Annotated in this window: 113 protein-coding genes, 1 tRNA gene, 2 pseudogenes and 1 other annotated feature; of the genes and pseudogenes, 35 read left to right on the top strand and 81 right to left on the bottom strand. The window is 37.7% G+C overall.

Annotated features, from left to right (window positions below; genetic code table 11):
• Positions 1-518 precede the first annotated feature (518 nt).
• Positions 519-746: a preprotein translocase subunit SecG gene (secG, locus tag ACIQ7N_RS05905; RefSeq protein WP_132361958.1), complete on the bottom strand. Its 228-nt coding sequence runs from the start codon at positions 744-746 to the stop codon at positions 519-521.
• Positions 747-983: 237 nt separating this feature from the next.
• On the opposite strand from secG, the gene ACIQ7N_RS05900 reads away from it, so the two are divergent.
• The 8 genes from ACIQ7N_RS05900 to dltD all read left to right on the top strand — a co-directional run bounded on the left by ACIQ7N_RS05900 (position 984) and on the right by dltD (position 9,451).
• Positions 984-1,316, top strand: a complete 333-nt coding sequence (locus ACIQ7N_RS05900) for a hypothetical protein (RefSeq protein ID WP_402930791.1) — start codon at positions 984-986, stop codon at positions 1,314-1,316.
• A 104-nt stretch (positions 1,317-1,420) separates the two neighbouring features.
• Complete coding sequence (locus ACIQ7N_RS05895; RefSeq protein ID WP_402930789.1) at positions 1,421-2,665, top strand: transglutaminase domain-containing protein; 1,245 nt, start codon at positions 1,421-1,423, stop codon at positions 2,663-2,665.
• A gap of 267 nt (positions 2,666-2,932) precedes the next feature.
• On the top strand, positions 2,933-4,573 hold the full coding sequence (locus ACIQ7N_RS05890) for an alkaline phosphatase (protein WP_402930787.1): 1,641 nt from the start codon (positions 2,933-2,935) through the stop codon (positions 4,571-4,573).
• A 621-nt stretch (positions 4,574-5,194) separates the two neighbouring features.
• Entirely contained in the window at positions 5,195-5,332 is a 138-nt protein-coding gene (locus ACIQ7N_RS05885; protein WP_132361964.1) for a teichoic acid D-Ala incorporation-associated protein DltX, read from the top strand.
• A gap of 18 nt (positions 5,333-5,350) precedes the next feature.
• Positions 5,351-6,823 (top strand): D-alanine--poly(phosphoribitol) ligase subunit DltA, encoded by a 1,473-nt coding sequence (gene dltA, locus ACIQ7N_RS05880; RefSeq protein ID WP_402930785.1) that lies wholly within the window; start codon positions 5,351-5,353, stop codon positions 6,821-6,823.
• Positions 6,820-7,983: a D-alanyl-lipoteichoic acid biosynthesis protein DltB gene (dltB, locus tag ACIQ7N_RS05875; protein ID WP_402930783.1), complete on the top strand. Its 1,164-nt coding sequence runs from the start codon at positions 6,820-6,822 to the stop codon at positions 7,981-7,983. The genes dltA and dltB overlap by 4 nt, the downstream gene beginning before the upstream one ends.
• Before the next feature lie 62 nt (positions 7,984-8,045).
• Positions 8,046-8,279: a D-alanine--poly(phosphoribitol) ligase subunit 2 gene (dltC, locus tag ACIQ7N_RS05870; RefSeq protein ID WP_370081798.1), complete on the top strand. Its 234-nt coding sequence runs from the start codon at positions 8,046-8,048 to the stop codon at positions 8,277-8,279.
• Positions 8,276-9,451, top strand: a complete 1,176-nt coding sequence (gene dltD / locus ACIQ7N_RS05865) for a D-alanyl-lipoteichoic acid biosynthesis protein DltD (RefSeq protein WP_402930781.1) — start codon at positions 8,276-8,278, stop codon at positions 9,449-9,451. The genes dltC and dltD overlap by 4 nt, the downstream gene beginning before the upstream one ends.
• A 294-nt stretch (positions 9,452-9,745) precedes the next feature.
• On the opposite strand, the gene ACIQ7N_RS05860 is transcribed toward dltD, so the two are convergent.
• The 16 genes and pseudogenes from ACIQ7N_RS05860 to ACIQ7N_RS05785 form a co-directional block, all read right to left on the bottom strand.
• The gene (locus ACIQ7N_RS05860; protein WP_402930779.1) at positions 9,746-10,258 is read right to left on the bottom strand and encodes a GNAT family N-acetyltransferase; all 513 of its coding nucleotides are present in this window, start codon (positions 10,256-10,258) and stop codon (positions 9,746-9,748) included.
• A gap of 325 nt (positions 10,259-10,583) precedes the next feature.
• Positions 10,584-11,876: a phosphopyruvate hydratase gene (eno, locus tag ACIQ7N_RS05855; protein ID WP_132361974.1), complete on the bottom strand. Its 1,293-nt coding sequence runs from the start codon at positions 11,874-11,876 to the stop codon at positions 10,584-10,586.
• Positions 11,877-11,878: 2 nt separating this feature from the next.
• Entirely contained in the window at positions 11,879-13,420 is a 1,542-nt protein-coding gene (gene gpmI, locus ACIQ7N_RS05850) for a 2,3-bisphosphoglycerate-independent phosphoglycerate mutase (RefSeq protein ID WP_402930778.1), read from the bottom strand.
• Positions 13,413-14,174 carry a triose-phosphate isomerase gene (gene tpiA / locus ACIQ7N_RS05845; RefSeq protein ID WP_402930836.1) on the bottom strand — a complete coding sequence of 254 codons (762 nt, stop codon included), beginning with the start codon at positions 14,172-14,174 and terminating at the stop codon, positions 13,413-13,415. The genes gpmI and tpiA overlap by 8 nt, the downstream gene beginning before the upstream one ends.
• 31 nt (positions 14,175-14,205) lie before the next feature.
• Positions 14,206-15,390 (bottom strand): phosphoglycerate kinase, encoded by a 1,185-nt coding sequence (locus ACIQ7N_RS05840; RefSeq protein WP_402930776.1) that lies wholly within the window; start codon positions 15,388-15,390, stop codon positions 14,206-14,208.
• Between the two features lie 415 nt (positions 15,391-15,805).
• Positions 15,806-16,822 (bottom strand): type I glyceraldehyde-3-phosphate dehydrogenase, encoded by a 1,017-nt coding sequence (gap, locus tag ACIQ7N_RS05835; RefSeq protein WP_402930774.1) that lies wholly within the window; start codon positions 16,820-16,822, stop codon positions 15,806-15,808.
• 116 nt (positions 16,823-16,938) lie between these two features.
• Positions 16,939-17,970: a sugar-binding transcriptional regulator gene (locus tag ACIQ7N_RS05830; protein ID WP_402930772.1), complete on the bottom strand. Its 1,032-nt coding sequence runs from the start codon at positions 17,968-17,970 to the stop codon at positions 16,939-16,941.
• Positions 17,971-18,220: 250 nt separating this feature from the next.
• The gene (locus ACIQ7N_RS05825) at positions 18,221-18,553 is read right to left on the bottom strand and encodes a hypothetical protein (protein ID WP_402930770.1); all 333 of its coding nucleotides are present in this window, start codon (positions 18,551-18,553) and stop codon (positions 18,221-18,223) included.
• Positions 18,554-18,676: 123 nt separating this feature from the next.
• Complete coding sequence (locus tag ACIQ7N_RS05820; RefSeq protein ID WP_255505174.1) at positions 18,677-18,799, bottom strand: hypothetical protein; 123 nt, start codon at positions 18,797-18,799, stop codon at positions 18,677-18,679.
• A gap of 414 nt (positions 18,800-19,213) precedes the next feature.
• On the bottom strand, positions 19,214-19,822 hold the full coding sequence (locus tag ACIQ7N_RS05815; protein WP_402930768.1) for an FMN-binding negative transcriptional regulator: 609 nt from the start codon (positions 19,820-19,822) through the stop codon (positions 19,214-19,216).
• Between the two features lie 17 nt (positions 19,823-19,839).
• Positions 19,840-20,076 (bottom strand): glutaredoxin family protein, encoded by a 237-nt coding sequence (locus tag ACIQ7N_RS05810; protein WP_402930766.1) that lies wholly within the window; start codon positions 20,074-20,076, stop codon positions 19,840-19,842.
• A gap of 142 nt (positions 20,077-20,218) precedes the next feature.
• Complete coding sequence (locus tag ACIQ7N_RS05805) at positions 20,219-22,492, bottom strand: S9 family peptidase (protein ID WP_402930764.1); 2,274 nt, start codon at positions 22,490-22,492, stop codon at positions 20,219-20,221.
• 145 nt (positions 22,493-22,637) lie between these two features.
• Positions 22,638-24,914 (bottom strand): S9 family peptidase, encoded by a 2,277-nt coding sequence (locus ACIQ7N_RS05800; RefSeq protein WP_402930762.1) that lies wholly within the window; start codon positions 24,912-24,914, stop codon positions 22,638-22,640.
• 264 nt (positions 24,915-25,178) lie between these two features.
• Complete coding sequence (locus ACIQ7N_RS05795; protein WP_402930760.1) at positions 25,179-25,943, bottom strand: TPM domain-containing protein; 765 nt, start codon at positions 25,941-25,943, stop codon at positions 25,179-25,181.
• Positions 25,943-26,349, bottom strand: a pseudogene (locus ACIQ7N_RS05790) (LemA family protein); the annotation flags it as partial. The gene ACIQ7N_RS05795 and the pseudogene ACIQ7N_RS05790, both read right to left, overlap by 1 nt.
• Positions 26,311-26,523 carry a LemA family protein gene (locus ACIQ7N_RS05785; protein WP_402930758.1) on the bottom strand — a complete coding sequence of 71 codons (213 nt, stop codon included), beginning with the start codon at positions 26,521-26,523 and terminating at the stop codon, positions 26,311-26,313. The gene ACIQ7N_RS05785 and the pseudogene ACIQ7N_RS05790, both read right to left, overlap by 39 nt.
• A 181-nt stretch (positions 26,524-26,704) precedes the next feature.
• On the opposite strand from ACIQ7N_RS05785, the gene ACIQ7N_RS05780 reads away from it, so the two are divergent.
• Positions 26,705-27,319 carry a spore coat protein gene (locus ACIQ7N_RS05780; protein WP_402930756.1) on the top strand — a complete coding sequence of 205 codons (615 nt, stop codon included), beginning with the start codon at positions 26,705-26,707 and terminating at the stop codon, positions 27,317-27,319.
• A gap of 434 nt (positions 27,320-27,753) precedes the next feature.
• On the opposite strand, the gene ACIQ7N_RS05775 is transcribed toward ACIQ7N_RS05780, so the two are convergent.
• Positions 27,754-27,828 (bottom strand) — tRNA-Arg (locus tag ACIQ7N_RS05775).
• Between the two features lie 815 nt (positions 27,829-28,643).
• Between ACIQ7N_RS05775 and clpP the strand changes: the two genes are divergently transcribed.
• A complete protein-coding gene (gene clpP, locus ACIQ7N_RS05770; RefSeq protein WP_132361998.1) occupies positions 28,644-29,225 on the top strand; it encodes an ATP-dependent Clp endopeptidase proteolytic subunit ClpP in 582 nt (193 codons plus the stop codon).
• Positions 29,226-29,529: 304 nt separating this feature from the next.
• On the opposite strand, the gene ACIQ7N_RS05765 is transcribed toward clpP, so the two are convergent.
• From ACIQ7N_RS05765 to ACIQ7N_RS05660, 22 genes are all read right to left on the bottom strand, one after another.
• Positions 29,530-29,742 carry a hypothetical protein gene (locus ACIQ7N_RS05765; protein WP_402930754.1) on the bottom strand — a complete coding sequence of 71 codons (213 nt, stop codon included), beginning with the start codon at positions 29,740-29,742 and terminating at the stop codon, positions 29,530-29,532.
• Positions 29,743-29,915: 173 nt separating this feature from the next.
• On the bottom strand, positions 29,916-30,173 hold the full coding sequence (locus ACIQ7N_RS05760) for an HPr family phosphocarrier protein (protein ID WP_132362000.1): 258 nt from the start codon (positions 30,171-30,173) through the stop codon (positions 29,916-29,918).
• A 115-nt stretch (positions 30,174-30,288) separates the two neighbouring features.
• Positions 30,289-31,236 carry a DNA-binding protein WhiA gene (gene whiA / locus ACIQ7N_RS05755; RefSeq protein ID WP_132362002.1) on the bottom strand — a complete coding sequence of 316 codons (948 nt, stop codon included), beginning with the start codon at positions 31,234-31,236 and terminating at the stop codon, positions 30,289-30,291.
• 65 nt (positions 31,237-31,301) lie between these two features.
• Positions 31,302-32,285 (bottom strand): gluconeogenesis factor YvcK family protein, encoded by a 984-nt coding sequence (locus tag ACIQ7N_RS05750; RefSeq protein WP_132362004.1) that lies wholly within the window; start codon positions 32,283-32,285, stop codon positions 31,302-31,304.
• Between the two features lie 4 nt (positions 32,286-32,289).
• Positions 32,290-33,183, bottom strand: coding sequence for an RNase adapter RapZ (rapZ, locus tag ACIQ7N_RS05745; protein WP_132362006.1), 894 nt, complete (start codon positions 33,181-33,183; stop codon positions 32,290-32,292).
• Positions 33,184-33,192: 9 nt separating this feature from the next.
• A complete protein-coding gene (locus tag ACIQ7N_RS05740) occupies positions 33,193-33,660 on the bottom strand; it encodes an 8-oxo-dGTP diphosphatase (RefSeq protein WP_132362008.1) in 468 nt (155 codons plus the stop codon).
• 396 nt (positions 33,661-34,056) lie between these two features.
• Positions 34,057-35,001 (bottom strand): thioredoxin-disulfide reductase, encoded by a 945-nt coding sequence (gene trxB, locus ACIQ7N_RS05735; RefSeq protein ID WP_132362010.1) that lies wholly within the window; start codon positions 34,999-35,001, stop codon positions 34,057-34,059.
• A gap of 100 nt (positions 35,002-35,101) precedes the next feature.
• Entirely contained in the window at positions 35,102-36,625 is a 1,524-nt protein-coding gene (locus tag ACIQ7N_RS05730; RefSeq protein WP_402930749.1) for a tetratricopeptide repeat protein, read from the bottom strand.
• A gap of 90 nt (positions 36,626-36,715) precedes the next feature.
• The gene (gene hisIE, locus ACIQ7N_RS05725) at positions 36,716-37,333 is read right to left on the bottom strand and encodes a bifunctional phosphoribosyl-AMP cyclohydrolase/phosphoribosyl-ATP diphosphatase HisIE (RefSeq protein ID WP_402930747.1); all 618 of its coding nucleotides are present in this window, start codon (positions 37,331-37,333) and stop codon (positions 36,716-36,718) included.
• Positions 37,330-38,091, bottom strand: coding sequence for an imidazole glycerol phosphate synthase subunit HisF (gene hisF / locus ACIQ7N_RS05720; protein WP_402930745.1), 762 nt, complete (start codon positions 38,089-38,091; stop codon positions 37,330-37,332). Before hisF ends, hisIE begins: the two co-directional genes overlap by 4 nt.
• Entirely contained in the window at positions 38,085-38,717 is a 633-nt protein-coding gene (gene hisH / locus ACIQ7N_RS05715; protein WP_402930743.1) for an imidazole glycerol phosphate synthase subunit HisH, read from the bottom strand. Before hisH ends, hisF begins: the two co-directional genes overlap by 7 nt.
• Positions 38,714-39,313, bottom strand: a complete 600-nt coding sequence (hisB, locus tag ACIQ7N_RS05710) for an imidazoleglycerol-phosphate dehydratase HisB (RefSeq protein WP_402930741.1) — start codon at positions 39,311-39,313, stop codon at positions 38,714-38,716. The genes hisH and hisB overlap by 4 nt, the downstream gene beginning before the upstream one ends.
• Before the next feature lie 4 nt (positions 39,314-39,317).
• Positions 39,318-40,592 carry a histidinol dehydrogenase gene (hisD, locus tag ACIQ7N_RS05705; protein WP_402930739.1) on the bottom strand — a complete coding sequence of 425 codons (1,275 nt, stop codon included), beginning with the start codon at positions 40,590-40,592 and terminating at the stop codon, positions 39,318-39,320.
• A 54-nt stretch (positions 40,593-40,646) separates the two neighbouring features.
• Entirely contained in the window at positions 40,647-41,270 is a 624-nt protein-coding gene (gene hisG, locus ACIQ7N_RS05700; RefSeq protein ID WP_402930737.1) for an ATP phosphoribosyltransferase, read from the bottom strand.
• Positions 41,263-42,435 carry an ATP phosphoribosyltransferase regulatory subunit gene (locus ACIQ7N_RS05695; protein ID WP_402930735.1) on the bottom strand — a complete coding sequence of 391 codons (1,173 nt, stop codon included), beginning with the start codon at positions 42,433-42,435 and terminating at the stop codon, positions 41,263-41,265. The genes hisG and ACIQ7N_RS05695 overlap by 8 nt, the downstream gene beginning before the upstream one ends.
• 418 nt (positions 42,436-42,853) lie before the next feature.
• Complete coding sequence (locus tag ACIQ7N_RS05690) at positions 42,854-43,396, bottom strand: acyltransferase (RefSeq protein WP_402930733.1); 543 nt, start codon at positions 43,394-43,396, stop codon at positions 42,854-42,856.
• Positions 43,397-43,400: 4 nt separating this feature from the next.
• Positions 43,401-44,042, bottom strand: a complete 642-nt coding sequence (gene ppaX / locus ACIQ7N_RS05685) for a pyrophosphatase PpaX (protein ID WP_402930731.1) — start codon at positions 44,040-44,042, stop codon at positions 43,401-43,403.
• Between the two features lie 12 nt (positions 44,043-44,054).
• A complete protein-coding gene (lgt, locus tag ACIQ7N_RS05680) occupies positions 44,055-44,876 on the bottom strand; it encodes a prolipoprotein diacylglyceryl transferase (protein WP_402930729.1) in 822 nt (273 codons plus the stop codon).
• 282 nt (positions 44,877-45,158) lie between these two features.
• Positions 45,159-46,094 (bottom strand): HPr(Ser) kinase/phosphatase, encoded by a 936-nt coding sequence (hprK, locus tag ACIQ7N_RS05675; RefSeq protein WP_132362034.1) that lies wholly within the window; start codon positions 46,092-46,094, stop codon positions 45,159-45,161.
• A 193-nt stretch (positions 46,095-46,287) separates the two neighbouring features.
• Positions 46,288-46,608, bottom strand: a complete 321-nt coding sequence (cccB, locus tag ACIQ7N_RS05670) for a cytochrome c551 (protein WP_402930727.1) — start codon at positions 46,606-46,608, stop codon at positions 46,288-46,290.
• 52 nt (positions 46,609-46,660) lie between these two features.
• Entirely contained in the window at positions 46,661-47,509 is an 849-nt protein-coding gene (locus tag ACIQ7N_RS05665) for a YitT family protein (RefSeq protein ID WP_402930725.1), read from the bottom strand.
• Between the two features lie 444 nt (positions 47,510-47,953).
• On the bottom strand, positions 47,954-49,183 hold the full coding sequence (locus ACIQ7N_RS05660; RefSeq protein ID WP_402930723.1) for an EAL and HDOD domain-containing protein: 1,230 nt from the start codon (positions 49,181-49,183) through the stop codon (positions 47,954-47,956).
• Positions 49,184-49,573: 390 nt separating this feature from the next.
• On the opposite strand from ACIQ7N_RS05660, the gene ACIQ7N_RS05655 reads away from it, so the two are divergent.
• Genes ACIQ7N_RS05655 through ACIQ7N_RS05640 form a run of 4 tightly spaced genes read left to right on the top strand, consistent with a single transcriptional unit; the run spans position 49,574 to position 52,245 of the window.
• Complete coding sequence (locus tag ACIQ7N_RS05655) at positions 49,574-49,948, top strand: GntR family transcriptional regulator (protein ID WP_132362042.1); 375 nt, start codon at positions 49,574-49,576, stop codon at positions 49,946-49,948.
• On the top strand, positions 49,945-50,838 hold the full coding sequence (locus ACIQ7N_RS05650; RefSeq protein WP_402930721.1) for an ATP-binding cassette domain-containing protein: 894 nt from the start codon (positions 49,945-49,947) through the stop codon (positions 50,836-50,838). The genes ACIQ7N_RS05655 and ACIQ7N_RS05650 overlap by 4 nt, the downstream gene beginning before the upstream one ends.
• The gene (locus ACIQ7N_RS05645) at positions 50,822-51,550 is read left to right on the top strand and encodes a hypothetical protein (RefSeq protein ID WP_402930719.1); all 729 of its coding nucleotides are present in this window, start codon (positions 50,822-50,824) and stop codon (positions 51,548-51,550) included. Before ACIQ7N_RS05650 ends, ACIQ7N_RS05645 begins: the two co-directional genes overlap by 17 nt.
• Positions 51,547-52,245 (top strand): hypothetical protein, encoded by a 699-nt coding sequence (locus tag ACIQ7N_RS05640; protein ID WP_402930717.1) that lies wholly within the window; start codon positions 51,547-51,549, stop codon positions 52,243-52,245. Before ACIQ7N_RS05645 ends, ACIQ7N_RS05640 begins: the two co-directional genes overlap by 4 nt.
• A gap of 62 nt (positions 52,246-52,307) precedes the next feature.
• On the opposite strand, the gene ACIQ7N_RS05635 is transcribed toward ACIQ7N_RS05640, so the two are convergent.
• The 11 genes from ACIQ7N_RS05635 to lplA form a co-directional block, all read right to left on the bottom strand.
• Positions 52,308-52,955 carry a VTT domain-containing protein gene (locus tag ACIQ7N_RS05635; protein ID WP_323654979.1) on the bottom strand — a complete coding sequence of 216 codons (648 nt, stop codon included), beginning with the start codon at positions 52,953-52,955 and terminating at the stop codon, positions 52,308-52,310.
• A gap of 594 nt (positions 52,956-53,549) precedes the next feature.
• On the bottom strand, positions 53,550-55,097 hold the full coding sequence (locus tag ACIQ7N_RS05630) for a fatty acid--CoA ligase family protein (RefSeq protein ID WP_402930715.1): 1,548 nt from the start codon (positions 55,095-55,097) through the stop codon (positions 53,550-53,552).
• Between the two features lie 452 nt (positions 55,098-55,549).
• Complete coding sequence (locus tag ACIQ7N_RS05625; protein ID WP_402930713.1) at positions 55,550-57,484, bottom strand: FtsX-like permease family protein; 1,935 nt, start codon at positions 57,482-57,484, stop codon at positions 55,550-55,552.
• Positions 57,456-58,232: an ABC transporter ATP-binding protein gene (locus ACIQ7N_RS05620; protein WP_142509261.1), complete on the bottom strand. Its 777-nt coding sequence runs from the start codon at positions 58,230-58,232 to the stop codon at positions 57,456-57,458. The genes ACIQ7N_RS05625 and ACIQ7N_RS05620 overlap by 29 nt, the downstream gene beginning before the upstream one ends.
• Before the next feature lie 12 nt (positions 58,233-58,244).
• Positions 58,245-58,679, bottom strand: a complete 435-nt coding sequence (locus ACIQ7N_RS05615) for a hypothetical protein (protein ID WP_402930712.1) — start codon at positions 58,677-58,679, stop codon at positions 58,245-58,247.
• Positions 58,680-58,690: 11 nt separating this feature from the next.
• Positions 58,691-59,674, bottom strand: a complete 984-nt coding sequence (locus ACIQ7N_RS05610; protein ID WP_402930710.1) for a sensor histidine kinase — start codon at positions 59,672-59,674, stop codon at positions 58,691-58,693.
• On the bottom strand, positions 59,674-60,378 hold the full coding sequence (locus tag ACIQ7N_RS05605; RefSeq protein ID WP_142509258.1) for a response regulator transcription factor: 705 nt from the start codon (positions 60,376-60,378) through the stop codon (positions 59,674-59,676). The genes ACIQ7N_RS05610 and ACIQ7N_RS05605 overlap by 1 nt, the downstream gene beginning before the upstream one ends.
• Positions 60,379-60,639: 261 nt before the next feature.
• Positions 60,640-60,828, bottom strand: coding sequence for a hypothetical protein (locus ACIQ7N_RS05600; protein ID WP_402930708.1), 189 nt, complete (start codon positions 60,826-60,828; stop codon positions 60,640-60,642).
• A 17-nt stretch (positions 60,829-60,845) separates the two neighbouring features.
• Positions 60,846-61,061, bottom strand: coding sequence for a hypothetical protein (locus ACIQ7N_RS05595; protein WP_402930707.1), 216 nt, complete (start codon positions 61,059-61,061; stop codon positions 60,846-60,848).
• 27 nt (positions 61,062-61,088) lie between these two features.
• Positions 61,089-61,250, bottom strand: a complete 162-nt coding sequence (locus ACIQ7N_RS05590; protein WP_402930705.1) for a hypothetical protein — start codon at positions 61,248-61,250, stop codon at positions 61,089-61,091.
• A 163-nt stretch (positions 61,251-61,413) separates the two neighbouring features.
• Positions 61,414-62,406, bottom strand: a complete 993-nt coding sequence (lplA, locus tag ACIQ7N_RS05585; RefSeq protein ID WP_402930703.1) for a lipoate--protein ligase — start codon at positions 62,404-62,406, stop codon at positions 61,414-61,416.
• A 144-nt stretch (positions 62,407-62,550) separates the two neighbouring features.
• On the opposite strand from lplA, the gene yhfH reads away from it, so the two are divergent.
• The gene (yhfH, locus tag ACIQ7N_RS05580) at positions 62,551-62,676 is read left to right on the top strand and encodes a protein YhfH (protein WP_132362068.1); all 126 of its coding nucleotides are present in this window, start codon (positions 62,551-62,553) and stop codon (positions 62,674-62,676) included.
• A gap of 453 nt (positions 62,677-63,129) precedes the next feature.
• On the opposite strand, the gene ACIQ7N_RS05575 is transcribed toward yhfH, so the two are convergent.
• From ACIQ7N_RS05575 to ACIQ7N_RS05550, 6 genes are all read right to left on the bottom strand, one after another.
• On the bottom strand, positions 63,130-65,319 hold the full coding sequence (locus ACIQ7N_RS05575) for a YhgE/Pip family protein (RefSeq protein ID WP_402930701.1): 2,190 nt from the start codon (positions 65,317-65,319) through the stop codon (positions 63,130-63,132).
• Between the two features lie 114 nt (positions 65,320-65,433).
• The gene (locus ACIQ7N_RS05570; protein WP_132362072.1) at positions 65,434-66,006 is read right to left on the bottom strand and encodes a TetR/AcrR family transcriptional regulator; all 573 of its coding nucleotides are present in this window, start codon (positions 66,004-66,006) and stop codon (positions 65,434-65,436) included.
• A gap of 137 nt (positions 66,007-66,143) precedes the next feature.
• Positions 66,144-66,653, bottom strand: a complete 510-nt coding sequence (locus ACIQ7N_RS05565; RefSeq protein ID WP_402930699.1) for a FixH family protein — start codon at positions 66,651-66,653, stop codon at positions 66,144-66,146.
• 3 nt (positions 66,654-66,656) lie between these two features.
• Positions 66,657-68,045: a sensor histidine kinase gene (locus ACIQ7N_RS05560; RefSeq protein WP_402930696.1), complete on the bottom strand. Its 1,389-nt coding sequence runs from the start codon at positions 68,043-68,045 to the stop codon at positions 66,657-66,659.
• Entirely contained in the window at positions 68,042-68,725 is a 684-nt protein-coding gene (locus ACIQ7N_RS05555) for a response regulator transcription factor (RefSeq protein ID WP_132362078.1), read from the bottom strand. The genes ACIQ7N_RS05560 and ACIQ7N_RS05555 overlap by 4 nt, the downstream gene beginning before the upstream one ends.
• On the bottom strand, positions 68,722-69,687 hold the full coding sequence (locus tag ACIQ7N_RS05550) for a YncE family protein (protein WP_402930834.1): 966 nt from the start codon (positions 69,685-69,687) through the stop codon (positions 68,722-68,724). Before ACIQ7N_RS05550 ends, ACIQ7N_RS05555 begins: the two co-directional genes overlap by 4 nt.
• A gap of 193 nt (positions 69,688-69,880) precedes the next feature.
• Between ACIQ7N_RS05550 and ACIQ7N_RS05545 the strand changes: the two genes are divergently transcribed.
• Together ACIQ7N_RS05545 and ACIQ7N_RS23675 are read left to right on the top strand one after the other, a co-directional pair.
• Complete coding sequence (locus tag ACIQ7N_RS05545) at positions 69,881-70,966, top strand: glycosyltransferase (protein ID WP_402930694.1); 1,086 nt, start codon at positions 69,881-69,883, stop codon at positions 70,964-70,966.
• Between the two features lie 1,670 nt (positions 70,967-72,636).
• Positions 72,637-72,732, top strand: a pseudogene (locus ACIQ7N_RS23675) (collagen-like protein); the annotation flags it as partial.
• A 620-nt stretch (positions 72,733-73,352) separates the two neighbouring features.
• On the opposite strand, the gene hemY reads toward ACIQ7N_RS23675, so the two are convergent.
• The 3 genes from hemY to hemE all read right to left on the bottom strand — a co-directional run bounded on the left by hemY (position 73,353) and on the right by hemE (position 76,926).
• On the bottom strand, positions 73,353-74,780 hold the full coding sequence (hemY, locus tag ACIQ7N_RS05535; protein WP_132364121.1) for a protoporphyrinogen oxidase: 1,428 nt from the start codon (positions 74,778-74,780) through the stop codon (positions 73,353-73,355).
• Between the two features lie 14 nt (positions 74,781-74,794).
• Positions 74,795-75,715, bottom strand: a complete 921-nt coding sequence (gene hemH / locus ACIQ7N_RS05530; RefSeq protein ID WP_402930691.1) for a ferrochelatase — start codon at positions 75,713-75,715, stop codon at positions 74,795-74,797.
• Positions 75,716-75,876: 161 nt separating this feature from the next.
• Entirely contained in the window at positions 75,877-76,926 is a 1,050-nt protein-coding gene (hemE, locus tag ACIQ7N_RS05525; RefSeq protein ID WP_402930689.1) for a uroporphyrinogen decarboxylase, read from the bottom strand.
• A gap of 232 nt (positions 76,927-77,158) precedes the next feature.
• Between hemE and ACIQ7N_RS05520 the strand changes: the two genes are divergently transcribed.
• Both ACIQ7N_RS05520 and ACIQ7N_RS05515 read left to right on the top strand, forming a co-directional pair.
• Entirely contained in the window at positions 77,159-77,677 is a 519-nt protein-coding gene (locus ACIQ7N_RS05520) for an antibiotic biosynthesis monooxygenase family protein (RefSeq protein ID WP_402930687.1), read from the top strand.
• 309 nt (positions 77,678-77,986) lie between these two features.
• Complete coding sequence (locus ACIQ7N_RS05515; protein ID WP_402930685.1) at positions 77,987-79,147, top strand: amidohydrolase; 1,161 nt, start codon at positions 77,987-77,989, stop codon at positions 79,145-79,147.
• A gap of 52 nt (positions 79,148-79,199) precedes the next feature.
• Here ACIQ7N_RS05515 and ACIQ7N_RS05510 read toward each other — a convergent pair whose 3' ends face one another.
• Positions 79,200-80,384, bottom strand: coding sequence for an ABC transporter permease (locus ACIQ7N_RS05510; RefSeq protein ID WP_402930683.1), 1,185 nt, complete (start codon positions 80,382-80,384; stop codon positions 79,200-79,202).
• On the bottom strand, positions 80,368-81,117 hold the full coding sequence (locus tag ACIQ7N_RS05505) for an ABC transporter ATP-binding protein (RefSeq protein ID WP_274067453.1): 750 nt from the start codon (positions 81,115-81,117) through the stop codon (positions 80,368-80,370). Before ACIQ7N_RS05505 ends, ACIQ7N_RS05510 begins: the two co-directional genes overlap by 17 nt.
• Positions 81,118-81,221: 104 nt before the next feature.
• Here ACIQ7N_RS05505 and ACIQ7N_RS05500 point away from each other — a divergent pair, with 104 nt between their 5' ends.
• From ACIQ7N_RS05500 to ACIQ7N_RS05475, 6 genes are all read left to right on the top strand, one after another.
• A complete protein-coding gene (locus tag ACIQ7N_RS05500; RefSeq protein WP_132364016.1) occupies positions 81,222-81,638 on the top strand; it encodes an HIT family protein in 417 nt (138 codons plus the stop codon).
• Positions 81,639-81,773: 135 nt separating this feature from the next.
• Positions 81,774-82,304 carry a tryptophan transporter gene (locus tag ACIQ7N_RS05495; RefSeq protein WP_402930681.1) on the top strand — a complete coding sequence of 177 codons (531 nt, stop codon included), beginning with the start codon at positions 81,774-81,776 and terminating at the stop codon, positions 82,302-82,304.
• Positions 82,305-82,443: 139 nt separating this feature from the next.
• Positions 82,444-82,839, top strand: coding sequence for a YtxH domain-containing protein (locus tag ACIQ7N_RS05490; protein ID WP_402930679.1), 396 nt, complete (start codon positions 82,444-82,446; stop codon positions 82,837-82,839).
• A 156-nt stretch (positions 82,840-82,995) separates the two neighbouring features.
• Positions 82,996-83,556 (top strand): HTH-type transcriptional regulator Hpr, encoded by a 561-nt coding sequence (locus ACIQ7N_RS05485; RefSeq protein WP_132364123.1) that lies wholly within the window; start codon positions 82,996-82,998, stop codon positions 83,554-83,556.
• 184 nt (positions 83,557-83,740) lie between these two features.
• A complete protein-coding gene (locus ACIQ7N_RS05480) occupies positions 83,741-84,286 on the top strand; it encodes a DUF3267 domain-containing protein (protein ID WP_402930677.1) in 546 nt (181 codons plus the stop codon).
• 70 nt (positions 84,287-84,356) lie between these two features.
• The gene (locus ACIQ7N_RS05475; RefSeq protein WP_049668928.1) at positions 84,357-84,542 is read left to right on the top strand and encodes a hypothetical protein; all 186 of its coding nucleotides are present in this window, start codon (positions 84,357-84,359) and stop codon (positions 84,540-84,542) included.
• 200 nt (positions 84,543-84,742) lie between these two features.
• Here the strand turns inward: ACIQ7N_RS05475 and ACIQ7N_RS05470 are convergent, their stop codons facing one another.
• Positions 84,743-84,847 (bottom strand): YjcZ family sporulation protein, encoded by a 105-nt coding sequence (locus ACIQ7N_RS05470; RefSeq protein ID WP_082337661.1) that lies wholly within the window; start codon positions 84,845-84,847, stop codon positions 84,743-84,745.
• Between the two features lie 145 nt (positions 84,848-84,992).
• On the opposite strand from ACIQ7N_RS05470, the gene ACIQ7N_RS05465 reads away from it, so the two are divergent.
• Positions 84,993-85,955 (top strand): peptidylprolyl isomerase, encoded by a 963-nt coding sequence (locus ACIQ7N_RS05465; protein WP_402930675.1) that lies wholly within the window; start codon positions 84,993-84,995, stop codon positions 85,953-85,955.
• A gap of 254 nt (positions 85,956-86,209) precedes the next feature.
• On the opposite strand, the gene yhaM is transcribed toward ACIQ7N_RS05465, so the two are convergent.
• The 3 genes from yhaM to ACIQ7N_RS05450 are packed head-to-tail and all read right to left on the bottom strand — an operon-like array spanning position 86,210 to position 91,256.
• Positions 86,210-87,148, bottom strand: a complete 939-nt coding sequence (yhaM, locus tag ACIQ7N_RS05460; protein WP_370080911.1) for a 3'-5' exoribonuclease YhaM — start codon at positions 87,146-87,148, stop codon at positions 86,210-86,212.
• Positions 87,145-90,036, bottom strand: a complete 2,892-nt coding sequence (locus ACIQ7N_RS05455) for an ATP-binding protein (RefSeq protein ID WP_402930673.1) — start codon at positions 90,034-90,036, stop codon at positions 87,145-87,147. Before ACIQ7N_RS05455 ends, yhaM begins: the two co-directional genes overlap by 4 nt.
• 5 nt (positions 90,037-90,041) lie before the next feature.
• Positions 90,042-91,256, bottom strand: coding sequence for a metallophosphoesterase family protein (locus tag ACIQ7N_RS05450; protein WP_132364026.1), 1,215 nt, complete (start codon positions 91,254-91,256; stop codon positions 90,042-90,044).
• Between the two features lie 473 nt (positions 91,257-91,729).
• On the opposite strand from ACIQ7N_RS05450, the gene ACIQ7N_RS05445 reads away from it, so the two are divergent.
• The gene (locus tag ACIQ7N_RS05445; protein ID WP_132364027.1) at positions 91,730-91,915 is read left to right on the top strand and encodes a YhzD family protein; all 186 of its coding nucleotides are present in this window, start codon (positions 91,730-91,732) and stop codon (positions 91,913-91,915) included.
• A 97-nt stretch (positions 91,916-92,012) separates the two neighbouring features.
• Here ACIQ7N_RS05445 and ACIQ7N_RS05440 read toward each other — a convergent pair whose 3' ends face one another.
• Positions 92,013-92,795 (bottom strand): enoyl-CoA hydratase, encoded by a 783-nt coding sequence (locus tag ACIQ7N_RS05440; protein ID WP_402930671.1) that lies wholly within the window; start codon positions 92,793-92,795, stop codon positions 92,013-92,015.
• Positions 92,796-93,366: 571 nt separating this feature from the next.
• On the opposite strand from ACIQ7N_RS05440, the gene trhO reads away from it, so the two are divergent.
• Positions 93,367-94,338 carry an oxygen-dependent tRNA uridine(34) hydroxylase TrhO gene (trhO, locus tag ACIQ7N_RS05430; protein ID WP_402930667.1) on the top strand — a complete coding sequence of 324 codons (972 nt, stop codon included), beginning with the start codon at positions 93,367-93,369 and terminating at the stop codon, positions 94,336-94,338.
• Positions 94,339-94,474: 136 nt separating this feature from the next.
• On the opposite strand, the gene ACIQ7N_RS05425 is transcribed toward trhO, so the two are convergent.
• On the bottom strand, positions 94,475-96,127 hold the full coding sequence (locus tag ACIQ7N_RS05425) for an FAD-binding dehydrogenase (RefSeq protein ID WP_402930665.1): 1,653 nt from the start codon (positions 96,125-96,127) through the stop codon (positions 94,475-94,477).
• A gap of 408 nt (positions 96,128-96,535) precedes the next feature.
• Positions 96,536-96,775 (top strand) — a binding site (T-box leader).
• 158 nt (positions 96,776-96,933) lie between these two features.
• Between ACIQ7N_RS05425 and serA the strand changes: the two genes are divergently transcribed.
• Positions 96,934-98,541: a phosphoglycerate dehydrogenase gene (serA, locus tag ACIQ7N_RS05420; RefSeq protein WP_402930663.1), complete on the top strand. Its 1,608-nt coding sequence runs from the start codon at positions 96,934-96,936 to the stop codon at positions 98,539-98,541.
• A 379-nt stretch (positions 98,542-98,920) separates the two neighbouring features.
• Positions 98,921-99,085 (top strand): hypothetical protein, encoded by a 165-nt coding sequence (locus ACIQ7N_RS05415; RefSeq protein ID WP_402930661.1) that lies wholly within the window; start codon positions 98,921-98,923, stop codon positions 99,083-99,085.
• Positions 99,086-99,422: 337 nt separating this feature from the next.
• Here ACIQ7N_RS05415 and ACIQ7N_RS05410 read toward each other — a convergent pair whose 3' ends face one another.
• From ACIQ7N_RS05410 to ACIQ7N_RS05390, 5 genes are all read right to left on the bottom strand, one after another.
• A complete protein-coding gene (locus ACIQ7N_RS05410) occupies positions 99,423-100,211 on the bottom strand; it encodes an HAD family hydrolase (RefSeq protein ID WP_402930659.1) in 789 nt (262 codons plus the stop codon).
• A 317-nt stretch (positions 100,212-100,528) separates the two neighbouring features.
• Positions 100,529-100,777 (bottom strand): DUF3006 domain-containing protein, encoded by a 249-nt coding sequence (locus ACIQ7N_RS05405; RefSeq protein WP_132364033.1) that lies wholly within the window; start codon positions 100,775-100,777, stop codon positions 100,529-100,531.
• Positions 100,764-101,972, bottom strand: a complete 1,209-nt coding sequence (locus ACIQ7N_RS05400) for an MBL fold metallo-hydrolase (protein ID WP_402930656.1) — start codon at positions 101,970-101,972, stop codon at positions 100,764-100,766. The genes ACIQ7N_RS05405 and ACIQ7N_RS05400 overlap by 14 nt, the downstream gene beginning before the upstream one ends.
• 239 nt (positions 101,973-102,211) lie before the next feature.
• Positions 102,212-103,558 carry a GntP family permease gene (locus tag ACIQ7N_RS05395; protein WP_402930654.1) on the bottom strand — a complete coding sequence of 449 codons (1,347 nt, stop codon included), beginning with the start codon at positions 103,556-103,558 and terminating at the stop codon, positions 102,212-102,214.
• Positions 103,559-104,698, bottom strand: coding sequence for a glycerate kinase (locus ACIQ7N_RS05390; RefSeq protein WP_402930652.1), 1,140 nt, complete (start codon positions 104,696-104,698; stop codon positions 103,559-103,561).
• 98 nt (positions 104,699-104,796) lie between these two features.
• Between ACIQ7N_RS05390 and ACIQ7N_RS05385 the strand changes: the two genes are divergently transcribed.
• Complete coding sequence (locus ACIQ7N_RS05385; protein ID WP_402930830.1) at positions 104,797-105,921, top strand: CdaR family transcriptional regulator; 1,125 nt, start codon at positions 104,797-104,799, stop codon at positions 105,919-105,921.
• Positions 105,922-106,063: 142 nt separating this feature from the next.
• Here the strand turns inward: ACIQ7N_RS05385 and ACIQ7N_RS05380 are convergent, their stop codons facing one another.
• The 3 genes from ACIQ7N_RS05380 to ACIQ7N_RS05370 all read right to left on the bottom strand — a co-directional run bounded on the left by ACIQ7N_RS05380 (position 106,064) and on the right by ACIQ7N_RS05370 (position 109,841).
• Entirely contained in the window at positions 106,064-107,569 is a 1,506-nt protein-coding gene (locus ACIQ7N_RS05380) for a coproporphyrinogen III oxidase (RefSeq protein WP_402930651.1), read from the bottom strand.
• A gap of 150 nt (positions 107,570-107,719) precedes the next feature.
• Positions 107,720-108,760, bottom strand: coding sequence for an LCP family protein (locus ACIQ7N_RS05375; protein ID WP_402930649.1), 1,041 nt, complete (start codon positions 108,758-108,760; stop codon positions 107,720-107,722).
• 160 nt (positions 108,761-108,920) lie between these two features.
• Positions 108,921-109,841, bottom strand: coding sequence for a stalk domain-containing protein (locus ACIQ7N_RS05370; RefSeq protein WP_402930647.1), 921 nt, complete (start codon positions 109,839-109,841; stop codon positions 108,921-108,923).
• Positions 109,842-110,091: 250 nt separating this feature from the next.
• On the opposite strand from ACIQ7N_RS05370, the gene ACIQ7N_RS05365 reads away from it, so the two are divergent.
• Both ACIQ7N_RS05365 and ACIQ7N_RS05360 read left to right on the top strand, forming a co-directional pair.
• Entirely contained in the window at positions 110,092-110,262 is a 171-nt protein-coding gene (locus ACIQ7N_RS05365; protein WP_402930645.1) for a hypothetical protein, read from the top strand.
• Between the two features lie 16 nt (positions 110,263-110,278).
• Positions 110,279-110,824, top strand: a complete 546-nt coding sequence (locus ACIQ7N_RS05360; RefSeq protein ID WP_402930643.1) for a hypothetical protein — start codon at positions 110,279-110,281, stop codon at positions 110,822-110,824.
• 323 nt (positions 110,825-111,147) lie between these two features.
• Here ACIQ7N_RS05360 and ACIQ7N_RS05355 read toward each other — a convergent pair whose 3' ends face one another.
• The 4 genes from ACIQ7N_RS05355 to ACIQ7N_RS05340 form a co-directional block, all read right to left on the bottom strand.
• Complete coding sequence (locus tag ACIQ7N_RS05355) at positions 111,148-111,810, bottom strand: ribonuclease H family protein (RefSeq protein ID WP_274067465.1); 663 nt, start codon at positions 111,808-111,810, stop codon at positions 111,148-111,150.
• 126 nt (positions 111,811-111,936) lie between these two features.
• The gene (locus ACIQ7N_RS05350; RefSeq protein ID WP_402930641.1) at positions 111,937-112,209 is read right to left on the bottom strand and encodes a hypothetical protein; all 273 of its coding nucleotides are present in this window, start codon (positions 112,207-112,209) and stop codon (positions 111,937-111,939) included.
• A gap of 23 nt (positions 112,210-112,232) precedes the next feature.
• On the bottom strand, positions 112,233-112,577 hold the full coding sequence (locus ACIQ7N_RS05345) for a YlbF family regulator (protein ID WP_132364055.1): 345 nt from the start codon (positions 112,575-112,577) through the stop codon (positions 112,233-112,235).
• Positions 112,578-112,594: 17 nt separating this feature from the next.
• Positions 112,595-113,737, bottom strand: coding sequence for a DUF445 domain-containing protein (locus ACIQ7N_RS05340; RefSeq protein ID WP_402930639.1), 1,143 nt, complete (start codon positions 113,735-113,737; stop codon positions 112,595-112,597).
• A gap of 307 nt (positions 113,738-114,044) precedes the next feature.
• Here ACIQ7N_RS05340 and ACIQ7N_RS05335 point away from each other — a divergent pair, with 307 nt between their 5' ends.
• Positions 114,045-114,248, top strand: a complete 204-nt coding sequence (locus ACIQ7N_RS05335; protein WP_132364059.1) for a YheE family protein — start codon at positions 114,045-114,047, stop codon at positions 114,246-114,248.
• Between the two features lie 227 nt (positions 114,249-114,475).
• The gene (locus ACIQ7N_RS05330; RefSeq protein ID WP_132364061.1) at positions 114,476-114,895 is read left to right on the top strand and encodes a hypothetical protein; all 420 of its coding nucleotides are present in this window, start codon (positions 114,476-114,478) and stop codon (positions 114,893-114,895) included.
• 217 nt (positions 114,896-115,112) lie between these two features.
• On the opposite strand, the gene ACIQ7N_RS05325 is transcribed toward ACIQ7N_RS05330, so the two are convergent.
• The coding region (locus ACIQ7N_RS05325) for a hypothetical protein (RefSeq protein ID WP_402930636.1) at positions 115,113-115,343 on the bottom strand (231 nt) is incomplete at its 5' end.

Below are 115,343 nucleotides of genomic sequence, written 5' to 3'. Positions count from 1 at the left end.
TCTATCCGTCACTTTGACTCTTTTATCCGTCGCTTCGGGGATTCTCCGTCAATTTGACTCTTCGAAGTCAAGTCCTTAATATTGTGTAAAATTCTATACAATGTTCTTCAACTCTGACTTTAGTTTTTTCAAAATTGTCCAGCTTATGTTAGAATTCGCCGCTAAAAGTGTGAGTTGCGCCGCTAACCAAAGGAAGAACGCCGCTAAAACACGAAATCCCGCCGCTTCAGCTCTTTCATCGCTGATAAAAGAGCTTCGAGGATTCTATCCGTCGCTTCAAGGATTCTACCCTTTAGCTTTTCCATCCGTAATTTTACGATTCGCAGTATTTACACCCTTGCGCGGGTAGTCACTTCGCTTTCGCAAGTATTTCCCTACCTCACGCGAGCATTCTTCGCTTCCTGCCCCACACACGGTATTCACTTTGCTGAACTACTATGTATTGACGACATCCAAATAATTAGTACCATAAAAGAAAACGCCCAACCAGTAAAGGTTAGGCGATATATCTTCAACTATTAGATTTTTGTAATAGCGAGTGCTAAAATAAAGAATAATATTGCTAACACAATTGTAACACGGTGAAGGATTAAATCCATACCACGTGCTTTTTGCTTTCCAAATAGTTGTTCAGCTCCACCCGAGATGGCACCTGACAAGCCTGCACTTTTACTAGATTGAAGTAATACTACAACGATCAACGCTACTGAAACGATAATTAATGAAACTAATACTACTGTATGCATTCACTGCACCTCCCGAACTTCGAACATCACAACGTAATATATTATAACAAAAAAAGGTTCTCTTGACAAACTGAGATTAATAAATATCCTCATTTTCCCTCTTTAGGTTAGTTTTTCTAAAAATCAACATACCATCTTGCTATCACATTATCCTATAATAGTTAAAAGCATAGTCATCACAAAAATTCCAAAAAACGTCATTCATATAAGTTGATTAATGTGGAGGCCATACGACTCTTGGGGATTAGCGACACAGAAGAGATCCTGCAAAATAGAGGAACGAAGGATAAGCGCATCACGTACTCTGATCATGCCTTCGGACCAACATCCCGCAGCTTTCGCACAAACAAAACACCATGTTGTCACTTCGCTTTTTCACAGAAAAAACATTTGTTGTTGTCACTTCGCTTTCGCGCAGAAAAAAACATCTGTTGCTGTCGCTTTGCTTTTCGCACAAAAACATCTGTTGTGCCGCTTCGCTTTCGCACAGAAAAAACATCTGTTGCTGTCGCTTCGCTTTCGCACAACGCACAAAAACATCTGTTGCTGTCGCTTCGCTTTCGCACATAAACATTTGTTGCTCTTAGTGGCATATCGAACCGCCCCCTGGAAAGTGCTGAGATTAACCTGACGTTTTAGTGATGAGTTAAAAATATAATTATGATGGAGGAATTATGAAAAAGAGTTTATTGCTGATTTTTTTACTTATTATTTTAAGCATGCTTAGCGCTTGTTCAGCTGCTATCAAGGCCGTCGAAGTATTAGCACCAGAGGAACCTGCATCCGAAGAAGAGGCTTCTATGGACTTTAAGGAGCCTACTAGTAAAGCTCAATCAGTGGAGTTTTCTGCGGAAGACCTTTTTTCAACGACATTATTTAAGGAAGATCTTGCTTTGTTGCAATTTTCAAAAAAGGTTGAGAAGCATATATCCACGTTTGACCCAAATTTCACAGTAATGTATAGGGGAAAACTAGATTGGGATACATTTGAAGAACAACTGAATGATCTTTATAACATACTTAATTTTGTTAATCCTTATACAACAGGATATATCAAAGATTACAACTGGGAAGCATGGGAAGTAGATAGTGGTTATGAGATAAAATTTGATTTTACATATTTTACAGATGCCAAAAAGGAAAAGAAAGTCGATGATTATGTAGAGAAATTTGCAACGAAGTATATTACGAATGACATGGATGATTTTCATCGTGCTAAAGCCGTTAATGACTTTGTAGTACAACTAGCCACTTATTCTGGTGAAGATGCGTCAGAAGGTCAATCTGTTTATGAATTAATTAGTCAAGAAACTGGTGTTTGCCAAGCTTATACACTTTTAGCCTACCGTTTATTTTTGGCGGCTGGTCTTGATGCTAAATATGTTTATGGCTATAGCGATAATCAGCTTCATGCATGGAATTTAGTAAGTGTTAATGGTGATTGGTATCATGTTGATACGACTTGGAATGATGTTAATCCTGATGAACCTTATGCTATTTCCTACGAATATTTTTTAGTGAATGACGAAAAACTAAGTGAAGATCATATTTGGGCACGTGAAAACTATTTTGCTGCTACAAGCGATGCATATGATTTTATGCATGATATGTGGTACGCGGATACTGTTGGCAATGTTATTTATTATAATAGCATGGCCGATAACATGGTATACGCCTATGATTTAGCAACAAAACAAAAAAGACAGGTTACGGAAACAGCCTGTTATTTCCTTGCGGCAGTTGACGATTCGATTTATTGTAGTGATTATGATAATGCCGGCTTTTTAACAAAGATATTTATAAAAGATGGCTCAGAAGAAGTGTTGTTAGAGGAAGAGGTTCAAAACTTGTTCATTAATGATAAAGGGGTTTTATTATACGAAACCATTGATGGTGAAAAACATTCACAAAATTTATAGTTTATGCTTCCACCTAATAGATAGTAAGTCAGATTCTATTTTCACATTCAGCCTTTAGTTTTCGTAAAGACTGGGCGACTCCTCAGGGATCAGGTTACAGATGAGACTGGAGGAAAGCGCTCAGTCGGAACGGAAACACTCCCCACGTTAGTTATAAATGCCACATATAACAATATCCACACAATATCATAACAATTAATTCATTGTAGCTTTACAACCTTCCTTTACACTTACTTGTGAAATGACCTTATCTTAAGGAGGAAAATCATGAAAGATTCAAAAAAATGGAGTTCATTGTTTCTAGCAAGTGCAATTGCTTTATCGTCGATTAGTATCGCTCAGCCGCAAGTAGAAGCTACTCAAGTAAAGAAGCCAACAAATGTGATTATGCTCGTGATGGATGGTAGTAGTAATAATGCCGTTACACTTTCTCGTTGGTATAAAGGTCAAAGTTTAGCGATGGATGAAATTTTATCAGGGGGCGTGCGTACATACTCTGCCGAATCAGCTATTACTGATTCAGCTCCTGCCGCTACTGCGTTAGCAACTGGCCATAAATCAAATGATAAATATGTAGGTGTATTACCGTCCGTTATTAATTCACCAGGGCTTCAGCAAATTGCCAAAGAGGATGCTTTTAGACCTGTAGCTAATGTTTTAGAAGGGGCTAAACAACAGGGCAAGGCGACTGGATTGATTGCTACTTCGGAAATTCAGCATGCCACACCAGCAGGCTTTTCTGCACATGTTAAAAATAGAAGCCAATATGATGACATTGCTGAGCAGCAGGTGTATCAAAACATTGATGTCGTATTAGGTGGTGGCTTTGAGTCTTTGGCACCCGGTGAAACTAAAAATGCTCGAAAAGATGGCGAAAATTTAGTGGATGTCCTTAAAGAAAAAAATTATGACATCGTGAAAACGCGAGATGAGCTTCTAAATAGTAACTCGTCAAAAATTTGGGGAAGCTTTGCTCCAGGTGCCCTTGCCTACGATTTTGATCGTGCCAAAACAAAAGCATCTGAGCCAAGTCTTGCTGAGATGACTAGTAAAGCTATTGAAACGCTCAAAAAGGATGAAGATGGTTTCTTCTTATTTGTAGAGGGCAGTAAAGTGGACTGGGCGGCTCATGCCAATGATACAATTGGCATGATTAGCGATATTTTATCGTTTGATGATGCAGTTAAGGAAGCGGTTGATTTTGCAAAAAAAGATGGCAATACTATGGTTATTGCTGTGACAGACCACGGCAATAGCGGGATTACAATGGGTAATGCTAACACGACAAGTACTTATTCCAACACACCTGTTTCTGCCTATATCGACCCTCTAAAGAAAGCTAAAATGACCGTTGAAGGTGCGCTAAGCCAATTAAAGGAAGATAAATCAAATATTGTAGAAGTCGCTGCACTTTATGGATTGGATGATTTATCTCCGGACGAGCTTGCAACCTTACAGTTAGCTAAAGACCCCGGCGAAGAAATGGTAAAAATGCTTGCCGACCGTGCTAATATTGGCTTTACAACCGGTGGGCATACTGGTGATGATGTATTTTTATACTCATTCGGGCCATCTATAATTACAGGCCTTGTAGAAAACACAGATTTGGCCCATGCGATGGCAAAGTTTATGGACTTCGATTTAAATAAGCTTACAGATGATTTATATATACCAGCAACAAAAGCATTTACGGAAAAAGGCTACACATCTAAAATTGACTTAACTGATAAAGAAAACCCTAAATTGATTGCACAAAAAAATAATGTAACTGTTACAATCCCAGTTAATAAGAACATTGTAATATTCGAACAAGACAAGACAGCCAAAACACATACCCTTGATACAATTAATGTCTACAACGGTACTGAATTTTACGTTTCTAAAAAAGTTTTAAATGTAATCAAATAAGGGCTTTTACGGAAAGTCTGTAGTGAGCTAAAAATAAGGGTGCTATCATAAGTTAAGATGTCTAACTTGATGGTGGCACTTTTCTTTTTTGCTCAAATTTGTTTTTGCAACAGTCCTCAAAAGATTACCGCTTTTATCATCTGCTTAACATTTTTACAGCTTCCATTTTGGTTATCCCCTCTCATCATAAATTTATACCAATATTTTCCGTCCGATTTACTTTGATTTTACTTTCATTTATTATGCTTAATGTAGCAAAAAATTGGATTGCTTCGATGCCCTAAAACGAAATTTAAGGATTTTTTAAGTACCATTGAAGCGGAAAAACAGCGATAATAAAGGTGATTGTAGTTTTAGTAAAATTCAAATTGAGGTTCAAAAGATAATCATTTTCTTTCCGTCATGTAGGTAAGTTTTTAGAAACCTTAATTTTACCTTAAATTAATCTTATGATTTTATGAATATCGAGAAATTTAGCAACATTTTAATCTACAATCCGTCAAAACAGTGTTAAAAATTAATAAGTGGAAAAATAATTTAGAAAAAACTTGAAAAAATATCTATTTATTTATATATTTACAAAGTTATAATCTTTTTTCATTTTTAATTGGAGGTGGACATATGCAATCCATTAAAAATAATGAGGTTTTACGTTTTATAGGCTTTACGTTATTTTACTTCATCATTTTAACGCTCTTGTTTCTTATCCATGGCTTCCATGATATGAACGCAGGACCATTTATATATACGGAATTTTAAGAAAAGGAGATATAAACTATGTTAAGCATTTTAGAGGCTATTCAAAAAGTGGCACAACAGCATCCACATCGAACTGCATATCAAACCAATAGTGATTCCTTAACGTATGGTGAGCTTTGGCATCTTTCTGATTGTGTAGCGCAATATTTAATGGCTCTTGATTTAAAAAGACAACAACCTATCGTCGTCTACGGGCATATGTCCCCTTTACAAATCGTTGCCTTTTTAGGAGCTGTAAAGGCAGGTCATCCATATGTACCGGTTGACTCTTCTACTCCGTCTGAAAGATTACAAATTATAATAGAAGCTTCTCAGGCTTGTTTATTACTAAAAACTGAAGCATTAAACACGAATCAATCAGTTCCTGTAGTGGAAGTAAGTGATTTAGTGGCTCAAGCTACTAGCATTTCGACAGAGCCTTCCACTTGGGTTAAGGATCAAGAAATTCATTATATTATTTACACATCTGGTTCTACTGGTAAGCCAAAAGGTGTTCAAATTACAGCTGATAATTTAGCACATTTTGTTGATTGGATGCATAAGCATTTCCCTTTACAGGAATCTGGCGTGTTTCTAAATCAAGCACCTTATTCCTTTGATTTATCGGTAATGGATTTATATCCTGCACTCGTTAGTGGGCAAACACTTTACGCTATTACGCAGGAGCAAATTGCTAATCCAAAAGCGTTATTTGAGTCATTAGCTTCATCTGATATTCGCGTTTGGACTTCTACACCTTCCTTTGCGAAAATCTGCCTAATGAACAAAGAATGGGATCAGGCGTTAATGCCTTCTTTAAATACGTTTTTATTCTGTGGAGAGGTTTTACCAGTATCTGTATCGAAAGAATTAATGCAGCGCTTCCCACAAGCTTCTATTTTTAATTTATACGGTCCTACAGAAACAACGGTTGCCGTATCTTATGTGGAAGTAACAAAGGAGCTTCTAGAGCAATTTGATCAATTACCAATCGCTCCTCTATCTGAGCCTAATCTATCCTTGCAAGAAGATGGCGAGATTATTATTTCTGGACCGACTGTAAGTGCAGGTTATCTTGGGGCACCTGATTTAACACTTAAAGCGTTTCCTACAATAGGGGATCAACGTATTTATAAAACTGGGGACGTTGGTTATGAAAAAGATGGCTATCTGTTCTTTTCTGGACGAAAAGATTTCCAGGTGAAACTACACGGTTATCGTTTAGAAATCGAGGAAATTGAAAAGCAAATCGGCAATCTTCCAGCTGTAGCTAGCTGTGTTGTTATACCTATTTCAAAAGATGATGAAATTGTTTCACTAAGTGCGTATGTTGTTCTACGAGAACCATTAACAGACTCTGCCTTCAAAATGACGAAGCAGCTTAAAGCGTTGTTAGCGGAGTATTTACCATCTTATATGATTCCGAAAACGTTCAAATACATTGACACTTTACCTTTAAATACTAACGGTAAAGTTGATCGTAAAGGATTGGCGGTTATGGAAACAGTATGACGGCTTATGGAAATATATTTTTCTTCATCATCATTGGTATTTTATTATTACCAACCATTATTTTAGGACTACGAGGGAAATCAGCTAAACGCTATAATATTTTTATTTCAATTATCGTATTAGCTCTTATTTTTGGTAACTCCCTTAATGGCTCAACTTCTCTTATACTATTTACAGTATTTCAGTTACTATTAATTGTCGGTTACCAAAAATATCGCTTACAGAAGAATAGCACGACCGTATTCGTAATTGCAGTACTGCTGTCTATTTTGCCACTTGTACTTGTGAAGGTTCTGCCTATGCTTGGCCTTAATAATTTATTTGGATTTTTAGGGGTATCCTATATTACCTTTAAATCGGTACAAATGATTTTAGAAACTCGTGATGGCTTAATTAAGGATAAAATTTCAGTAGTTGAGCTTGCTTATTTCTTACTGTTCTTCCCAACAATCACTTCGGGACCTATTGACCGTTGGCGACGCTTTAATAAAGATTTGCATACAGTGCCGTCTGGTCAAGACTATCAAAAACTGCTATTAAGCGGGATCAATTGTATATTTTTAGGCTTTTTATATAAATTTATTTTGGCTTATTTAATATACAATTACACACTTATATATTTACCAAATCAAACGTATAACTATTTGACACCTTTTCAAGGGCAAATAGCGTATATGTATATGTATAGTTTTTATCTATTTTTCGATTTTGCAGGTTATAGTGCTTTTGCAGTTGGTGTCAGTCGCATTATGGGTGTTCAAACGCCAATTAACTTTAACCGTCCATTCTCGAGTCGCAATATTAAAGACTTCTGGAACCGCTGGCATATGAGTCTTTCATTCTGGTTCAGGGATTATGTTTATATGCGCTTCGTACTTTGGATGACGAAGAAAAAATGGATTAAAAATAAATATACAGTTTCTTATCTTGGCTTCTTTTTACTGTTCTTTTTAATGGGTATTTGGCACGGATTAGAATTGCACTTTGTTGTCTACGGTCTCTACCATGCCTTGTTAATTATCTGCTTCGATAAATTTGAACGCTGGAATAAAAAGCGCAAGATTTGGCCAAAAAATAAATGGACGCATGCAATCGGCGTATTTATTACGTTTAATGCCATTTGCTTTGGTTTCTATATTTTTTCAGGAACATTATTTTAATTAACGGCTCTGTTCATATTTTTATGAATAACGCAGCCTAAACAATAAAGGAGATTTATAATATGGATAAACAACAAGTTTTAGAAATGCTAGTAGAATTATGCGAGGACGATATCATTTTAGAAAATCCGGATATCGATTTATTTGAAGAAGGACTTCTTGATTCATTCGGTACAATTAATTTATTAGTGGAAATTGAAAGCCGCTTTAATATCTCAGTGCCAATTACTGATTTCAACCGTGAGGAATGGAACACGCCAAATCGTATTGTAGCGGAATTAGCTGAAAGACAATGATTAAGAAAGGCTTTCTATCATTATTAATTGCTTTTGCTCTTTTTGCTGCCTTACTATTCTTCCCTAATTCCTGGATAAAAGCTTGGATTTCAGATGAAGATGTAGAGCAAGCAAAGACTAGTATGTCTCCGTTAGTGTTCCAAGGGATGTATTTCCAAGAGCGAATGTTACAGGAGCCTAATACTATGCCTTTATATGGCTCCTCAGAATTAAATCGTTTTGATCCGTTCCACCCTTATAACTATACGCGTGCTACAAATGCTCCGTATACGACATTTATGGTCGGGCGTGGTGGAATGCAGTCTATTACACACTTTTTAAATTTTGCTGCACAGGAAAAGAATTTAAAGGATAAGAAAATTGTTTTCATCATTTCCCCTCAATGGTTTACGAAAAAGGGCATGAATGAATTACATTTCTCTCCTAACTATTCGATGTTGCATGCTTATGATTTAGCCTACAATAAGGACATTGACGAAGATCTTCGAAATCGAGGAATGAAACGCCTGCTTGAATTTGATACTGTAAACCGCGATGACCTGCTAAGAACAATTTATGAATATAAATTATCTGATGGTAAGAAAAAACCAATCATCGGGCGACTTGCAATATTGGCTGGCCATTTCCAAAAGGCACTTTTAGAGAAAAAAGATTTGTATTACTCGCTCTTCCCTCGAGAGGGGAGTAAGTTAAAGAACAATGATAAACTAGTTGTGAACCAAACTTTTGAGCAACAACTACAAAATGCCGAAAAATATGGCGAAAAGCGTGTTTCCAATGATTTAATGATTGAAAACAAGTTTTATAAGCGACTTAAAAATTCTAATCTTGATAGGTTTAAAGGATTCCGAAAAAACGAAGATTATACGTCTTCACCTGAATATGAGGATTTACAGCTTGTCATTGATATTTTAAAAGATGCTGGTGCAAAGCCTCTATTCGTTTCTATTCCAGTAAATGGTCATTGGTATGACTACACTGAATATCCTGCGGATCGCCGTGAAAAATATTACGCAAAAATGAACCAGATATTGACTGATAATGGTGTTCCATTTGTTGATTTCTCTAGCCATGACTATGATCCTTATTTCATTATGGATACGATTCATATTGCATGGAAGGGCTGGGTCTATTTAGATCAAGAGCTAGACAAATATTGGGCACAGAAATAAATCATTTAACGAACGTAGAGACAGTCTAAAGTGTTACGCACTAAAGACTGTCTCTTTTTTTATGTAGATTTTCTTTGAGGGCATTAGCGGCACAGATGAGACCCTGGAGCAAATTGAGGAACGAAGGCTAAAACCTATCACGTTCTGTGATAACGCCTTCGTGACCACAAGATGTGGCGTTTTTAGACTGAGTTTCTAGATTTCAGCGGATGTTTGGTGACCAACTGAAATATGTCTTAAACGCCCATTCATTTAATCACCTCTAAAGGTAGAGAATTCTCACCTGTACATTTGCTAAAAGAAGTTAAATGAAAAAAGTCTAAGTTCTTCAGCATCATTGGAAAGTTGGACTAATCTTTCAAACTTCAAGCCTATTTTTTCTAGTAACTTAGCTGAAGCCTCATTATCTTGGGTTGTAATAGCTACAATACGATTTAACCCTAATATATCTATACCATATGCCAACGTTGCTGAGGCCGCTTCATAGGCGTATCCTTTTCCCCAATACTTAGGCAGAAAAGCGAACCCAATATCCACATCTTCTAGCGACTCCCTTTTAACAAAACCACAAATTCCAAGGGGGATTTGATCGTCTTTTCTTTCAACTAAATAAAAACAAAAACCAAATTGCTCATACATGCGAAGTGGTCCATTTACTATATATTCACATGCCTCCTCCACCGTTTTCACACCGCGATCACCAATGAACTGCAACCATGAAGGATCATTCATTAATTCTAGGATAAAATCGGCATCATCTGTTGTTTGTAGACGAAGGGTAAGTCGTTCTGTTTCAAAAATTTTCATCGTAATTCTCCTTTCAGTATTGTTTTCCGTATATATAATTTATGTTTTACTAATTAAACATATAATAATGGCATAAATGCACTTGCATAGCTTTCAATAAGTGTATTTATGCCATTAAAGCAATACAGAGCAATCCTACCTAAGCAGTTTTCCGGATTACCCAGGCCCTTCTCCTACCCGGGCAGTTCTTAAGGGTACTAGCGCTTTTTCTCCCTACCTGAGTAATTCCCACGTTTCCCGATCACTTTGCCAATTACCAAAAAAATCGCCTCAAAAGTATGTAAATACCTTTGAGGCGATACCAATAAAGCTACATAATAATAGCTTATTTTAAGTTATAGAATGATTTTAAACCAAGATACTCAGCTGTTGCACCAAGTTGATCTTCAATGCGAAGAAGTTGGTTGTATTTAGCTACGCGGTCTGTACGAGATGGAGCACCTGTTTTAATTTGACCAGCGTTTGTAGCAACTGCGATATCAGCAATTGTTGCATCTTCTGATTCACCAGAACGGTGAGAGATAACTGCTGTGTAACCAGCGCGTTTTGCCATTTCGATCGCTTCGAATGTTTCTGTTAACGTACCGATTTGGTTTACTTTAATAAGGATTGCATTACCAACACCTTGCTCAATACCAGCAGCTAGTTTTTGCGTATTTGTTACGAATAAATCGTCACCTACTAATTGTACGCGAGCGCCGATACGATCTGTTAATAATTTGTGTCCAGCCCAGTCATTTTCGTCTAAGCCATCTTCAATTGAGATGATTGGGTATTTGTTTGTTAGCTCTTCATACCAGTCAACCATTTCTTCAGAAGTTTTAACAACACCTTCACCGTCTAAGTGATATTTGCCATCTTCTTTATTGAATAATTCAGATGAAGCAACGTCCATTGCAAGTTTTACTTCTTCACCTGGTTTATAGCCTGCTTTTTCGATTGCTTCTAAAATTACAGTAATGGCTTCTTCGTTCGAACCAAGGTTTGGTGCGAAACCACCTTCGTCACCTACAGCTGTATTATAGCCTTTAGCTTTAAGTACTGCTTTTAAGCTGTGGAAGATTTCAGCACCCATACGTAATGCATGACGGAATGATTCTGCTCCTACAGGCATTACCATGAATTCTTGAATGTCGACGTTGTTGTCAGCGTGAGCGCCACCATTTATGATGTTCATCATTGGTACTGGTAGTTGTTTTGAGTTAAACCCACCAAGATATTGATAAAGAGGTACATCTAAGTAATCTGCCGCAGCATGTGCAACTGCCATTGATACACCTAGAATGGCATTGGCACCTAGTTTACCTTTGTTTTCTGTGCCATCTAATTCGATTAAAGCTTTGTCGATGACTACTTGATCAAGAACTGAGTAATTACCTTCTAGCTCTTGAGCAATAATTGTGTTTACATTTTCAACTGCTTTTAATACACCTTTGCCTAGGTAACGAGATTTGTCACCGTCGCGTAATTCTACTGCCTCATATTCACCTGTAGATGCACCTGATGGTACGATTGAGCGTCCAAAAGCACCTGATTCTGTAAATACTTCAACTTCTACCGTTGGATTCCCACGTGAGTCTAAAACTTCGCGCGCATAAATTTGTGTAATAAATGGCATAATTAATTCTCCTCTTTTTCAATTAATGATTGACCTGTCATTTCAGAAGGTTGTGACACCTCTAATAATTCTAACATGGTTGGCGCCAAATCGGCTAAAATACCATCATTTCTTAACATTAAATTTGCTTTTGTCACAATTACTGGAACAGGGTTTGTTGTATGAGCTGTCATTGGAGCCCCTTCTAAAGTAAGAACTTCATCAGAGTTACCATGGTCAGCTGTAATAATAGCTGCGCCACCTTTTGCAAGGAGTGCATCTACTACTTTACCAAGACATTCATCGACTGCTTCAATGGCCTTGATGGTTGGCTCTAACATTCCGCTATGCCCAACCATATCAGGGTTAGCAAAATTAAGAATAATGCCATCAAATTTATCGGCCGCAATCTCTGCAAGTAATGCTTCTGTTACTTCATAAGCACTCATTTCAGGTTTTAAATCGTATGTTGCAACTTTTGGAGATGCGATTAAAATACGCTCTTCCCCTTCAAATTTCTCCTCACGACCACCACTCATAAAGAATGTAACATGCGGATACTTTTCTGTTTCTGCAATACGAAGTTGTGTTTTGCCATTAGAGGCTAACACTTCACCAATCGTATTTTTCAAGTTATCGTTTTCATACGCAACTTGGGCGTGTACTTCATCACTGTAGTGTGTGAATGATACAAATTTTAAATTCTTTGGATGCTTATTTGATAAAGCAAAGCCATCAAATTCACTATTTGTAAACACTTTAGACAGTTGAATTGCACGGTCAGGGCGGAAGTTGAAGAAAATAACAGCGTCATTATCGTCAATTGTTGCCACGGCTTCCCCATGCTCTTGAACGCTAAATGGAATAACAAACTCATCTGTTACATCGCGCTCATACGATGCAGCTACGCCACTTGCTGCGCTGTCAGCTGTTTGACCAACACCATCTACTAGTACATTATACGTTAGGGCTACACGATCCCAGCGTTTATCACGATCCATTGCATAATAACGACCATGAATAGAAGCGAATTGACCTACGCCAATGTCCTTCATTTGTTGTTCAGTTTCTTTAATATAGCCTAAAGCTGTTGTCGGTCCAACATCACGACCGTCTAAGAAACCATGTACAAAGACTTTGTCTAAGCCTTGTTGTTTAGCAAGCTTTAATAGTGCAAACATATGCTCATAGTGACTATGTACGCCACCATCTGACAGTAAGCCCATAATATGAAGCTTAGATTGATGAGCTTTAGCATGTGCTATAGCATCCAAAAATGCTTGATTCGTAAAGAAATCTCCTTCACGAATAGATTTATTTAAGCGTGTTAAGCTTTGATAGACAATACGTCCAGCACCGATATTTAGGTGTCCAACTTCAGAGTTCCCCATTTGACCATCGGGTAACCCTACCGCTTCACCAGCTGCAGTTAATGTTGAATGCGGGAACTCATTCCAAAAACGATCGAAGTTAGGTTTGTTTGCTTGAGCTACTGCATTTCCGAAAGTTTCGTCGCGAAATGCAAAGCCATCTAGAATAATTAATGCTACTGGCTTTTTAGGCATTTGCTGCCGCCTCCAATAATTTCAAATATGATTCTGGTTGTAAACTTGCTCCACCAACTAAAGCGCCATCGATATGCTCTTTCGATAATAATTCCTGAATGTTCTCAGGTTTTACGCTACCACCGTATTGAATTCGTATTGCATTGGCCGTTTCAGCATTATATAATTCCTTCACTACTGCACGAATTGCTCCACATACTTGGTTAGCATCTTCTGCTGTAGCTGTTTTACCTGTACCGATTGCCCAAATAGGTTCATAGGCGATCACCATATGCTCCACTTCTTGTGCGCCAAATCCAGCAAGTGCTGCTGTAATTTGATGAGCAACCTTTTGCTCAGTAGTCCCCGCTTCACGTTCCTCAAGCGTTTCCCCACAGCAAATAATTGGTACGATATTATGCACTAGTGCTGCAGCAACCTTTTTATTGATGGCTTCATCTGTTTCGTTATAATATTCACGTCGTTCAGAGTGTCCTAAAACAACATAGTCTACTTCCACACTTGCTAGCTGAGCTGGACTAATTTCTCCAGTAAATGCACCTTCGTTTTCAAAATGCATCGTTTGTGCACCAATTGCTAGCTCAGATTCACTAGCAACTTGCACAAGCGTAGGTAGGTAAAGTGCTGGTGCACAAACAACAGCGTCTACTTTATCATTTGAAGGGAGTTTGTCCTGTACCGCATCAACAAACTGAATAGCCTCTTCAAATGTTTTATACATTTTCCAGTTACCTGCAATAATTGGTTTACGCATCATTCTTGCCTCCTATATTTTTTATTCCGTTTTATTTATCGTTTAATGCCACAATTCCAGGAAGCTCTTTCCCTTCCATTAATTCAAGTGATGCACCACCACCTGTAGAAATATGGTCCATTTTATCGGCAACTTCAAACTTTTCAACTGCCGCTGCAGAATCCCCGCCACCGATCACAGTATAACCAGTTGTTGTCGCCATAGCGTCAGCTACAGTTTTTGTACCATTCGCGAATTTATCCATTTCAAAAACACCCATTGGTCCATTCCAAATGATTAATTTAGAATTTTTAATAACTTCTGCATATTTAGCAGCTGTTTTCGGACCAATATCTAAGCCCATCCAGTCTGCTGGAATAGCGTCTACATCTACAATTTGTGTTTCAGCATCTTTTGAAAATTCGTTTGCGACTACGGCATCGATTGGCATATGTAATTGCACGCCTTTTGCCTTTGCTTTTTCAATAAAGGATTTTGCTAAATCGATTTTATCTTCTTCTAATAAAGATTTACCGATATCATAGCCTTGCGCTTTAATGAATGTGAATGATAAGCCACCACCAATAATAAGATGGTCTACTTTTTCTAATAAGCTTTCAATCACACCAATTTTGTCTTTAACTTTGGCACCACCGATAATGGCTGTAAATGGACGCTCCGGGTTAGATAATGCTTTTCCTAACACATCTAATTCCTTTTGCATAAGGTAACCAGATACTGCTGGTACATACTTAGCAATTCCTTCAGTTGACGCGTGTGCACGGTGAGCTGCACCGAACGCATCATTGACATAAACGTCTGCTAATTTTGCAAATTGCTCTGCTAATGCTGGATCATTTTTTTCTTCGCCAGCGTGGAAGCGAACATTTTCAAGAAGAATAATGTCACCATTTTGCATATTTGCAACAGCTTCTTCTACCTCTTGACCAATTGACTCATCTAATTTAGTAACAGGTTTACCCATTATTTCAGCTAAACGGACACCTACTGCAGTTAGGCGCATATCCTCTTTCACTTCACCCTTTGGACGTCCTAAGTGAGAAGCTAAAATTACTTTGGCACCTTGTTCCACTAAATATTCAATTGTAGGAATTGCTGCTCGAATACGTGTTTCGTCAGTAATTGCACCCTCTGCCATCGGTACATTAAAATCAACACGTACAAATACGCGCTTACCTTTTACATCAATATCTTTCATCGTCTTCTTATTTAACATGAAGAAACCCCCTTCAAAGTTTTTAGTCATGAATTCCCTGGATTCACCCATCTTGGCTCCTCACATCATTCACTTAAAAGTATTAGATAAAAATAGTTGATCCATCATCACATAAGATTAATTTTGTTAAATAAGCCTTTTTAAAAAAGCGCCTTGGAACGGAAATCAACCCACGTTATGGTGAAGTACCTTTTACTTGCTTTTATAGTAGCAAAAGTCACGTTCTATGTCTTGCAATTACATAACTAGTCACGTGTCTGCCTTATATTTCGTATAAAAAAGGAGTAAGGGTAAATTCCCTTACTCCCATTACCCTTGTATATTATATCTTTAAGATATTATAAAGGCTATACTTTTTGTGCGCAAAAAGCGGTATTATGTCACACTTTTTACTTTAGTTATCGAATTATGTCACTTATTTAGTGTTTAATCCTTTTTCTGCGATATATAAAGCTAAGTCCATTAAACGAGTAGAGTAACCAATTTCGTTATCATACCATGCTAGAACTTTTACCATACTATTTTCTAATACCATTGTAGAAAGACCATCTACAGTTGAAGAGTTATGGTTACCATTGTAGTCAATTGAAACTAATGGTAATTCGTTGTAGCCTAAAATACCTTTAAGCTCATTTTCTGAAGCTTCTTTTAATGCAGCATTAATGGCTTCTTTCGTTACTTCAGCTTTTAGCTCCACTACTAAGTCAACACATGAAACGTTCGGTGTTGGTACACGCATAGAGAAGCCATCTAATTTACCTTTTAATTGAGGTAATACTTTGGAAACTGCTACTGCTGCACCTGTTGTTGTTGGAATCATTGACACTGCACCTGCACGTGCGCGACGTGGGTCAGAGTGCGGGAAGTCAAGGATACGTTGATCGTTTGTATAGGAGTGAATTGTCGTCATCATACCGCGCTCAATACCAAATTTTTCATCAAGTATTTTTGCAACTGGCGCTAGACAGTTCGTTGTACATGAAGCGTTTGAAATAACATCATCTGTTTCAGGGTTATAATCCTCATGGTTAACACCCATTACAAACGTTGGCATTTCGCCCTTCGCTGGAGCTGAAAGAATAGCTTTTTTAGCACCTGCTTGAATATGCTTACCTACTTCTTCCATTGAGCGGAATCTACCTGTACATTCAAGTACTACATCAACACCTAGTTCACCCCAAGGTAAATTTGCAGGATCTTTTTCAGCATAAACTTTAATGTTTTTTCCATTTACTACGAAAGAATCACCGTCTGCATAAACATCAGCATCGTAGATACCGTGTACTGAATCATAAGTTAATAAGTGTGCAAGTTGACCTGCATCTGTTAGGTCATTTACTGCAACTACTTCAAATTCATCGTGCTTCATTGCTTCACGAAATACTAATCGTCCAATACGTCCAAATCCATTAATAGCTAATTTTAATGCCATTGTTAATTCCTCCAATATTGTTTAAATAATTTATTTTGCCTCGGACATTTATAATATCCACAATTGGCCCTATTCTCATTCAGAGAGTGTTGAGCACTCGCTGAAATTTGAGTAATTTATAAAGAAGGTAAACCTTCTGCGATAGCTTTTGCGGCTACTTCATCTGTTATAAAAATGGTTTGCTTTGGTGCTACCTTAAAGTACGATAGCATGGCCTTCACTTTTTGTTTACCAGCAGCAACTGCAATGACTTGCTTACTTCTTTGCACTTGTTCAAACTGTATACCGATTGTTCGAATTCGATGTACAATTTCGCCTTCTGCATTGAAATAATATCCAAATGCTTCACTTACTGCACCCTTTTCTTCGAGTATCTGTAAATCCTCAGGCGATGAGTTACGGCGAACAGCCATTTCTTCTGCCGAGCCAATACCATGAATAACACAATCTGCACGATCATAATAAGTCATCATTTCCGTTACCATTGGCTCTGTTAACATTGCTTGATAGGCCTGCTCACTTAAATGCTCCGGTAAAAATAATGTGCGATACTGAGCATCCATCTGCATGGCAAATGTTGAGACAAGTGTATTGGCTTGCATTTGCATTTCATGCCCAATACCTCCACGAGCAGCAACAAATGTAATGTTGTTTGTATCAGCTGGATGTAAAAATTGCGCAAGTGATGCAACCGACTTACCACCAGTAACAGCTACTATTTGACCATCAAAGGTAGTTGATATAAATTGTTGTGCTGCCTCTTTTCCAAGCAATGTTAATATCGTATCGTCCTCATTGTAATCACCTGGAACAACTATTACATGCTGTAAGCCAAAATGGTTTTTCAATAATTTAGCTAGCTGTGTAATGCCAGACCATTCATAGACGAGTGCTCGAAGCTTATCAATCACTACTTCACCCTCATCTGTACATACCATACCCGACTTTTGAGAATCTAATAACCTTTGCTCACGTAAAATATCCGTTTCTTTACGAATTTCTCGTTCAGTCATTTTAAGTGAATCAGCAAGTGTACGACGCCCAATTGGCTGCATAAGCTGAACTGTTTGCAAAATACGATATCTCGATTGCAGAAGCGGATACATCTCTGGAAGTAGCCTTTGCTGCGCCTCAGGTACAGATAACATATTTATCTACTCCCTTTATAATAGTTGTGGGTCACTTTTCACCCCACTACTTAAAATTATGTCCCACTTACAATTTTATTATAATACGCTTTAAAATAAAGAGCAAGTAAATGTTATGTTTTGGTATTGAAAAATAATTTAAGCATAGTGACCTAAATGTGGATGCACTAGGGATTATGAAAGTTTACACCTAAAATCATCACGTCTTGTGATAACGCCTCCGGATCGTGTTGGCCGTTATACCGTAGGATCATCGGACACCTTCGAAAGCTTTACTCTGCGCGAAAGTAGCGTTAGTTTTATCTGTGCGAAAGCGGAGCGGCAGCGACACGATCTTTTCTGTGCAAAAGCGGAGCGGCAGAAACATGGTCTTTTCTGTGCGAAAGCGGAGCGACAGCAACATGGTCTTTTCTGTGCAAAAGCGGAGCGGCAGAAACATGGTCTTTTCTGTGCGAAAGCGCAGCGACAGCAACATGGTCTTTTCTGTGCGAAAGCGGAGCGACAGCAACATGGTCTTTTCTGTGCGAAAGCGCAGCGACAGCAACATGGTCTTTTCTGTGTGAAAGCGGAGCGACAGCGACAAAAAAACCAGCAGGGACGGAAATATCCCCCACGTTATGGTAGTGAGTATTATTAATTTAGTGTTAGTTTCTATTAACAAAAAAACCCGTAGCCTAATTATCATGGCTACGAGTTTTTTGTTTGCTTATTTTGTGAAAGATAAAATTGCGTTTTTCTTAAATCCGCCTAAAGCTTTTGTTGCTTCACTTTTATTTGTGTATTCAAAAATACGAACGTCCTTTTTCTCAAATACTGTAATAACCCACATTGTAAAATCTCCCTTCAACTATATATTTTTGTAATATAACAACCACTAAAAATGTGATACTTTTGATAAACTGTTTTATAACAATCTCTTACTGATTCTTATTCTACTCCTATTTTTTAAAAAATAAAGCCTAATGTGAAGGTCTTCACAAACTGTTCAATTTCTAAACGCTTTCATTGAACAATTTGTGAATTGTGGTTATTACCGCTAAAAATTCAAGTAAAGTAACTATCAATTTTTTCGATATAGGTCCTCATTGCCTGTTTTGCTGCCGCTACGCTTTCGCATAGATAAATTGCCATAAGAAGTGGAGTTCTTATCCAATTCCTCTTTGGAAGCACGCTAAAAGAAGCAAAAATATTCCGCTCATTCACCGCTACATACATAGCAGAAAAAATGCGGAATTTTTAGGATTCACTTATTGTTTTGCTTCATTAAACGAGCAATTTGCTGCTCATTTATATGTTCGATTTCTTCTAATTTTTGAATCACTAATTGCTGTCTTTCATTAGAATGATTCTGACTTAACTTCTTCTTCCCTTCCATACTTAAGATTTTTAATTTAAAGCCCTGAACCCCTTTATTTAGATTACTTACAAGCTGCTCATCTACCTGAGTTAGGCTATATGTGCTGGTAGGATGTTCATATTTTTTAATCATGTTGTTAAAGGAGTTCATTAATTCATCATCGTGTTCCATAAGCTCGATTTCCCCATAAACATGTACTGCTACATAATTCCATGTTGGAACAGCTTGATTTGTTTCATACCATGAGGGAGATATGTAGCAATGTGGCCCATGAAATATTGCTAAAACCTTTTGGTTCTCAATATCCTTCCATTGAGGATTCCCTTTTGCGAAATGCCCAATTACATAATCTTTTGTGTCATTCAACACTAGCGGAAGATGTGTAGCAAAGGGCATTCCTTCATGAGTCGAAAAGAGTGTTGCAAAACTGTTTTCCTGAATCACTGCTATCATCTCGGAAATATCCTTCATTTTAAAAGCCGCTGGTATGTACATAAGCAGATCCCCCTTTGTTATTCGCTACACAAATGCTCCATAAGTGTTGCGTAATCCAAATTGCCGTATTGTATCACTTGCCCATCTTTTTCTACTACCGGAATCATCAACATATATTTTTCATGTATGCTCTCGTCTTCTTCAATATTAATAATTTCTATTTCGAAATCTAGATCTTCCTGTACAAGCTTTAATGTATGCAGTCCTTCTACACATAGTCCACAATTAGCTCGACTAAAAAATTTCACGTTCAATTACAGCACCTCCCTTAAGAGCTATTATAAAACTATTAAACAAGAGAGTGTAATGTTCCCTTCAAAATTGGCTCCTATCCCTAAGCACTGTTCTAGTTAGAAAAAACTGTGCAAGGTACTCCCTGCACAGTTTACATTCATGTTATTTTTTTAAATGGCTATCTAAGAATTTTAGCATGGCAGTGTAGAACTCGATACGGTTTTCTTCATTATGGAAGCCATGGCCTTCATTATCTTTCAGCATGTATTCCACTTCAACGCCTCTAGCACGTAATGCTTCAACGATTTGATCTGATTCAGCCTTATTTACACGTGGATCATTTGCACCTTGAGCTACAAATAGCGGTGTCTTAATTTTATCCACATGGAAGACAGGTGAAGCGGCTGTTAATAGCTCCTTATCTTTTTCTGGATGCCCTACACGCTCATAAAGCATTTCACGCATTGTTTCCCAATATGGAGGAATTGTATTTAATAGCGTAAAGATATTCGATACACCTACGTAATCAACTGCGGCTGCATATAGATCTGGTGTATAAGTGATACCTGCTAATGTTGCATACCCTCCAAAGGATGCCCCATAAATTCCGATGCGTTTAGGGTCTGCAATGCCTTGGTCGATTGCCCATTGTACGCCATCTGTAATATCATCTTGAATTTTTAGACCCCATTGCTTATTACCAGCCTCAAGGAATTTTTTACCGTATCCAGCTGAAGAACGGAAATTCATTTGTAGTACCGCATAACCACGATTTGCTAGTAATTGCGTCTCAGGATTAAAGCCCCACATATCACGTGCCCATGGTCCACCGTGTGGATTGACGATAAGTGGCAGATTTTTAGCCTCTTTGTTTTTCGGTAAAGTTAAATAACCGTTAATCGTTAAGCCATCACGACTCTTATACGAAATTGGATGCATTTCTGCAAGCTCCTCTGGGTTTAACCAAGAGCCTAACGTTGCTAATTCTTTTATTTCATCAGTTGTTGAATCGTAGTAATAATATTTTCCGTAAACAGTGTCACTAGAAACGTTAACAATGAATTTTGTCATTTCTTTGTTGTAATCATTAATGCTTAATTCACTTTCTTGAACACCTAATTTGTTTTGAATTTTACGGAATAGTTTTTCAAAGTCTTCATCAAAGAATTGATAGTGTGCTTTATCTGTTATATAGCCACCATATAATATTTTATCTTTCTCAGGACTGTATAATACACCTAGTACATCCACTTCTGAGTTGGACATAATTACTTCTTCTTTACCTTCTAAATCATATTTCACCACTTCTACTTTATCTCTTCCTTTATTAGAAGTCGCGAAAATATGTTTATTGTCTTTAGAGAAGGCAAGTGGCATTACTTCATCTCCTGCTTTCATTTCAATAAACGGTTTGAATTCATCTTTCTCTGAATCACGGTAAAGAATGGTTCCTTCTACACCATCTGAAGTAACTGCCAGACGTACATTTCCATCATGATCGGCTAACCAACTTGAAATATTACCTGGGTTTTTTGCAACATGTTTAGTTTCTCCAGTCTTCACATTCAGCTTGTACACATCAAAAACTTTTGCATCTTCTTTATTCATCGTAATAAGGATTTCGTCTTTAACGCCCTGTAAATCACTTAATAACGCAACTGTTACATTCGGATATGGCGTTAAATCTTTTTCCTCATTACCATTAAATGTTGTGGAATAAATGTGGAAGTTTTCATCGCCACCTTTATCCTTTACATATAGTAAATTATCATCTTTCCAGAAGGATCCACCAATATCGCGATCCGTTGAACTAGATACACGTACTGGCTCACTATCATCATTCATTTTCTTTACGAACACATTTGAACGATTTTCCCATGCAGATTTATAAGTAATGTAATTTCCGTCTGGTGAAAGATGATAGCCGCCGTTTCCTGGGTTTTTCATGAAATCTTCTACGGAAATTTCTTTCACGCCTTCATTGCTTACAGCATTTTTCACATTTTTAGCATTGTTTAAAATTTTAACTGCATCTTGTTTAGAAATTGTTTCACTAGTTGGCAGACCGTTAAATAAGCCAAGTTTATTTGCTTTTTCTTGATACTCAGCAAGTGTTGCTTCTTTTTCCTCTTTATTTAGCGCTCTTACTAAAATACGTGCCGCTTCATCACGTTTAATATGGACACTTAAATCTTTTAATTCTTCGCCTTTTACCCACGTATCAATGATTTGCTGACGCATTGTCTCTGATCCATGTTGGAATGTTAGAGCTGTTACAGTTAAATCTAAAAATTCCTTAGCAGATAGACGTTCCTCTTTTACTTCTACTTGACTGCTAGTTTCATTGGCAGCGCGTACTTCCTGCATAGATACAGGAATAACCGCAGATGATGTTAAAATAACCGCTAATGATGCTGATAAAAACCTTTTTTTCAAAATGATTCCTCCTTATATCAGTACGCATTATGCATTTTGTCAATACAATGAAATTATACCAACTTCAGAACTTTTGTCAATTATTGGTCATAATGGTAAAAGACTGCGCAGAAAACTTAGTTCCTGCACAGTCTTTTTTCATTTATTATTTTTTTAAATGGCTATCTAAGAATTTTAGCATGGCATTATAAAATTCAATGCGATTTTCTTCATTTTGGAAACCATGGCCTTCATTATCCTTCACCATGTATTCCACATCAACGCCTCTTGCACGTAATGCTTCAACGACTTGATCAGATTCAGCCTTATTTACACGCGGATCATTCGCACCTTGAGCTACAAATAACGGTGTTTTAATTTTATCCACATGGAAGACAGGTGAAACAGCCGTTAATAGCTCTTTATCTTCTTCCGGATTGCCCACGCGCTTATAAAGTTGGTTACGCAATGTGTCCCAATACGGAGGGACTGTATTTAAAAATGTAAAGATGTTGGATACACCTACATAGTCCACTGCTGCAGCATATAAATCTGGAGTATACGTAATCCCAGCTAAAGTTGCATAACCTCCAAATGATGCACCGTAAATTCCGATGCGTTTAGGGTCTGCAATACCTTGATCGATTGCCCATTGTACGCCATCAGTAATATCATCTTGGATTTTTAGACCCCATTGTTTATAACCAGCCTGTAAAAACTCTTTACCATAGCCAGTTGAAGTACGGAAATTGACTTGTAATACCGCATAACCACGATTTGCTAGTAATTGCACCTCAGGATTAAAGCCCCACATATCACGTGCCCACGGACCACCGTGAGGGTTGACGATAAGTGGTAGATTTTTAGCATCTTTGTTTTTCGGTAAAGTTAAATAACCGTTAATCGTTAAGCCGTCACGACTCTTATATGAAATCGGATGCATTTCTGCAAGCTCCTCTTGTTTTAACCAAGGGCTTAGTGTTGCCATTTCAGTCATTTCATCTGTTGTTGAATCGTAGTAATAATATTTTCCGTAAACCGTGTCACTAGAAACACTAACAATGAATTTTGTCATTTCTTTGTTGTAATCATTAATGCCTAATTCACTTTCTTGAACACCTAATTTATGTTGAATTTTACGGAATAGTTTTTCAAAGTCCTCGTCAAAGAATTGATAATGTGTCTTGTCTGATACATATGTACCGTATAATAATTTATCTTTATCAGAACTATATAATACACCCATTACATCCACTTCTGCGTTGGACATAATTACTTCTTCATTACCTTCTAAATCATATTTAACAACTTCTACTTTGTCTCTTCCTTTATTAGATTTCGCCAAAATATGTTTATTGTCTTTAGTGAAACCAAGTGGTGTTACTTGATCCTCTTCTTCCATTTCAATAAATGGCTTGAATTCATCTTTTTCTGAATCTCGATATAGAACAGTGCCTACTACACCATCTGAAGCAACTGCCATACGTACATTTCCATCACGGTCTGCTATCCAGCTCGTAATATTACCTGGGTTTTTCGCAACATGTGTAGTTTTACCAGTCTTTATGTTAAGCTTGTACACATCAAAGACTTTCGCATCTTCTTTATTCATCATAATAAGGATTTCATCTTTTACACCCTGTAAGCCACTTAATATCCCAACTGTTACATTTGGATAAGGTGTTAAATCCTTTTCCTCATTACCATTAAATGTTGTTGAATAAATGTGGTGGTTTTCATCGCCACCTTTATCTTTTACATATAGTAAATTATCATCTTTCCAGAATAATCCCCCGATATCACGATCCGTTGAATTAGATACACGTACAGGCTCACTATCGTCATTCATTTTTTTCACGAAAATGTTTAATCGATTTTCCCATGCAGAAGCATAAGAAATGTAATTGCCATCTGGTGAAAGTTCATAGCCCATGTTTCCTGGATTTTTCATGAAATCTTCAACAGAAATTTCTTTCACGCCTTCATTATTGCTAACACCATTTTTCACATTTTTAGCGTTATTCAAAATTTTAACTGCATCTTGTTTAGAAATTGTTTCACTAGTTGGCAGACCGTTAAATAAGCCAAGTTTATTTGCTTTTTCTTGATACTCAGCAAGTGTTGCTTCTTTTTCCTCTTTATTTAGCGCTCTTACTAAAATACGTGCCGCTTCATCACGTTTAATATGGACACTTAAATCTTTTAATTCTTCGCCTTTTACCCACGTATCAATGATTTGCTGACGCATTGTCTCTGATCCATGTTGGAATGTTAGGGCTGTTACAGTTAAATTTAAAAATTCCTTAGCAGATAAACGTTCCTCTTTTACTTCTACTTGACTGCTAGTTTCATTGGCAGCGCGTACTTCCTGCATAGATACAGGAATGACAGCAGATGATGTTAAAATAACCGCTAATGATGCTGATAAAAATCTCTTCTTCAAAATGATTCCTCCATATATCAGTTTATGTTATATCGTTTGTCGATATAATTGAATTATAGCAATTTTATCTCTATTGTCAATAATTGATAATAATTAAGTATATTTCCCTTTTAAACCAATAAAAAAAGCGAACTGATTGAGTTCACTTTTTTACTATAAACAGTTATGCCACCGGAAGCTTCCGCCTATAAAGGAAGTCTGTCGCTACCAAAACACTTGTAACTGCCAGTTCACTTACACGTTACATAAGGCAGGCATCTGAAGTTAAAATTTCCGACTTGCTCCTCCACCAGCAGATGAGCCGCCCCCGAATCCGCCAAATCCACCGCCCCTAGAGCCGCCACCTCCGAATCCACCTGGAAAACCACCCGGAAAACCGCCACGTCTACCAGAACGAGGCCCTCCTCCTCTACCATTAGAAATAAATGTATAAATAACAAGTACGATGATAGTGATTAAAATAATCATCCACGTTGGCATTTCTTCATTGTCAGCTGTATTTTCAGGCATCTTTCCATCCCAATTGTATTCGTGTGCGACAGTTTGAAATACTTCTGCGTACGTTGCTTTAAATGCCTTATTAATGTCCCCAGCTCTTGCATTTGGATAAAACGCTGAATCTAAAATGCGCCCCAACTTGCCATCAGGTAATGCTCCTTCTAGACCTTGGCCTACAGCAATGACGACATCATTATTGCCATCGCCCTGCCCAAACGTTGCTAAAATTAAAACACCATTATTTTTTTGCGCATCGCCAATCCCCCATGAACGAATCATTTTTGTTGCATACATTTTTGGTTCTTCTCCGTTAATCGTATCTACTGTTACGACCATAATTTCAGCACCTGTGCCTTTGTCTAGCTGCTCTGAATAGTGGTTGAGTTCTTCCTTTACGGATGTTGATAAAACATTAGCAAAATCATGAATATACGTATTTTTCTTCGGTGTCGGCATTGCGGCATCCGCCATTCTTATAGACAGAATAAACATGATGCTAACAATAGCAAGTTGGAATATTAACCGTTTCATTATTGTTTACCTGAACTGCCAAAATCTATAGATGGTGCCTTTTCAGCACCCGCAGCTGCTTTAAAGTATTCTTTCTGTTCAAAACCAAACATCCCTGCAATAAGATTGCCTGGAAAACGTTTAACCGTTTTATTAAAAGTCTGCACTTCATTGTTGTAATCTTCTCGAGCCACCGCTAAACGATTTTCTGTCCCAGCTAATTCATCCATTAATTGACGGAAATTTGCATCTGCCTTTAAATTCGGATAATTTTCTACGACTACTAGTAATCGACTAAGTGCTCCGTTTAATGCATCATTGGCAACAGCCTGTTCCTTTGGACTTTGAGCACTTCCCATTTGTGCACGTGCCTCTGTAATGCTAGCGATCACTTCTTTCTCATGGTTACATAACCTTTTACAGATTCTACTAAGTTCGGAATCAAATCGTAGCGACGTTGTAGCTGATTTTCAACTTGCGCCCATTTCGAATCTACGCTTTCCTCTGCCGTTACTAGACTATTGTATTTTGGAATAAATAGTAAGGCCAATATAACTAAAATAATAACGATTATTCCTACAGGTCCAAATATTTTTTTCAATTCTAAAACCTCCTTCGCTTTCTGTTAGCTATCATCCATGATAAGCCTTTCTTTTTTCTAATGTGTAGCAAAAAAACATCCCTATTCTACATATATGCAAATGCATTAATACCGTATGAAATTTCTCTAACGTGCCATACTTAATACTGTAACAAACTATGATATTTAGGAGGCGCTTTTTTTGACACAATCGTTTCAAAACGAATCATCAAACCAAACATCGTTTAATCAACAACAAAGCCTAAATCATGGTGGACATGAGCAAATGGACTTGCATGAAACAATCGGTGCAATCATTGCTTGTATGAATCAATCCATTGTTTTACGTCCACATGTTAAGGACACAGAGTTACTTAGTATTTTGGATCGCCAATACAATTTCACATTAGGTATGTATAACACTATTGTGGAATCTTATAGCACAGGTCATGATCCATCTGTTCCTACAGGTCGCTATCAAATGGAGACAGGAAATAATTTTAAATATGGATTAACTCCTGGCCAACCTAAAAAGCCAATGCAAAATGCAAACGAGCTCAGCGATGAATGTATTTCTGGCTTCTTACTTGGCGCTCAAAAGGGTGTGGCAAAAGGTATGACTGCAGCAGCAACAGAAACTACAAACCCTGTTGTTCGTCGCGTTATTGCCGATAGTATTCCCAACTGCATTGAAATGGCATACGAATTATCTATATACCAAAATATGCATGGCTACTATCAAGTACCTCAATTTTCTCAACAAGATATGCAAACGATGCTTAATGCATACAGCACTACAACAAATCCCCTTCATTAATTTTTAAAAAAAAGAGCAGCCCATCTGTGGTCACTATCACCCAGGGGCTGCTCTTGTTTAATTTTTTATAAAAAATGCTTTCGTTCATGGATTCGCCAAGTCGATCACCCATCGAATAACTAAAAATAGCACCTGGAGTGAATGTTTAGCCATTCATCCTGGTGCTATTTTTAGACTATTTGTAAAAAAAAAAGAATCCCCTCAGATAGGATTCTTTTTTTTCGACTAGTATAACTAGTCTTCACGTACAGTATGTTCACTAAAAATAATTTGGAGTTGTTGCTTTTTTGAAGGTTTGAAAGGAACATATACGGGAATAATGCCTATTAAGCAATATTTCCATTATATTCCCTTCTCTTTTCCCCACTAAGCAGGCTGCTAAACTACTTATTAGGAGAATTGAGTTATTAAAGTAAATCAAATAATCAGTAAAATGGCGCCCTCGGAGGGAATCGAACCCCCAGTGCAAGAACCGGAATCTTACGTGTTATCCATTACACCACGAGGGCAATTAAACAAAAAAAAAGTACTCACCCTAGGCTTTAGAAAAGCATGATGTAGATAACCCTCATGTGAAGCATACCTGCAAAATAGTGTACTGTACTTTAACTTATGTGACCTTATCAATTATACAAACCTATTGCCCATATTTCAACTATAGAATGCAAAACATTTTAACTTTTTTTATCTTGATTCAATAAGTATCAAAATACCTACGAAAAATAGATAAACTACAGACGGATATCACAGATTTGTGAATTATGCTGATACCCTTTTAATTTTGGACACGCTATCTATTTACATGAGAGCAAAGCGTTTGCGGTACTTCCTTATTTGCGTGGAAGCGAGGCGGTAATGGGAATGTTTTTTGTAGCAACAGCGAGGCGGTAGCATAAAATGTTTTCTGGGCGAAGACGACAGCATTAAGTGTTTTTGGGCGAGGGCGAAGCGTGCATCCAATGGTTTCTGGCAAGGGCGAAGCGATTGCATCCAAGTTTTTTGTGGCAAAAAGCAAAGCGACTGCATCCAATATTTTTGGAGCGAAAGCGAAGCGGTAGCATCCAATGGTTTCTGGGCGAGAGCGAAGCGATTGCATCCAATGTTTTGGTGACCAAAGCGAGGCGGCAGCGTCCAATAGTTTCTGTGGCGAAAGCGAGGCAGCACTATTAATACGCCAAGGAAAAATTGATTTAATTTATTTTACTTTAACAGGGTTAATATTTGACCTTCCCTGACTATAATGTGTATGATAAGGATACAGCTGAATTACCAAGGAAGTTTTCAGCAAAAGTATTCGAATTTAGTTTTTTAAGGAGGATTTAACATGAATTTAATTCCTACAGTTATTGAACAAACAAGTCGTGGTGAACGTGCTTATGACATCTATTCACGACTACTAAAAGATCGTATCATCCTATTAGGAAGTGCAATTGATGACAACGTTGCTAACTCAATTGTTGCTCAACTTCTATTCCTACAAGCAGAAGATCCAGACAAAGATATTTTCCTTTACATTAACTCACCAGGTGGATCTATCACTGCTGGTATGGCAATTTATGACACAATGCAAATTATCAAGCCACAAGTACAAACAATTTGTATCGGAATGGCAGCATCTATGGGTGCTTTCCTACTTGCTGCTGGTGAACCTGGTAAACGTTTCGCATTACCGAATGCTGAAGTAATGATTCACCAACCTCTTGGCGGTGCACAAGGTCAGGCAACTGAAATCGAAATCGCTGCAAAACGTATTTTATTCTTACGTGAAAAATTAAATGGAATTTTATCAGAACGCACTGGTCAACCACTTGAAGTCATTGCAAGAGATACAGACCGCGATAACTTCATGACAGCTGAGCGTGCAAAAGAATACGGCCTAATCGACCAAATTATGGAACGTAAATAAAAAAGTTAAAGGCATCCCAGATTATTTCTGGGATGTCTTTTTTTGTTCGACACTAACTGTATTGGTTTGATGGGACTATCCTTCACTTTGATTGGGCTATCCACAATTTTAATGGTTCTATCCACGACTTTAATGGTTCTATCCACGACTTTAATGGCTCTATCCACGATTTTAACGGTTCTATCCACGATTTTTATGGCTCTATCCACGATTTTAATGGTTCTATCCACGACTTTATGCTCTATCCACGATTTTAATGGTTCTATCCACGACTTTGGTTACTCTATCTTTCATTTTGACGGTTCTATCCATTATTCTGACTCTTCTTTCCGTCGCTCTGACTCTTCTTTCCGTCGCTCGGCTCTTCTTTCCGTTGCTCTGATCGTTCTTCCGTCGCTTCAGCCTTTCTTTCCGTCGCTCTGACTCTTCTTTCCGTCGCTCTGACTCTTCTTTCCGTCGCTCGGCTCTTCTTTCCGTCGCTCGGCTCTTCTTTCCGTTGCTCTGATCGTTCTTCCATCGCTTTGACCTTTCTTTCCGTCGCTTCAGCCTTTTCTTTCCGTCGCTCTGACTCTTCTATCCGTCTCTTCGGCCATATTTCCCATCGCTTTAGCTCTACTTTCAGTGCAAAAGCGCAAAAAAACTGTCCAACATGTAAGTTTTACTGTTGGACAGTTTTTGCGTCATAGTTCTTTAATCTTCTTTTTCGATTAGTGCTGCTAATGCTGTAACCGCTTGCTCAGCATCGTTGCCATCGCCACTAAGTACAACCTCTGTTCCTTTTGCAATGGCTAAGCTCATAACACCCATAATGGATTTAGCATTTACTTTTTTCTCGTCTTTTTCCAGAAAGATATCTGCGTTAAAACGATTTGCTTCTTGTACAAATAGTGCTGCTTGTCTAGCTTGTAGTCCTAATTTTAATTTTACATGGACTCTTCTCTCGGTCATTCTTAAAACTCCCCTTTACTACCGTTCATCTATTATTTTTATCTTACCTTACTTACTAGCAAAAGAACAATATGCGATTACGCTTTTCACATTCATACCTGAAAAGTATGAAAATTTAACCACCAATTTTTTCTCCGCTTCTTAATGCATCGGCTATTTCATCTATTTTCCGTAATCGATGATTGACACCGGATTTACTAACCGTTCCACTTGATACCATTTCACCAAGTTCTTTTAGTGTGACATCTTGGTATTCTACGCGTAATCGTGCAATTTCACGTAGTTTTTCTGGCAATTGATCTAGACCTATTGCATTTTCAATAAATCGGATATTTTCTACTTGACGTAATGCGGCGCCTATTGTTTTATTCAAGTTCGCTGTTTCACAGTTAACTATGCGATTGACACTATTTCTCATGTCTCGCAATATGCGGACGTCTTCGAATTTCATCATTGCTTGATGCGCTCCAACAATGTTAAGGAAATCTGAAATTTTTTCCGCTTCTTTTAAATAAGTTACGAAGCCTTTTTTTCGTTCAATTGTTTTTGCATTGAGCTCAAATTCATTCATTAAATCCATTAAGGCCTCGCCGTGCTCTTTATATAATGAATAAATTTCTAAATGGTAGGCGGATGTTTCTGGATTGTTGACAGAGCCACCCGCTAAAAATGCGCCTCGTAAATATGCTCTTTTTTGACCACTCTTTTTAATGAGCTTCCGAGAAATAGTATGATTAAATTGAAAGTCGTCTGAGATGATTTCTAAATCAATCAGTAGCTCACGCGCACCTTCTCTTACGCGGCAAATGTATACGTTATTTTTTTTCAAACGCATTTTTTTTCTAACAAGTAACTCTACATTATACGGATACAGCTTCTTCATAATCGTATAAAGTCTTCTTGCGATTGCAGCGTTTTCAGTTTGTACGTCTAAGCTTAACTGTTTATTAGCAAAGGATAATGAACCATTCATACGAATTAGGGCAGATACTTCTGCTTTCATACAATGATTGTCCGCTTCTATTTGCGTTAACTCTTTTTTCGTTTCTGAAGCAAAAGACATATCACGCCCTCCTTTCAACTTTTTGTTCTATGTATATGTTCATCTTATCATATACAATAAGCGCTTTATGATTCACTAACTTCTTGTTCATAGATATTTGCGTAATCTACAAGCCATTTCGCAACGTTTGTAGCATTATGACGCACCGTCCCATCTGGGCGAATCGTGGCAATATCCCGTTTAATAACCTCTAATCCCATACTTTCAAGCTTTGCAACGTCGAATGTTACTGGCTCAGCACACTCTTCCTTATAAAGCTCTTTTACAGGATGAGGGAGTTTTACATCATTCACCAATATAGAATCAATGAAGGAGTCACTAACATGTTTATATATAGCTTTAACATGATCACCTGCTGTATATGAAATGGTTTCACCTTTTTGAGTCATTAAATTACAAACATAAATTTTTCTTCCTTTAGCCTTTACAACAGCTTCTCCTATTCCTTTTACAAGAAGGTTTGGAATAATGCTTGTATATAAACTTCCTGGACCAATTAAAATATAGTCAGCACGATGAATTGCTCGAATAGCCTCTGGTAACGGTTTCACATTTTCAGGCACTAAAAAAACACGACTAATTCGTTTTTTTGCCTTTGGAATTTTAGATTCCCCTTCAATGATTGAACCGTCCTCAAGCTCAGCATGTAAATTTATCTTTTTGTTGGCAGCTGGTATGACGCGACCATGGACCTTTAAAACCTTTCCCATTTCACTAATAGCATGGTTAAAATCCCCGGTAATATCTGTTAAAGCAGTCAGCATTAAATTACCTAATGAATGCCCACGTAAATCTTCTGATGCAGAAAATCGGTATTGAAACATTTGCTCTACAAGCGGCTCAACATCCGATAACGCCGCGATCACATTACGGACATCACCAGGTGGTGGAATATCATAGTCATCTCGTAAACGTCCTGAAGAACCACCATCATCTGCTACTGTCACAATTGCAGTAATATCAAATGGGTGGTGCTTGAGCCCTCGTAGTAACGTAGAAAGCCCCGTACCACCACCAATTACAACAAGCTTTGTTCGCTTCTTTCCCATTCACTCAATCCTTTCTACGATTGATGTCACGATGTGTAATAACAGTATTTTCCTTTCCAGCTAAATATGCCCCAAAATACTCTGCTAATGTTACTGAACGATGCTGTCCTCCAGTACATCCAAAGGCAATGACAAGTTGTGATTTGCCCTCTTGTCTATAGAGCGGAATCATAAATTCAAACAAATCCGTTAGTTTTTGAATAAGTGTTTGCGTATCTTCAAGTGCCAAAACATAAGAAGATACCTCAGTTTGTAAGCCCGTTTTAGGGCGTAACTCTTCTACATAATATGGATTTTTCAAAAAACGGACATCAAATACTAAGTCGGCATCTATCGGCATACCATGTTTAAATCCGAAAGACATAATATTTACCGAGAAAATATTATCAGCATCGCTGGCAAATTCTTTAGCGATTTTTTCACGTAGCTCTTTAGGCTTCATATTAGATGTATTATAGACAAATTTAGCGCGACCTTTTACTTCGGATAAAAGCTTACGTTCTTGTTTAATGCCATCTAATGGTAAACCATTTACAGCCAATGGATGTGCACGTCTTGTCTCTTTATAACGTCTAACTAAAGCTGCATCATCTGCATCTAAAAATAAAATACGTGCAACGATGTCACCTTCTTTTAGAATATGGTCGAGAGCGCCGATAAGAGAATCAAAAAAGTCGCCACCACGCATATCCATGACAGCTGCTATACGTGTAATATTTTTACCCGAATCCCTTAGTAAGGTTAAAAATGTTGTAAGTAACGCTGGTGGTAAATTATCAATACAGTAATACCCTAAATCCTCAAAGCTTTGAATAGCTACTGTTTTCCCAGCTCCAGACATTCCTGTAATAATAACCAATTCACTTGTACCTTTTGGTCCTTCAACCACCACTGTCATGCAGCTCCTTTATTGTTCGATTGATATTTGTATTTTCTCATGAAGTAATTCAAATTCAGTTGTGTATTCAAATGTACCGTACTGAATGCCTGATTGTGAGATAGCAAATTGTAAGTTTGTTCGATCACCTTCAGCCATTGGCAAATGTTTCAAATCCTCTACTGGGTGCCATGCAAGTTCGCCTTCTCTAGTTTCTTTAAACGGTACTCCTTCTACATCCTTTGCAACAAATGTATAAAGCATCCATTCGTCCACTACCTCATTATTTTCTTTAATAACCATTGTATAAACACCCTTTAAATGAGCATTTATTGGTGTGACATTTGTTTCTTCTTTAAACTCCCGTACTGCAGCCTCATAAATCGATTCACCGCTCTCCATTTTACCGCCAGGAGCTACGTACCAGCCACGTCTCGGCTTCTGAAGTAATAACACTTGACCGTCTTTTACGGCTATTAAATTTGCAATTCTTTGCATAGGCACACCTCTAATCTCTTTTGCATTCTACCTTTTATTATAGCAAGACCAAACAAGGTTTGTCCTCAATTCTAAACTTTACGTCATTTGCAATTTTAACTTTATCGATACTGTTTTTAACCTTTACTCAAACATATGAAACTCAGTCATAAAAATTTCCGTTCACAACAAAAATAGGCTGCTCCACCTAATTGGTGGAAACAACCTACTTAACAAAATAAAAGGGGGATTGCTAATTACAATTTATATATTACACCTTTTATATGTCATTCAAGTTACAACTATATTAAGACCGTATTAAAATTGTATTTTTTACCTCAAAATATTGATCTTGGGCATTCTACTAAAATATGCACACCCATTTTGAAAGGAGATTGCCCTTTTCAATGATCCACTTTAAGCATTAATTTTTTCTAATAATTCTTCCACATAGTGCTGTACTGCTTGTGCTGCAATACTTCCATCCCCTGTCGCTGTAACGATTTGACGAAGTGATTTTTCACGTACATCTCCAGCTGCGAAGATACCTGGTACTGTCGTTTCCATATTATCATTTGTCACAATATAACCAGCATCATTTAAAATGCCTAGAGACTCAAATGGTTTTGTTAATGGAAGCATACCAATGTATACGAATACGCCATCAGTAGCAAAATTAGATTCTGTACCATCTACAGTTGATTGTAATGTTACACTTCCAACTTTACCGTTAGCCTCATTAATTTCTTTCACTGTTGCATTCCAAATGAAATCAATTTTTTCATTAGCAAAGGCACGATCTTGGAGAATTTTTTGTGCACGTAATTTATCACGTCGGTGTACAATTGTTACTTTATCAGCGAAGCGAGTTAAATAAACGCCCTCTTCAACAGCAGAATCCCCGCCACCTACGACAACAAGATTTTTTTGCTTGAAGAATGCACCATCACATACTGCACAATAGCTGACACCACGGCCGCCAAGTTCTTTTTCGCCAGGCACGCCCATTTTTTTATACTCGGCACCTGTAGAAAGAATAATTGCTCGTGTTTTATATTCTTTAGTACCTGATTTTATTGTTTTATATTCCTCACCATCAATAATTTCAGTTACGTCGCCATATGCATACTCTGCACCGAATTTTTTAGCATGATCGAACATTTTTGTAGATAGTTCAGGCCCTAGAATTGTATCAAACCCAGGATAGTTTTCTACTTCTTCTGTATTTGCCATTTGTCCGCCAGGGATCCCACGTTCAATCATTAAAGTTGAAAGGTTGGCACGTGATGTGTAAACAGCTGCAGTCATCCCAGCAGGACCTGCACCAATTATTACTACATCATAAATTTTTTCTTCTGACATAAATACTTCCCCCTAAACAGATTTTTTACTTTTTTATAATAATGTTAGTATGTTCATCGTATGTGAAAGTAAAAAGTTATTCAACTATGTTGCTCACGGTCTAATTATGAGTGTCTGGTAAGAACATTAAAATCTCTTCAATATACTTCGATAAAGTTGACACTGACACTCCGTATTGCTGAGCGATTTCTTTTTTTGTCACCTTGAGCATTCGGGAAGAACGGAATAAATAATCATTTGCTCCTGCAATAGCTGCTGGATTTGTAAAACGATAATTGTTCATCAATGCTTGCTCACAAAGCACAAACCACATTTGGAACATTGGTGCAATTAATGTCGTTAGCTTTTCATACTGCTCTAGTAAAATTTCTGGCACACTTACTGCTCGTATAAAGCTAGCCTCTACTTTGTTTTTCATATCAAATTGATGTCCTAGTGCATAAGCGAGGAATAGCTTTTCATACGCATTAAATTGGTCAACATCTATCCATTTTGGATGCGCAATAATTTCCTGTTTATGTGCTGTACAGCTTAATAAAAACAAACCAAATATGCGTTCACTTGTATACTCGCTCTCTAGCTTTTCTACAATATAATCACGGTCATGTTCTAATGCATCAAGTGAATAATTGTTTTCTTCTTGACGCCAAGGTTCAAAGCCTTCTTTATCGGGATCTAGCTCAAGTAGCTGCTCCCATGTACTTTTTGAAATTTCTTCATGTCCTGAGAAATAAGCGGCATGTGATAACCAAAAGTAAAAGCCAGCATCGCCTACATAGCCTCTTTTCTGCATGCTACGCAACCATTTAAATGCTAAATCATATTGTCCAACGAGCGCTAATGTTGCACCCAGCTTGTAGCGATGTTCCCATAAGTATGGTTGAATTTTCACAAGTATTTCTAAAAGATCCTTTAAATCTTCTTCATTTTTTTCATAGTATGCGATAACCGTTAAATTACATAGTGCATGTAAATTCCCTTTATTTTCACGTAATACAGTGTTTAGCAGCGCTTTCGCTTGTTCTGCTTCACCCACATAAAAATAGGCAAGGGCTAAGTTATTATAAGCCGACCAAAAATCTGGTCTATCTTCAATTAAGTTTTCTAGCATTTTAATAGCTTCAGGGAAATCTCCCTTTTCCATACAGCGTCTCGCCTGTTCTTGCCGATATAAATCTTCAGCTGAACCTTCAAGCTCCTCAAAATCATCCTGCTCAAAATCAACAAACTCTAATATTTCAGCAGCTTCATCTGCATAGGCACCTTCTGGCTCTATTTGTAAATATTGCTCTGCAAAGCGCTTAGCATCATGTATGATGCCGATACATCCTGAAACCTCTGCCATGTAAAAAATAATTTCTGGATTGTCTTTATCTATTTGATAGGCACGACGAAGTAGATCATACGCTTCCTCGAAACGTTGACCCTCTAACTCTATTATCGCTAATTGTAATAAAATCATCGGATCATCAGGGCTTAAATCAACTGCTCGCTGCAAATATTTATAGGCTTTATTCATTTGTCCACTATTCATTGCTTGAATTGATTTTTTATAATAATAGTCGCCTGTTGGAATGAACGACACTATATTCGTTTGATTCTCTTTTTGACGTTTCTTTTCCAAAATATTTCCTCCGAAACAAGAAATAAGGAACGTATTATACGTTCCTTTACACAGTAACTTCTATTATAACATACAATAAGCAATATGCCGTTATTTCTCCTCGTGACGTTTTTCTAACACATGTAACACGTCATAAATACTTACTTTTTGCTCTTGCAGTAATACTAGTAAGTGATACATTAAATCGGCAGCCTCCCATTTCACTTCTTCTGCATCGCGATTTTTTGCACCTATGACAACTTCAGTCGCTTCTTCTCCAACTTTTTTACAAATTTTATCGATTCCTTTATCGAACAAATATGTAGTATACGCCCCTTCTGGCATTTCTTGCTCGCGCTTTTCAATGACCTTTACGAGTTTAGAAAGAGTCTCAACAGATCCGACCTTGGCATTGTGCTGAATAATCTCCGTAAAGCAAGAAGTTGTTCCAGTATGACAAGCCGGTCCAGCAGGAATTACTTCCACAATTAATGCGTCACCATCACAGTCCGCCTTGATAGATACCACTTTTTGCGTATGACCACTCGTTGCCCCTTTGTGCCAGAGCTCTTGACGTGAACGTGAGAAAAACCATGTTTCTCCTGATTCAAGCGTTTTTTCTAGAGATTCTTTATTCATATACGCTACAGTTAGTATTTCTTTTGTATTTGCATCTTGTACAACCGCAGTGACAAGACCTTTTTCATCAAATTTAATGCTGTCAATCATCTCACTGTCACTCCTTTTTCACGTAAGTATTCTTTTACTTGTGCTACGCTCGTTTCTTTATAATGGAAGATGGATGCCGCAAGTGCTGCATCTGCATCGATACCTTCAGCTAATACCTCGTTAAAATGTTCGGCATTCCCTGCACCTCCGCTTGCAATAACAGGAACTGTCACAGCCTCTCTCACAGCTTTTGTTAACGCTAAATCAAAACCGGATTTCTCACCGTCCTGATTCATACTCGTTAATAAAATTTCACCTGCACCTAAGCGAACCGCTTCCTTCGCCCATTCAGTTGCTCGCCATATTGTTTTGTTTCGGCCCCCATGCGTATAAACCATCCACGTGGCATCTTCTTCGCTATAGCGGGCATCAATAGCTACAACAATACATTGTGCGCCAAAAAAGTCAGAACCTTCTTTAATAAGATCTGGACGCTCTAAAGCAGAAGTATTCACTGATACTTTATCGGCACCTGCACGTAAAATACGTTTCATATCATCTAATGTTCGAATTCCACCACCTACTGTGAATGGAATGGCTAATGTGGCTGCAGTTTGCCGTACGACATCCACCATTGTTTGACGTCCTTCATGTGATGCCGAAATATCTAGAAACACAAGCTCATCTGCCCCTTGCTCATCATAAAACTTAGCAAGCTCAACTGGGTCACCCGCATCACGTAAAGACACAAACTGTACACCTTTGACAACACGTCCCTCTTTCACATCAAGACATGGAATAATGCGCTTTGTTAACATGATGCCACCCCCTTCAACCATTGCTCTAATAAATGCACACCTAGTTCGCCTGACTTTTCAGGATGGAACTGCATGCCCGTAATAGAGCCATTTGCCACAATGCCAGGAACTTTAATACCATAATAATCCGCATAAGCGACAAGCTCCGTTTCCTCGATATCAGTTGCATAAAATGAGTGCACAAAATAAACATGCTTTGCCGTTACTTCACCATTTAACCAAGAAGGATGCTTTGTCACGACGAGCTCATTCCATCCCATATGCGGCACTCGATACTTCTGCCCAGCGTTGTCACCAGTAAATCGTTTAATGCTGCCTTTAAAAAAGCCCAGCCCCTTCGTCGGGGACACTTCTTCACTTTGCTCAAATAACAATTGCATGCCTAAGCAAATTCCGAGAAGTGGTCGATTTTCTGCTTTCACCTTGTGTAAATATTGATCTAAATTCGTTTCAGCTAAACGTTTGATGGCATCTGGAAACGCTCCAACACCAGGAAGCAACAGTGCATCTGTTGCATCTAGCACTGTCTCGTTAGCCGTAACAACAACCTCACAGCCAAGTCGTTTTAATGCTTGTTCAACGCTAAATAAATTGCCCATTCCATAATCAATAACACCTATTTTCACGTTAACAGCCCCTTAGTCGATGGTACACCTTTAACACGTGGATCGATTTCCACTGCTGCGTCAATGGCACGTGCTAACGCTTTAAAAATAGCTTCAATAATATGATGTGTATTATGGCCATAAGGTACGATCACATGAACATTCATCCGAGCCTCAAGTGCAAACTTCCACAAAAATTCATGTACTAATTCAGTATCGAAGCTACCGACCTTTTCCTTCAACTGTGGCACACGATATTCTAAGTGAGGACGATTGGAGCAATCTACAACGACCTGTGCAAGTGCATCATCCATTGGCACAAATGCTATGCCGTAACGCTTTATTCCTTTTTTATCACCGAGCGCTTCACGAATAGCTTGGCCTAAGACAATTCCTAGATCTTCTGTTGTATGATGATCATCTATATACGTATCACCATTCGCTTCTATCGTCCCATCAAAAAGCCCATGTTTAATAAATAGGTCAAGCATGTGATCCATAAAGCCAACACCTGTTTTAATATTTGCTTTCCCTTCACCATCTAAATCGATAGCTACAGAAATTTGCGTTTCATTTGTTGTACGTTCAACTTTTGCATATCGTTTCTTTTCAGTCATTGTATTACCCCTTTTCCCAGCCACGCGATTCCACTGCACGCGCATGACCCTCTAAGCCTTCCATACGTGCTAGACGTGCAATTTTCGGTGCGTTTTCTGCCCAAGTTTTTTCACTATAAAAAACGACGCTCGATTTTTTCACAAAATCATCGACATTTAAGCCACTTGCAAAGCGTGCAGTGCTATTCGTTGGCAGCACATGATTTGTCCCTGCAAAGTAATCACCAACTGGTTCAGAGCTATAACGGCCAATGAAAATCCCCCCTGCATGTCGTACTTGCTCAGCTACAGCCTCCGCATTTTTTGTGACAATTTCTAAATGCTCAGGCGCTAGCGAATTAATGGCATCTACAGCATCTACCATCGTTTCAGCCACATAAATGACACCAAAGTTTTCTATCGATGCACGTGCTACCTCTTCACGCGGTAAAGTCGTTAGTTGCTTCTCCACTTCATTAGCTACTTTTATAGCCAATTGCTCAGAAGTCGTTACTAAAATGGCACAAGCTAATTTATCGTGTTCAGCCTGCGATAAAAGATCGGCTGCGATTTCATCAGCAAATGCTGTGTCGTCTGCTAACACGGCAATTTCACTTGGGCCAGCAATCATGTCAATGGCTACCTCACCAAACACTTCACGTTTTGCTAATGCTACAAAAATATTTCCTGGACCCGTAATTTTATCAACTGGAGAAATAGTCTCTGTACCATACGCAAGAGCTGCAATCGCCTGAGCTCCACCGATTTTGTATATTTCTTCTACTCCTAAAATATGCGCTGCAGCAAGCACACCTGGAGGTAATTTTCCATCGCGACCTGCTGGAGATGTCATAACAATGCGCTGGACACCAGCAACTTGTGCAGGAATAACGTTCATCAAGACCGAAGAAGGGTATGCTGCTGTACCACCAGGAACATAAAGACCAACTGCATCGAGAGCCGTAATGCGTTGTCCAAGCCATGAACCATCTGTCAGTTCCAAGCGATAACCTGCACGTTTTTGCTGCTCGTGATAAAGGCGAATGTTTTGAGCAGCTTCTGTTAAATCAGCATAAAGCTGTTGATCAATTGTATTAGCGCCCTCTTCTATCTCTTTCTTCGTTACGCGTAAATAGTCAGGGGCAAAGCCATCCCATTTTTCTGTATAAAAACGTATGGCTGCGTCACCCTGTGCGCGAACATCTTTCAATACTTGACGTACAATCTTTAACTGTTCTTCATTTCCACCTTCCAGTGGTCGTTTTAAGGAAATACCTTTTTCTAGCTTTACTATTTTCATAGGATTAATCTCCTTTAAATCTAGGAATGTGCCTCTTCCAGACAGTAGACATTTTTATTTAACGCATTTTTTCAAACGTTTCACGAGATCGATAATACGATCGCTCTTCATGCGATAACTTACTGGGTTGGCAATTAAGCGTGATGATACGTCTGTAATAAATTCATACTTCACTAAGCCATTTTCTTTCAATGTCCGGCCCGTTGAAACAATATCAACAATTCGATCTGCCAAGCCAATCATGGGCGCCAATTCAATCGATCCATTTAGCTCAATAATTTCAACCTGCTCTCCAATACCCTTATAATATTTCATTGCAATATTAGGATATTTCGTCGCTATTCTTGGTGCAATTTCATTCATCGTCGTATCTGGTAAGCCTGCTGATGCGATATAACAAGTACTTATTTTTAAATCCAGCAATTCATGCACTTCTCGTTGCTGTTCTAACAAAACATCCTTCCCGGCAATACCAATGTCCGCTACACCATGTTCAACATAAACAGGAACATCCATTGGCTTTGCTAATATAAAACGTATTTTTTCTTCTGGAATTTCAAGCATTAATTTACGAGACATTTCGACTTCTTCTGGTAACTTAAAGCCAGCTTCTAAAAGCATCCGATATGCTTCGTCAAAAATGCGTCCCTTCGGCATAGCAATCGTTAATTCATTCACCGTCAACGTCCTCCTGTCCCACCACAACTACTTCTGTAAAGTGTGCTAAAAAAGCTTCTTCATCGACAAGGCTACTCCTTAACTGTAAGGTAACCTGTTTACCGGGTACACGTAGCGTCTGTACCTTCGTAAGAGCCGCTTCAAATTGTTCTTCCTCAAATAGCACGACTGTAGCTTCTTGTCGTTCATGAGATTGGGCATCAATTGTTTCTAATAGGCGGTCAACACGAATACTAAATCCTGTAGCACCTACTTTTGAGCCAAATACCTCCAGCAATCCGTCATAGCGTCCCCCATTGCCTAATGGAAATCCACTGCCGGTTGCAAACACTTCAAATAACATGCCTGTGTAATAACTCATGTGACTAGAAAGTGTAAAATCAAAGGCTACATAATCCGCTAAGTTTGCCATTTCAAGTAGCTTAGCGAGCTGTTGCATATATTCTAATGCGTCATTTTTTCGCACATATTTTTCAATATCTTGAATTTCTTTTAAATGCATTGCTTCTTCAATAAATTGCAATAATGCATCGGATTTTGTTTTAGGTAAATTAAATGATTCTACCGCGTCTTCAAACCCTACGTAATTGCGTTGTACAAGTAGCGTCCGAAGTATATTTTGTTGATCAACGCTTTCTGTATAATCTTGTAAAATACAATTTAATATACCCGCATGTCCGATCGTCACTTTAAATTTCGTTAATCCCAATTGCTGTAATAACTCCATTGCTGTCACAATAACCTCAGCATCCGCATATACGGAATTGTCTCCAATTAACTCAATCCCCATCTGATCAAATTCTGCTGGGCGTCCACCTTCCGCTTCCTGTGCGCGAAAGACACTAGCAAAATAAGCAAGGCGTAAGGGAATCATCTCTTTTAATAATTTTGATGTTGCTACTCGTGCAATCGGTGTTGTCATATCAGGTCGTAGTACTAACGTGTTGCCCTGGCCATCTACTAATTTAAATAATTGCGCATTGGCTATCGCGGATGCTTTGCCGACTGTATCAAAATACTCGACTGCAGGCGTTTTAATAAATTCATAGCCTCTTCTGCATAAAAACTCTCGCCCTGTATTTCTTACAGCCTCTACCTTTTCAAAAATTTGCGGAAATGTATCGCGCATTCCAAGTGGTTTTTCAAACATTTTAATCGACGACAATTTTGACACTTCCTTACGTTTCACTTTAACTCACTAGAGTATTAGAGAATTAGATTATGAAAGAATTCTAACTTATTTCTTCTCGCTAGTCAATGCAACTCACCTAAATTATCAAATAATTTCAATACTGATTATTCTGTTAATTATACTCGAAAATAAATAAATTAAAACGTATTCAGCAAAGCAAGTTTTTCTCTCTTATTTTGATTCCCTTTGTATAGCGAATCATGCGAGTAGAGGCTCCGTGTAATGGATGTCGATAAAATTCAAAAGTTGAGTGATAATAAGTGAAAATTAGTCGATAAAATTCAACAATTGGGTGATAAATTTTAAAAGTGTTCCGATAAACTAAATTTCATTGTTACAATTGTTTTCAACAAAAAAACTGTGCACAGTAAAGCATGCACAGTTTTTGTTATTATTTTTTCGGCGTGCACCATTCCACTACTTCATTGCGTTTGCGCTCCGCCATTTGTTCAGCTGTATAAATTATTTGCATAGGATTACCGCCTGCTAGACAGCCAGCTGGCACATCCTTATGCACAAGAGTTGCAGCTGACACAATCGCACCGTCACCTATCGTAACACCTGGTAGTATCGTTGAATTGGCGCCAACCATTACTTCATTGCCAATATGAACATCTCCAAGGCGATATTCCTCTATTAAATATTCATGCGCCAAAATAGTCGTACTGAAGCCTATAACGGTATTATCACCGATATGAATACGTTCCGGAAACATTGTATCTGGCATCACCATTAAAGCTATGGAAGTTTGGTCACCAATCTCCATTTTTAAAAAAGTTCGATATAACCAGTTTTTCACACGTAAAAATGGTGTGAAGCGTCCTATTTGAATGACAACGAAACACTTCATCACCTTCCAAAAGGACACCGTATCATAAATATTCCAAAGCGAGTTTGCTCCTTCGACACGGTAGCGTTCTGTTTTACGTGCCATTTACTTACCCCGCTTTCACAATTTCAAATAAATCCGTCATCTGATGTAACATATATTCCGGCTTGAATTGTTGTAAGTATTCCTCACCTTTAAAAGCCCATGCGACACCGGCTGCTCTAACTCCAGCGTTGTGCCCGGCCTCAATATCATGAGAATTGTCGCCAATCATAATGGCATCTTCCTTGTTTACACCAAGTCGTTCAAGCGCAAGCAAAACTGGTTCTGGGTCAGGCTTTACATTTTTCACATCATCCGTACCAATACGGATGTCAAATAAATGACTTGCACCTAGTACAGATAGACCCCGATCTATCATCTTATTACGTTTTGTAGATACAATCGCTAACTTGATACCCATAGCCTTTAATTGCTCTAAAGTAGATACAACTTCAGGATATTGAGTGACAAGCTCATCGTGATGTAATTCATTATATTCACGATATTTAGTAATCATTGCTTCCTCTTCACCAGGAGCAATGTCAGAAAATGTCTGTTTCAAGGATGGCCCGAGGAATTTCAGACAATCTTTTGGCGAATATTGCCCGGGAAATCGCTCGTTTAAAACATGCATAAATGTTTGAATGATTAAATCATTTGTATTAAGTAATGTACCATCAAAATCAAATAGTAATGCCTTTATAGTCATGCTTTGCACCCCTTATTTATTATCTAAATACTTTACTGCAGGTTTTACTTTTATACGACGGTATATAATCGCGCCAAGCCCTACTACAATACCTATGATAGAAACAATCTGAGCAGAGCGTAAATCTCCTACTAAATATAGACTATCTGTACGCATACCTTCTATATAGAAACGACCGATCGAATACCAAATTAAATAGCCGAAGAATAGTTCACCACGATTTAAATTAACTTTGCGTAAAACTAATAAAATTATTAGCCCAATAAAGTTCCAGATGGATTCATATAAAAAAGTAGGATGTACATATGTCCCTAATTCTTCAACATACATTTGATTAATAATCCAATCCGGTAGCATGAGATGTTCTAAAAATTCACGTGATACTGGACCACCATAAGCTTCCTGGTTCATAAAATTTCCCCATCGGCCAATTATTTGCCCAATTAAAATACTCGGTGCCGCAATATCCGCTACTCGTAAAAAGCTAATATTTCTTCTACGAGTGAATATGTAAGCTGTCAAAAATGCACCAATAAGAGCACCGTGAATAGCGATACCACCATTCCAAATTTCAATAATCTTCCCAGGGTTTTCGCTATAATAATCCCAACGCATCGTAACATAGTAAATACGTGCACAAATTATGGATATAGGAACAGCCCATAGTAATAAGTCCGCAAGAAAATCCTCGGGTAAGCCTCTCTTCACAGCCTCTCTTTGTCCTACAACATAAGCTAAAATAATACCCGATACGATTAGTAACCCATACCAACGAACAGGGATAGGTCCTAAATGGAAAGCAATCGGATTAATTTCTAATAATAACAAGTCCATCTTATACTCCTCTCAATTCATTACATTTAATGCTAATGCCTCGGCATAATCGCGTCCGGTAATCTGCTTTGTGCTTGTACAAAGAACTTTTCGATTTCCGTGACATCCACCGGGGGCTTAGCCAACCTAGGCGTTTTTATTAGCCTCAGTTCCTCTATTTCAGCGGATGTTTGTACACCCACTGAAAGTAACTCGCATTCATCTCCTATAAGGTAGAAAACTTCTGTATCTGTCGCTACGCTGTCGGTACAAAAAACACTCGCTAAAAAAAGTTAAAAACGATTAGTCGTCCAATTCATCTGCTGATGAAATGACTTCATCTAATCGTCTAGAAAACTCCTCGGCTGCATTAACACCCATCTTTTTCAAACGATAGTTCATTGCTGCTACTTCAATAATAACAGACACGTTACGTCCAGGTCTTACAGGAATCGTTAACTTTGTTAATTCCGTATCAATGATTTTCATTTTTTCTTCCTCTAAACCTAGACGATCATATACTTTTTCTGGATCCCATATTTCTAATTCGATAACTAATGTAATACGTTTGTACGGTCGTACCGCACTTGCTCCAAAAAGTGTCATAATATCGATAATACCAATGCCTCGAATTTCGAGTAAATGTTCTAAAAGAGGAGGTGGACTCCCAATTAAAAAATTCTCTGATTCTTGACGGATCTCAACACAATCATCAGCCACTAAACGGTGCCCCTTCTTGACAAGCTCTAGTGCTGTTTCACTTTTCCCTACACCACTTTTCCCGATAATTAGCACACCGATGCCGTATACATCGACTAAAACTCCGTGAGCAGCAGTCATTGGTGCTAAGCGACCTTCTAAATAGTTAGTTAGCCTACTCGAAAATTTCGTTGTTGTCATATGCGTTTTAAATACAGGTACATGTTTTTCATTAGACGCCTGTATAAGTTCCTTAGGTACCTCTAAATCACGAGAAATAATAATAGCTGGTGTATCCTGCGAACATAGAAGGCGCATGCGCTCCAGTTTCACATCTGAAGGCAGCATTTCAAAAAAGGATAGTTCTGTTTTTCCTAGCAATTGCACTCGGTTAGCAGGATAATGCGTAAAATAACCCGCCATCTCGAGCCCAGGTCTTGAAATATCACTAGTAACAATCGTTCTTCCTATTCCTTCCTCACCAGCTAATAGTTCTAACTTAAATTTCTCCATAACGTCTCTTGTTAATACTACGACCAATGTTTAGTAGCCTCCATTCAAAGGAATCGAATATGTTTAAGTTAACTAGCAATCAGCCTAATGATTGCAGTTTCACCTTATTTTAGCATGTCTATGTATAAAAGAAATGTATTTACACTCTGTCTGCCCTGACTAAGAAATCTACAAAATATAAAAAACTAGCGGTTCTCCAGCCCGCTAGTTTCATTTCGTTTTATTTTTGAGTAGCTAACCATTTGGCAACTGCTTCTGCATCGGCACCTTTAACAACACCTGGAGGCATTGTACCTTTACCATTTTCAATAACATTTAAAATTTCTTTTTCTGTTAAACGAGAGCCTACGTCGCTAATTTTTGGTGCATTACTTTGGCCTTGTAGCTCGCTACCATGGCAAGTGATACAAGATTTCATAGCAATTGTTTCGCCATTTGGAGTAGCAGTTTTTGAACCTTCAGTTGAAGTTGTTTTACCTCCGCCACAAGCAGCTAAGAAGATTGCTGAACCAATCGCTAAAGTTAACATTGCCTTTTTCATTAGGGCCCCTCCTAAAAGTAAATAAGTATCTTTCCCCGACATTATACCAAAATTATGCACGTTTGAAACCTTCTCCTAACACCTCATAAGCATCAGAAACGATAACAAACGCTGATGGGTCAACGTTTTTAATGAGTTGTTTCAGCTTTGTGAATTCTGTTTGGTAAACAACAACCATGAGCACTGGTCGTGCTTCCCTTGTATAACCACCTATAGCAGGCAACTTTGTCACTCCCCGATCAATCTCGGCATAAATGGCATCACGTACTTCATCTTGTTTCATCGTAATAATATAAACCATTTTAGACTGACTTAAGCCGAGCTGAATAATATCAATCGTTTTTGTAGTGACATAAAGTCCTATAAGGGCATACAAACCTTTCTCTAAGTCAAAAACAATTGCTGCACTAATTGCGATAATCCCATCAATTAAAAGTACGCTTGTACCAAGCGATATGCCGCTATACTTTGTAATTATTTGTGCTAGTAAATCAGTGCCACCAGTAGAAGCATTCCCCTTAAAGACAAGTCCTATTCCTAAACCGACCACAATTCCCCCAAAAAGTGCACCGAGTAAAGGATTATCTGTCCAAGGCCCCCAACTATTCGTTAGTAATACAATAAACGGTAATGTTATTGTTCCAATAAACGATTTGATTCCAAATTTTTTCCCAAGTACGACTACACCTGCTATAAATAATGGAATATTGAATGCATATTGGATAAAGCCTGGATTCCAACCAAATAAACCGTGTAAAATTGTACTAATCCCACTTACTCCGCCAGAAGCTACTTGATTTGGCAGTAAAAATACATTGAAGCCAATAGCAATAATTGCTGCTCCTACGATGACGTACATATACTCCACAATGCTTTCCCTTACACCACGAATTTGACTCATTTCCCCACCCACTTCAACTATCAGAATCTTTTAAATACGAGATGATTATAGCAAATAGTATTCGCATTGAGAACTTCGTCTTGATGAAGGAAACATGAGTTCATCACCATAACATGTGGTTGATTTCCGTTCCGACAGGGACTTCGTTGTTGACACTCCGCTTTCGAGCAGAGCAAAGCTTCCTGGGGCGTCTAATGAGCCGCTTCACTCGCGGGTATAATCTGATCCCTAGGAGTCGCCCAGTCTCCATTCCAATCAACTAAATACATGGCATAAGTTTTAACAAATGCATCCCCTACTACAAAAGATGCGACCAATAAAAACATAAAAAATAAGCTATTTTAAAAAGAATTTTAAGATAGCTTATTTTTGACTTTTCACTAAAATATATACGTAACTGCAAATCCCACTACAGGACATTGAAGATAAAAACAAATCCTTGTTTTATAAAGATTTTTCTGCCCACTCCATTGCTTCATTGTATAAAAGATCAATATTTGTGAAATTCATATTGAGCTGAGGAGCTAAATTTTCTAGAGTAGACCAATCTAACTTACCTAACGCAATACTGAATTCCAAATAAGGTGTCATTTCAGTTTGATTACCTAAAATCGTTTCTGTTATTTCTTCTGAAAAAGGTAGCTGCTGTAAAATAACATCCAGCGGTCTCTGCAACAAAGTGTCTATCAACGAAAACATCCCGACTAAAAAATATTCAGAGAAGTTTTTCTTATAGGAAAGCTTGGCTAATTTCTCACAAACTTTTGCTCTAAATAAAGAAGTACGCATGACTTCTTTAAAAAGATCATTTTCAGCATTTCTATCAATTTCTCGCATTGCCAATAAATAAATCCACTTTTGTAAATTTGAAACGCCCAGTAATATAATTGCTTGTTTTATCGAACGTACCTTGGATTTAGACCTTAGCTCTGAGTTATTAACCATTTGCAATAATTTATACGTTAAAGAAATATCACGCTCGATATTATCAGCTAATAATTGGATATTTGGTTCCTCTTCTTTTAATAGCGTAATAATATATAAATATTGAATAGTATTAGCAGGTATATCGGTAGCTGTAATGATTTGAGGTTGTTCAAAAAAATAGCCTTGAAATAATTCATAGCCAGAATGCTTTGCCACTTCAAATTGATTACGTGTTTCAACCTTCTCAGCCAGCAGTTTTATGTGAGGGAAATTTTCTTTCACTTTATTTTCAATTTCCATGCGCTCCAATAACGGTGATACTAAAAAATCAACTTTTATAAAATCGATATAAGGAAATAACTCATCATAAATTTGTACTTTATCATCCAAAATAAAATCATCTAATGCAATTTGAAACCCATATGATTTTAGCTCAATAACTCTCTCGACTAACTGAGTTGTAATAGGGACATTCTCTAAAATCTCAATAACAACTTGCGATGGATTTAAAAATTCATTTAAGGAACTCTTAAGTAAGTTTTCTGTAAAATTAACAAAACTAGGTTTACCTTTTGTTACCTCTTCAATGCCAATTGAAAGAAATGAGTTTACTAGTACATCGATTGTTGCAGCATCTGGATCGACTATCGGAAAAGCATTTACGTTTTTGCTACGATATAATAATTCATACGCAACGACTTGTTCATGAAGGTTAAAGATAGGCTGTCTGCCGATAAATACTTCCATTTCGTCGCCCCCCATTTCTCCATATTCTAGTAATTAATATTATAGCACCTTTCATTACTCTCTGCTTATCATTCAAGTAACTGTCTAAAAGTCGCCTAACATTAATTAACATTCTATACAAGAAAAGATTTTATCACTTTTATGCCGCTATCCCAAGGTCACTTCACTCCAATGCTCTTTAATCCCAACTTTCGGTGATTAGCCCCTAAAAATCCAAACTACATATTTCATTTATGCCTTTTCCAGAGAGATCTTTTTCAATTTCACTTAATCTTCCCGAAACATTTTTGTAAAAAATTTCATTTCATATTGACATTTTCCAGTTTCCGATATACAGTACATTACAACACTAATGCACTATGTCACATAGGAATGAAAGGGGGTTTTTCGATGCACGTTCATCTAGATGGTACAACACCAATTTATATTCAAATTGCTGAATGGCTACAGCACGAAATCATCGCCGATCGATTACAGACAGACGCGAAGGTCTATTCACAATACCAGCTAGCTGAATTATTCAATATAAATCCTGCTACAGCTGGTAAAGGGCTGACAATTTTACTTGAAGAGCAACTTTTATATAAAAAACGGGGGTTAGGTATGTTTGTCGCTACGGATGCAAAGGAACGAATTTTATTGAAACGTCGAAACGAAATATTGACGAAAATGGCACAAGAGATCGTATTAGAGGCAAAACGTTTACTTGTATCTGATGAAGAATTGCTAGTGCTTATTCGAAAAACACAGGAGGGATTGGAATGAATATTATTCAATGTGAGGAGCTATCTAAAAGCTTTGGACGCCGTAATGCACTACAGCGCGTAACTTGCGCTATTAAAGCAGAGAAAATTATCGGCATTATTGGTCGCAACGGTGCTGGTAAGTCGACATTACTTAATATTTTTGCTGGCTATCTAAAACCTACAACTGGATCATGCAAAGTGTTTAATGAAAATCCCTTTAATAATATTCATACTGCTGCCAATATGATTTTTATCGATGATCAATTAAGCTTTTCTGATTATTTGTCACTCGAGGATATTCTAAAGATGGGCGCTGATTTTTATCCTAATTGGCAAAATGAGTTAGCCTATCGCATGCTCGATTATGCAGGTATAGATCTCACAGCAAAGCATCAGCAATTATCTAAAGGTCAATTAGCAACCTTTAACCTTGTTTACGGATTAGTAAGCCGCTGTGCACTGACAATTTTAGACGAACCGATGAATGGTATGGACGAAGTGATTCGTACAGATTTTTACAGGGCGATTTTAAAGGAATACCTAGCCTTTCCACGAACATTTTTAATTAGTAGTCACCATTTGCAAGAGATGGAATCTATTTTAGAAGAAATTATATTAATAGATGAAGGCTCTGTCATTGCCCACGAACCATTGGATGAATTTAAGGAACAGCTTATATCACTTAGTGGACCAAGCGATGCACTTGCAGAACTGCTCTCTGAGACGGAAGTATACGCTCAAAAGATTATGGCAGGGATGACCTCAGCAATAATAGATGCTAGTAATTTATTCGTCTCAGAAGAAATACTTCGAGTAAAAGGCATCACAGTATCATCCCTTACAGCAAGTGAAGTGTGCAAGTATCTAACAAGTAAAAAAGGAAGTGATATTGATGCAATCTTTGACTAATATTTCACTGAAAACCATTGTTAAAAAACAAGTGAAATGGAAAGCAAAATTATATATTTCTGCCCTTAGTTCCTTAGTTATTGTACAAATCATTTTTGGGCTTTTAACATCAAGCTCAGGGAGTGGGTCTTCTGGTCATGGGGGAGAAAATTTAACTGTCCATTTCTTTAATTACTCACTCGATACATTTCTAATTGTTACAGCAATTTGGGCATTTATTGTAGCACTTCTCTTTACGACAAAAGCGTATCGTATTGATGACTTATCCGTTATTTCTAGTCGAACATCTAGCGCCATAGCCAATATATTTGTCATGATTATTTACAGTTTTATCGCGGTCATCATTATGATTTCTACTTACTATTTACAAGTATTCGGAATTTTATTAGTGGAGAAAAAATCCTTTATAATAGAAGATCTATTTATTTCACCATCAATATTACTATTATGTTTTAGTAGCGTCTGTTTATTTGGCGCAATCGGCTTACTATTAGGCACCAGCTTCAAGGGGCCAGTAGCGATAAAAATACTTGTATCTACTTTTCTGCTGCTTGGCTTTATATTATTTTTTATGTCACCAGAGTCGATAAATGTTAGGTCATTAATAATGTTATCCAATCTTATGATTAGTGTTCTTTATTTGCTTATGGCTCTACTATGCTTTAGCCTCACTATTTGGATTGCTGATAAATCGGAGGTGACTCGCAAATGACGGCGACTACACTATTCTTTTTTATTACAATACTACTGGTAATTGCTATTTATATACTACTAAGTAAATTAGGGAAAAAAGCTAAAAATATTTGGACCCCTAAGCGTATTATAATTGGCATTACTAGCTATATCGTACTTGGACTGATCGCCTTCATTTATATTAGTTTTTTTTCAGAATCAAAAATACCAATACTTTCTCCTACTGAAATTAAACAAGTTGAGAAAAAATCAGATCAAATACAAAAGTACGATCAAGAAAACGATTCTTCTTATTTAACAGAGGAATACAAAAGGAAAACGTGGGAGCTAAGATATGAAGGAGATACATTACCTGTTGTTATAAATGAAGGTGACAGTGGTTCAAGAGTTACTATTCGAGTGCGCTATAATGACAATATGGAATCTGGAAATGCTCTTGTTACCTATTATCAACTTCCTGTCATTATAGAAGGTATTGATCTTTCAAACGAAGTACCGTTACCTAACATATACGTGGCACAAAACCAGCTATTTATTGAATCTCTTGCTAGACAACAAGTAAATTATTTTCGTATAAAAGCAACATTAGGTATTTTAGATATGAATCGTGAGCTAGAACGTGAATCATATGTAATGAGCTATTCCAATCCAAATGTCATTGTTATCGACATTCCACGAAGTACAGTTCTGAAAGACTCCCAAGGTCTTTTTTAGATGATAGAAAAAAACAAGGACAGTCCGCAGTGATTTTTTATCACATTTAGACTGTCCTTTTTTTATTTTCTACTCGTTTTTGATTTAATAGCACCAATAACAGCTGGTACAACGGAAATTAAAATAATTAATATAAGAACCGTTGAGAAGTTATCTTTAATAATTGGAATATTACCAAAGAAATAACCTAGTAATGTACAGCTGAATACCCATAACACTGCACCTAAAATATTATACATAATAAAGTAGCCATACTTCATTTTACTAGCCCCTGCAACAAATGGTATGAATGTACGGATGAAAGGCATAAAACGCGCGATGACAATCGTTTTTCCACCGTGTTTATTAAAAAACTTTTCTGCTGCTTCCATACGCTCTTTTTTTACGACTCTACCAAGGAAGCTCTTCGGTGGAATGGATGTCCCTACTTTATGACCAATATGATAGTTCATCGTATCCCCTAAAATGGCAGCCGCTAAAAACACAGGAATTAATATCCACATATTAAATGCGCCCATTGCTGCTGCTAATGTACCACTTGCAAAAAGCAACGAATCACCTGGCAAGAATGGGAAAATTACGACACCTGTTTCAACAAAAACGATTGCAAATAGAACGAAATAACTCAAATTACCAAACTTATGAATGATCTCCTCTAAATGCACATCAATATGCATAATAAAACTAATTAACTCCTTGATGAGTTCTATCATTTTTCCTATGCTCTCTTTCAATTAAATTTTCTAAAGGTTTTGACGTAGCTAGACACCAAAGGTTCCATTTTCTTTACAGTTATTGATGTTACTTCTCCCTCACTATATGACAAGCCTTTAAAAAGTATGTAGATTTCACAAGTTTGATTTTATCACTTACAGACATATACACTCAACTTATTTAAAGAAGTGGCCATGCTTTTTTACATTGCTGTAATATTGGCCTAAAGTGAAGCAGTGGGTGTTCCTCGTCCCTCACTAGAGGCACACTAGCTAAAATCTCACATTCTATGCAAACATTTATGTGCTAACGCGCTATCTCACAGAATACAATTGTGGCCCCTAATCAATTGAACTTTAGGGGCAATTGATCTTCAACTGATACTTACAATTTCATTTCGTATGTGCTAAACTTTTATTATCCATTTGGGTACCCCTTTCGCATGGAGTCGGTTGACCAGACCACCTTCATTGTATGATTGGGGTTTTTTTCTTGTCCATAGCTAAAAGCTTTCCGGAATCCCTCCATAGCAAGGGGTTTTCAAAGAATACAAAAAAGCTACTATTTTTTTCAATAGCAGCTACTGTTTCTTATACTTTTTCTTTTAATGTACGACGCAAAATTTTTCCTGTCGTATTTTTCGGTAATTCATCCATAATCTCAATTACTTTAGGAACCTTGTATTTCACCATATGCTTTGCACAGTATGCTAGAAGGTCTTCTGTCGAAGTTGCTTCTGCATCTTTTAAGACAACATATGCATGTACTGCTTCTCCTAAATTAGGGTCTGGGTAGCCTACAACTGCCGCTTCAACAATATTATTATGAGCAAAGAGTACTTCTTCAACCTCTCTTGGATAGACATTAAATCCACCTACAATAATCATATCTTTTTTACGGTCAACGATGTAGAAATACCCTTCTTCGTCAACTCTAGCTAAGTCCCCTGTATATAACCAGCCATCACGTATAGCCATCGCTGTTTCTTCAGGTAATTTATAATAGCCCTTCATAACGTTAGGCCCTCGTACAATGAGCTCCCCTACTTCTCCAACAGGCACTTCCTGACCGTTTACATCCACCACCTTATTTTCCACATTGGAAATGGATGTCCCAATAGAACCTGCCTTACGCTCACGATCCAATGGGTTAAAGCACGTTACTGGTGAGGCTTCTGATAAGCCAAAGCCCTCTGATACACGCACATTAAATTTCTTCTCGAAATTATGTAATAGTGCTACCGGTAAAGACGCGCCACCTGAAATCGCTAAACGTATTGTAGAGAAATCTTCAGGGTTGCTATCAGGTAATTGATACAAGAAGTTATACATAGTTGGCACACCAGCGAAGACGGTTGCCTTTTGTTCCTTCGTTAATTTAAAGATTTCAGTTGGACTAAAACGTGGTACAAGTAAAATCGTTGCTCCACTCAATAAAGGTGCATTGGCGACGACAGTTAATGCAAATACATGGAAAACTGGTAACGTTGCAATAACACGATCATCTGCTTTATAGCCTAAATAATGTGCAACATCTCGTGCATTTGAATAGATATTTCTATGAGTCAGCATTGCACCCTTCGGAGTACCTGTCGTTCCTGAAGTATATAAAATAATTGCATTATCATCGTCAGCTACTTCTACTGGTTGGAGAGAGTCCGATGCACTAGCAATCACTTGTGAAAATAAATGAATTTTTGCCTGTGCTTCTTCGGATAAAGTCATTACTTTTTCAGCAACATCCTCTGTTGTTTCACAAACAACAAATGTTTTTACTTGTGGAAAAGCATGTACACCCATTTCTACTAATGGAAGAAGTGCATCTAGTGCAATCACAGCTTTTACATCACCATTATGCAAAATATACGAAATTTCATCCGGTGTATAAATTGGATTAATCGGAATTGCCGTTGCTCCTAAACGCATTGTTGCATATAACGCAATTAAATAATGTGGTGTATTGCCGAGTAAACACGCCACATGGTCCCCTTTTTCTACCCCTAAATCTTGTAACCCCTTTGCAAAGCGACCTACCGTGTGTTCAAACTCACCGTACGTCGTATCTTTCCCCATAAAATGATACGCAATTTTATCCGGTTGCTCTAATGCTTGCTGACGAACACTTGAAACTAAATTCAATTACCCCATCCCCTTATCGTATCAATTTCACCTTGGCGTAATTGAGGTCAGGATTTTAAATTGTGCCTAGGCCTGCACGAGTGCCGACACGATGTCGGTCATTTCGGTAATGCCACAAGGACGTGGCGTTATTACCGATGCAGGTCAGTTAGCTGTTTTCGCAGGATGCGAAGGTTTTAGGCTAACATCGTTTAAGCATTCCTTTGAAAATCCGTGACATCCGCCAGAGGCTTTACCTTTATTCAGTAGATGCATAGAAATCCCTTAAAATGGAATCACAGCCGAATCCATCTCACTACCGCAGAGGTAGGAGTCTGCTACTGAACGAAGATAAAATGAATCATTATTCAGTAATATTATATAAGAAACACATCTAAAAGACAACGAAACTTTTTATTTCATGTCATAAATTACGTCAAATAATTCATTTTTTTCTCCATTTCACATTTTGATTACGAACGAATGTGCGAGATGTATCGCCAACGAATCAAATAAAAATAGACTACTTGTATTAAAACAAAAAATCCAAAAGCAAAGACAACTTCTTTGACAATGGAAATATTAGCAATATCCTTCAAAATACCTTGAACCATAAGAAAAGCAAAGGCACTATGCATCATTGCAACACCCCATGGCAAGAAAAATTGTGGGAACAAATGACGATTCACAAGCTTTTTGAGTTCTGTATCTGTTAAGCCCATTCGCTTTAAGACATCGAATTTACGCTTTTCTCTTTCAAGAGAAGTATGCAGTTTAAAGTAAACGAAGCTACCTGCTGCTAATAAAAATACCGTTGCTACTAAAACCCCTACTAAAGTGAATAATGAGTAAGTAGCTAATATATAAGAATAATTTAATCCTGCGTTTTCAAAGTAAAATGGACTGAATCTATCCTTCTTATAAAAATATTGAGAGGCTTTTAACTCCTCTATGTCCTGGCCGATCTCTTTTGTTTCTATCCACTGAGGGATATAGAAGGTAAATAAATGATAGATTGGCTGCACTACGTTTTTATCAGCAATCGGCTTTCTAAGCTTTCTAAAATCCTCATCACTTATCACTATAGAATTCACACTAACAATAGACCCTGGGAATACTATTTTAGGATATACGCTATCAATTGTTATCGGGATAGAATTTTCCTCTAATACAGTATGCACAACTTTATTTTTTAGTCTTTTTAGAGAATCTTCCGAGTATGGTATAAACACTGCCTCTCCTGAAGCCAAATCAAGTAAAGGGTAACTATAGGAAGAAAGCAATACATTCATATCCGATTCCCTAAAAACTTCAACCTCATTGTGAGTAAATGAAGATGTTTGCTTAATAACAACAAAGCGCGATAAATGATAGGACAACCCCTTCTCCTCTAATTGAATTCGTAAAGAAGCGATATGATTTCGCTCATAGGGATTGTCGACATCTCCCTTATAGACAAGTCCTAATGGATTTAAACGATCATATTGTATTGTGTAGGATGACATCGTCGCTAATACACCGACCGATAAAAAGGCCATTGTTGACACCATCGTTACTACAAAAAACATTTTCACATTGTCCATCATAATATGCGTTTGCTCAGCTAACGAAAGAAGTCGATAGCGTTGCCAATGAAATTTACGTTTGCCCCGTGCTTTATCTAAAAAGCAAGGTAAAGAATCACTGAAAAAATAATATGTTCCAAAGGTCGCTAAAAACGGGATTAATAGTGTTAAACCAATCCAAGATGTATTCGATACGATAAACGTTAGTACATATGCTGATAAAATAAGGGTAATACCAAATACTGCACGAATTTTAGAATAGGTTGAAACACTATTTAAATAGTCATTCCCCTTAAGAAGATCGCGTAATTTTCTTTCACGTGTAAAATACACACTAATAAAGGAAATCACTACAAAAGCACTTGTGAAGACACCAATCGTTAGTAAAAATGGCTGCCATGAAACATATAAGGGTAAACTATCTAAATGTAAAATTTCTCGTACAATCATGAAAAAGAATTTTGAAAATGAGAAACCAAATATAATCCCAACAAAAATAGAGCCCGATCCAATAATCATTGTCTCCAAAAAGACAAGCCTATTCATCTGGCGTTTTTCCATTCCTAAATGTAATAAAATTGCAAACTCATGTGATCTAGCCTCTAAAAAAGCACTCATCGAATAATATAAAAAGAATAAGGTAAAAAGGACGAGTACGGTTTCCGCACCTACCATTCCAATTAACGATGCTTCTCCTAAAATTCCTTGTTCAATATCCGGATGAAACATGAGCATTGAATAGATGAAAAACACAGCAACAGAAAAAAAGCTTGCCATGAAAAAGGCACCGTATATACGGCTGTTCCGTACGACATTACGGTAAGCGAATTGTCGAAAGGTCACCTACTTGTCCTCCTCCTAGTAAGCTCAAAACATTTAATATTCGTTGGAAAAACATTTGACGACGATCATCTTTGTAAATTTCATTGAAAAATTCACCATCTTTAATAAATAACACGCGATCGCAGTAACTAGCTGCAATTGGATCATGTGTTACCATTACAATCGTTGTTCGTTTTTCCTGATTAATTTTTGTTAAAAGTTCAAGTACATCACGCGAAGAATTCGAATCCAAATTTCCTGTTGGCTCATCTGCTAAAATGAGACTTGGATTATGAATAAGTGCCCGCCCAATGGCAGTTCTTTGTGCTTGTCCACCTGATATTTCATTTGGACGTTTATGCAAGAACGAAGTTAAATCGAGCTTTTCCACAATGCTTGCAAGACGCTCCTCCATTACTTCTAATGGTTGTTGATCTAATGTAAGTGGCAGCACAATATTCTCTTCCACTGTTAGCATATGCAAAAGATTAAAATCTTGAAAAACAAAACCAAGCTGTCTTCTTCTAAAGTAAGCTAGCTCAGTTGCTTTTAGCGTATGAGGATTCATGCCATCTAAAATGATTTCTCCACTCGTTGGTTCATCAATCGTAGAAATAATATTCAATAATGTTGTTTTTCCACTTCCTGATGGACCCATGACTGCTAAAAACTCACCTTCCTCAACATCAAAGCTTAGTTGATTTAACGCACGATGAGTTACTTTGCCTTCATACACTTTTGTCACGTCTTTTATTTGTAAAATAGGCATATCTTGTTCACCTTATTTCTTGTTTAATTCCATAGATTCTGGTAACAGCCATTGCAATACTACCTCAAAGCCAATTTGAAAATGCGGCTCTGTTAATGATTCAGCTAACTGATTACCATCCTCCTCCACTAGACTAAAGCAATGCGACCCAACAATTACATCCCAGGCATCCATTTCGCCTTCCATGATTTCTCCACAAACCGTATAATGCCCACTGTACATCACTTGTTCACCTTCTACTGGAAAAGCGTTAAGTAAAGTTGGTTTATGTAAGTCTAGCCCAAGCTTATTCGAAAAATGCATTACTTCTTCATTAAACAAAAGACTAGCTTTACGGAAATTTTTACAGGATAAACAATTACAAACATCATTTTGCGATTCGTATAATGTCTCTGTTTTTTCTGTCTCTACATGTAAAACCCATTCATCCAAACGTACTTCTATCATTTCCGATCCCCCTAATTCGTAAATGTCACTGTAACAATTGTTCCTTTTCCTACCTCTGATGTAATGTGTAATTCGTGACCGAGTTTTTCACAGATTTCTTTTGCTAAATATAAGCCCATCCCTGTGGATTCCCCAGTTTTACGCCCATTCTCACCAGTAAAAAAGGCTTTAGTGACACGAGAAAGATCGGAAGCTGGAATACCGATACCTTCATCACGAATGGCTAATTGTACGTAGTCACTCTTTTTAATGGCAGAAATGACTATTTTTTTATTTGATTCAAACGTATATTTAACCGCATTCGTTACAAATTGTCCGAGAATAAAGCGCAGCCATTTTGAATCACTTGCTACGATAATATCATCCTCAATATGAATTTCTGGGAAAACACGCTTTGTAATAAATAAACGTTTATTTTCATTTACAGTTGCAGTCACAATCGTTTTTAAAGCAACCTGTTCTACTTGCATATCCTCTTCAAAATTTTCTAATCGTGCATTCACCAACACCATATCCAGGCCTCTTCGCAAACGGTCAATTTCCTCCTGCACATTCTTTTTATCGAGAGGACGTTCATCCTGCAATAAAAGCTCAATAACAGAAATTGGCGTTTTCATCTGATGCACCCATTGATTAATAAACTGATCATGCCGTTTTTGACCTGCATATAACGTTTGAAGCTCATGCTTATATAGTCGATATAGTTCATGCATATATTTCTCAACCTGTATAGCCTCAGGTGTTTTAGCATTTTTTTGCAACACATCCTCCATTGTTTTAGGCAGCAGTGATATTTTTAATAAATAACGTTGGCGCATTAAATAACGGATCAGTAAAAACGAGGCTAATAACACTAAACTAATACAGAAGGAATAAATAGCAGTATCAACATTGCGAAAACCGTCCAACCAATATAAAACCATGATGAAGCCGACTAATATGATCTGGAATACAATGAACGATGCGTAATCACGCAAAAATAATTTCCAGCCCACTACAACTCACCTGCACTTAAAATAAAGCGATAGCCCGCTCCACGTACAGTTTCTATAGAAGACGCAATATGATAATCAGCTAACTTTTTCCGCACTCGTGTCATATTGACGTTCAACGTATTCTCATCGACAAATGCCTGATCGTCCCAAAGCTCTTCTAACAGTTGCTCACGTGTTACTACTTTTGGAGCATTTCCCATTAACAGTTCTAAAATGATACATTCTTTTTTCTGCAGTGGAATTTCTAAATCATTTTTATGAAGCTCCATTCTTTCTAAATGAAGAATAAGCTGTCCTTGTTTAATTGTCCGCTCCTCTTGTCTTGCTGCATATTCACCATATGTACGACGCAAGTGACTGCGGATTTTAGCCAGTACAATTTCATAATTAAATGGCTTCGTAATGAAATCGTCGCCCCCATTTTCAAGCGCAAAAATTTGATCCATTTCGCCAGAACGAGCGGAAATGAAAATAATTGGACAAGTTGTATGTTGACGTAGCTGGCGACACCAATAGTAGCCATCGTACGAAGGTAAATTTATATCAAGCAACACCATATGTGGATTAAATGCTGTAAATTCTTCAACGAGATGATCAAATTCTTTGATCGTTTCAACTTCGTATTGATATTTTCTAAGCGTTTCTGCAAGCAATGACGCAATCTTTACATCATCTTCGACAATAAATATTCGATGCTTCTCCATACCAACACTCCTTTCTATCTTATATTGTATCAAAAAAAGGTTCGATGACATAACTGTCAGCGAACCTTTTGTAGCAAAAGTTAACCCGAATTATTAGCTAGAGATATTTGTCTCAAAATACCTTTGCCTCAATTAGTGGCATCCCCTTAACGTGGGTGTTAATTTCCGTTCCTACTCGGCGCTTTCCTGAGTGCGTTCGTGTGCCGCGTTCTTCGGCTTTTCTATCCGTCGATTCGTTTTCCTTCCGTCGCTCTGGCCCTTCTATCTGTCGATTCGTTTTCCTTCCGTCGTTCTCGCCCTTCTATCCGTCGCTCTGACACTCCTATCCGTCACTTTGACTCTTTCATCCGTCGCTCTGGCCCCTCTATCCGTCGATTCGTTTTCCTTCCGTCGTTCTCGCCGTTCTATACGTCGCTCTGGCACTCCTATCCGTCGCTTCGGCTCTTTCATCCGTCGCTCTGGCCCTTCTATCCCTCGATTCGTTTTCCTTCCGTCGTTCTCGCCCTTCTATCCGTCGCTCCGACACTTCTATCCGTCACTTCGGCTCTTTTATCCGTCGCTCTGGCCCCTCTATCCGTCGATTCGTTTTCCTTCCGTAGTTCTCGCCCTTCTATCCGTCGCTTCGGCTCTTTCATCCGTCGCTTTCCAGTTAAGTCCTTAATATTGTGTAAAATTTTATACAATGTTCTTCAACTCTGACTTTAGTTTTGTCAAATTGTCCAGCTTATGTTGGAATTCGCCGCTAAAACACGAAATTCCGCCGCTAACCAAGCAAGGATCGCCGCTAAAACACGCATCCGTCCATCACAGGATGTAATGCCTTCAGCCTTCGTTTCTCTATTGCTAATTTCCAATGAGTCGCCAAGCTGCATGATACATATCATCTACCTTTGTTTATCGAAACACTTTTACGTTTTATCGCCCAACTTTTAATTTTTATCGACATCCAAAAAGGATTCATACACAAAATTGTGTGTGAATCCTTTTACTTTATTTTGTCAAACTCGAATCCTCAATTTTCTACGCAAGCTTTTCTTAATAAATTAATTGTAAAAACTCTTCTGTCGTAATTCCACCAAAGTATGTTGGAATATCAATATTTGTTAACGCCTCAGCAATTGCAGTTCGATCATAGTTTGTCCCAACTAATCGTTGTTCAACATCTGCCATGTCGCCCACGCCGAAGAAATCACCAAAAATATGCGCTTCTTCAATAATTCCGTGATTCACCTCTAAGCGAATATCAATGCCTCCTGTTGGGAAACGATGTGTTTTTTGAATGTTAAAACGTGGTGATTTCCCATAGTTCCATTCCCATGTTTGATAACGCTCAGCAGATAGCTTATGGATATTTGCCCAATCTTCCTCTGTTAACTCATAATAGCGAATATTTTCCTCACCACCGAAAATGGATTTTAAAATTTCTAGGCGGAATTCTTCGACTGTCATCTTGTCCTTTAAGAACTCTGAAATATTAGCTACTCGTGAACGGATCGATTTAATGCCCTTTGATTCAATTTTATCTTTTTTCACCTTTAATGCGGATACAACAGCATCAATTTCTGTATCAAACATTAAAGTACCATGGCTAAATATACGGCCCTTTGTAGAAAACTGTGCGTTACCAGAAACTTTACGCCCTTCTGCCAAAATGTCATTACGGCCAGAAAGCTCAGCTTGAACGCCCATTTTTGCAAGTGCTTCTACAACAGGCTGCGTAAACTTTTTGTAATTCATAAAGCTATCGCCGTCGTCTTTCGTGATAAAACTGAAGTTAAGATTCCCTAAATCATGATACACCGCGCCCCCACCAGAAAGACGTCGCACAACGATAATGCCATTATCCTCTACATAATCAGTATTAATCTCTTCTATAGTATTTTGGTTTTTACCAATGATGATTGACGGCTGATTAATGTAAAAAAGTAGCACTGGCTCCTTCTCAACATCCATTGTTTTTAATAAATACTCCTCAATGGCAAGGTTAATGCGTGGGTCATGAATCCCTTTATTATCAACGAATATCATAAATTTCGTTTCCTCCTTCACAAAATATCCATATTTATTTTATCGTAAATTAGGCATTTTGTGTTGACGAAAAGCATCTGTTATAATACACTATAAAATATCAAAACAGTAATAGTACAGATGAATTTAAAGGAGGAGTCCACAATGTTAGAAAATGTAGTTGAATTTTTCAAGAACCTACCTGCCAAGCAATGCACAGAATGCGGTGAAAAAATTGAAGAACAAAGTGAATGCTACAGCAACACTTGTGAAAACTGTAACCACCTATAAGCATTTGCCTATTCTGTGAAGTAGTCATATACGTGCCCCACACGTACTAATAATGACAACCCTCATCATATTTTGATGAACCCTTAATTTAATCTCTTACACTTACAAAACAGCAGCTGATACGCTCATATCAGCTGCTGTTTTTTGTGCGATTTTGTTGCATATGAGCGATTTTACTTTCTACCTGATCCGTTTTCGATGATACCCGAGCAGTTCTTCTCTTTACCTGATCAGTTTGCGAGGATACCCGAGCAGTTCTTCTCTCTACCTGATTAGTTTCCGGGGATACCCGAGTAGTTCTACTCTCTACCTGATCAGTTTTCAAAGCTACCCGAGCAGGTTTATTCTCTACCTGATCAGTTTTTGGCAGCTCTTCCTCCTCCCCATTTAAAGCAATCATTCAACCACAAAAAAACACCCACCAATATTGGTGGGTGCAAAAAATTCCTATTTTTAGTTTTCTTCAGCTACTTTTGAGTAACGTTTTGTGTGTAGTAACATGAAATAACCGAAAGTAATAGCTAAGAACGCTACTAGGAAGCCTGCTAGAATTCCGTAGTTTTGCATTAAGAATGATGTATCACCAGTTGAGATACTTGCTTTAAATGCTTGAACAGTATATGTCATTGGTAATAATTTATTCAACCATTGTAATTCTGATGGGATTAACTCAAGTGGGAATGTACCCGCACTTGTTGTAAGTTGTAAAATTAATACAACAATCGCCAAGAAGCGTCCTGGATCACCGAAAATAGATACTAACATTTGAATTAAAGCTAAGAAAACATAGCTTGTTAATAACGCTGTTAGGAAGTAGTATCCTAAACTATATACTTCAAGACCTAAAGTCAATTTTACTATAAACACTGTTAATATAGTTTGAATTAAGCCGACCATTGCTAAAACTGAGACTTTACTTGTAAACCAAGTTGCTCCATTTTTTGGACGAATCGCTGGTTCCACAAGTGGGAACACGATAGAGATTAATAATGCACCAACGAATAAGCCAAGAGAAATAAAGTATGGTGAGAAACCTGTTCCATAGTTAGGTACATGGTTAACAGATTCTTTATCAACCTCTACTGGGCTACCTACCATATCATATGTGTCTTTACCTGCATGAACTTCTTTTGCTTTTTCACTTGCTTCACCTAGTTTGCTAGATAAAGTTGATGTACCATCTACAAGTTCAGTTGTACCATCAGCAAGCGTTTTAGAACCTTCTGCTAATTCACCTGATTTAGATGCAAGTGTTGATGTACCTTGATTCAATGTTGTTGAACCACTTGCTAGCTCATTTAAACCTGAAGCTAATGTTTTAGAACCTGTTACGGCTGTCTTAACACCAGCATTTAATTCACCTAATTTTTGAGCAAGTGTTGCATTACCAGCTTGGAGACCTTTTGCTCCTTCGATTAATGCACCACTTTTTGATGTTAATGCATTAGCGCCTGCTAACACTTGTGATTGACCTGCTGCAATTTGCGATGCACCAGAACTTAATTGATTAGCACCAGCTTGTAATTGACCTGTACCAGCAGTTAAAGAACCTAAACCATTATGCACGCTTGCACTTCCTGCTTGTAGCTCTGCTAATGTTTGTTTTAATACTGCCGCTTGCTCTTCAGGCAATGAAGCCATCATGCCTTGTAATTGATTAGATAAAGCTGTGATGCCTTCTGCTACTTTTGCAGAACCCGCTGTTAATTGGCCTGCTGCACCATTTAATTTACCGGCATTATCAGCGATTGAAGCTGCGCCTGCACTAATTTGTTTTTGTTTATCGCTAAGTGTAGCTAAACCTGCTTGAACTTGCGCTACACCTTGTGTATATTGTGATACACCTTGCGAAAGACTTGATGCTCCTGTTGCTGCTTGCTGTGCACCCTTTTGTAACTGTACTGTACCGTCTTGTAATTTTACTAGACCAGTAGATAAGTCATTTGCACCTTTTGCAGCATCTCCAGCACCTTTAGTAATCTTATCTGCACCATTTGACAATTCAACTGTACTAGATGCTAATTTCTCAAGATAACCTTTTAAATCTTTTGCACCATTGGCTAAAGTTTTTGCACCTTCATCTAGCTTACTTGAGCCATCTGCAGCCTCTGTAAAGCCATCTCCAAGTGTTGTAATTGAATCAAATAATTTTTCTGCATAAGTAGCAGAAACTTTTGAATTCACTTCCGCACGAACACGGTCCATTGCTGTTTCACCAATTTGTGCACCAAGGAAGTTTAATCCTTCATTCGGAATATAATTCATAACTAGTTTAGAAGGTTTGTCATCTAATAACGTAGTTGCATGCTCTGAGAAATTTGTTGGAATTTCTAGAATCATATAATAGTCTCGACCATGTAAGCCTTTTTCAGCTTCTTCTTTGGAAACGTCAATAAACTTAAACTCGTTACTATCGACAAGCTTATCGACTAATTCTTTCCCTAGATCTAATTTAACCCCTTCCATTTCTGCGCCCTTATCTTGATTGACAACAGCTACTGGTAAATTAGGCAGGCCTTCATACGGATCCCAGAACGCCCATAAGAACATGCCTGCGTACATCACCGGGATAAATAATACAGCGATTATTGAAACAAGCATTTTTCTTGTTTTTAAGATTTTAAGCCACTCAGCTTTAATCATAAGTTTTCTTCACTCCTATAATATTTGACCGAAAACGTCAGTCGGTCATTTTTATTCAAAAAAAAACCTAAATCCTCAATAGACTGTCATTGATTCACCTTTAGCTCAGCTGAATCAAGTTAGAATTAGCCCACGGAAGATTGTTTCCTTGAAAAGATTTAATATCTTTTCTTCAGGAATAATGTCGCCATGTAGCTCATGCCAATCAACGACAAATGCTAGATACGCCTTTAACAACAGAAAGCTTACTAATTCTGCATCACAATCTCTAATTTCTCCTTTATCGATACGTCTTTGAATTAATTCTGTAACGTAGGATAAAATTTCAGTCTCAATGCGAACTAAAGCTTGTTTAACTACTGGCGTTCGTAGCTCTTTTTCTTCCTCTAATAACTTCGCAAATAAAAGATGTTTTTCACGGAACTGTAGCATTTTCATTAAAGCATTATGCGCATTGTCCATAAAGCTAGCGGATGCATCCAACACTACATCTGCTTCTGCTTGCATCTCTCGTACAAGTGACATAGCTATCTCTTGAAATAAAATTTCTTTATTTGCAAAGAATGTGTAAATCGTCCCTTTACCGACGTTAGCGATTTTAGCCACTTGCTCCATTGTTGTTGCCTTGTAACCAAACAATGTAAAGGATTTTGCAGCTGCTTCAAGAATTTCCTGCCTACGATCCATTAATAACATCCTTTCTTGTTATGTTATGTACATGCCTTTGTACACGAAAATGATAATGACCAGAAAACCATTCCGGTCATCTGGTCATTATCATATTCCTATTTTAAAAATAATGCAAGCATTAATTGTGATTTTTTTCACTTTTTTTCATGATCACTATGCTCAGAAGTATCATTACCGTGATTCATCATGTTATGATCCATACTATTGTTATTTGCTTTTTCATCCTCTGGTAAAACTTTCGTCATATCAGGGCTGCCAGCAGTAATTTGTTGCTTCGGCATAGTATGAACACCATTAGCAGTTGTATGAGCATACATATAATATACCCCATCGTGGTCAAATGTAGTCGTCGCTTTATAAACGCCATCTTTCTCTAATTCACCGTCAATCATTTGCGATTGATCACGTTTACCAGATTCCCAAACCTCAAATTGTACAACTGCATTATCCACTTTTTTGCCACCTTGTACAACTTGCGCCGCAAGATCAATTGTTTCATTGATCGCTACTTCTTTCGGTGTTAAAATTTCAACTTCTGGTATTGGAGCTACTTCAGGCTCTGGTAGCGCTGCTGACTCTTTCTTTTCTCCGCAACCTACTAATAATGCAGGTACTGCAACTAATGCCAATAACCATTTTTTCATGTTTTATTCCTCCATTAACGGCAATGTGATTTTTACAACTGTGCCTTTTTCAACTTCACTTTCAATCTCAATCTTGCCATGTAACTGCTTCAACAATTGTTCAACAATTGACAGGCCTAGTCCACTACCACCATCTGCTCGGCTCCGCGCTTTGTTAACACGATAAAAACGCTCGGTTACATGCGATAAATCCTTTTGAGGAATACCCATTCCATAATCCTTAATGATAATTTGTGCTCTAGCATCTTTCTCTAAGGCAGTAATTTCAACCTTTGACTGTTCATACGAGTAATTAATGGCATTTTCAATAATATTAATAAAAATTTGTTTCAGCTTTACTTCATCCGCTTTGATGATTAATGCATCATCAGCATCTAAATGGAGTACTATGTTCTTCTTCTCTGCCTGATGAGTTAATATTTTTTGAACCTCACGTATTGTTTCGGCAAGAGGAATTGGATATAAAGTAATTTCTGCTTGTTCATTTTCCATACGAGCAAGTTGAAGCAATTCATTCGTTAAACGTTCCATACGATTTGCCTCGCGTACAATAAGCTGGATCGTTTCCTCTTTTTGATGTTCTGGGATAATACCTTTTTGCATCGCTTCGCTATAGCCTTTTACATAGCTAATAGGTGTCCGCAATTCATGTGAAACAGTCGCCAAAAACGTCTTTTGAGCCTCATCCTCTTGTTGGATCGCCTCTGCCATTTGATTAAAGGTGCTCGATAGCCTTCCGATTTCATCTTTCGAATGAACTGGCACACGCGTTCCATAGTTTCCGTATGACATTTGCTCAACAGCTCTTTGTAAATTACTTAACGGTCGCATAATATGTCGAATTCCTTTATAAATTAAATAGCTGATGACAAGTAAAAATATAAAGGCGCTGACAAATAAGAAAATGACTTCATTATTCGCTAACTCACTTATTTTTGCTAGTGGGAAGTATATATAAATAATTCCTTCGAGCCTATTTTGATCCACTAGCGGAAGTACTACAGAAATTAGCTGTCTATCAAATCGGGGTTCATATCCAATTTTTTGTACATATTCACCCGCAAGTAATTGCTGTCGCTCTTCTGGACCAATTAATGTTTCGAAATCTATATCAAACGGCACACAGGCACTTAGTTCTCGCGGATTTCTTACTGCAAAAATATTCAAATTCGAATAATTAGCATAATGTTCAATATCTGCAATAAATTCATCTGTTACCTTACTACCTGTATACATCGTTTGTAGCTTTGTCCCTACTTCTACCATCATCTCTTCTGTGTCTTCTACATAAAGTCTTTCATATAAATAATCTGTCAGGACATACATAAAGACAACGGTAATGATCAAAAATGCAAAGATTAATAGCCAAATGCGTGTTGAAATTTTTTTCATTCGCCAGGATCAAAGCGATAGCCCACTCCCCAGACAGTTTGAATATGCCCCGCCGCTTCCTTTCCAAGCTTTAGACGTAAGGTTTTTATATGAGTGTCAACAGTTCTTGTTCCCCCTACATAATCAATATCCCAAATGCGTTCTAGTAATTGTTCCCTCGTATAAGCATTTCCAGGATTATTCATAAATAAATGTAATAGTTCAAATTCCTTCAACGTAAGTGGAACACTCTTTCCATCTACAGATACCTTGCGTGCTATCTCATCTATTTTAATAGGTCCTAATATCACATATTTTTGCTGCAAGTCTTCAATATTAGTACCACTTCTTCTTAGCACTGCATGAATTCGCGCAACTAGTTCGTCATTTGTAAAGGGTTTTACAATATAATCATCTCCGCCAATTGTTAAGCCTTTTACCTTATCCTCATTTGCATCACGTGCTGTCAGGAAAATAATTGGTATATTCGACATCGCACGTATACTTTGACAAACCGCAAAGCCATCTTCGTGCGGCATCATCACATCAAGTAGAACTAAATCAATATTTTCGCGTACAATCATATCGTAGGCTTCTGTACCACTTGCTGCAGTTACGGTCTCAATTTTTGCATTATGGAGCATCATTTCTATTAAATTACGCATATCTTGCTCATCATCAACAATTAATACAGTTGTCACATTTTTTCCTCCCTCACTAACAATTGAAAAGCACCTTTCCCCACATCAACTGTTTTTTTCACCTGACCTTCTTTTATAAAATACAAAGTATGGTCATCATAACCAGCGACAACAATATAATCTTTAAACTGATTTACGACAAACGGATTAGCTCCTACCTCTTGCTGCCATTTCACATTTCCATCAAAGTCAGCAACATATAATGCATTACGGCCATGACTAACAACGAGAACAGCATCCTTTGTTTTGGTTAATCCAACAGGCATTAAAGGCATTGCTATCTCCCCTTGTTTGACGCCTGTTATAAGATCATATTTTTTAACAGAGCTATTCGGTTTACTTCCTTCTCCATGGCCACCAATCCATAGTTCATTTTTCTCTTCAAGAATTGCTATTCCATGTGATGATTTTTGAATCGGCCACTCTTGTTCAATTTCTAGATTCTCAATATTTAACACCGATAATTTCGTATCTTTATAATTAATCACATATAGCTTATCTTTATAGGCTGCCATTGACATAGGATAATTACCAAGCTTCTGTGTTGCCAGTTCATTGCCCTCTTCATCAAAGCTTGTCACTGTATTCGTTTTGCTATTCGTCATAAAAAACTGTTTTCTATTTTCAGCATAATACGCATTCGTTGAGCCAAGCTGTACTTTTTTGGAATAGAGCTTCTTTCCAGTTGATAATGTATAGATGTCAATTTCATTTAATTGATGACCATACAATAACAGACGATCATTTCCGAGGAGAATTGCCCCCGAGTAAGCTTTATCTAATAACCATGTTGCTTTCACATTACCTTGTTCATCGATAAAATCTAGAGAAGGCTCTTGTATATTTAAGGATGCAATAAAATTCTGATCGCGTTCAATAGGCTCAAACGATTTCTCTGTACACCCTACTAGCAATACTAGCTGTACTAAAGAAAAAATGAAAATTGCCCATTTTTTCAACATCATCACCTCTGTTTCTTAACTATACTTCACAATTGTGAAATTCACGTGAAACTTGAGAGGTAAATTTATGACAAAGAAAACAAGCAAATTTCACAATTATTATTATGTAATGCTACAAATACGAGCATTTATCCAAACCAAAATTATAGTAGCACATATACTACATAGATTATGGTAAGGAGGAATCAACTTTATGGTAACCATCAGCTTATGTATGATTGTGAAAAATGAAGAAGCTGTCATCGGTAGATGTCTAACGTCTGTAAAAGACTTAGTCGATGAGATTAATATCATCGATACTGGCTCTACCGACAATACAAAGCAAATTGTTAAAGAGTTTACAGATCGTATTTTTGATTTTGAGTGGATTCATCATTTTGCAGCTGCAAGAAATTTTTCATTCCAACAAGCTTCAAAGGAGTACATTTTATGGCTAGATGCAGATGACGTATTATTAGAGGAGGATCAGGAAAAATTTAAAGCACTAAAAGAATCCCTGACCCTTGATATAGATGCCGTTTCAATGAATTATAATTTAAGCTTTGATAATGAAGGAAATGTAAGTTCTCTAATAAGAAGATATCGCTTAGTAAGAAGGGATAAACAATTCCAATGGATAGGTGCCGTACACGAATATTTAGAAGTAGGTGGAAAACTATTGGATAGTAATGTCTCTGTCAGTCATTTACCACTTAGTCACGATCATTCACGAAATATTAATATCTATAAGCAATTAGTTGACTCAGGAGAACCGCTCTCTCCACGAGATACTTTTTATTACGCAAATGAATTACTAGATCACGGACAATTTGAGGACGCAATATTTTACTATGAAACGTTTTTAACTTCAAAATTAGGCTGGGTAGAAGACAATATTACAGCCTGTTTCAAATTAGCAGACTGTTATTCTCATTTAAATGATCCCGAAAATAATTTGAGTTCCATTCTAAGAAGCTTTGAATACGATATTCCACGTCCTGAAGCGTGTTGTAGACTTGGTTTTATTTTTATGGAACAGGCCAAAACCTATGAAGCAATCTTTTGGTATGAACAAGCACTTAACATCAAACAAAATCCTAACGCTCCTTTTCAAAATAAAACCTTTACAACATGGTTACCCCATTTACAACTATGTGTCCTCTTTGATCGGTTACAACAATATGAACTTGCCAACGCACATAATGAATTAGCCAGATCCTTTTTACCAAATGACGAAAAAATACTACACAATAAAAAATATTTTGATCGTATTTTAAATAAAGAAAATGAAACATCATAAATATCTTCTATATTAATGGGTTGTTAGTAAACCGTGATTAAAAAATACTTTCGTCGCTATTGATATTTTTAGAATAACCAATGAGTTAACTGTCTATTTAACCTTCTCCCTCTATGAATACGCTATTTGAGAGAGGAGGTGAAACAATGCAATTTGGAAATTTTAAAGAGAGAGTTTGTAGTCAGTGTAATACATTCCCATGTTGTTGTAATCCTTGTGCTCCTAGCTGTCCTGTTTGGCCTATTAAACCTGGAAGAACTGGAGCTACTGGGGCTACTGGGGCTACTGGGGCTACTGGCTCTACTGGCTCTACCGGCGTGACTGGCTCTACTGGCTCTACCGGGGCTACTGGTGTTACTGGCTCTACTGGGGCTACGGGCGCTACCGGTGTTACTGGCTCTACTGGGGCTACGGGCGCTGCTGGCGTGACTGGCTCTACTGGCTCTACCGGGGCTACTGGTGTTACTGGCTCTACTGGTCCTACTGGCGCTACCGGTGTTACTGGCTCTACTGGCTCTACCGGTGTTACTGGTGTTACTGGCTCTACTGGCTCTACTGGCGCTACTGGCGCTACTGGCGCTACTGGTGCTACTGGTCCTACTGGTCCTACTGGTGACACTGGTCTTACTGGCTCTACCGGCTCTACTGGCGTTACTGGTTCTACTGGCGTTACTGGTGTTACTGGAGCTACTGGCGTTACTGGCTCTACTGGTGAAACCGGCGCTACTGGCGTTACTGGCGTTACTGGGGCTACTGGCGTTACTGGGGCTACTGGCGTTACTGGCTCTACTGGTGAAACCGGCGTTACTGGGGCTACTGGTGAAACCGGCGTTACTGGGGCTACTGGTGTTACTGGCGTTACTGGGGCTACTGGTGTTACTGGTATTACTGGCTCTGCTGGCGCTACTGGTTCTACTGGCTCTACTGGCGCTACGGGCGCTACGGGCGCTACTGGCTCTGCTGGCGTTACTGGGGCTACTGGCGTTACTGGCTCTACTGGTGAAACCGGCGTTACTGGTTCTACTGGTGTTACTGGCGTTACTGGTTCTACTGGTGTTACTGGCGTTACTGGCGTTACTGGGGCTACTGGTGTTACTGGTATTACTGGTATTACTGGCTCTGCTGGCTCTACTGGCTCTACTGGCTCTACTGGCTCTACTGGTGAAACCGGCTCTACTGGCTCTACTGGGGCTACTGGCGCTACTGGTCCTACTGGGGCTACTGGTCCTACTGGTGACACTGGTCTTACTGGCGCTACCGGCGTGACTGGGGCTACTGGCTCTACCGGCGCTACTGGCGTTACTGGTTCTACTGGCTCTACCGGCTCTACTGGCTCTACTGGCTCTACTGGCTCTACTGGCTCTACTGGCTCTACTGGCTCTACTGGCTCTACTGGCTCTACTGGCTCTACTGGCTCTACCGGTGTGACTGGCTCTACGGGTTCTACTGGGGCTACCGGCGTTACTGGCTCTACGGGTTCTACTGGGGCTGCCGGCGTTACTGGCTCTACGGGTTCTACTGGGGCTACCGGTGTGACTGGCTCTACGGGTGTCACTGGTCCTACTGGCGCTACGGGTTCTACTGGTGTTACTGGTGTTACTGGTATTATTGGTGCAACCGGGGCTACTGGCTCTACTGGTGTTACTGGTGCTACCGGCGCTACTGGCTCTACTGGTGTTACTGGTGCTACCGGCGCTACTGGCTCTACCGGCATTACCGGTGTTACTGGCATTACTGGACCAGCATTTACAGAAGGTTTCTCAGCATTCAATAATGGTATATCAGTAAGTGCTTCTACTACAATCACTAACTGGAGTGTTGCTGCTCCATATTTCACAACACCAGCATTTAATCCAACGACCGGAATTTTCACTGTTCCAACAACTGGAAGATATGCTTTTGAAGCTACAATCAACTACTCTACTGCTGCAGCAATTAGCATAAGTTTGGGGGCTGGCATCAATCCATCATTTGCTATTCGCCAAAACGCTACAACGAATTTAATAACCGGGCTATTCCCTTTATTAAATGTAAATATTATTGCCGTATTGACTTTACGTGCTGTCCTTGGTAATGGGACAGTAACATTGGCTGGAGAAGTCGATTTAAATGCAGGTGATACCATTGATTTATTCTACAATGCTAACGGTTTAACAATAGGGCTTACTCTTGGAGGAGCTAACTCTGGCGGTATTGTATGGTCTTGTCACCGAATTTCATAGCATTAAGATCTTTACTGGGAAAGTAGAAACTTACTTTCCCAGCTTTTAATTTGAGATATCTCACTTGTGCAATTCGTACTTTGCCCCATCAAACTTCAAAATAAAAAAAGTAGTACAAACATTGATCTTCAAGTTTGTACTACTTACTGATAACCATTTATTTCTTACAAATCCGCAAACATTTCCTTCAACATTTCTTCAGCAACATTTTTACCTTGCTCAACGCACTCAGGTATTGATATTCCTTCGAAGGAGCTCCCTGAGAGCCTTACAGCGGGAAAATGTTCACGTAACTCTTGTTTTGAACGTTCAACCTTCGCCTCATGTCCTACCGTATATTGTGGCATGGCATTTTTCCAGCGGGAAACTACAGTCATTAACGGCTCTCCATCTACACCAATTGTTTTCATTAAATCCTGCAATACAGTCTTTTCAATTTCTGTATCAGATAACGCAACAATTGCCTCATCGCCCACTCGGCCAATATAACTGCGTAACAGTACATAATCATCTGGTGTTGTACCAGGCCACTTGCGGTTAATCCACGTACAAGAAGTTATTGAAAAATCACTATTTCGGGAGACAAAAAATGATAACGCATCTAGATCACCTAACTGATCTTTTTTAAATGCCATTGTCACAGTAGCAATAGTTGCTGCCTTCATCGTACTCAATTCATTTAATAACTGGTGTTTACTGAACATTTTTCTTGCCACATTAAATGGTGTAGCAATAATAACAGCATCTGCTTTTAATTGTGTAAAATTGTTTAACAAAACTTGGACTGTACCATCCTTACCATGTTCAATTTCCTCAACTTTAACACCCTTCATAACTATCCCAGGAAGTAGTGATTCTTCAAGTTTTTCGATAAGTGTCTCAAGACCATTATTAAATGTTTGAAAAATCCCCTTATCTTTCGTATTGAGTTTGTTACTTAAAAAATTCGAACCAGACTTTTTCATACCAATCAGTAGGCTACGATATTTTTGCTCTAATCCATAGAGCTGTGGGAATGTAGAACGCATACTTAATTGCTCAATATCACCAGCAAATGTTCCAGCAAGTAATGGCTCTACTAAATTTTCTACAATTTCAGCACCGAATCTTCTTCTAAAAAATTGCCCTAATGGTTGGTCTTCGTTCTGGGCAGAACGAGGGATGAAAAAATCCCCCGCCGCACGAACTTTCCCGCTAAGTGAAAACAAACCTGATGTAATAAATGACGAGACATGTGGTGTTGCTCCAGACAAAAGATTGCTAGGGATTGGATACAATTGACTACCGACAGCAACGTAAGTCGGACCTGTATTGCTTGTAATCATTTCCTGTTCAATGCCTAAATCCTTTGCCAAAGCATATACATAATTCTCACGATCAAAAAAAGATTCTGGACCGCGCTCGATAATAAAGCCATCTTTTCTCAGTGTTTGTATTTTTCCGCCAAGACGTAATGACGACTCGACAAGTACGATATCTAACGGCAATTCTTTTGCGCTTGCTTCTTTTTGCAAATAGAACGCAGCTGTGAGGCCAGTAATACCACCGCCTACAACAACTACCTTTCGTCTTTTTTGAGTCACCAACATCATCACTTTCTTTTCGCTTAGCTTAATTTTTTATGAATGGCATCAACCATTCCATCAATAAATAACGGGTGTGTATTTGGCATTGCTGGACGATAATATTTCGCGCCAAGTTCTTCACAAACAACTTTACACTCATAATCGTTGTCATATAAAACTTCTAAATGTTCTGTTACAAAGCCAACTGGCGTATAAACGAACGAATGGAATCCTTTTTGCTCGTAAAGTTCACGCGTTAAGTCCTGAACATCTGGACCGATCCATGGCTCAGGTGTTTGCCCTGCTGACTGCCAGCCAACTTCTACATTGTTTACACCTGTCGCTTCTTTAATTAATCGAGCCGTCTCAATTAATTGATCTTCATATGGATCGCCTAGCTCTTTAATTTTCTCTGGAAGTGAGTGTGCAGACACGATTAAACATGCCTTTTCACGTTCTTCTTCTGACATTGCATTAAACGTTTCATTTACTTTCATTTTCCAATACTCAATGAACTTTGGTTCATCATACCAAGATTCTACAGAAGTAATGGTTAATCGATCTCCAGCCGCTTCTGTTGCACGACCATTATATGATTTAATAGAGAACGTTGAGAAGTGAGGAGCTAACACGATAGAAACCGCTTCTTTAATACCTTCCGCTACCATTCCTTCTACAGCATCTTCAATGAATGGGTGGATATGCTTTAATCCGATAAATAATTTGTATTCCACCTTATCTTGTACTTCATTTAAACGTGCACATAAAGCCTCAGCCTGCGCTTGAGTAGCAGCAGCAAGTGGCGATAATCCACCGATTGCTTCATAACGACTGCGTAAATCTTCTAAATGCTCTTCTGAAGGTTTGCGACCGTGGCGAATATGCGTATAGTAAGGTTCAATGTCTTCTTCTTTATAGGGTGTTCCGTATGCCATAACTAATAAGCCTTTAACTTCTTTCATTAACCTTTTCACCTCAAAATAATAGTTATCTTTAATCGGACATAATGTGACAAAAAGAAGCTGTCCAATTCATTAGGTTGGACAGCACCCTTTCTACGATGAAATCAAGATATCATTCATAAAAAAGAAATATGAGCGTTAATATCCTGTTCACATCTATATTAAGAGCGTGCTTGAATTTGTTGAGCACTATACTCATGAATAAGAGCTGTTAAACGTTTTAACACTTCTGGGTCTACCTCTGGGAATACACCATGACCTAGGTTAAAGATATGCCCTGGCATTTCTAAGCCTTGATCGATAATATCTTTCGTGCGTTTTTCAATAATTGACCAATCAGCAAGTAATAGCGACGGATCTAAATTGCCTTGTACTGGTTTAGTAATTCCGTTTGCACGTGCTTCTTTAATTGGTAAACGCCAATCTAAGCCAACAACATCAACCGGTAAATCATTCCACTCTTTCGCTAAATGACTTGCACCGACACCAAACTGAATAAGTGGCACATTTTCTTTTTTCAATTCAGCAAAAATACGTGTCATAATCGGTTTAATGAAGACACGATAATCTTCAACATTTAAAGCACCAACCCAAGAGTCAAATATTTGGATAGCTTTTGCTCCCGCTTCTACTTGAGCAGAAATATCAGAAATAATCATGTCAGCTAACTTGTCCATTAAAGCAAACCAAGCTTGAGGCTCTGATACCATAAATGACTTTGTTTTATTATAGTTTCTTGAAGGACCACCTTCAATCATATAGCTTGCGAGAGTAAATGGCGCACCTGCAAAGCCGATTAGAGGTACATTCAATTGTTCCGCTGTTAACATTTTTATTGTTTCTAAAACGTATGGTGTATGTTCTTTCGCATTGAATTCGCCTAGTTTTTCTATATCAGCGATTGAGCGAATAGGATTTGAAATTACAGGACCTACGCCTGCTTTGATTTTCACATCTACCCCAATACCAGGGAGTGGAGTTACTATATCTTTGTATAAAATTGCCGCATCAACATTGTAATTTTCTACTGGTAATCGTGTTACATATGCACAAAGCTCAGGTTGAAGTGTAATTTCCTCTAAAGAATACTTTTCTTTAATCGCACGATATTCTGGTTGAGAGCGTCCTGCTTGTCGCATATACCATACTGGTGTATGTTCAGTTCTTTCTCCTCGTGCAGCACGTAGAAGAGCATCATTAAAAGTTGTCATGAATAGTTCCTTCCCCTCAATAAATTCATATCGTAAAATTCTCTTGTTTATTTCATTATTATTGATATCCGTTTTCAATAGTAAACGCTTCCTCTGTTATTGTATAGTTTTCATAGTGAAATGTCATAAAATTGTTCTTTCTAAGGGATTTCTTTTTTGACAAAGCTTTAGACTTCCACTTAAATGGAGATAATCACGCTATAGTAAGAAAATTCATAAGGAGGTCAATTTTATGTATATTTATTTAACTTCTGGTACAGGTGATTTTTTAGAACAGTTAAAGAATAAATATCCAAATGAGGCAATGATTTTAATACACGGAGAAGGAAACTCTGTGCTTATACACGAAACTGAAAGAAAATCTGTCTTTGCTACACCACGCAAATTCGAAGTGTTAGATTCAGTAAATGATTTAGAAGATCGCGGCTTTTTTGTATTGAACAATATTCCCGTTACAGATGAGGGTCGACCAGTTTTTGAACATCGCTTTTTAAATCGAGCAGGCGCTATAGAAGATGAGCCAGGCTTTGTAGCATTTCGACTACTTCGTCCATTAAATAGTGAAACATACATTGTCATGACACAATGGAACGGCCCACATTCGTTTGAAGCATGGAAAAGCTCAAAAGCCTTTGCATCCGCACATGCTGAACGTAAAGAACCAACAGGTGTGAATCAGCAAAATATTTTCTCAGCAGCTTCATATGTCACAACCTATAGCGCTGCTCCAAAAGAAGAAAATGAGGATTAGTTGAAGCATGCAGGATTCACTGCTTTCCGCAGGTATCCCGAGTGCGCGGGTATTCATTGTTCTTCCAGGGTATTCACCGGGGTTTGCTGCTCTTCGAGTATTCCACTTCGATTCTCTGCACTTCTGTGGATATCCTCCGGGTGTGCGCGGTATTCGCTGCACTTCCGGAGGCATTCTTCAGAACGGGGAATTCCTTACTCTTACTTAGAATATCTTTTATAAGAGGTGCTCAACCGCTGTTTATCCAGTTTGTGAAACTATTATGTTAATAATAAAAATCTAGGATAATCTGTTTAAGGAGGTTTTACCGTGAACCAACGTCTACTTGAAAAGATTGATGCCCATTTTGATGAAATGGTGGCAATTCGTCGTCATCTACATATGCATCCAGAGCTGAGCTTCCAGGAGCAAGAAACCGCTAATTATATTATTCATTTTTATAAAAATCTAGGCGTACCGGTTGAAGCTAATGTCAGTGGCTACGGATTAATTGCACGGATTAAAGGAAGCAAGCCGGGCAAAACAATTGCTTTACGAGCAGACTTTGACGCACTGCCTATACAAGATGAAAAAGACGTTCCATACAAATCAACTGTGGCTGGCGTTATGCATGCTTGCGGGCATGATGGACATACAGCTACTTTGCTTATCGTCGGTAAGCTACTGTGGGAAATGCGCGATGAATTAGCAGGAGAATATGTACTAATTCATCAGCATGCTGAAGAGGCTGATCCAGGCGGAGCAATCGGAATGGTACAGGCTGGAGCTTTGAATGGCGTTGATGCTATTTTCGGTACACATCTATCTTCTAATCATCCAACAGGCATGATTGGCTACCGCGTCGGTCCAACGATGGCTGCTGTTGATAGTTTTGAAATGAAAATTCAAGGTCAAGGCGGTCACGGTGCTCATCCGGACCAAACAAAGGATGCGATTGTTATTGGCTCTCAGCTTGTTATGAATTTACAACAACTTGTGGCACGTCGAGTTGATCCAATCGAATCGGCTGTTTTATCAGTTGGTTCATTCGTAGCATCTAATGCTGACAATATTATTGCCGATACAGCCTATTTAAATGGTACAATTCGAACATTTAATAAAGATGTTCGTGAAACGATGGAGCGTGAGTTTAAACGGGTTATCCAAGGTACAGAAATTGCGCATGATTGTACAATTGAACTGGATTATCGTCGTGGCTACCCTGCGCTTATAAATCATGAGAAAGAAACACTATTTGTGCGTACGATCGCTCAGGATATTTGCGATGTTATTGAAGTAAAAGCAAGTATGGGGGCTGAAGATTTTTCTTACTACTTAGAGGAAAAACCAGGTACTTTCTTCTTTACTGGAGCCAAACCAACTGAATATGCACCACATCATCATCCGAAATTCGATATAGATGAAAAAGGTATGCTCGTTGCTGCAAAGGTATTATTAACAGCGGCACTAGACTATCAATTAGTAGAATAGAAAATAAAGCTCATATCTCCAAGTCTGTTATTGGAGATATGAGCTTTTGTTATCAAGGTTTTGAGACCTTAGCAGTTAATTCACTCACAACGAGTATGATAATAAAAGTTACATAAAACATTGGCTGTGTAATACTACATAGACCAACTATAATTGCTTGAGAGATCATCGCAAGACGTACAATTTGATTGACTGCTACTTTGCGTGCTTCATCAGGTAAAGGATAAAGCATGTCCATGCGGAATTCACCGCTTGATAATAAAGCCTGCTTTAATTGAATAGTTGTAGCAAAGCTCAATACACCTGCGACAATCCATGAAACGACTGGGATATCTACAAAGGCTGCAATAACAGCTGAAATTACTGTTAAACGGAACCATAAATAAAAATGATCATCTGTTCGGATGAATGTACGGAACACCAAGTACTTTTGAGTATTATTCTTGTTGTATGGCACAAATTTATAAAGCCAGTCAAGCCAACCTCGACGACGGATGCTACCACGTAGATGTGGAACGTCTGTGAAATAATTAGCAAAACGATAGAAGCTCATCATGCGATTTTGTTCAAGCTTTACGAAATGCTCGTATGGGACAGGTTCACCCGTGCATTTTTTTCTAAATATTACAATATACACACACCCAATTGCAGCAGCAACAATTGCTAAAATAAGCTGCATATGAAGCCCCATGTACACAGCCACACTAAAGATAACAGCTCGAATTAGCCTGTCCACCCATATCATTTGACCCCGTTCACTATAACGAAAGCTAAATTCACCCTGAACGCTCAAATACTTCAATATAATAATAAGTAGGAACACTGACCAAATTTCAAATGTAGTTAATTCAGTAACAGCCTTTAGTAAAGGGATACTAACGATATAAACAATTGCCACAATCCACACCTGTGACCAAAACGTCCACGCTAACGCCTTTTTGAAATACTGCGACATTTTTGATTCTAAAGGTAATAAATACACTTGGTCTGGCTCTCTCAAAAGTGAAGTTGGACGACTAAACGCTAGTAAAATCCCTACAAATACTGCGATTAATACCTCTGCTGGAAAATCAGCCTGTACAACTTTCAGCCATTCACTATATTGATAGCCCCCTGCTCCGATAAGAAATACTAGTACAATCGCTAAATGCCCTGTAAAAATAAACCGCATATATTTTTGCACTTCACCTATATAGTGCATGAAGCGAGAGGACCATACATCACGCAAGTTCTTCATGGTCGCGCTCCTTTGTCATTGCAATATATAAATCATCCAATGTCGCATGTGGCATCGCAAATGCCTTGCGTAAATCCTCCATTGTTCCTTGTGCTCGCACACGTCCTTCATGCAATAAAATGATGCGGTCACAATGCTTTTCAGCGGTCGATAAAATATGCGTGGACATTAATATAGAAGCGCCCTCTTTTTTCTTTTCATCCATCTGATCAAGCAATGATTGAATACCAAGTGGATCGAGCCCTACAAAAGGCTCATCAATAATGTAAAGACTTGGATTGACTAAAAAGGCACACATAATCATAACCTTTTGACGCATGCCCTTTGAGAAATGCGAAGGGAACCAATTAAGGCGCTTTTCCATTCGAAATTCTTTTAATAATATTTGTGAACGAGCTGCAAGTGTTGCTTCATCTAGACCGTAAGCCATTGCGGTTAATGCTAAATGTTCACGTAATGTTAGCTCATCGTACAATACAGGTGTTTCAGGAATATAAGAAAATGCTGTACGATACTTGTCCGTATTTTCCTTTAACGTCACACCATTTAAACGAATGTCTCCTTCTTTTGGAAGCATTGTTCCGATGATATGCTTAATCGTTGTACTTTTACCAGCGCCGTTCAACCCTATTAAGCCAACAAGCTCTCCTTTTTCAATCGTAAATGATAAATCTTTAATAACAGGCTTTCTTGTATAACCACCTGTCACATGTTGTACCTCTAATACCGTCATGCCCTCACTCCTCTTCTAGTTTATATTTTATCAAAAATTAGCAAATGATACAGTTATGAGTATGATAGAATGTACTTACATATAAAATAAGGAGGAATTTTCAAATGAGCGATTGCCTATTTTGCAAAATCATTGAAGGATCTATTCCAAGTACAAAAATTTATGAAGACGAGCATGTCTATGCATTTACTGACATTTCGCCTGTAGCAAAAGGTCATACACTATTAATTCCAAAACATCACTGTAAGGATCTATTCGAAATGCCTGAGGATGTAGCTCGTAATTTATATGCAGTAGCACCGAAAATTGCAAATGCTATTAAGGCTGCCTTTCATCCAATTGGACTGAATACAATTAATAATAATGGTGCTGCAGCTGGACAAACTGTTTTCCACTATCACTTACATTTTATTCCGCGTTACGATGAAAAAGAAGGCTTGGGCTTAATTTGGCAAACACAAAAATATACACCAGAGCAATTAACTGAAGTTGCTGAAAGCATTAAAGCTAACCTTCAGTAAACGAACTCTAATTGTCAGAATTGTCTATTGCATTTTTGAAATTTATAGCGTACAATCACAAATAAGTTTCGCTAACGGTCATGAGGACACGTTAGGAGACAAAAAAAGATTAGCATAGTCGAGGAGAGATTAGAAATGAATACAAAAAATTTAGTATTAATGGCCCTTTTAGTTGGTGTTGGTGCTACCCTTTACGTGGTCACACCAGGTATGGTAAATGGTATGAAGCCTGATTTCATGCTAACAATGATGTTTATCGGCATTTTATTGTTCCCTTCCATTAAAGAAACGTTCTTACTTTCTATAGCAACAGGAGTACTTTCAGGATTGTTTACTACATTTCCAGCTGGCCTTGTACCAAATATTATCGATAAAGCAGTAACAGGCTTTGTCTTTTTAGCTGCCTTCATGGTGCTGAAAAAATTGGCAGGCAATTTTGCAGTATCTGCTGGCTTAGTTGGTTTAGGAACAATTTTATCTGGAACTGTCTTTTTAACAGTCGCACTTTTTGTATTCAATGCAAACGTTGGTGCAACATTCGCTGTTCTGTTTGTAGGCGTTGTATTACCTGCTGTAGTATTTAATGTGATTGCTTTTGCAGTTATATATCCTATCGTTGCAAAATTAGTGAAGCGTTCTAAATTCCAAACAGCTATTTCAATTTAATAAAAATGACGTTCATCTTCAAGGAAACTAAACTGTGAGTCAAAATCACTCGTTTAGTTTCTTTTTTATTTTTGTATTCATGCGTTTCATGGTTTAATAGTAGGTAACACATGATCATTACAGAAATGAGGTATTTAAAATGAAAGCAAAACCATTTTTATTTGGACTGGCAGCCGGGATTGTCGGCGGTACAATCGCTGTACTTTTTTCAGCTCCTCAATCAGGACAACAGCTACGTGCTAATTTGCGCGCAAACGCTGCAAACACAAAGGACAAGCTTTTAGATGTAAAACAGCAAGCAGGCACAGTTAAACAATCTGTTAATTCACTTACAAATGAAATGAAAAATAATATACCACTAATAATAAATGATTTAAAACGAACTATTACTACATTTACTGAAGAAATAGAGCCATCGAAAAATAACTTACAACAAGAAATAGAAGCATTACAGAATTCAATAAGCGAAATCGAGAAAAACGTTGCACAATTTACAGAAAAAAAGAAAAAAACGCAAGAAAAAATTAGCGACTAAAGTCCTTATATCTTGATAATTAAACTGTATTTTTATTAATTTTAATCTGCACAATGTTATTTTTTAACCACTTTTCAATTTTTTAATTTTTCTAACTTTAAACTTTTTTCCTTTATTGCTATAATATTTTTAAAATGTTAAAGAAAGCAGTAGGTGATGGCTTTGTCAGAGGAATTATACACTCAAAAAGAAGCGATGCTTTATAGTCAAAGAATTGCGCAATTATCAAAAGCCTTATGGAAAGCAGTGGAGAAAGATTGGCAGCAATGGATTAAACCCTACGATTTAAATATTAACGAACATCATATTTTATGGATTTCGTATCATTTAAAAGGGGCTTCAATTTCTGATGTGGCAAAATTTGGGGTTATGCACGTTTCCACAGCATTTAATTTTTCTAAAAAATTAGAAGAACGTGGATTCCTTAAGTTTTCAAAGCGAGATGACGATAAGCGTAATACGTACGTTGAGTTAACAGAAGCAGGTACAGAACTTATTGTTGAAATGAATAGTAATTATCATAATACGTATCATTCTGTGCTAGAAGGCTCATTAGCTTTAAAGGACCTATATGGTCGCTTCCCAGAATTTTTAGATGTTATGGCTGTGATTCGTAATATATACGGCGAGGACTTCATCGACATTTTTGAGCGTTCCTTCCAGCACTTCCGAGAGTCCTTTGATAAGGTAGAAGAACGTCCAACTGTAAAAGGATGAAAGTGATAATAGTAGGCTTTTAAGCTCGGTTGTTCGTAATTTGAGTTTAATGGCCTTTAAAGCCTATAAATGATGCTAAAAGAGGTACTTCAGAAATTTTTCTGAGATACCTCCTTTTTCTTGCATTCTAGCATAATTCAATTTACATTAGATAGGACCATTCATACTACGGAGTTGATTAATCATGCACTGTTGGAAAATTTTAAATCTTGAACATCATTACGGAACAACGCGTATTATGATCATGGCTGTCTTGGCTTTTTTAACTGTGTTCTCTCTTTCCTATGTAACGTTTAATTTATTTAATAATGAGCATTATACAGATCGTTTGTTTTGGCTCTTTGTCATTGCTGTATTTGCAATCTATCCAATCCACAAATGCTTACACTTTCTAGCATTGTATGATTTGCGTCAGCATTTAAAATTACGTGTGCGTACCCAATTTTATGTTATTCCTGTTCTACACATGCGTATCCGTGAACCTTTATCGAAAAACCGTTATATTTTAGCTTTACTCACACCATTTATTGTTTTAAATACAAGCATTATATTAGGTACACTGCTATTTCCTGCGTATACACATTACGGCACATTACTTTTAGCTTACCATTGTAGTCTATGTGTCATTGATATTCTATATGTGAAATATTTATCGAATTCGCCTAAAGACTCCCAAATTGAGGAGACGCCTAAGGGCTATGAAATTTTAGTACCACCTACTATTCACTAAATTGCTTGTACTTGTGTTTTATTGACGTTTTTTGTTATGCTATTAATACTGAAAGAGGGGAGGAATAGACTTGCTGTTAATGATTGTAGTTCTATTCTCGGTATTCTATTTATTTCAAATAAACCGCATGACTTATGCGCTGTGCATGCGACGTGAAATTCCCGAAGAAAAGCAACCAAAAGTATTCCGAACTATAAATATACTTATTACAATATTACTTGTCTCATTTTATATTGAAGTTTTATATGCAGTATAGTAGAAATTATACCTCGGCAAAATTGCATCAGGAATCAGCTTTTTGCAAGCACAAAGCCGACTAAGAAAAAGGCATCCACTAATGTGATAACTCGGTCTGACTAATCATATTGTGACGTCACCTAAAACGCGGTGCGGATGCCTTACATTGTAAAAAAAGCTAAGGACGTTACATCCTTAGCTTTTCGTTATTTTTATTAATTAGTATAGGAATGCTGCACCAACGATAATTAATAAAATAAACAACACAACTAATAAAGCAAAGCCTGAGCCGTAGCCACCGCCACCATATCCTCCGCTGCTCATAACTTCACCCCCTTTCTTTTCTATATCCTATGCGCTTGAAAATTTGAAATATAGGCTATACTCAAGGGGGGAACCATTTTGTTTTTAAAACGTTTATGTTATAGTAAAAAATGGACGAAACCATTGTAAGGAGAGAATATCCACTATGAAAAAGACAGTTTTATCTTTAACATTAGCTGCCTCGGTATTAGCGCTTGGAGCTTGTAGCGGAGGGGACAGTAAAACAGTTGTTACTTCTAAATTAGGTGACATTTCAGGAGCTGACTTTAATGAATCAGCAAAAAATTTAGCAGGTGCTCATGTAGTACAACAAATGGTGACTGAAAAATTACTATCTGATAAATATAAAGTATCAGACAAAGAACTTAAAGAAGCATACGACAATACTGCTTCACAATTAGGTGATGACTTTGACCAAGCTCTTGTTCAATATGGCTTAACGAAAGAAGGCTTTAAAGAGACTTTACGTGTTCAGCTTCTTTCAGAAAAGGCTTTAAAAGATAAAGCTTTTACAGAAAAAGATGTAAAAAAACATTATGAACAAATGAAAACGGAGTTAAATGGTCGTCATATTTTAGTTGCAGATGAGAAAACAGCTAAAGAAGTAATTGCCAAAATTAAAGGCGGCGCAAAATTTGCAGATGTAGCAAAAGAATACTCAACTGATACTGGCTCTGCTGACAAAGGTGGAGAGCTTGGTTGGTTCTCTGTTGGTGCAATGGTAGAGGAATTTAATGATGCTGCTTATGCCCTTCCTTTAAAAACTTTAAGTGAACCAGTTAAAACAAGTTTTGGTTACCACGTTATTGAAATTACGGACAAGCGTGATGTAAAAGGTGTTGGCTCATTCAAAGACGAAGAAGCAAATATCCGTTCACAAATGCTAGCTAAATTAGTGAACACAGGTCAAGATCAACAAGTTCTTAAAGATATCCTTGCAAAAATGGCAAAAGATGCTGATTTGAAAACTTCTGATAAAGAATTAGAACCTGCTATCAAGGCTCTTACAACAACAAGTGAAGAGCAAGCTAAAGCGCAAGAAGAAGCTGTTAAAAAAGCGCAAGAAAACGCTGAAAAAGAAAGTAAAAAAGATACTGACAAAAAGTAATCTGTTATTTTACTATATGAAAAAGGGTTACGCTTATACAGGCGTAACCCTTTTTATATACAAAAAGTATCTTGAAAAGACATACTCATTTTGAATAAAGATTACTCAAAATGAATCCTCTTTCCTTTTTTTACAAAGGTGTTAGATGTTTTAGCCTTCGTTCCTTTACTAAGGAACTCATCTATGACCTATCCCCAGCTCGAATCCAATCAACTTATAGACAAAGCATCCCCTATGAAACCACAAATCTACATTTATTTAATAGACGGCTTATAAAACGATCGATTATCAAGCGGAAATAATCGTTCAGTAAATTCTCCCGGTGCTGTTTTGCCTAATGCTCGCGCTAGCATGTTCATCTTTGCATCAATATTATCAATATAATGTAAGATTTCCGCTTCTTGAATCATCGGTTTTTTCGGGCTGCCCCATTCTTCTTTACCGTGGTGAGATAGCACCATATGTTGCAATAGCATAACTTCCTCACCCTCGATCTCTAGTTCACTAGCAATCTTTGCAATTTCATTGACCATAATGGTAATATGACCAAGTAAATTCCCTTCAACAGTATACATTGTTGCAACTGGCCCTGATAGCTCAACAACCTTACCGATATCATGCAGAATAATTCCTGCATATAACAGATCTCGATTTAATGTAGGATATAAATCAGCAATTGCTTTTCCTAGTCTTAACATGGACACCATATGATCCAAAAGACCAGATGCATAATCATGATGATTTTTCGTTGCAGCTGGATATACTAAAATAGCATCCTGATGTTTTTTAATAGCTGCACGTGTAATTCGAGAAATATTTGGATTTTTAATATCAAAGAAAAATTGCGTCAATTCTTCATATAATTCTTCTTTTGGAGTTGCTGAGGAAGGAACTAAATCATTAATAGCAATTCCCTCCTCCGGTTTGGCTACACGGATTGATTTTATACGCAATTGGTTTTTGCCACGGTAGTCATGAATTTCCCCACCTACACGGACAATTGCCTCAGCGTGATACATTTTTTCATGATCATCATTTGTATCCCACAGCTTTGCCTCAATATCTCCACTTTTATCTTGTAATAACAGTGACATAAATGGCTTCCCAACTGTGGTAACTCCTTTTGTCGCCTGTTTAATTAATAAAAATTGATCAACTGATTCTCCAACCTGGAGCGTCGTAATACCCTTCATGTTGACGCCACTCCCCTTTCATTTGCTAGTGCTCCAACATTGACTATTTGGTCTTTCTGCCAATGCTCAAGCATCCCGTCATGGCAAGTAAAATATAAAATTTGACGTTCATATCCTACTTCTTTCATTAATTGTACCATTTTGTCTGTACGGTTTCGATCAAAATGGACAAAAGGATCGTCCATAATAAATGGAAATGGAGCAGAAGTTGTCAATGTTTTTGCTAGTGCCATGCGCAACGAAATATAAGCTTGCTCCTTCGTAGCCTGTGATAATTCTGCCATTTGATAACGTACTCCAGAAACATCCTGTGTAACAAAATAGCCTTCATCATTAATGAAAAGCTTCTCGTAACGTCCACCTGTTAACAAATTAAATATTGCATTAACCTCTATCAAAACATAGGGTAGTTTTTCTTCTCTTAGGCGGAACAGTGTTTCATGAATCGCAGTAGCCAATACCTTTTTTGTAGCCCATTGCCCAATAAGCTGTTGCAGCACTGATTTCTCCTCTTCAAATTGTTGAAGTAATTGACCATATTTCTCGTCATTTAGAAGATTGTCCTTTTGGATTTGTAGTGTCGCGCGTTGTTCTAGGCAATGATCTATAGCTGCCTGCATTGCGCCACGCTCTTCTTCTAAAGCAAGTAGTTTTTCTTTAAGCTGTTTATCGTCTATTAATGACTGTTCGTTGTCTACATTTAGCGAGGCTAGCTGACTCTGAATGGCTTGAAGTTCTGTTGTTATTTTTTGTTGTTGCTCAAATTGTTCATGAGTTTCATAATAAGCCTTCTCTGTTTGAACATTTGCAGCATTATATAACTGAGTAATTTCAGACTCATAGCTGTCTATATGTGATTGAACTCCTTGAATTTTGGTCTGAAGGCTAGTTAGCTGCTCTTGTGCTTGTTGAGATATCTGTTGCTCCTGCTGTAAAGTAAGGAATGTATTACGTAAATGCATAAAGATTTCTTGCTCACTATACTCTGCTTGTAAGACTCGCTGCGCTTGTTCTAGGAACTCGATTTTCTCCGCTTGTACCGTTTGTAGAAGAGTAAATGTACTCCTCTTTTTTGCTGCTAACTCTTGAGCACCGCGAATGCGCATAAACAGCTCTGGTAATAATGTTTTCGGTATATTCCCCTCTATCCGATAGCGCCTTAAAAAATGTTGAAGCGACTGAGTGGCCTCTTCACTCACCTGCTCAGCCCGCTGAATTTTATATTCAAGTTTCACATATTGACCTTCTTTTTCTTGCTGTTGCTCATTTACATGTAACAAGCGATCTTCAAGTTTTTGTTTTTTCAGCAGGATGGCTTGAGCAACCTTTTCCTCCTGCTCTAACTCACGTATTTGCCGATATTGTTGTTTACTCGGCGCTTCTTGTGCTTGTCTAGCAAATTTCAAATATAAAATAATAATCAGCGACATAACCGCTCCTACAACGACGACAGTCATATTCTTTTCCATAACACCATAAATAAACGAAAGCATACTTATAGCTAACACAATAAATATAACAACACTTGGTTGTTGTTGTTTTGAGCGTTGCGACCTTCCATAGCGCAATTGTTCAAGCTTTCGCTTACGTTGAGGCCACTGTGCTAAAATATGTTCTTCCTCTGTTGATAATGACTCCTGTTGAAGCTGTTGTTTTAGTTGAGCAATTGTATCTAATTCTGCATGTAGTTGCTCCAACGAACGCAAATGAAATTTCAGCTCTTCTTCTACTTCTTCTAATAGGCTTAACTGTTGTTGAAACTGTTCTTCTTGCTGTAAAGACACTGTTTCCTCGAGCAAAATATCCTGCGCCGTTTTTTCCTGAACACCTAACAAACGAAACTGTGCTTCTATTTCTTGCTCAATTAAATACAGCTCATCCATTAAGTTCTGTTCCTTAACAACTAACTGATTCCATGCTGCTTCCCTATTTAAAAGTCTAGACATTTCAGTAATAGCCTGCACGTCGACCGTTAGTTGAAGCTTTTTTTGTAGTTCCTGATACTGCTCGTTCAGCTGCTGCAATTGTAGTGTTTCATGCAAAAGCCGATCCTTTAATTGCTCATAACGCCGGATCCCCTCCGGCGGAAACTGCACATGTTCATAGCTTTTTCTCGTCTGCTCTAAAGCTTTTTGCTGTTTTAAAAGCGGCATAGCCTGCTGAAGAATTGTGAGCTGCTGCCAATTTTGCTGCTGTGTTTTTTGCTGACTATATAACTCTTCTAGCCTTTGATCGAGCTGTTGTAATTGTAATAATTTATCCTCAAAGGTCTGAATATTACTTTGTTCTTGTTTAATTGTGCGTTCTAGCTTTTTCACATGCTCCAATTTTTGATTAATAAGTGGCACCTTGCCTGTTTTTTTAAAAAGCTCACCAGCATCTTTATCCATCTTCTTTTCTAAAGACGATAGCTGTTGAATCCCTGTTGTCCCAGAGGCAAGCAACAATTGCGTGAGCTCGTCTTCTGACATTTTTTCAATGCCCTGTAGTTCATGTAATGAAAAGGAGAATATAGACTCAAAGGAGGCCTTTGAATAACCATATAATAGTTTTGCTAAAAGTTCCTCATGCCCAATTGTTCCGTCTTCTAGGTAAACTGTGACGTCCCCAGCCGCCTTTCCTTTAATGCGTTCTATCGTGCATTGCCCATACGTTGGATGCCCAATTGTAAGCTGACCACCGTATTTAGTCGATACTTTCGGCTCATATTTACGTTGTGTCTGCTGCTTCGTCGGAAATCCGAAAAGCATTTGTAAAATAAACTGTTGAATGGTAGTTTTACCCGCCTCATTCATACCATAAAAAATGGTAACACCTTCGTGTAAAGTAATGGTGATGTTTTCATGCTTACCAAAGCCATATATATGGATTTTTTGTATCGTTAGCATGTTATTCACACCCTTTGAATTTCTTCTGCTAATAATTCTTGCGCGTTGTGCATTAAATTTTTAATGTCCTGTTCTGTTAAAGGCTCGATCAGTCTTGCACCACCCGCATGTTGGTATAATTCCTTTAAAATATCCTTCCATTCAGAAATGTCCCATTGCTCCATTAGATTCATCACCGATTCAGTCGCAGCAGTATGCTCATACAATACGGATGATTGATGTAACACAAGCTTTTGTACCCAGCACATCGGTTCAATCCCATCCTCAGCTTCTCGAATTGTTTCTAGCCATGCATCAACTGTAGCATGCTCAAATAAAGATTGTGATTGTTCATCTATATTTTTCAAATGCAGTTCAACAACAGATGCCCCATATTCTTGACGATTAAACATCAGTGCTTCTTCACATTTTTTAAGGAGTTCATTTGCATGAAACACATTCGTACAATCAATCTCTACCGTGTTATAAACAACAGCAGATGTAGGTACAAATTCCAAATCAGTAGAGGTTTGTGACAAGGTTACGTCATAGAACCCTTTTATCCCCTGCTCTTTCCGATGTCGGCTTTGAATATTGCCTGGATAAACAATCGGTGGATTTTGATGTAAAAGTTGTCGTTTATGAATATGCCCTAAAGCCCAATAATGATAGTTTTTTTCAAGAAGTTGATCTTTTGTGAACGGTGCATAAACAGCATGTGAAGTATCACTAGCTTCACTACCATGAAGCATACCAATATGAATCGCATGCTCGTCCTGTGCAATAGGATAACTGTCAATCATTGATTTCGTTATATGACGGTCACTATAGCTGAAGCCATAAATATTAACTTGCTGACCACGTATTTTTAATTGCACAACACTTGTTTCAGCTGGTAATTCATAAACGTTGCTCGGTAAAGCAAAGCGGGTCCATGCACCATTTAAGTGATCGTGATTACCATAGCTTAAAATGACCGGGATATTATGCTGAAAGAGTCTTTCCATTGCCTCTTGAAATCTTCTTTGTGCCTGCAAGCTACGATTTTCACCATCATATATATCACCGACAATCAGTAAAAAATCAGGTTTTTCCTGAATAGCTTTTTGAATAATTTTATCAAAAGCTTCAAATGTACTCGTTCGAATCTTTTTGAAGTTTTGCTCTGGTAAACCAAATAAGCCCTTAAATGGACTATCTAAATGTAAATCCGCCATATGAAAAAAACGAATAGCTGACATCCAATCACCTCAAGTAATAAATAATCTATATCTTCTCGTCATTCTTTCATCACTCGCAATGCAGTAAATACTTCAGTACATTAGAGGATCATCACCAAAACGTGTGGTTGATTGCCGTTCTGACTAGGCGCTTTGTGCTGACGCTTCGCTTTCGCACAGAGCAAAGCTTCCTGAAGTCATTCACAACTTTTGGTGATGAACGACATTAGTATCCATACTTCAATAATTTACCAACTGCTATTTATCTCATTTTTATCATGAGATATCGTGAATCACGTCGAAACCGAATATTTGTTCTATTTTATCATACTTCACGCTAGTTGAGAAATGTATTCAAAGAATGTTCATTTATAGTATTGCCTCAAATTTCCCACAAATTTCATAATTTATCGAAATTTTCGCTAGTTTTACCGTGAAGTTTATAATTCTTCTATGTATAATAGATATATATTAAGTAAAAAGGTGGGGTTTGTATGGAGAATTATCGTTTTACAGCTTTTGAAAAAACTGGGGAAACATTATTTGATGAAACATGGACATTCGAAAACGATGAGGCTGCAAAAATCAACGGTCTACAACAAATCGAAGAAAAAGGTGTTGCCAACAAAACTCATCGCCTTGTGAACTCCTCAGGTAAATTAATTTTATTTCATGTCTAAAAATGGCTATTAAAAGGCGCGTAGAAAAGCTTACTACGCGCCTTTTTACTTTCTTTTGAGCGGGTGATTGGACGCCCACTGAAAGAAGTAGTTAAATTTATTTTCCTACAAAGGCAGGTGCTCTTTTCTCTACAAATGCATGGATTCCCTCTAAATGGTCAGCCGTTTTACGCATCGCTGCTTGCCCCGCTGCTTCCATTGATAAAACACTCTCTAATTGCGGTAAATTTTGAGCATGAAGAATTTTTTTAGTCGTAATCATCGATGCAATTGGAGAAGCAAGCATTTTTCCGACTAGTTGATCAGTAATCGCAAAAACAGTCCCATCTGGTGCAACATAGTCAATTAACCCTTCATCATGCGCTTCCGATGCAGTTAATACCTTACCTTCCCAAATCATTTGTTTAGCTTTAACAGTACCCACACGTTCCTTCATAAAGAAATGACCGCCACCATCTGGGATGAGCCCTATACCTATGAAATTCATAGCGAGCTTACTATTTTCACATGCCACAACTATGTCAGCTCCTAACGCTAGACTAAAGCCTAATCCAGCTGAAGCCCCATGAACTGCTGCAATGACGATCATCGGTAGCTGATAATATGCCTTGACAATACGTGTTAAATAAACCATCGCATTATGAATATCAAGTGGCTTATTTGGATCTAGCATCGCTTTAATATCGCCACCTGCGGAAAAGACCTTTCCTTCCCCACGAATAACAAGAATTTGTATTTCTTGTTCTTGTTGTAGTGCTTCGAAGCATTCTGCTAGTTCACGCATCATCACATCGTCCATGGCGTTCATGGCATGTGGTCGATTTAATGTTAATGTTGCACGGCGCTCTAATTTTTCTAATGTAATTGTTGAAAATTCCATCCCAATACCCCCAAATATGAATAGTCATTCACTATCTATTATTCGTGTTTTTTTAGAAAACTCCTTCTCTCCTACGCAAAATAGCACTTGATATGCTATATTTAACTTCCCTCTGAAAAAAGTCTTCCACTTCTAAACGTGGAGAGGTGACAGCACTAGTGAAAGCGGGAGATGAATTTCGGTTAGGTGTAGACTAAAGAAGTCTCTTTTTTTTGACATGACATGATATAATCAGCTTTAGATAGATGAAGGGTTGTTTTATCCTCGCAAAATCCATGAATACTTTTATTAGAAAATAAGCTGTGTGGTCAAGTAATGGAGTCTCTTTCTCTTGTGATTGTGGGTTTGTAGCAGACAGAGACTGGAATGCCGCCTTCAACATGAAACAAGAAGGATTGCGCCTATTGCGTTAGTATAACAAAAGAACTTTTGGAACAAGAGGGATAGCTCGGTCAGTTTTCGTTGGCTACTAAAAGCAGCGATGAGTCGAGAAGCCCCCACTTCAAAACTGTTAGGTTTTAAGTGGTGGGTAGTTCACGGACGAATATTGATTTAAAGGTGGTTAATAGTTGTGACACAGAAAGACTATCGTGTATTACTTTATTATAAATATATAGCTATTGAAGACCCTGCAGCATTCGCAGAGGAACATTTAGCAGTTTGTCAAGAAATCGGGCTTCTTGGCCGTATTTTAGTTGGATATGAGGGTATTAACGGGACGGTTTCAGGTACAGTCGAGCAAACTGAAGCATATATGAATCATATGAAGGCAGATCCTCGTTTTAGTGATATTATGTGGAAAATTGATGAAGCTGAAGGGCATACCTTTAAAAAGATGCATGTGCGCCCTCGTCGAGAGATTGTACACCTTGGTTTAAAAGATGATATTAATCCTTTAGAAATAACAGGGGATTATTTATCACCAAAGGAATTTATGGAGCGTATGCAGGAGGATAATACAGTAGTTATTGATGCGCGTAATGATTATGAATATGACCTCGGACATTTCCGTGGTGCTGTGCGTCCAGATATTGAAAACTTCCGCGATTTACCAGCTTGGATGGAAGCTCATAAAGAAGATTTTGCTAATAAGAAAATTTTAACTTACTGCACGGGTGGTATTCGCTGTGAAAAATTCTCTGGTTGGTTAAAACGTGAAGGCTATGGAGAAAGTGTAGGTCAGTTACATGGTGGAATTGCCACGTATGCTAAAGACCCTGAGGTAAAAGGTCAATTATGGGATGGGCAAATGTTTGTCTTTGATCGACGTCGTAGTGTACCGATTAATCAGGTTGAGCATGTTATTGTCGGCAAGGATTTCTTCACTGGTGAACCGACAGAACGTTATACAAACTGCGCAAATCCCGAATGCCATAAATTAATGTTGTGCGAGGAAAAGCATGAAGCCTTCTATATGCGTAGCTGTTCAGATGAATGTCGCCGCGCAAAACGCAACTTCTTCGTTGAAGAGAATGGTTGGACAAAAGAGCAAATTGAGGAACAAATAATTAAAATCGCTGAAGTTCAAAATTCCTCTTTATAAGAAAAAAGAGCATCATCCATTTGTGGTGATGCTCTTTCATATTTTTTATCCGTCTACCTTGTCTGTAAAGGGTAGCGATTACGCATTTACTTGAGCAAATATTTTTAGTACCCGAGCGAATTCACATGGTACCTAATCACTTCTCTTTAGCTAAGTAACGCCCTACTTGTCGGCCACTAAATAGACAACCACCAACAAATGTCCCTTCTAAAGCACGGTAACCATGTACACCGCCACCGCCAAAACCACTAACCTCCCCAGCTGCAAATAAACCCGGTACAGGCTGATTATTTATTCCTAACACTGCACCATTCAAATTTGTCTGTAAGCCTCCTAATGTTTTCCGCGTTAAAATATTTAAACGTACCGCAATAAGGGGCCAATTTCGGGGATCTAATATTTTATGAGGCTTCGCAACGCGCACAAATTTATCACCAACATAGTTTCTTGCGCCATGAATAGCATTAACCTGTAAGTCTTTTGTAAATTTATTGTCCATTTCACGATCCCTCGCTAAAATTTGCTCTTTTATTTTGATAAAATCAAGAAGATCATTACCAGCCAGCTTGTTCATCCCTGCAACTAAATCCTTTAAATCGTTAGCAATCACAAAATCCTCACCATGATTTTTAAATGCCTGAATTGGACCCGGTGCTCCTGGCAAAACACGTTTCAGAACATCACTAATATTTTTATTTGTTAAATCAGGATTTTGTTCAGAGCCTGATAATGCAAATTCTTTTTCAATAATTTTTTCAGTTAAAATAAACCATGAGTAATCATAACCTGTTTTTTGAATTGCCTCTAATGTGCTTAACGTATCAAAACCTGGAAAATTTGGTGCTCCAAATCGATTGCCTTCTGCATCAAACCATAATGAAGAAGGGCCAGGCAAAATTCGAATGCCGTGATTTGGCCAAATAGGGTCCCAATTTTTCAAGCCTTCTGTATAATGCCACATGCGGTCTCGATTAACGATACGTCCCCCCGCATGCTCAGTAATTTCTAACATTCTGCCATCTACATAAGCAGGTACACCACTTACCATATTTTTCGGTGGTGTACCTAGTCGAGCAGGCCAATTTTTTCTGATTAAATCAAAATTTGCCCCTATCCCACCGCTCGCCACAATAACCGCTCCTGCTTCATAAGAAAATTCGCCAATACCTAGCCTAGAGCTTTTTTCACCGCGAATTGCATAGCTTTCAGCCAACACTGTTCCACTAATCCCTGTAATCCTTCCATCTTGTTGAATAAACTCATCAACACGATGTCTTGGTTTAAAATCTATATATCCATCTTTTATGGCCTTTTTCACTTTTTCAGCAAAAGGCTTTACAATGCCTGGTCCAGTTCCCCAAACAATATGAAATCTAGGAACCGAATTTCCGTGGCCGCCTGCTAATGATCCACCACGTTCTGCCCAACCGACGACAGGGAAAAACTTAATACCTATAGACTTTAACCAACTATATTTTTCACCAGCTGTAAATTCAACATAAGCTTTGGCCCATTTATACGCCCACGAATCTTCATCCTCCAAGCGATCAAAGCCAGCCGTTCCTTGCCAATCTTGCCATGCAAGCTCTTTACTATCCTTAATACCAAGCCTTCTTTGCTCGGGTGAGTTTACTAAAAATATACCGCCAAAGGACCAGAATGCCTGTCCTCCCATTGAATTTTCAGGTTCTTGATCTACTAAAACAATTTTTTTCTTTGCATCTGCTAACTCACAGGCAGCTACTAATCCCGCCAGTCCTGCACCGACAATTGCTACATCATACATCATTCAATACCCCCTAAAAATCAATCTTTCATTACTTACATTCTTCTCTAAAGGACCGTTTACCTTCTACACATTATAAATTTGACAAAAATGTGACAAGAAAAAACGTTCGCTTTCTTCCACTAAACAAAGAAAGTTTCTATCTCACATAATTCATTTAACACCAATATATTTCCGTATAATTTTCGACCTCAAATATTTGTTAAATGCCCATGTAATCAGACTTAGCATCTATCGGTAGCGCTTTCATTGCCCTTTCTAAAAAGACGAACGATAATTAAATAAAAACAATATAACGTTCGCCTTCAGTCCCTTTCCAGACTTTCAAAGTCAAGATTTTTAATCTTTTTTAGAAATATTGTTGACAAAGGTGAACAATAAGGATTATGATGTTAACAAATTTAATCACACGAAAATATAACGACGGAGACATGCTAGTCGCAAGAAAATCCAAAGAGAGCTGATGGTTGGTGTAAATCAGCGATTTCTACGATAATAGTTCCACTCCTGAATAGATAAGCCGAACATCTCCAAAGTAAGCTTATCCGTCACATGCACGTTACGCATATTGCTAAGACTGCTAGAAATCTTTCAAGCAGTGATTAAGGGTGGTACCGCGAACCAATGTTTATTCAGCCTTTCGCCCCTTACAACACAATCTTTGTGTTTGTAAGGCGCGGAAGGCTTTTTTATTGTTTTTTAGAAAGGAGATTGTTTGCATGCTGTAAAATATTTAGTTTTACAAAATTCAGACTGTTTCGTATATAAAGAACTCTAAAAAATTTTTAATTAAAAGGAGCTAATTACAAATGACTACTGCAACAAAAACAATTAACGTATTTATCGCTGACCCACTAAGTGAAGATGGTATTTTCCCACTACGACAAGAACAAGATTTAGACTTAAATATCATTGTTGATACTGGTCTTGCAGCAGAAGAATTAATCGCAAAAATTGCGGATGTAGATGTTTTACTAGTACGTTCTCAAACAACGGTAACACGTGAAGTAATTGAAGCGGCTAAAAACTTAAAACTTATCGGACGTGCTGGAGTGGGTGTAGACAACATCGATCTAACTGCGGCAACTGAACACGGCATTATCGTCGTGAATGCACCAGACGGTAACACTAACTCTGCTGCAGAGCACACTATTGCAATGATGACTTCACTTGCTCGTCACATCCCACAAGCATTCAATACACTTAAAAATGGTAAATGGGATCGTAAATCTTATGTTGGGGTGGAGCTTAAAAATAAAACGCTAGGTGTTGTAGGCTTCGGTCGTATCGGTGTTGAAGTTGCTTATCGTGCAAAAGGTCAACGCATGAACGTTATGGCATACGATCCATTCCTAACAGATGAACGCGCTAAAGAGTTAGGGGTAACAAAATCAACAGTTGAAGAAATTTGTGCAACTGCAGATTTCATTACAGTACACACACCACTTCTTCCTGAAACACGCAACCTTATTAACAAAGAAAAATTCGCTATGATGAAAGATGGCGTGCGTATCATTAACTGTGCACGAGGCGGTATTATCAATGAGGATGATTTATACGATGCAATCGTAGAAGGTAAAGTAGCGGGTGCTGCTCTAGACGTATTCGTATCTGAGCCAGCAACAGATCACAAACTACTTACTTTACCACAAGTAATCGCAACACCTCACTTAGGTGCATCTACAATTGAAGCACAAGAGTCTGTAGCTGTAGACGTTTCAAACGACATCATTAAATTTTATAAAACAGGTACTGTAACTAACCCAGTAAACATGCCATCTATTCCAAAAGAGTTACTAGCACAAGTCGAGCCTTTCTTTGAATTAGCTGAAAAACTAGGCTCATTCTTATCTCAACTTACAACTGAGCCTGTAAAAGAAATCAACTTATCTTATGCTGGTGACGTAGCAAATTATGATGTTCGTCCATTAACGTCAAATGCTTTAAAAGGCTTATTAGCTAAAAACCACGGTAATCATGTGAATGACGTAAATGCTCGCTACTTATCTGAACGCATCGGTATGAAAATTAATGAGCATAAAACTACAACTGCTAAAGGCTTCACTAGCTTAATTACGATTGAAATCAAAACAGTAAACGAAACACACACAGTTGCTGGTACATTATTAAATGGTTTAGGTGCACGTATTGTTAAAGTTGAAGACTATGTTGTTGACGTTATTCCACAAGGTCACCTTCTTTACATTAAAAATACTGACAAACCAGGTGCAATCGGCCGCGTAGCAACAAAGCTAGCAGAAAAAGATGTAAACATTGCAACAATGCAAGTTGGTCGTGCACAAGTTGGTGGTACAGCAGTCATGATGTTAACAATCGACAATGCTGTAACGGAAGAAGATTTAACATTCGTTGCAAAGCTTGAAAATATTGATGAAGTAAAAGCGATTAACCTATAATATATTGATTTATAAGCAGGGAGTACAAATACTCTCTGCTTTTTTATTTTTGAAGATTATCATCTTAACGTAGGGTTGATTTCCGTTCCGACTGGGCGCTTTCCTGGGGGCGTCCGATGAGCCGCTTCACTCGCGTTGCTCGCTCCTGGGTCTCGGGCCAACACGATGTTGGTCACGAAGGCGTTAGCACAGGATGTGATGCTTTTAGCCTTCGTTCCTCTATTGCTGATCCCCAAGGAGTCGCCCAGCCTCCACTCCAATCAACTTATATACATAGTATACGTTTAAACAATGTCATACCTAATTAATGAGAAGCTTTTTTTGGTAAATGATACTTTTCAGAAAGTCATTCGTCTTTAAGAGAAAGGAGGTGCACATTTTGACGATTGAAGAGCTATTTTACTTACATAATCAAACCATTTTTAAATACTTATATTATTTACTCAATGATGAGAAATTAGCGGAGGATTTCACACAGGAGACATTTGCCCTCTATTTAAAATATCAGCAGACAATCAAAGAAGGTGGAGCTCGCTTGGTTTAGGAGTACTGCACGTAATCTAGCTTACGATCATTATTGCTTACGCATTTCACACTATGGCTTGCAAAAAAAGAATGCCTCATATTAAACGACGTTTTGTTGCAGCTACAGTCGAACATGCCATCGCCAATGCCATCATGCTAGTTTTGTTTGCAGGTATTTTATTTGCTATCTATTTACTGATGCATTCCATACACGCTACGATTATATATGGCTTATTTACGCTCTACTCTATTATGCAAATTTATTATCGTAAAAAAGCAGGTGAGCCCCGAGGTTACTTAGTATCACAAGAGACTAAAAAATGTACTGATCCTTTGATGAATCAGTACATTTTTGCTTATAGCTTATTGACAAGTTCTAATAATGCAGTTAACGAATCAACCTCATATGTTGGAGTGACAACACCATTTGGTGCATTGTTTTCACGATTGATCCAAACATTTCTCATACCAACACGCGATGAGCCTAAAATATCCGTATTCAAATTATCTCCAACCATGATCGCATCGTCTGCTGTAATATCTGCTTTCTCCATTACATACTCGAAAATAGAGGCATCTGGTTTCCCTTTACCAAAGTCCCCAGAGATAATAATATGGTCAAAATAAGGCGCGATTTCTGGTGTAATTTCCAGTTTTAAATTTTGTAAACTTGGTGCCCCATTTGTCAGTAAAACGAGTTGATACTTTCCTTTCAGCATATCTAGCACATGAAAAGTATCTTCATATAAGAATGGTGACGCTTTTCGCTCTGCGACAAAGCGCTCCCCTAGCTCCACCCCTAGTTGTGCATCCTCAATGCCTAGAGCTGCTAAGCCTTTTGTCCATGCTTCTGTACGATAGCCCGGTACGATACTTTTCATTTTTTGGAAGGAATCTGTTGGATCATCAAATGTTCCCCATAATCCTTCGAATGGGTTAATGCCGATTAACACCGTATAATCATATGTTTCGTAGCCTTCGTAAAGTGCACGTGCTTCTTTACGCACAGATTCCTCCAGCTCAGCCGCATTTATATTATGTATTGTTGCTGCATATTCACATGTTTTCTCAAATGCTGTTTTAACAGATTTTTTATCCCATAATAGCGTATCATCTAAATCAAAAATAATTGTGTTAATTGACATTGTGTCAGCTCCTAGCTTCCTATTAGTATAATTATTTTAGCATATATTCAAAATATTTAGCATAGCGTTTTAGGCATTCTCGTGCTCGAGTTGGCCTGTAAAAATTGGCTCATCTCCATAAAGTAAGGTGCGAAAGCGTAGTGCCAACGAAGCGACAGCCGCACGATGTTGGTCACTAAGCTGTTATCACAGGACGGGATGCTTTTAGCCTTCGTTCCTTTATTGCTAATCCCCAACAAGTCGAGCGATCATATGGCATACGCTTTAACAAATTTCATCTCCATCTTTTAGTGATGAGCCTCTTCTTCACTCTTGAACTATTGTTTTTTCTTACGCAATCTATCCATTAAGCTTTGTATTTCTACCTTTTTCTGCTCAGTTTCTTCTTTTAAAATTTCAATTTGATAGATGCCATCCATTTCTTCAATAAGCACGCGATCGCCAACCTGTACTGTTTTATTCATGGCAGACTGTAAAATGATTAGCTGTTCCTCTTCCTCTGGGTATTTCAAAAAAACTGCATATCCATCTTCAATACGGTCTAAGGTGTATTTAGTCGAGCTCACTAACAAGTTCCCCTTTCGCATTACGTAATTGAGCAGCATCCCCATCATTCAGCCAAATCTGTTTCTTTGTCCATTTCAAATAATTTTGACCGTCTTGTGCATTCGAGCCACTTGTGACATAAATCGTCTTCCCTGGCTGCAATGTCACATTCGGGAAGTTAAAAACTTGATTCCCTTCAATCGATATAAGCTGCCAATCTTTTAAAGACACTGCTTCATTACCATTATTTTTAATGCCTACAACTTCTTCGATTAAATCCTTACTAACAATCTCAACACTTGCACTAGTCGTTTTTGGTGCTGAGACACTTGAATTAGTTTTTTGTGGTGCTGAAGCAATTGGTCCAGACCATTCTTTTGAATTCACGTCATAGTTTACCCCATCTGTTGAGACGATAACAGTCCCTGCTTCTGCAGTTGCGTAAATTTTACTGCCAATTGCTTGTAAACGCTCAACTACTTCAGCATGCGGATGACCATACTTATTACCCTCTCCATAGCTTAAAATTGTCACCCAAGGATGTACTTTCTGAATAAACTCCACAGAGCTACTCGTGTTAGAGCCATGATGACCTGCCTTTAAGATCGTTGCTTTCACATCGTTCTGCATCATCTCTTTTTCTAACGCTATTCCCGCGTCGGCTGTTAATAAAAATGATACATTGCCATAAGTAACTTTTAAGACAATGGAAGCATCATTATTATCTGTTGCATGCTCATTGGCATTTAACACCTTCACATTAATATCATCATCAAACGCTATACTGTCACCTGTTTTTGGAACATTATAAGGAATATTCTTTGTATCAATTAGTGTCAGCATCTCTTCAAAAGTTTGAGATGTATGTACCTTCCCTGAATCATAAAATTGTCCGATATCTATCGAGTTCAACACAGGAATTAAACCACCAATATGGTCTGCATCAGGATGGGTTGCGACCACTATATCAAGCTTGTTCACACCAAGCTCCTTCAAATATGAGACAACCTTTTGCCCAGCACCTTTAACCCCTCCATCAACAAGCATTGTCTTGCCGTTTGGGGATTCAAGAAAAATCGAATCTCCTTGTCCTACATCAATAAAATGTACGCGCATTTCATGTCCTGCAGTGACGGCTACTTTTTTCGTATTTAATGTTTCCGTACAGCCTGCTAATAAAAAAATACAAAAGAGCACTACTATTAATTTTTTCATCTACTTACTTCCTTTCTATTTTTCTATTATACAAAAAAGAGAGCTACCCATGGGCTGCTCTCTATGTCTAATCAATTATGCCTCGGCACAATTGCGTTCAGATTCGGTTTTGTACTTGCACATTCAGATACCCGCTGAAAATTAATTTAAAATCTGATTCATCTCACCACCTAAAGAGATGGGAGATTTCTATATCTGTCGCTTTTGCTTTCGTTACATAAAATAATTGCTGAAAGAAGTTAAACTAAAATCCACCATAAGATTATTGTTACGACAATAGTGACTAGCCCTTGTAGTAAGGTTGCAACTGTTTGCGCTTTGTATGCTTGTGTCACTTCCATTCCGCTATACTGTGTAATCACCCAGAAGAAACTATCATTGACATGGCTAACTGTCATTGCCCCAGCACCTATCGCCATGACTACTAATGCTAACGGTATCGCTCCTCCAATTCCAAGTGTGGCTAACATTGGTGCTACAAGTGTAGATGTAATAACAAGTGCTGTCGTTGAAGACCCCTGAGCTGTTTTCAATGCTGCTGCTACGATAAATGGCACAATGAGGAATAGGCTTCCTGAAGCAAACATGCCTAAATCCATTTCTTGCAGCATTTCCCCAACACCAGCATTTTTTATTACTGTACCAAATGAACCGCCTGCTCCAGTAATTAATAAAATAGGAGCTGCTTCTTTTAAACTTTCACCAATCCAACCAGTTAACGTATTTTCACTAATTTCTGGTAATAACAAAAATGCTGCTAAGACACCTAAAAATAAAGCAACTGTTGGAGATCCTAGAAATCTGAAAATCACATTTAATGTCGATTCTGGATCACCAACTAATGCAGCAATCGAACCAATACCAATTAATACGATAGGTAGTACAATAGGTAAAAATGCTTTAAACGTTGATGGCATTTTACCAAAAGATTTTATGACTTCCTCATAATCTAATGCTTCTACTTCATCTTCTGGTACGCGAATTTTTGTCGCTACTTTCACCGACCATAAATACCCTACAAATGTTGCTGGAATCGCTACTATCAACCCGATAACAATAACTGTTCCTAAATAATCTGATGCACCGATGTTTCCAGCTGCAGCAATTGGCCCTGGTGTTGGCGGTACTAATACATGTGTAGCGAAAAGCCCTGTCGCTAAAGCTACAGCCATCGAAGCAATTGTTACATTAGCACGCTTAGCTAAAGATTTCTGTAAGCTCGATAAAATAATAAAGCCTGAATCACAAAAGACTGGGATAGAGACGATATAACCGATTAATGACATTGCTAATTGAGGACGCTTTGGACCAACAACTCGTAATACCACTTCTGCCATTCGATAAGCGGCCCCTGATTTTTCTAATATTAAACCAATTATTGTACCTGCTATAATAACTAAACCGATACTTGTCATCAACCCACCAAAGCCGGTGTTAATGCTTTCAATCACTGTTAATAAAGGCATACCCGAAACAATTCCAACAAAGAATGCGCTTATTAATAAGGCCAAAAATGGATGAAGCTTTAACTTTGCTGTTCCAAATACAACAAACAATACCCCTATTAAAATAATGATGAACAACATTTACTCATCCCCCTTTTGTACGTAATACTCAAATATCCTTTTTGTTTTTAGACGAATAAATTCATAAGGCTTTTGCATTGCCTGCTGAACACTAATCTTCTCATCTACTAATGACTCAACAACATTAAAGTAGTTTAGTAGCGCAGGTTTATCAATTTCATCAATAGCCCCTGACAACAAAATAGCCTGTGCATTTGCTAATTTTGCTACCTTCGCTACCCCTAAAGGCGCCTTTCCATGCAATGTTTGACAATCCGATTTGCCTTCACCTGTAATAACAAAACCAGCACCTTCTAAATGTTTTTTTAGCTGCACTGCATCAATTACAATATCAATGCCCGCATGAAAACTACCGTTTAAAAAGGCTACTAATGCACCTCCCATTCCCCCTGCCGCACCCGCCCCTTTGAAGTCATGTAGTCGAATGCTAAATTGTTTTTCAATAATATCTGCAAACCGCTTTAGGCAGCTATCAAAATAAGCTATTTGATGCTCCTTCACACCTTTTTGAGGTCCAAAAATAGCTGTTGCCCCACAATCTCCAATTAGTGGATTGTCTACATCACATGCAATAATAAATTGCGTTTCATTCAATCGAGCATCTAGCTGACTAGCATCAATTAAAGCTAAATCTAATAGTGATGACACCCCCTCGGAAATTAAAGTGCCGTCTTCTTTTTTAAATTGGAGTCCAAGTGCCTTTAACATACCTACACCAGCATCATTTGTAGCACTGCCGCCAATTCCGATAATAAACTTCCTAAATCCTGCATCAAGAGCAGCCTTTATAAGCTGTCCCGTTCCATACGTTGATGCAAGCTCAGGATTTTTTTCTTTCTCCCGTAACAGCATAATACCAGATGCTTGAGCCATTTCAATTACACATGTTTCATTATCACCGAGAACACCATATTTTGCTTCAATCTCTCTCCCCAATGGGTCAAGTACATATTGTGAAATATATCGACCATCTGTTGAGGCGATAAGTGATACTAGTGTACCTTCTCCACCGTCTGCAACGGGAAGAATAATTGTTTCAATCGATTGATTAACATCCATGATTCCTGCCTGCATTGCATTAGCCACCTCGATGGCCGATAAAGTGCCCTTATAGGAATCTGGACTAATAACGACTTTCATTTTATACCTCCATAATTCTTTCTATAACACAATTAAGTTAAGCGCTTACATTTATTATAATGACAATAAATTCAGAAAACATTATAATGAATGTATAAATTAACTGTAATATAACAGATGTTTTTTATGCGAGGTGTATAAACATATTAACGAAAAAATTAGCAGAAGATATCGTACATCAAACAATGTTACGATTACGTCGCAACATTAATGTCATTAGTCCAACCGGTGTCATTTTAGCTTCTGGCGATAAAATGAGAGTTGAGAATATTCATGAAGGCGCACTCTATGTTGCCAAAAACAAGGAGACGCTTATTATTAATGAGGAAAATATAGACCAGTATCCAAACACTAGGCCTGGCATTAATATGCCTATCATGTATCAGGATGATGTCATTGGTGTTATTGGGATTACAGGGGATTCTGAGGACATACTAGAAATCGCCAACCTTGTCCAATTAACAACAGAAATCATGGCACATCAAGCCATTATCGAATCAAAAAGTGAATGGCATAGAAAAAATAATGACTACATATTTGAAGCACTAGTTCATGGTAGCATGCTAGATGCGGCATTACAGGAACGGATCCATAAGCTGCCATTTCCACTAGTAGCACCTTTTCAAATCCTACTAGTAAGCTTAGATGAACCCTTATACACAGAGAATAGCATCCCTTTCTTCCTAGAAGATCTATTTTATAAGCAGCCTATACTTTCAGGATATAGTCAACTACATGAATACTATATTCTGTTAACAAGTTGTGAGGACAATACACAGCAGCAAATAATGAGGGCATTGCGGAAAAAGCAACAAAAACTTCATTCCTTACAGATTGGAGTTGGTCCAACCGTCCAACATTTATCTCAGTTACCTCATAGCTACCATGGTGCTAAAACGGCACTAAAGTTTGCCTTAATTAATAAAGAAATCACTTATTTTGAAGATATAGAGTTATTCTCTCTTTTTAAAAATCAAGATTCGGAGGAGGTTCGAGCATTCCATCTACGTGTTCTCAAAAGCATGAATGCAAAGCAACTTGAAACATTACAAGCTTTTTTTAATTGTAATTTACAGCTTAAACTCTGTTCCCAACAGTTAAATATTCATCGTCATACGCTCACCTATAGACTAAATAAAATTAGAGAGCTAACAGGCTACGATCCTCAATATTTTGAAGATGCTGTTATATTAAAAATGGCGTGTGATTTAAGAAAATTATAACGAGATTTTATCGGAATGTTTTTTAATTTTATCGGAACATTTTGTGGTTTTATCGGAATCTTTTACTGGTTTATCGGACCATTATCGCGATTTATCGGAATAAAAGAGGCAATCTGAACACTACGTCAGATTGCCATCTTTTTTATGCCTTATATAACTCATCTAAAAACTCAATTTTTTTACCGATTGCCTCTTCAAACGTCATGATGTAAGCAGCTGGATCTTTTGGATTATGGAACTGCGTAATCTTCCCTGTTTCAGGATGTACAAATTTAGAGGATGCTCCACAGCCAATCCCTAAAATTGTCTGTACTTCTTCCATTATGACAATATTATAGATACTTTCTTCACCAGCTTTACTGTAGCCGACATTTTCTAAATTACCTAAAATGTTTTTTTGACGATATAAATAGTATGGTACATAATCATTTTCCTTCGTCCATACTTGTGCCATATGCATCATTTTTGCAACAGTATCACGGTCTGCTACCTTGTACTTATCCTTATTACGTGTCATTTCCGATGCACGCTTAAATGATAATGTGTGTACCGTTAGCGATTCTGGCTGCATTTTTGCAGATTCATCTAATGAATGCTGGAACTCTTCAATTCCTTCATTCGGTAAACCAATAATTAAATCCATATTAATGTTATTCATGCCTGATTCACGTGCTAACCAAAACTTATCAATTGTTTCCTGTACCGTATGATGACGCCCAATTGCTTTAAGTGTTTCATCTGTATACGATTGTGGATTAACACTTATTCGGTCAATACCCCATTTTTTTAACACGTCTAGTTTTTCAGGCGTAATCGTATCAGGTCTACCCGCTTCGACAGTTACTTCACGGATTGTCTCAGGGTGTGGGAAGGATTCATGCATTGTTTGATAGAGTGCATCCATTTCATGGGCCTCGATAGATGTCGGTGTACCACCACCCCAATAAATGGACGTGATTTTCATATTATTTTCCTTCAGCCATTTCCCCATTTCACGTAATTCAATATGCAGCCCATCTAAAAATGTAGCAACACGCCCTTGTTTTCGATTGCTGCCAATCGCATAGGCTGGGAACGTGCAATAGGCACATTTAGTCGGGCAGAAAGGAATACCGATATAAATACTTATTTCTTTACCGATTTCATCTATATCAGGAATCGTCACTAGCTGACGAGCCACTATTTCTTTAAGTAATGCTACCTTTTCTTCTGACAGACGGAAATCACGAATAAGAATATTTGCTATTTCATCCTCACTCTTCCCAGCTTGTCGGAATTTATGGTAAAGCTTAGTTGGACGCACACCTGTTAAAATTCCCCATTGCTGATGCATTCCCGTATGTTGCTCTAGCACATCTAAAAATACGTGAGATAAAGCACGCTTCATACGAATATTTAGCTCACGTCCTTCAGCCTCCGTTTCATATTGAATACGGTAATCATTTGTAAAACGCTTACCGTCTACTTCTAGAACGGCTTTTGTAGAAATTGAGAAATCATCCCCAACATTATGTTCGAATGATACTGCCATATCTGTTCCTTCAGACTCTACTGTTAACTTGGAATCCTCAAAAAATAAATTCGCAATATGATTTAATACGCGAATCCAATCCTCAGGATATTTTTGATCTATGTGAATAAATTTCATTTTCTTCGCTCTTTTCTCTCAAAAATTACAGCACCAATAGTTTAACAAATTTCCATAACGATAAGCAAAGCCGCAATTAATAACAGAATATTCCGTCTGATGATCAAAAAATCCATTTTGACAAAATTTATCAAAATGGATTTTTATCTTTTAATTATCTATAGCCGCATTTGTTTTGAATTTTTTTTCTTTTAGTTTAAGAATTTTTCTTAATTCCACGCTTACTTTCTCCAAGCGTTCCATATCGGGTATAAAATAAGAAGTTTTACCGATATACTGATCTTCTCCTTTTATTTCTAACGTTTTCGTAGATATGTTTTTGGAATTCAAATATTGCTTTTGGAGTGCATAGATTTCATTAAGGTTTAAATCTGTTTCTACGTTTTTTCCTAAAATATCGGCAATTTGACCAATTTTAAATATGGTATTCGTCGATTTTGCTTGATTAATTGTTGCCGTCAAAAATTGTCTTTGTCTCTCTTCGCGTGAGTATGAAGCATTAACAGGTCTGTATCTCATTCTTACAAATGCAAGTGCCTCTTCCCCATTTAAACGTGCCTCTCCTTTATGAAATTCTATCCTTTGTTTTCTATCGTAAATATTATCTTCCCAGAAATCCTCTTTTACATCTATTGTTACTCCACCTAAAGCATCGACAATATCTCTAAAGCCATCAAAGTTAACTGCAATAAAATTATCGATCGGTATATTCAGGAATTTTTCAACTGTCTCTAATTGCAGCTTAATTGCCCCATAGCCTGTAATTGATCCATAATTATAAGCGGCATTGATTTTATGTATCCCTGTATATTCCCCGGCATTTTCTATTTTAACTCTTGCATCCCGAGGTACTGTAATTAAGTTTATTTCAGATGTATCCGGATCCAAAGTAATGACCATTTGAGTATCTGCTCGACCGTCCTTCTCCTTACTAGAATAATTTTCAACACCTAATAATAGAATTGCGATTGGATCTTTTTTAAATGATACATCCTCTTCCCTAAGCTCTGATTTATTTCCTGCTCTATTTAAATCAACCTTTGAACTATCATAAGCATTTTTAAATTTAACAAAGGCATAAGCTCCATAACTAGTGACAGTTAATAGTAAAATTACAATTACTAGTAGGGTAATTTTTATAACTTTATTTTTAGGTTTCGCTTTTTTAGAGCTTCTAGTTTTTCTTTCCAAATTAAATCCTCTCTTCTATTCGAATTCCTGAAGTAAAGTCATTCTCTCCGTTAATAAAGACGCTATTTGCTCTTTAGAGTTTCCTTATATGAATATATTTGGAAAAACAAAATTAAAAAAATCCCTATAAAGGTAATCTACCTTTACAGAGATTTTAAAATTATTTTAAGTATTCCTCTACAAATTCAACTGGTACATATGTTTTATTACTTCCTAACAAAGCAGGAGCTACATTAAGTGAGCGTAATGCTTTATTATAACCAAACATTTTTTCTCCACGAGTAATTGTGTAGGATAAATTACCTTTAGATACAATTGCACCTTTACCTGTTGACTCCACTGTATAATCAAGCTTTTCGGCAATCAAACGTAACGGAACCATCTTTGTTCCATCAACTTCATAATAATCTGTCGCGATTATTTCTGCTATTTCTGCATCTACAGTATTTTCTGTTGTATTTCCTGATTCGTCATCAAGAACAATTACTTTCGAAGGGGTAGTTTGAGCGGGGATACTTTTTGTTGAAGCTGTATAAAAAACAACTAAGTTCTTCTCTACTAAATCTTTAGCTGTAACTTTCTCGCCCTTCGTATTTAAAAGATCTGTGTTTTCACCAATGCTTAATTTTAACATATTATAAGTATTTGTTAGGTTTTCAAAGAAGTAATCAACTTCAACAAATCCAGCTTCCTTAGTTTCAACAATAACAACATCAGGATCGAATTGTGGTGGATAAATTAATTTTTGTGGCTTATTCGCAAATGTATAAGCTACTATTTTATCCCCTTCTTTAAGCTCCACTTTTTTACCTGTATTATCGAAAACAAGTGTATCTTTTGTTATTTCTAAAATATTTGTTTGATCAGCATCTTTTACTGTGAAATATGTAATTTTTCCACTGGCATTGACTTTTTCAACTGTTCCATAGGTAGTAGTGAAAATGTGAACAGGATCAATTTGAATTTGTGGTAGTTGTTGTTCTGTCTCTGTCGGATTTTCTTTTGCTGAAGCGACCGGTATTACTACACTTCCAAATAATAATGCTGTCATTGCTGCGGGTGCAAATTTTTTCATGTTCATAAAATCTCTCCTTATTATTAGGTTCATAGTAGTAGTAGTTTCAGAATGGTAAAAGTTTCATTAAAAATGGAGAATTTATGATAATAACCGTTTTTTTAGTCAATATCTATTATAATTAGCAATAATAAATTTGAATAATTGGCCTATTGCCAATAGCGTAGGGTTGATTTCTGTTCCTTTTTAACAAATTTCGTCCCCTGCTTTTGGTGATGAATCTACTAATTTTATGGAGAAGTAAGGAGATACTATGTTGAAAAAACGGATAATTCCACTATTGTTTCTAAGTTGTTTGTTATTTTCTTGTGAGGATCAACCATCAAAAGAACCTGATGTTTCTAATGAGTCAACAAAGAATGACAAATTATCTTACACGACAGAAGAGTGGAAGCAACAAGCCTTGAATAGTAAATGGTACAAGTAAAGATTCTTTTGTTGAAATGAAAGTAGATACCTCTAAAAATACCTTTACTATTCAAACAGGAGATTATTTAGAGCATTTTACATTTCGTGACCATGTCATAATTAGTGATCATAGTACAACAAACTTATATTCTGGATTATCCATCATTCAAAATCCAAAACTACTAAAATTGCTAAATCATGATTTCTTTAATACTGATATTATTTTTGGTGATACTTATACGTTAGCTAAGAGAAAAGCAGGTTCGCCAAAAAGGGAAGAGTATTATGAGGGAGGTCTCTGTTCTTTTTATGATAATTACTTTTTCTGTCTAGCTGAGGAAGAGATACCTGTTAGTCATTATTATCTTTCAAATTTCAAAAATGTTACAAAAGAATCTTTAGAGGAAGTCATAGATCAAGCTATTCAAATTTCTTCTTATGAGAGATATGGAGATCCTGATGATATCGTATATTATGCAAATTTTGAATTTGATAATGTTTATTTCCAAGCTGAATTTAATCATGATCAAAGTAATGCTGAGCTAACTAGTCTTACATTGGCAATCAATACTTTTGAATAGTAAAAAAAATTGTCTACATAAGAAGTGGATCAATAAACAAACCACAAGTTCATAATACTGGTGGATTAATGGTGAACATGGAAGACAATATCGTTCTTTTGTACTTCACTTCTAAATCTAAAGACAAAATTATAATCTTTAAACATAAGGACCCTTCTTTCTGTATAATTTTGTTGTGGTGACTTAATTTTATCAGAAGTGGTCCTTATTTTTTATGAAAAAATTTAACGCCGGTGAAATTTTACTGATCGTAAAATGTCACCGGCTTTTTAGTTTAGAGAGGGATTATGTCCAGTCTCTTTCTCTTTCACAGTGTCTAATACTCATTCCTTAACCATTTCCCTTAAGCCCGTAATATCGATACCGTTTAATGCTTGAGTTGCAAGGCGATCAGCTTCAGAATTTTCTTTACGTGATATAAGCTTGTACTCTGGCTGGATACTTAGCTCCTCTAGCTTTGCATCAATTTTATCTGCCCAGCTAGATAAATTCTTTTCAAGCGCCGGCCATTCTCCGCTCAATTGATTAATAACAACTTGAGAATCACCAGTGAAACAAACGGGCAAATGATGAACATTCAATAGCTCAAGCTCGACAACCCCCAAATAAAGCGCTGCATATTCTGCCTCATTATTGGATTTAAGCTCTGACGAAAAAGAATTTTGTCGTAATCGATATGGCTTGCCATTTTGCTCATAATAAATCACGCAGCCTAGCCCCGATTGATTCGTTGCACGATCAAAGCCCCCATCAAAATAGACAGTAATATTGTGTGGCTCAGTGTCAATTTCCTTTAAATATGCCTTGAGTTCCTTTAAAGACCAGTTTGTATCCTGTCGATCGACACAGTGCAGTGATTTTACTCTCCCAGTTCGCTCCATGTCCTCTGCAAGTAGTAAGGCTTGAGCTGCTGGCATTTCTTCTGAACGTAAAACAGTTTCAGCACCCTTTTTTGCTTTATAGGTCCATTCAATGATTACATGCATAATATAACCTCCAATAGATATTGAGCCATAAATTGAAAACGTGCTCCGGCTTGCGGAAACACGTTTTTCTTCTTACTTGTTATATGTGCAACTATTAGTATTTTTATGCCTAAGAAAGCTATTCGATCAGATTGATAGCATCTGTTTTGTCCAGACACTCGTTTGTGACGCTAAAATCTGTTGCTCTGCTGCTTGGATGTTGAACATCGCCGCTAAATCATGTTGTTCCGTCGCTTTGATGCTCAACATCGCCGCTAAATCATGTTGTTCCGCTGCTTTGTTGCTCAACATCGCCGCTAAATCATGCTTTTCCGCTGCTTTGTTGCTCAACATCGCCGCTAAATCATGCTTTTCCGCTGCTTTGTTGCTCAACATCGCCGCTAAATCATGCTTTTCCACCGCTTAGTTGTTTTTCCTCGCTGTTATAATTCCTCATACAATGCTTGAATAGGTTTTATTAAAATGCGGTTTACTTCTTCAATGATTTTACTTAGCTTCATTTCCGCCTCAAGCATTGTAGAAATTTTTGCATTTTGCTGTGCAAGCTGTGCTGCTTTTTGCGCGTATACAAGTTCATCTTCCAAAATATCTTGGCCAGTTAACTGCTTTTGCTGTAGGTCAATTTGAACCTTACGGAAATTTTTGAATAAATTTAATGCCTCTTGATCTTCCTTAACAGCTGCCACTGCTTCTTTTAACGCTTCAAATTCAGGTGTTTTACGTAAAGTTGCCTCTAACGCATTAATTTCATTGTAAATATTAATCATAAACATAATTCTCCTTTTCAAATAAAGTAAACAATTAACCCTTGCACAATCCCAATCAATCCACCAAGAACTGCACCAAGTACTGTAATCATTTTAAACTCACGCTTAGAAATACCTAGTACAAGCTCCTCTAATTTTGATACAGGGAAAGAATCAACCTGCTCACGTACTACTTCTTGTAAATTTAAGCGTTTCAACACATCTTCTAATTTATCTTCAGCTTTTACAAAAGCTTTTTCAATTGCTTGTGGGATTACTGTTTCCTTCATCCATGAATTTCCTTCTGGCCAGTAATGCGCAATAGGATAATTCAAGCGCTCTTCAACTGCTAATTGTTCTTTTACGTAAGCTTGCAATTTCGTTAATATTTGTTCAAAACGAATATCCTTTAAGAAATCCATTGCTGGGCGATCTTTTAATTTTTCCAATTCCTGCGTAAAAATTTTCGTTAGTAATGTTGTTGTTCCTGGTGCCTGTAAAAGTTTCACAAGTTCACGTTGAACCTTTGCTACGAGCGATGAAGAATCACCTAAAAACATATTAATCATTCCACCAAGTGATCCTTTTGACGATAAGAAGTCATCAATCATCGCCTTAATTGTCAGTTCGCCCTCAGGTGATAAAAAATAATCCTCACCCTTTTCTAAAATATGATCAACCGCTACTGGTATCTTTGCATCAATAGTTTTTTGAATATCTGCTGATAATAGCGTACGAATTGATTTCGTTGATAGTGTATTCTTAACCGCTTCAAATTGTCCCTCAACAATTGCTTCTACCTTTTGTTCAATTGTTGCTGACATATTGGAAAACCCAGCTAATGATAGCCAATCCTGAATTGTTTTATCATTAGTAAAAATCGTTTCTTCTACCTTTGCTTGTACAAACTGTTCTACCTTATTTTGAATATCCTTTGAGAAAAATTTCTTTCTAAAAGTTTCAGGTGTTAACAAATAATTCACAACCGTTAACCCAAGTTGCTTTGCTAATTCGTCACGTCGCTTCGGAATAAGACCTGGTGTAAAGGGCACTCGCCAATTTTTAATATATATAGCTTTATGTGGTCGGAAAAGCATTTTAATAGCTAGGTGATTCGTTACACCACCGATTGCAGCACCTATAATTGCCATAAATAGTAATGTCACTATAAAATTATCCATTCGTATCCTCTCATTTCAATTGTATTCACTATTGGCGTATTTTGTCGCCTGCTGCACTAATTATAGCAGAGCAATGATTTTCTACGAAAGAAATACCCTCTATTAGATTAACTATTTTTATCCACCTTTATTACTGATTCACGCAACGAGCACTTGCTTTCCCACGGGAGTCGAGTAGCCCGTAGTGGGAATCAGTGAAAAACGTGCGTACGTAAGCAAAATATCTTTTATCGAGCTCATTACAGTTGCAAAATAGCCACTATCCTTGAATAATATTAACTACATAAATAAGAAATGGGGTTTGGTTATGATTCAGCATTTTAGCTTTAAGCCTTTATTTGAAAATTCTCAGCTTCCAGGCTGGTCTATTTCGTTCTTCTATAAACGTGAACGTTACACAGCGGAGTACTTAAAAGATGGCGTTATACAATGGCATGGAATGATCCCTCCAAACGAAGAAGATGTAAAAAAAATGATTCATGAACTTATGTTGTACCATGTTTACGACTGATCAATTTGGCGTAATTGTAGCTATCGCTTTGCTTTGGCTATAGAAAATTGCTGTATGAAGATACAAGTAGTATTTTCCTGCCCTAAATTGCATAAAAACACCTATTTTTTACTAATTTATACACTGCTATTATCTTAAAAATGGTTAAGTATATTGAAATTCCCTTATTTTTCTTATACATTTATGGTATTAAGAATTAAAGGTTTTTTATGCAGGAGGCTATTTCAATGAGTAAAGTCACTCTTTCTGATGACTTAAACAGTTATAATTCAAAAGCATTAATTCGTGCAAAAGTAAAAGAAGTTTTTCCCGAATTTTCCGCTAAAATCTTCGAGTTAGCGAGTGAGGCTAAAGCTATTGATAGTAAAAAATTTGAGGCTCTTTCTGGCTTTAAAAGTGATTTTTACAATGAATACTGCAGTCAACTAAAAGGATTTTTCAATTCATCTACTAATACTTTCGGAAAAAGGCCTGTAAAAAATATATATTTAACGTATAAGGACAAAAATTATATTTTTACACAGCAAGGTATAACAGAAAAAGCACCTGTTACAATTGCACTTTACTCAGGTGAAATACCATTTAAAGAAACGCTTCACGATGTAGAAAAAGCGTGCTTAAAATTACGTTTCAACAACAATAAATAATTAAAGCAGAAGGAGCCATCTCATTGAATGAAATTGGCTCCTTTTTTGTAAAAAAAATATATTGAAATTAGCTTTCGTTACAAAAACCAAATGTGCTGCCGCTTCGCTTTCGCACATAAATGTTGCCCTGATGCCCTCTAGGAAGCGCCAAGTCGAAACAGAAATCAACTCCCTTATTTTGCTGAAGAGCGATACGATGACACCATTCATTTTATTTTCAACATAACAAAAGAGCCACCCCATATGAATGAGATGGCTCCTTTTTTGTAAAAAAAAATATATTGAAATTAGCTTTCGTTACAAAAACCAAATGTGCTGCCGCTTCGCTTTCGCACATAAATGTTGCCCCGAGGCCCTCTAGGAAGCGCCAAGTCGAAACAGAAATCAACTCCCTTATTTTGCTGAAGAGCGATACGATGACACCATTCATTTTATTTTCAACATAACA

Source organism: Lysinibacillus sp. NPDC095746 (genome assembly GCF_044763535.1).
Taxonomy (GTDB): Bacteria; Bacillota; Bacilli; order Bacillales_A; family Planococcaceae; genus Lysinibacillus.
This window is presented reverse-complemented; position numbering and strand designations above follow the sequence as displayed.

What these genes read in the sequence shown, in the direction of transcription:
- ACIQ7N_RS05345 (WP_132364055.1), bottom strand. Translation starts at nt 112,577, where the DNA reads ATGATTAATATTTACAATGAAATTAATGCGTTAGAGGCAACTTTACGT.
- ACIQ7N_RS05465 (WP_402930675.1), top strand. Translation starts at nt 84,993, where the DNA reads ATGAAAAAGACAGTTTTATCTTTAACATTAGCTGCCTCGGTATTAGCG.
- ACIQ7N_RS05520 (WP_402930687.1), top strand. Translation starts at nt 77,159, where the DNA reads ATGTATATTTATTTAACTTCTGGTACAGGTGATTTTTTAGAACAGTTA.
- ACIQ7N_RS05390 (WP_402930652.1), bottom strand. Translation starts at nt 104,698, where the DNA reads ATGAAAGTCGTTATTAGTCCAGATTCCTATAAGGGCACTTTATCGGCC.
- ACIQ7N_RS05505 (WP_274067453.1), bottom strand. Translation starts at nt 81,117, where the DNA reads ATGACGGTATTAGAGGTACAACATGTGACAGGTGGTTATACAAGAAAG.
- ACIQ7N_RS05795 (WP_402930760.1), bottom strand. Translation starts at nt 25,943, where the DNA reads ATGAAACGGTTAATATTCCAACTTGCTATTGTTAGCATCATGTTTATT.
- ACIQ7N_RS05660 (WP_402930723.1), bottom strand. Translation starts at nt 49,183, where the DNA reads ATGGAAGTATTTATCGGCAGACAGCCTATCTTTAACCTTCATGAACAA.
- dltB (WP_402930783.1), top strand. Translation starts at nt 6,820, where the DNA reads ATGACGGCTTATGGAAATATATTTTTCTTCATCATCATTGGTATTTTA.
- clpP (WP_132361998.1), top strand. Translation starts at nt 28,644, where the DNA reads ATGAATTTAATTCCTACAGTTATTGAACAAACAAGTCGTGGTGAACGT.
- ACIQ7N_RS05425 (WP_402930665.1), bottom strand. Translation starts at nt 96,127, where the DNA reads ATGATGTATGATGTAGCAATTGTCGGTGCAGGACTGGCGGGATTAGTA.
- hisD (WP_402930739.1), bottom strand. Translation starts at nt 40,592, where the DNA reads ATGAAAATAGTAAAGCTAGAAAAAGGTATTTCCTTAAAACGACCACTG.
- ACIQ7N_RS05400 (WP_402930656.1), bottom strand. Translation starts at nt 101,972, where the DNA reads ATGAAAAAATTAATAGTAGTGCTCTTTTGTATTTTTTTATTAGCAGGC.
- ACIQ7N_RS05605 (WP_142509258.1), bottom strand. Translation starts at nt 60,378, where the DNA reads ATGGAGAAGCATCGAATATTTATTGTCGAAGATGATGTAAAGATTGCG.
- dltA (WP_402930785.1), top strand. Translation starts at nt 5,351, where the DNA reads ATGTTAAGCATTTTAGAGGCTATTCAAAAAGTGGCACAACAGCATCCA.
- ACIQ7N_RS05760 (WP_132362000.1), bottom strand. Translation starts at nt 30,173, where the DNA reads ATGACCGAGAGAAGAGTCCATGTAAAATTAAAATTAGGACTACAAGCT.
- lplA (WP_402930703.1), bottom strand. Translation starts at nt 62,406, where the DNA reads ATGATATTCGTTGATAATAAAGGGATTCATGACCCACGCATTAACCTT.
- ACIQ7N_RS05615 (WP_402930712.1), bottom strand. Translation starts at nt 58,679, where the DNA reads ATGATAGAAGTACGTTTGGATGAATGGGTTTTACATGTAGAGACAGAA.
- ACIQ7N_RS05815 (WP_402930768.1), bottom strand. Translation starts at nt 19,822, where the DNA reads ATGTACATACCAGCGGCTTTTAAAATGAAGGATATTTCCGAGATGATA.
- ACIQ7N_RS05620 (WP_142509261.1), bottom strand. Translation starts at nt 58,232, where the DNA reads ATGCCTATTTTACAAATAAAAGACGTGACAAAAGTGTATGAAGGCAAA.
- ACIQ7N_RS05690 (WP_402930733.1), bottom strand. Translation starts at nt 43,396, where the DNA reads ATGGCACGTAAAACAGAACGCTACCGTGTCGAAGGAGCAAACTCGCTT.
- ACIQ7N_RS05740 (WP_132362008.1), bottom strand. Translation starts at nt 33,660, where the DNA reads ATGCAAAGAATTGCAAATTTAATAGCCGTAAAAGACGGTCAAGTGTTA.
- serA (WP_402930663.1), top strand. Translation starts at nt 96,934, where the DNA reads ATGACTACTGCAACAAAAACAATTAACGTATTTATCGCTGACCCACTA.
- secG (WP_132361958.1), bottom strand. Translation starts at nt 746, where the DNA reads ATGCATACAGTAGTATTAGTTTCATTAATTATCGTTTCAGTAGCGTTG.
- cccB (WP_402930727.1), bottom strand. Translation starts at nt 46,608, where the DNA reads ATGAAAAAGGCAATGTTAACTTTAGCGATTGGTTCAGCAATCTTCTTA.
- ACIQ7N_RS05570 (WP_132362072.1), bottom strand. Translation starts at nt 66,006, where the DNA reads ATGGATCGTAGGCAGGAAATTCTTGAAGCAGCTGCAAAATCCTTTACA.
- dltC (WP_370081798.1), top strand. Translation starts at nt 8,046, where the DNA reads ATGGATAAACAACAAGTTTTAGAAATGCTAGTAGAATTATGCGAGGAC.
- ACIQ7N_RS05565 (WP_402930699.1), bottom strand. Translation starts at nt 66,653, where the DNA reads ATGAAAAAATGGTTATTGGCATTAGTTGCAGTACCTGCATTATTAGTA.
- ACIQ7N_RS05495 (WP_402930681.1), top strand. Translation starts at nt 81,774, where the DNA reads ATGAATACAAAAAATTTAGTATTAATGGCCCTTTTAGTTGGTGTTGGT.
- ACIQ7N_RS05410 (WP_402930659.1), bottom strand. Translation starts at nt 100,211, where the DNA reads ATGTCAATTAACACAATTATTTTTGATTTAGATGATACGCTATTATGG.
- ACIQ7N_RS05455 (WP_402930673.1), bottom strand. Translation starts at nt 90,036, where the DNA reads ATGCTAACGATACAAAAAATCCATATATATGGCTTTGGTAAGCATGAA.
- ACIQ7N_RS05550 (WP_402930834.1), bottom strand. Translation starts at nt 69,687, where the DNA reads ATGTTGAAAAAATGGGCAATTTTCATTTTTTCTTTAGTACAGCTAGTA.
- whiA (WP_132362002.1), bottom strand. Translation starts at nt 31,236, where the DNA reads ATGTCTTTTGCTTCAGAAACGAAAAAAGAGTTAACGCAAATAGAAGCG.
- ACIQ7N_RS05480 (WP_402930677.1), top strand. Translation starts at nt 83,741, where the DNA reads ATGCACTGTTGGAAAATTTTAAATCTTGAACATCATTACGGAACAACG.
- ACIQ7N_RS05860 (WP_402930779.1), bottom strand. Translation starts at nt 10,258, where the DNA reads ATGAAAATTTTTGAAACAGAACGACTTACCCTTCGTCTACAAACAACA.
- ACIQ7N_RS05765 (WP_402930754.1), bottom strand. Translation starts at nt 29,742, where the DNA reads ATGGAAGAACGATCAGAGCAACGGAAAGAAGAGCCGAGCGACGGAAAG.
- rapZ (WP_132362006.1), bottom strand. Translation starts at nt 33,183, where the DNA reads ATGACAGTGGTGGTTGAAGGACCAAAAGGTACAAGTGAATTGGTTATT.
- ACIQ7N_RS05890 (WP_402930787.1), top strand. Translation starts at nt 2,933, where the DNA reads ATGAAAGATTCAAAAAAATGGAGTTCATTGTTTCTAGCAAGTGCAATT.
- tpiA (WP_402930836.1), bottom strand. Translation starts at nt 14,174, where the DNA reads ATGCGTAAACCAATTATTGCAGGTAACTGGAAAATGTATAAAACATTT.
- ACIQ7N_RS05340 (WP_402930639.1), bottom strand. Translation starts at nt 113,737, where the DNA reads ATGGATAATTTTATAGTGACATTACTATTTATGGCAATTATAGGTGCT.
- ppaX (WP_402930731.1), bottom strand. Translation starts at nt 44,042, where the DNA reads ATGACTATAAAGGCATTACTATTTGATTTTGATGGTACATTACTTAAT.
- ACIQ7N_RS05640 (WP_402930717.1), top strand. Translation starts at nt 51,547, where the DNA reads ATGACGGCGACTACACTATTCTTTTTTATTACAATACTACTGGTAATT.
- dltD (WP_402930781.1), top strand. Translation starts at nt 8,276, where the DNA reads ATGATTAAGAAAGGCTTTCTATCATTATTAATTGCTTTTGCTCTTTTT.
- ACIQ7N_RS05820 (WP_255505174.1), bottom strand. Translation starts at nt 18,799, where the DNA reads ATGTGGGTTATTACAGTATTTGAGAAAAAGGACGTTCGTATTTTTGAA.
- ACIQ7N_RS05395 (WP_402930654.1), bottom strand. Translation starts at nt 103,558, where the DNA reads ATGTTGTTCATCATTATTTTAATAGGGGTATTGTTTGTTGTATTTGGA.
- ACIQ7N_RS05840 (WP_402930776.1), bottom strand. Translation starts at nt 15,390, where the DNA reads ATGTTAAATAAGAAGACGATGAAAGATATTGATGTAAAAGGTAAGCGC.
- ACIQ7N_RS05450 (WP_132364026.1), bottom strand. Translation starts at nt 91,256, where the DNA reads ATGTCAGCTATTCGTTTTTTTCATATGGCGGATTTACATTTAGATAGT.
- ACIQ7N_RS05650 (WP_402930721.1), top strand. Translation starts at nt 49,945, where the DNA reads ATGAATATTATTCAATGTGAGGAGCTATCTAAAAGCTTTGGACGCCGT.
- ACIQ7N_RS05510 (WP_402930683.1), bottom strand. Translation starts at nt 80,384, where the DNA reads ATGAAGAACTTGCGTGATGTATGGTCCTCTCGCTTCATGCACTATATA.
- yhaM (WP_370080911.1), bottom strand. Translation starts at nt 87,148, where the DNA reads ATGAAGGGTATTACGACGCTCCAGGTTGGAGAATCAGTTGATCAATTT.
- ACIQ7N_RS05665 (WP_402930725.1), bottom strand. Translation starts at nt 47,509, where the DNA reads ATGAGTCAAATTCGTGGTGTAAGGGAAAGCATTGTGGAGTATATGTAC.
- hisB (WP_402930741.1), bottom strand. Translation starts at nt 39,313, where the DNA reads ATGACTGAAAAGAAACGATATGCAAAAGTTGAACGTACAACAAATGAA.
- ACIQ7N_RS05655 (WP_132362042.1), top strand. Translation starts at nt 49,574, where the DNA reads ATGCACGTTCATCTAGATGGTACAACACCAATTTATATTCAAATTGCT.
- eno (WP_132361974.1), bottom strand. Translation starts at nt 11,876, where the DNA reads ATGCCATTTATTACACAAATTTATGCGCGCGAAGTTTTAGACTCACGT.
- ACIQ7N_RS05560 (WP_402930696.1), bottom strand. Translation starts at nt 68,045, where the DNA reads ATGAAAAAAATTTCAACACGCATTTGGCTATTAATCTTTGCATTTTTG.
- ACIQ7N_RS05895 (WP_402930789.1), top strand. Translation starts at nt 1,421, where the DNA reads ATGAAAAAGAGTTTATTGCTGATTTTTTTACTTATTATTTTAAGCATG.
- lgt (WP_402930729.1), bottom strand. Translation starts at nt 44,876, where the DNA reads ATGGACTTGTTATTATTAGAAATTAATCCGATTGCTTTCCATTTAGGA.
- ACIQ7N_RS05330 (WP_132364061.1), top strand. Translation starts at nt 114,476, where the DNA reads ATGAGTAAAGTCACTCTTTCTGATGACTTAAACAGTTATAATTCAAAA.
- ACIQ7N_RS05590 (WP_402930705.1), bottom strand. Translation starts at nt 61,250, where the DNA reads ATGCAGCTTGGCGACTCATTGGAAATTAGCAATAGAGAAACGAAGGCT.
- ACIQ7N_RS05485 (WP_132364123.1), top strand. Translation starts at nt 82,996, where the DNA reads ATGGCTTTGTCAGAGGAATTATACACTCAAAAAGAAGCGATGCTTTAT.
- hisF (WP_402930745.1), bottom strand. Translation starts at nt 38,091, where the DNA reads ATGTTAACAAAGCGCATTATTCCATGTCTTGATGTGAAAGAGGGACGT.
- ACIQ7N_RS05645 (WP_402930719.1), top strand. Translation starts at nt 50,822, where the DNA reads ATGCAATCTTTGACTAATATTTCACTGAAAACCATTGTTAAAAAACAA.
- ACIQ7N_RS05380 (WP_402930651.1), bottom strand. Translation starts at nt 107,569, where the DNA reads ATGAAATTTATTCACATAGATCAAAAATATCCTGAGGATTGGATTCGC.
- ACIQ7N_RS05885 (WP_132361964.1), top strand. Translation starts at nt 5,195, where the DNA reads ATGCAATCCATTAAAAATAATGAGGTTTTACGTTTTATAGGCTTTACG.
- gap (WP_402930774.1), bottom strand. Translation starts at nt 16,822, where the DNA reads ATGGCATTAAAATTAGCTATTAATGGATTTGGACGTATTGGACGATTA.
- ACIQ7N_RS05470 (WP_082337661.1), bottom strand. Translation starts at nt 84,847, where the DNA reads ATGAGCAGCGGAGGATATGGTGGCGGTGGCTACGGCTCAGGCTTTGCT.
- gpmI (WP_402930778.1), bottom strand. Translation starts at nt 13,420, where the DNA reads ATGCCTAAAAAGCCAGTAGCATTAATTATTCTAGATGGCTTTGCATTT.
- ACIQ7N_RS05750 (WP_132362004.1), bottom strand. Translation starts at nt 32,285, where the DNA reads ATGGGAAAGAAGCGAACAAAGCTTGTTGTAATTGGTGGTGGTACGGGG.
- ACIQ7N_RS05600 (WP_402930708.1), bottom strand. Translation starts at nt 60,828, where the DNA reads ATGAAAGAGCCGAAGCGACGGATAGGAGTGCCAGAGCGACGTATAGAA.
- ACIQ7N_RS05335 (WP_132364059.1), top strand. Translation starts at nt 114,045, where the DNA reads ATGATTCAGCATTTTAGCTTTAAGCCTTTATTTGAAAATTCTCAGCTT.
- ACIQ7N_RS05500 (WP_132364016.1), top strand. Translation starts at nt 81,222, where the DNA reads ATGAGCGATTGCCTATTTTGCAAAATCATTGAAGGATCTATTCCAAGT.
- ACIQ7N_RS05830 (WP_402930772.1), bottom strand. Translation starts at nt 17,970, where the DNA reads ATGTTATCTGTACCTGAGGCGCAGCAAAGGCTACTTCCAGAGATGTAT.
- ACIQ7N_RS05490 (WP_402930679.1), top strand. Translation starts at nt 82,444, where the DNA reads ATGAAAGCAAAACCATTTTTATTTGGACTGGCAGCCGGGATTGTCGGC.
- ACIQ7N_RS05440 (WP_402930671.1), bottom strand. Translation starts at nt 92,795, where the DNA reads ATGGAATTTTCAACAATTACATTAGAAAAATTAGAGCGCCGTGCAACA.
- hisIE (WP_402930747.1), bottom strand. Translation starts at nt 37,333, where the DNA reads ATGATTGACAGCATTAAATTTGATGAAAAAGGTCTTGTCACTGCGGTT.
- trxB (WP_132362010.1), bottom strand. Translation starts at nt 35,001, where the DNA reads ATGTCAGAAGAAAAAATTTATGATGTAGTAATAATTGGTGCAGGTCCT.
- ACIQ7N_RS05360 (WP_402930643.1), top strand. Translation starts at nt 110,279, where the DNA reads ATGAAAGTAGATACCTCTAAAAATACCTTTACTATTCAAACAGGAGAT.
- ACIQ7N_RS05370 (WP_402930647.1), bottom strand. Translation starts at nt 109,841, where the DNA reads ATGAACATGAAAAAATTTGCACCCGCAGCAATGACAGCATTATTATTT.
- ACIQ7N_RS05545 (WP_402930694.1), top strand. Translation starts at nt 69,881, where the DNA reads ATGGTAACCATCAGCTTATGTATGATTGTGAAAAATGAAGAAGCTGTC.
- hemE (WP_402930689.1), bottom strand. Translation starts at nt 76,926, where the DNA reads ATGACAACTTTTAATGATGCTCTTCTACGTGCTGCACGAGGAGAAAGA.
- ACIQ7N_RS05575 (WP_402930701.1), bottom strand. Translation starts at nt 65,319, where the DNA reads ATGATTAAAGCTGAGTGGCTTAAAATCTTAAAAACAAGAAAAATGCTT.
- hemY (WP_132364121.1), bottom strand. Translation starts at nt 74,780, where the DNA reads ATGATGTTGGTGACTCAAAAAAGACGAAAGGTAGTTGTTGTAGGCGGT.
- hemH (WP_402930691.1), bottom strand. Translation starts at nt 75,715, where the DNA reads ATGAAAGAAGTTAAAGGCTTATTAGTTATGGCATACGGAACACCCTAT.
- yhfH (WP_132362068.1), top strand. Translation starts at nt 62,551, where the DNA reads ATGTTAGAAAATGTAGTTGAATTTTTCAAGAACCTACCTGCCAAGCAA.
- ACIQ7N_RS05445 (WP_132364027.1), top strand. Translation starts at nt 91,730, where the DNA reads ATGGAGAATTATCGTTTTACAGCTTTTGAAAAAACTGGGGAAACATTA.
- ACIQ7N_RS05355 (WP_274067465.1), bottom strand. Translation starts at nt 111,810, where the DNA reads ATGCATGTAATCATTGAATGGACCTATAAAGCAAAAAAGGGTGCTGAA.